Origin of the sequence: Rhodococcus sp. NPDC019647, from assembly GCF_044389235.1 — a bacterium.
GTDB classification, from domain to species: Bacteria; Actinomycetota; Actinomycetes; order Mycobacteriales; family Mycobacteriaceae; genus Rhodococcus_F; species Rhodococcus_F oxybenzonivorans.
The window spans coordinates 223,754-337,662 of record NZ_JBIRXS010000002.1 but is presented as its reverse complement, the minus strand read 5'-3'; the positions used below and the strand labels follow the sequence as shown (position 1 = coordinate 337,662).

Genomic DNA, 113,909 nt, shown 5'->3' with positions numbered 1-113,909 from the left:
ATGGATCGCGTGTTCCAGAAATCTAGGAGAGCGTCCGCGATCCGCAGACCTGTTGCGGGGTCCGCGGACGCGCAGAACTGCATCGCTTCTCGCAGATTGGACTTCTCTCGTTCGAGTCGATTGATCCATTCGAGTTGGCGAGGACTAATCCAGTCATCCGCAGCATCAATCACCAACTGCTGATACCAATTCCGGTGACGCATCCTCAGATCCTCGTAGTGTCCGCTCGCTTGGGCCTTCTCCCGGCCATAACTGCGAAGCGTCTCGAGTAGTCGGAATCGCACCACATCGGCCGATCCTTCCCGGATCAGGATCGATTTGTCGAGCAACGAGGTCACGACATCGAGCAGGCTGGGCGAGGTGAGGTCGTACCCGCAGATGGCCTCTGCGGCATCCAGTTCGAAGCTGCCGGCGAACACGGAGAGTCGAGCCCATCCAACCTTCTCGAGAGGAGTGCACAGGTCGTAACTCCAGTCGACGCAGAGCCGCAAAGTCTGTTGTCGCGTCGACGCACTCCTGGCACCGCCGGTCAGAAGAGCGTAACGATCGGAAAGCCGCTGGAGAATCTGCTCGGCTGACATCATCCGCAACCTCGCCGCCGCCAACTCGATGGGCAGGGGCAAGCCGTCGAGTCGTCGACAGATTCCAGCCACCGCCGCCTGATTCTCCTCGGTAAGTGTGAACCCCGGAACGGCGGTGCCCGCTCGCTCGACGAACAATGTCACCGCCTCGGAGTTCGACAAGCCTTCCTGGGAAGTGGACCGATCGGTATCCGGGACGGTGAGCGGAGGCACCCGTAGCACTGATTCCCCGCCGACAGCAAGAGCCTCGCGACTCGTAGCGAGGATTTGCAGCTTGGGACAGGTGCGCAGGAGAGTCTCCGCCATCTTTGCAACCGCGTCCACGACCTGCTCACAGTTGTCCAACACCATCAGCAACTGTTTCGAACCCAGAAAGTCCACAAGCACGTCTTGTACCCGCCGCGCCGACTGATCCCGCAAGCCCAGCGACCCCGACACCACATCGATCAGCAGTGATCCGTCACGCAATTCGCCGAATTCGACCAGCCACACCCCATCGGGGAATTCACGCCGTGCCTGCGCTGCCGCTCGAAGGGCCAGGCGGGTCTTCCCCGCGCCCCCGATCCCGGTGAGAGTGACCAATCGCGACTGTGACAACAAGGTTTTCGTCTCTACGAGTTCGCGCCGGCGGCCGACGAAACTGGTCAACTCGGCAGGAAGATTTCCCAAGCGGTCACCCTCACGTTTCATTGCGGAAGGTCGTGCACTGCGCGAGCTCACATACAGTCCCGGCCGCTCTCCGGTTCCCGGTTGTAACGCCATGTCGTCGACCTGGAATCCATGACGGGACTGGGCCTCCTGCAGCTGTTCGCCGAGCCCCGCGGCGGACGGGCGATGTGACACCGCCGACATAGCTTGTTCGATCGCAGCGCTGACATCGCCGGGGAGTCCCTGCTCCCGCAAGTTCGGGATGGGTTCGCTCCTGAGCCGGATGAACTGGGCAACCACCTGCTCACCACGGCGTCTCTCGACGGCAGCGTGGCCGGTGGCGGCGCAGAACAATGTAGCGCCGAGGCTATAGATGTCCGCCGCGGGGCTCGGAGACCGGCCGGCGAGTACCTCGGGAGCGGTGAACGCAGGGGAACCGGTGACGACCCCGGTAGCAGTTTCGAAACCCCCGGTGATGTGCGCGATGCCGAAGTCGGTCAAAGCCGGCTCACCGTAGTCGGTGAGGAGGATATTCGTGGGTTTGACGTCGCGGTGCACGATGCCGATTCGATGCGCAGTCTCCAGCGAGGCCGCCACCTTCACTCCGAGTCTCAGAACCTGCTCCAACGAGAGTGCTCCCTGCCTGCGGATCATCGCGTCCAGGGAGTCCTGCGCGTAATAGGGCATGACAAGGTAGGGGCGACCGCTGCTGGTCGTACCGACCCCCAGCACGTTGACAATGTTGGGGTGCCCCGTCAGCCGTCCCATTGCACGCTGTTCGCGGAGAAAACGTTCCCGGTTCTCGTCGTCCAGGTCGGCGGTGAGGACCTTGACAGCCACTGACCGATCCAACGTGGGCTGTCGACAGCGATAGACCACGCCGAAACCACCGCGACCGATCTCGACGGCGTCCTCGAACCCCGCCGCCTCCAGCTCCGCCGTGAGTGAAGAAGTCACGGCGCGCTGAGTTGCCAGCGGGTCCAGGTCAGCCATGGCGTCCCCTCCGGACGGAGCCTGAAATCGTCGGTAGAGCCGCTTCCAATACTGCCACTTCCCGCGGCTGGACCAGGAAATCGATACATCGACCTTGTTGGTAACGCAGATGTTCTTCCTCGAAATCGAAAATTACTATGGAGTTCTTGTGTGAAGAGTATTACATTCTCATCATGGTGAAACGACGTTCTACCGTATGCACTGCTTATGAGGGTGTGGATCCGAATCTCGGCGAGGTTCTGATGCCTGCGGAGGGCCCTCGACGATGGGATCTGTCATGACCATCGCTGTCCCGGACACTCTGGAAGAGGCGCTGTCTCCGCAATGGCTGACGGCGGCACTCGAACCCCGGTACGCGGGAATCGAGGTGCGGGAGGTGATCCTGGGCCCAGTCGTGGACCGCGTGTCCACCAATGCGCGCTTCACGATCGTGTGTGAGCGGGACACGCCGGATGGTCTGTCGTCCAGCCTGTGCGTCAAAGGATATTTCAACGAACAGGGGCGCGAAGCGCGGGCCGTGGGGGAACGCGAGGCGTGCTTCTACCGCGATCTCGCTGCCGGCAGTGGCGTGCGGACGCTTCGGGGGGTCTACGCGGACTTCGACCCCGCCACCCATCACGGCGTGGTGATCACCGAGGACGTCGTCGCCGAGGGTGGTGTCTTTCTCGATGCGGACAGTCATTTCACGCCGGACCAGGCTGCGGAAAGTCTCAGCCAGTTCGCCAGGCTCCACGCCACAACCTGGGGCAGGGCGCAATGGGCAGAAACCACCTGGCTGAAACCTAAATTGGACGGTGCGCTCCGGGCCTGGGGAGCCGACACGATCACGGCGCGAATCGACGAGAATCTGAACGGGCCCAACGGTCTACGCGTCCCCGCCGAAGTTCGCGACGCTCGCCGGCTCACCGAGGCATACAGCGCGCTGGTCGGCACCCTGCAATCCGAGCACGCGTCCTCGGATTGGTGTGTCATTCACGGTGACGCTCACGTCGGAAACCTCTTCCTGGATCCGGTGGGCGCCCCGAGTCTCGTCGACTGGCAGCTCGTGCAACGCGGCATGTGGTATCTCGACGTGGGCACGCATATCGCCACCGCGCTCACCGTCGACGATCGTCGACGAAGCGAGAAGGACCTCCTCTGGCACTATCTCGACTGCCTGGCGTCGCACGGTGTCGCGCTACCGTCGCGGGACGCGGCGTGGCGGGCGCTGAGCCGGGGCATTGTGCGCGGCTTCTTTCTCTGGGGTATCACCGCCAAGGTTGCACCACATTTGATCGAAATCTTGTTGCACCGCCTCGGGACCGCGGTCGCCGACCACGACGCCCTGTAGCTCAATGATGTTCGATGCCGTGTGACTGCGCGAGTATCGATCGAATCGGAATGGAGCGCGCTATGCCCCACGCAAATCCCGCCGATCTCCCCAACGGCGGGGGCGGCCGTTGGCCGGCCGCCTCGAGCCACTTCCGCTCGGTGCAGTGGGGGGACCTCGAGGTGGGCTACACCACCACGGCCGGACCGCGTGATTGCACCGAAATGTACCGTGCCGGTGGACTTCCGGGGGGAGTCTGCATGTGCCCCCACTATGGTTACGTCCTCGCCGGGGCGATCACTGCCTGCTACCCGAATACCGATTGGGAGGATGAGGTCGTCACCGTCGGCGAGGTCTACTTCTTCCCGGCGGGCCACATTCTCAAATACTCGGAACCGACCACGCACCTCGAATTCAACCCGGCGTACGCGCTCCAGCAGTTAATGGATGCGATACAGCGCCTCGCCGATTCGGCGGACGCTCCGCGGACGGCGAGTTATCCGTCGGAGTGATGTCGGCCTCCGTCACTCTCAAATCTGGAAGGTGTTGTGAGACCCTTGACTACAAGTATCCACGTTCGAACACTGCGGACGGTGCCGGACGCACTGCGTCGTCACTACGAGGAGAAGGGCTGGTGGACACAGGAATCGCTCGGCGCAATTCTGGGTAAGGGATTGCGCGAGCATCCCGACCTGGAGTTCCGAGTCCACTCGGTGACCCATCCTTACTCCGGGGCGTTTTCCGATGTCGAGTTGGTAGCCCGAAGACTGGCGGGAGGGTTGCGCGCACGCGGAGTCGGTCCGGGTGATGTCATCGCGTTCCAGTTGCCCAATTGGATGGAAGCTGCGGCGACCTTCTGGGCCTCGTCCATTCTCGGCGCCGTCGTCGTGCCGATCGTGCATTTCTACGGTCCCAAGGAACTGTCGTTCATCCTGGCCGGCGCGCAACCGCGGGTGTTCATCACGGCCGAACGCTTCGGCCGGATGACTTATGATCCCGTCATCAGTGAGCACGTCGAGATCGTCGGCGTCGTCGGTGTCGATTTCGACGAACTCCTAGCCCCGGAACCGATGACCGGTCTGCTCGACGTGGACCCGCGGAATCCGGCCGTGATTGCCTACACCTCGGGGACCACTCGCGAGCCGAAGGGTGTCATCCACACGCACCAGACACTCGGGTTCGAAACGAGGCAGCTGCTCGCCAATTACGAGTCGGATCGTGGCCGGCAACTCACCGCACTCCCGGTCGGGCACTTCATCGGAATGCTGGGTGCGTTCCTCGTACCACTCCTCGAAGGCACTCCCGTGGACATGTGCGACGAGTGGAATCCCGGTCGGGTACTCGCGCTGATCGAGTCGCACGGAGTGGTGATCGGTGGTGGGCCGCCGTACTTCGTGACCAGTCTCCTCGATCATCCCGACTTCACGGACAATCACCTACGGCATCTCGGGTACATCGGGCTCGGCGGGTCCGCGGTTCCGTCCGCGGTCACCCGGCGGCTGTCCGATCTGGGCATCATCGTGACACGTTCGTACGGGAGTACGGAGCATCCCTCCATCACCGGCTCCCGAAACGACGCTGCAGAAGACAAGCGGCTCCTCACCGACGGATGCCCGCGGCTCGGGGTCGAGATCCGGCTGAGTGGCGACGGTGAGATTCTCAGCCGCGGCCCCGATCTCTGCCTCGGGTACACCGATGGCGCGTTGACGGCCGATGCCTTCGACGACGACGGCTGGTACCGCACCGGCGACGTCGGAGTCATCGACGAAGAGGGGTACCTCACGATCACGGATCGTAAGTCCGACATCATCATTCGCGGAGGCGAGAACATCGGTGCCGCCGAGGTAGAGGATGTCCTGCTGGAGATGCCCATGATCGCGGAGGCAGTCGTCGTCGCCGCGCCGGATGCACGGTTCGGCGAGCATGCCGCTGCCGTGGTCCGACTCAGGCCAGGACGGGACCTGCCCACCCTGGACCAGGTATGGAAGCACTTCGAGGCGGCAGGCACTGCCAGGCAGAAGTGGCCCGCGGAACTGCACATCGTCGAGGACTATCCCCGTACCGCATCGGGGAAGGTGCAGAAGCATCAGGTCCGCGCATGGCTCACGTCGACGGCTGTGGGTGCGAGTACGACGTCAACACATGAAGGGAGCGCCCCCGATGGTCGATGACGGATCACACCAGGCACGGGCCTTCGACGGAGTACGCGTGATCGAACTGGCCCAATGGGTGTTCGTGCCCGTGGCCGGCGCGCTTCTGGCGGAATGGGGAGCGGACGTCATTCGGGTGGAGCCGTTGGACGGAGACCCCTACCGTGCGCTGACGACTCAAGGTATCGGAGCAGGTGCGGCCGGCCCGAATCTCTCGGTGACGCTGGCGAATCGGGGAAAGCGATCGGTCGCGGTGGACGTGCGTCACCCCGACGGGGCCCGCATCCTGCACGAATTGCTCGACACGGCGGACGTGTTCCTGACCAGCCTGCGACCCGGGGCCCTCGCGCGGCTCGGGCTCGACGCCGACACGCTGCGGGAGCGGTATCCCACGTTGATCTACGCACGCGGTCACGGCTTCGGTATGCGTGGACCGGACGCCGAGAAGCCGGGCTACGACAGCTCGGCCTTCTGGGCGCGTGGGGGAGTCGGTCACACCCTGACGCCGAGCGAGCGGAACTACCCCATCAGCCAGCGCGGTGCGATGGGCGACCGAAACGCGGCCATGGCCCTGGCCTTCGGTGTCGCCACCGCACTGCTCGAACGACACAAGACGGGTGTCGGCACCGTGGTGGACGTCTCACTCCTCGCCACCGCGATGTGGATGCTGTCCTCGGACGTTCTGGCTGCTCTCAACGGCGGAGAAGTGACGCAGGTGAGTGATCGAGGTCCACAGGTCAATCCGCTGACCGGGTCGTATCGGACGAAGGACCACCGCCACGTTCAGCTCATGTTTCTTCAGGGTGACCGCTACTGGCCGGATTTCGCCCGGCTTGTCGGCCGGGAAGACCTGATCGATGATCCGCGTTTCGCGGACATGGCGGCTCGGCGCGCCAACAGCGCCGACTGCGTCGCGGTCCTCGACGAGGTATTCGCCGAACGCACGCTCGAGGAGTGGAAGGCCATCCTCGCCGACCTCGACGCGCCGTGGGCTCCCGTCCAATCCGTCCACGACCTCATCGACGATCCCCAAGTACGCGCGAACGGTTATGTGGGCGAGGTTCTGCTCGGTGACGGCAACACCTACAGACTGCCCACGGTGCCCGTTCAGCTCGGCCAGCGCCCACCGGAGCTGCTTCCCGCCCCTGAGCACGGCGAACACACCGAGATGATGATGCTCGAACTCGGCTACGACTGGGAGCAGATCACCGGACTTGGAGAAGCGGGCGTCATCCCGTGAACGCTCGACGACCGGTGCCGGTGCCGGACGCAGCGTCCGAGGCCTACTGGGCTGCAGCGGCCGAGCACGTGCTCGTTCTGGCGCGGTGTCGCCGTTGCGGCAGCTTCGCGCTTCCTCCGGACAGTGTGTGCCCGCACTGCGGTTCCACGAACCCGGAATTCGAGTTCGTCCCGGTGAGTGGGCGGGGTACCGTGCGGTCCTGGACGACAGCCCGGCAATCCTTCCTTCCAGGCTTCGACGACATGCTGCCGTTCGTCCTGGTCGACGTCGAACTCGTCGAACAGGCCGAGCTCCGGATGATCGGCCGGCTGCTCGACGACGTCGAACTCGATCTTCGGATCGGGTCACCCGTCGTCGCTTCGTTCGAGGACGTGGCACCCGGTGTCTCGATTCCGGCGTTCGGGCTCGCCCCATGAGCGGCGGGTTCGCCGCGCGCAACAAGGTTGCCCTCGTCGGATACGCGCACAGCGATATTCGGCGCCGCAGTCCTCGAACGCTCGGTGCGCTGGCGCTCGATACGGCACGCGCCGCGATCGACGACGCAGGGCTTCACGTCGGTCAGATCGACGGTTACGTCAGTTCCAGCCTCTTGCCGAGCTCGAGTGGGCGAGCCACGGAGGACGGTGTCGATGTCGTGTCGTCCGCCTGGCTCGCACAACGTTTGGGTGGCAACCCGCGGTACGTGGCAGGTTTCGATGGTATCGGCCAGCTCACCGGGTCGGTGGCGATGGCGGTCAATGCTGTGGCCGCCGGAGCAGCCGACTACGTCCTCCTCCACCGTGCGTTGCACAATCCGTCGGGTAGCTACCACACCAACCCGATGCAGGAAGTGCGCGGACTTCAACAATGGACGGCGCCGCAGGGATTCTTCGGGCCGCTGGCCATGATCGCCCTGCCGTACAACGAGTACCTGCAACGGTACGGCGCGCATCCGGAATCGATGGCCGCCGTGGTGGCCGAGGCCCGCAAGAACGGCGCCCGCATCCCGTGGTCACACTGGCACGGCAAGCCACTCGATTGCAGCGAGTATCTGGCGGCGCCCAAGCTTTTCGACCCGGTCTGCCGCTACGACTGCGACCTTCCCGTCGACGGCGTCGGGGCGTTCGTCCTCACCACTGCGGAACGGGCGCGGGATCTACCGCATGCCCCCGTCTACGTTTCCGGTTACGCAAGCAGCGCACCATCCCGTAGGCGACTCCCGCTGCACTGGCCCTTGGACGACATCCTCGACGGCGGAAAGGACCTGGTGCGCCGGCTACGAGCGAGCTCCGGAATCGACATGAGCGAGGTCGACCTCCCTCAGGTATACGACGGCTTCTCGCCGTTCGTATGGTTTTGGCTCGAGGCGCTCGGATTGTGCGCGCCGGGCGATGCGCACCGGTTCGTGGTGGACGGCGGGATCGACAGCGACCGCCCCGGGGCGATCCCGGCGCTGTCCGGGGGCGGTGCGCTGGGCAACGGTCGAATGCACGGGATCCCACAGATGCTCGAATGCTATCTCCAGCTGGCGGGTCGGGCCGGCGAACGACAACGGGAAAATGTCGTCACCGCGCTGGCGTGCCACTCGTCTCCGCACTACGGCGGCGCAGTCATGTACTCAGCTACCCAATTTTGAGAACAGTACTATTCCTTACGCGAGAACTATGTTCTACTTTTACCAGGGATATAGGAGTAAATGTGAGCATCCTTTCTGAACGCCGCACCTACGTGGCGGGGAGCTGGGTCACCGGCGACGATGTGATTGCCGTCGAGAATCCGGCCGACGAGACCCACGTGGCGGAGGTGACCGGCACACCGATCCGCGAAATAGAGCGTGCCATTGTGGCAGCGCGTCGCAGCTTCGACGACGGAGACTGGGCAGACCGAACACCGCGCGCACGCGCGGGAGCGCTCCACGCCTTCGTGGACCACCTCGAGTCGAACCGGAATACGCTCGTCGACACTGTGGTCGCCGAAGCAGGCCAGCCGACCCGTTTCGCGGAGGAAACACAATGCCGCGCCGGGGTGGCGATCGCACGTCACACCATCGACCTCTACCTCGCGATGACACACGAGGAGTCCAACCCGGTCCCGGTCGACGACCTCGTCCGCGGCCGCGTTGCGCTGAGCATCAGGCGGCACGAACCGGTCGGCGTGGTCACTGCGATCACCCCGTACAACGCCGCCGTGATCATGGGTCTGCAGAAGCTGATTCCTGCACTGATGGCCGGTAATTCGGTGATCTTGCGTCCCAGCCCGCTGACGCCGATCTCGTCGCTGATCTTCGGTTCGGCTGCCGACGCGGCGGGTTTGCCTGCCGGCGTGCTGAGTGTCGTCGCCGAGTCGGGTACCGCCGGTGCACAGCTGCTGACCACTCACCCGGCGATCGATATGGTGTCCTTCACCGGTTCGACAGCGGCCGGCCGCAAGATCATCGAGCAGGCCGCACCGACGGTGAAGCGGCTTTCGCTCGAGTTGGGCGGTAAGTCGGCTCAAATCTACCTCCCTGACGCCGTCCATCGCGTGGGAATGGGCGCGCTCGCCGTGGTCGCGCGTACCGCCGGACAGGCCTGTGTCGCCGCTACCAGAATGCTGGTGCCGCAGGAGAAGAAGGACGAAGTCCTCGAAGCAGTGTCCACCGCATACGACTCGATCAAGGTGGGTTTGCCGACCGATCCATCCGCCATGATGGGGCCGGTCATCAGCGCGGCACAACGAGACAAGTGCGAACGGTTCGTACGACTGGCCGAGGAAGAGGGCGCAAAGGTCCGGTTCGGTGGTCGCCGTGCCGCGGGCTTCGATCGCGGGTATTACTTCGAGCCCACTGTGCTGGACCTTCCTGACAACACCAATTCCGCTGCGCAAGAGGAGATTTTCGGACCCGTCATCGGCGTGATCGGTTACCGCGACATCGACGAGGCGGTCAAGATAGCGAACGACAGCGACTATGGGCTGTCCGGGCAGGTTTACGGCGGCGACACCGCGGCGGCGGTAGCCGTCGCCCGACGGCTCCGTACGGGTGCAGTGAACGTGAACACCACCGTCTTCAGTGCGTACACACCGAGCGGTGGATACAAACAGAGTGGTCTCGGACGCGAGCGGGGTCCGGACGGAATCAGAGAGTTCCAGGAAGTCAAACACATGTCGATTGGAGAACTGAAATGACGAAGACAACGAATACGGCATCGGACTACAACCTTGATTGGCTCGTCTCCGTGGACGACCACATTCTAGAACCCCCCAACCTCTGGGTTGACCGGGTGCCGAGCAAGGATCGGGATCGTGCTCCCCACATGATCAAGGACGACAGCGGGATGGACGTCTGGGTCTACGACGGCAAGCGGATGCCGAGTAGCGGCCTCAGCGCCGTGGCGGGCAAGTCCAAGGAGGAATTCAGCCCCGAGCCGCTCAACTATGACGAGATGCGACCGGGTTGCTACGACCCCCTGGCCCGAGTCGAGGACATGAATCGAGCCGGAATCCTCGCATCCCTGTCATTTCCGACGGTCACCCGGTTCTGCGGGCAGCTCTTCATGGAGGCGAGCGACCGGGAGTTCGGCTTCTCCTGCCTCCAGGCCTACAACGACTGGCACCTCGAAGAATGGGCGGGCGCCGCGCCGGGCCGATTCATCCCGTTGATCCTCATTCCTATGTGGGATCCGGCGCTCGCCGCCAAGGAGATGGAGCGTTGCGCCGCGAAGGGCGCCACCGCGTTCTGTTTCTCCGAGAACCCGGAACCGCTCGGACTGCCCACCATTCACGACAAGGATCGCTTCTGGGATCCGGTGATGGCCGCCGCCAATGACCTCGAGATGGTCGTCTCCATGCACGTCGGCTCCTCGTCCACCGTTCCCCGGATCTCCGCCGATGCACCGTTCATGGCCAATCTGGCCTGGGGGGCCACGCGAACCTCGGGCGCGATGCTGACCTGGCTGTTCAGCAGCATGTTCCAACGCTATCCCAACCTGAAGATCGCATTGTCGGAAGGCGAGATCGGCTGGATGCCCTATTTCCTCGAGCGTGCCGAGCAAGTGCTCGACAAGCAGCGCTACTGGGTGCAGCGGGGCGCCAAGTTCTCCGGGCATGCGGGTTCCGACCTCGACCTCGATGCACTCGACGTCCGCGAGGTGTTCCGCAAGCACATCTTCGGGTGCTTCATCGACGATGTGCACGGGATCGCGAGCCTGGGCGAGATCGGCGAGGACAACATCATGTGCGAAACCGACTATCCCCATTCGGATTCGACGTGGCCGAATTGCATATCTGTGGTGAAGAGCAGGATCGGGCACCTTGCCCCTGAACTGCAGTACAAGATCTTGCGAGGAAACGCGGAGCGGCTGTACCGCTTCACCCCCGCCGAAGTTCCAGTGACCGCCAATGCGTGACCTCGTGTACCAGTCCGCCAGCAGCCCCACCGACGGGAGTGTGTGATGACCGAACTGCTCGAGGGCAAGACTGCCATCGTGACAGGTGCCGGATCTGGTGTGGGGCGTGCGACTGCCGCGCGCTTCGCCCGCGAGGGCAGCCGCGTGGTCTGCGCCGACATCGATCTACACCATGCGAAGGAGACAGTGCGCATCATCGAGTCCGACGGCGGCGTCGCCGTCGCCGTCGGGAGCGATGTCTCCCGTGAGGACGAGGTCGTGGGAATGGTCGATGCGGCTGTCGAGCAGTTCGGCCGACTCGACATCGTGGTCAACAACGTCGGCATTCCGACGCCCCGTCTGGGTGCGCTGCTCGAAGACCACACCCTCGACGACTTCAATCGGCTTGTCGCGGTCAACCTCGGTGGTGTGTTTCTCGGCTGCAAGCATGCAGTGCTGCAGTTCAAGAAGCAGGGTGGCGGAGGAACCATCGTCAATACCGGCTCGGTCGCCGGCCTCGTCGCCTGGGGTGGTTCGGTGTACGGGGCGACCAAGGGCGGTGTGCTGCAACTGACTCGAGCCCTGGCCGTCGAGGGCGCTCCGCACCAGATCCGCGTCAACGCGGTGTGCCCGGCCGCGATGCCGCTGACAGGTTTCATGTCGGCAGGGGGGATGGACGCGTCGCTCGATGCCCGTCCCGACGTCACTGACCGGATGGCCGCGCAGCATCCGCTCGGGCGTTTCATCACCGCCGAGGACTGCGCGGAAGCGATTCTGTTTCTGGCTTCCGACCACGCCCGCAACGTCACCGGGGTGTCGCTGCCGATCGACGGGGGGTATGTGGCGCGATGACCACCGAATCGCTCGATCGTGTTCGTATGCGTGAGTTGTTCGACCTACGCGGGTCCTACAACGAGCTCACAGGCGGCCACTACGACGGTGACCCGTACCCCACGTGGCATCGGCTCCGTGAGGAAGGTCCGGTTCATCCGGGGACCGTCCACGAGCTCACCGGCCGGCCGGAGACTTTGTACTTCCAGGGTCTTCCGTTCCCGGACCGGCCGCATTTCTCGGCGTTCAGCTACGACGCCTGTATGGAGGCGTTTCGCGATCCGGCTGTGTTCGCCTCCTCACCGGAAGCGGTGGACGCGGATCCGGAGGCGGGTTCGCTGGGGCATCAGAGCATGTTGTCGATGGGGGGTGTTCAGCACCGACGCTACCGCGGACTGGTCCAGCCCTCGTTCCTGCCTTCGAACGCCGAGTGGTGGATGAGGAATTGGATCGAGGAGACGGTCCACCTGCTCGTCGACGGATTCGCTGCTGACGGGCACGCGGAATTGAATGTCGATTTCTGTGCGGCCATTCCGGTGTTGACCATCACGGGTAGTTTCGGCATCCCGATGGAGCAAGCACTCGACATTCGAGCCGCTTTGACGCGAGATCACCAGAAGATCATCGACATCCTCACGCCGGTCGTCGCGGAGCGTCGTGTCGAGCCGAGGGACGACCTGATCAGCATCCTGGTCCAGGCGGAACTCACCGACGAGGCGGGTGTTGCGCAGCGTCTGTCAGACGAGGAGATCTACACTTTCTCGCTACTGCTCTTGGCGGCGGGCTCCGGCACCACCTGGAAGCAGATGGGGACGACGATCACCGCGCTTCTGCAACGCCCGGACGTGTTGAACGCGGTACGCGAGGATCGAAAACTGCTGCGGCCGGCTATCGAAGAGACGTTGCGATGGATGCCGACCGATCCGATGTTCTCCCGATGGGTCACCGAGGACATCGAGTTTTACGGTCAGCGCATCCCGAAGGGCGCCGTCATGCATCTCTGTGTGGCTGCGGCAAATCGTGATCCCGCGCGGTGGGACAGCCCCGACGAATTCGACATCATGCGTCCCCTGAAATCCACGTTGGCGTTCGGGCAGGGCTCGCACATTTGTCTGGGCATGCATGTGGCCCGCGGTGAGATGACCGCCGGGATCAACGCGCTGCTCGACCGGCTGCCCGGCCTCAGGCTCGACCCGGACGCCGAGCCACCCAGCTTCGTCGGGATGTACGAACGCGGAGCCACCGCCATACCCGTGCTGTTCGATGTGAAATGAGTTAGGGATGTCCGAGACGAATTACACAGCACCCGACCTCTCCCTGAGGGGCGACGACCACATCCGGGTGTATCGGGAAACCGGGGGAGAAGTGGGCTATCTCTGGAACGGCGTACCGACGCTCTTGCTCACCGTGACAGGACGACGCTCCGGCCGCTCGCACTCGTCGGCGCTGATCTTCGCCCGCGACGGCGACGACTACCTCGTGGTGGCGTCCAAGGGAGGGGCACCCGCCCACCCTCAGTGGTACCGGAATCTGCTTGCCAATCCAGAGGCAGAGGTGCAGGTCAAAGCCGAGAAGCTCGCGGTACGTGGGAATACCGCCGGGCCGGAGGAGAGGACGCGACTGTGGAAGATCTTGACTGAGCTCTGGCCCAACTACGACGTCTACCAATCGCGGACGGAGAGGCAGATTCCAGTCGTCGTGCTCTCACCGACATGACACCAACTAGACTCGAGCACCATGTCTTGGGCTGAGGAACGAGCCGCGGAACGGTCACCGGCGGTACGGCGCTCCCGCAACCGCATCGCGGATCAGGTGCGTTCGATTCTCGATGCGGCACAACGGCTCATCGAGATCAAGGGCGATGCGTTCACAACCCAGGAGCTCACCAAGGAAGCCGGCCTCGCGCTGCAGACTTTCTACCGATACTTCGCGAGCAAGGACGAGTTGTTGCTCGCCGTGCTGGGCGACGCGATGGAGACCGCCTGCCTGCGGTGGACAGCGGCAGCTTCCGACCTCGATGATCCGCTGCAGCGGCTTCATTTCTACATCACATCCATTCTGGGCGGGCTGGGGCAGGAGCCTCGCCGCGACGCACTCGCCCAGTTCATCGTCACCACCCACTGGCGACTGCACCGCGTCTTTCCGGAAGAACTCGCCAAAGCCGAGCAGCCGTTCGTCGACCTCTTGCACACGGAGATCAGGGCGGCCGTCGACCGAGGACAGTTGAAAACCGCCAACACAGCGGGGGACGCGTGGTTCGTCTCCGAGCTGGTGCGGTCGGTCTACCACTATTGGGCTTACGCACCCGGTGACGCCGAGGATGTTCAAGACCGACTGTGGGAGTTCGTTCTCAGGGCGCTCGGCGGAGTAGCAAATCCGTAGCCCGTTGCAAGAACGAATGTTTCGACACTTTTGCTGACATATTCGCTCTTGTCCTCAATATGCGATTCTGCATATGGTGTAGATCACAGCAGGTAGGCATCAGCGGAACCTGTTCGCTCCCAAAACCTTTTATCAACTCGGGCTCGTAGTGTTCGGGCATCGGCTACGACGCTGAGCGGGAGCACTATCCGCCACCATTCACATCCACGGAGAGGTCCACATGATCCGCCGTACACGTACCCCAAAGCTCCTAGCCGCGGCCCTTGCCACGGCAGCGATGGTACTGCTCACCGCCTGTGGAAGCGGAGGTGTCACCACGAGCGGCGGCGCACCCGACAATGAGGGTGATCCGGTCGCCGGTGGAACTGCGCGCATCCTGCAGCTCGCCGAGCCCCGCTCTCTCGATCCGGCAAGCCTGTCGAACACGTGGGCGCACATGGCATCGCTCGGCAACGCCTTGTACGGGACCTTGATGACCAATGACATCAAAACCTTCCACACCGAGTTCAAGATGGCCTCCGACTTCTCGACGTCGGACGGAGGCGCGACATTCGATCTGACGCTGCGGCCGGGGCTGACCTTCACCGATGGCACACCCCTGGATGCGGCGGCGGTCAAATTCAATTGGGACAGGCTGAAGGACCCGCAGCTGGGGTCGACCTCGATCCGTCAGGCGGTGCAGGTGGCGAACTCGGAGGTGGTCGACCCGGCCACGCTGAAAGTCACCTTGACTGCACCGAATCCGCAGTTTGCGGAGTCGCTGGTGGCCGGGGCGATGAACTGGATCGCCTCGCCGACCGCACTGCAGCGAGGGTCGGACTCGTTCAACGAGAAGCCTGCGGGTGCGGGCCCGTTCACGTTGGTCAGCTGGACTCGGCAAGGTGCGATCGAGCTCGAGAAGAACCCCGACTACTGGGACGCGCCGAAGCCGTACCTGGACCGGATCACGATCACTACCGTCCACGATGCGAACCAGCGCCTGAACGCAGTGGCCACCGGCGGTGCCGACCTGGCGTCAGAATCGACCATGGCAAGTATCGCGAAGGCGGATGCCCAAGGTCTGCACTACGAGATCGTCCCCACCGGTGGCGGGCAGATCATCGCCATGAACCATCGCCGGGCACCGTTCGACGATGTGCGGGCACGTCGTGCTGTTCAGTTGGCGTTGGATACCGGCAGTCTGAACACCACCGTCTATAACGGCGAAGGGGAGGTTCCCCAGACCTTGTTCACCGAGGATTCACCTTTCCACGCCGACGTACAGCTCCAGGAATCGGACCCGGAGGAAGCTCAGAGACTGTTCAACGAACTGGCGGCAGAGGGCAGGCCGGTCTCGTTCACTTTCATGGCCTATCCCACGAGTGAATCGAAGATGCTGGCCGAGGCAGTTCAGGCGCAGTTGAGCGGATACGAGAACGTCGACGTGCAGGTCGACGTGCGTGACATCTCGCGTGCGACAGCAGCGGCGGCGAGTCGGGACTTCGACATGACGATCTCCTCCTCGATCATCCAGGATCCCGACTTTCCACTGTGGACAGCTTTCCACTCCAAGTCACCCGGCAACTGGGTTGGAATAAATGATCCGGAGCTCGATGCAGCGCTCGACAAAGGGCGGGTCTCCGAGTCAGAAGCCGAGCGTATCGAGGCGTACGACACCGCGCAGAAACGCATCAAAGAGGTGATCCCCGGGGTGTGGTACATCCGGGCGGTCCCAGCGGTCGTCTACGGCAACAAGTTACGGGGAGTTGAGATGTACACGCTGGGTTCACCACTGCCCGAGGAGCTCTGGGTGAGCTGAGGGCCGCAGGGGCCGGCTGCCCCCGCCAGCTGCGAATATGTTATTCTCGCTTTACAAGAATGCCAATATCGAAATGGAGAACAGCGCATGGTCGACCTCGAGCTGGAACAGGAGTTGGCGGTCATCACCATCGATCGACCACATGCTCGCAACGCCATCGCGCCGGAGACCATGGATCAGTTGGAGAAGGCGCTCGATGCGGCGGCCGGGGCCAAGGCGCTGGTGATCAGGGGCGCCGGTGACCGGGCCTTCGTGTCGGGCGGAGATCTCAAAGAGCTGAGCAAACTCAGAACCGAGGAGCAGGCGGCAGACATGGCGCGCCGGATGCGGACGGTCTGCGACCAGATCGCGAACTTCCCGGCGCCGGTCGTCGCCGCGCTGAACGGCCACGCTCTCGGCGGTGGGGCAGAGGTGGCCGTGGCCGCCGACATCCGGGTAGCTGCCGACGACATCAAGATTGGCTTCAACCAAGTCGCACTGGCGATCATGCCTGCATGGGGTGGCGCCGAGCGACTCGCCGCGCTCGTCGGCCCGGGCAAGGCCCTGATGCTGGCCGGCTCGGGTGCCGTACTCGACGCAGCAGAAGCCGAACGTCTCGGATTGGTGGACCTGGTCCTGCCCAGGACGTCCTTCGAGGATGGTTGGCGATCGCTGGCCCTGTCGCTGGCCAACAGCTCGGCTGGTGAGATCAAGCGTGTCATGGCGGGCGCCTCCGCAGCCGAGGCGGTCACGGCGTTCGCGCGGCTCTGGGTTGCCGACGAACATTGGCAGGCTGCAGACCGAGTGATGAGCCGTAGCAGGTGAACCCATGACATTCGTGATCACGCAACCTTGCTGCAGCGACGCGAGCTGCATTCCGGTGTGTCCCGTCGACTGCATCCGCCCTCGTCCGGGAGATCCGCAATACAGCACTACCGAAATGCTGTACATCGACCCGGACACCTGTATCGACTGCGGTGAATGCGTCAGCGCGTGCCCGGTGGGTGCGATCTTCTCCGAGTTCGACCTCGCCGCCACGATGACCCGGTACACCGACGTCAATCGGGGCTACTTCGAAAGGCACCCACTCGATACGGACACCGCCCCCTTGTCGGGCAGAAAGAAGCGTCCGTCGAAAGAGGTTGGCACACCGCGCGTTGCGATCGTCGGCACCGGGCCTTCGGCGTGCTACACGGCTGAAGCGCTGCTGCGGCGCGGCGAGGTCGAGATCGATATGTTCGACCGGCTGCCCACGCCATGGGGTCTGGTACGCGGGGGCGTCGCACCCGATCATCCCAAAACCAAAGGCGTTGCGGACATGTTCGCGTCGGAATTCAGGTCCGACTCTCTGCAGTTCTTTCTCAATGTCGACGTGGGCGAGCATGTTTCCCTCGCCGATCTGCGCGAGCACTATCACGCCGTGGTGTATGCGGTCGGTGCATCCGGAGACCGGCGTCTCGGGATACCCGGGGAGGATCTGCCCGGCAGCCACTCTGCGACGGAGTTCGTAGCGTGGTACAACGGTCACCCCGATTATGCCGACCGGACATTCGATCTATCGGGGGAGCGGGCGGTAATCGTCGGTAATGGCAACGTCGCCCTCGACGTCGCGCGCATTCTCACCCTCGATCCGGGCGAGCTGGCCAAGACCGATATCGCCGATCACGCTCTGCAAGCATTGCGTAGCAGTAACATTCGAGAGGTCGTCATACTCGGGCGCCGTGGGCCCATGCAAGCGGCGTACTCGATGCCGGAGTTTTTGGCTCTGGGTTACCTGCCCGGGGTCGATGTCGTCATCGACGACGCCGAGTTGGCGCTCGACCCGGTCAGCCAGGCGATATATGACGATCCGGATATCGAGCCATCGCGCAAACTCGCACTGGACCTCGCTCGCGAATACGCACACAGCACCCGCACGACCGGTAACAAACGCATCGTTTTCCGGTACCTTGTGTCCCCGCGTCAAATTCGCGGCGGCGACCGTGTGAAATCGGTCGAACTTGTCCACAACATTCTCGACGGCGACCTCAACGCGGTGGGCACGGAGTCCACCACGAGTGTGGACACGTCCCTTGTTCTGAGGTCGGTCGGCTACCGCGGCGAGCCTGTCGCCGACGTGCCGTTCGACGAGCAGCGCGGTGTCATTCCCCACGACCGTGGCCGCGTGACCGGAACGGTCGGTGTCTACACCGCCGGGTGGATCAAACGTGGACCGCGGGGCATCATCGGCACCAATCGGGGAGATGCCGAGGAGACCGTCGCGATGCTGCTCGAAGACTTCGAGGCCGGCATCCTTCCCGCGCCGAAAGCGGATCGCGCCGCGTTGGCAGAGTTGGTGACGCGGCGACGGCCACAGATGATCGACAAGGGGCGTTGGCGGGAGATCGACGCCGCGGAGAAGGCCGCAGGAAGACTTGCAGGCCGGCCCCGCGTCAAACTTCCCGTCATCGACGTCGCTCTGGCGGACGACTGACGGGTGGCAACGCGCAAGCGAGCAAAAATCTATGCTCGCGGTCGCAGATTCATTTCATTCATCTGTTAACATCGTGGGGTTCCTTGAGAAGAAGGGAGCCACTTGTGGTGTTGGATGTCATGCCCCGGTCGCGTCGCGGGGTGTATGGAATAGCGGTCACATCGGAGTTGACCGGAATCGGGCCGCAAACACTGCGGTTGTACGAACGGCGTGGATTGCTGACGCCCGCGCGGACCAGCGGCGGAACCCGTCGTTACAGCGAGGAAGATCTGGTTCGCCTCGGACGCATCGCCGAGCTCATCGAAGCCGGCATCAACCTGCCGGGCATACAGCGGATTCTCGACCTCGAAGCGGAGAACGCTGATCTTCTGGGTCGTCTGCACTCGGCCGAACATGGTTGCGACCGCCTGAAGGTCGAACGTGAAGAGGCAACCGCCTGAAACGGCGGTACGCGATCGATCGAACCGACAACCAGTAATCGTCACTGGACGGTTCTGCGGGCGCGTTCTTCCGAGCGTCCAGCGGCCTTTTCGTTATGCGTGACACTGCAGATCACAAAAACATCTCGAATGCTGAGATGTATGGGGTTGGCTATTTTGCCTGGTCATCAGTGTTTTCGGAGTCGACTCCAGCCGGGCGTCGCGCTGGGTTTGCGTCGCGGGGTTGAACTTCTGTCATTAACCGATACGATAAAATCTATACCCGCCGGAGCAGATAAATTACTGAGCGACACTGCGTCGGCGGCGCAACAGCGACACGCTGGCCGTGCAGAAGGCCGCGGCCGGCGTCGCACCGGAAACGCCAGTTCCGGTGTGTCAGCCCGAAGACCTCTGGCCCAGACTCGACGCAAGACGGGACCTGAACCATGACTCTCGCCGCACATGACGTTTTCCGCCCTCATACTCCCCGGCACGCAAAGACTGCCCACGGAACGCCCGACCGGCGCTTCTCCGTGGGAACCGCGTTGACCGCAGGCCTCATTGCAGCCGTACCCGCGGCGACTGTGACTGGTTCGGTGGTACTTGCCGCCGCTACTGCCACCTCTGTACTGATTGGAGTGATTCTGGCCGCATTTCTCATCTCGAGCGTGATCTGACCGATATTCGTCCGCCACATCAGCTATCGAAGGAGAAATATATGACCAGCACCACCACCGCAACGCTGATCACTCAGTTGCGTGCCGTTCTCGACCTCACCAACACCGAAATCCAGGTAGCAGAGACCCGCATCGCCCAGGCGCGCACCGAGGCTGTTCGCCGCGAACTCACGGAGAACGCCGCAAACGGACGTCAGCGCGCTGAGGCCATCGAACGGGCAATCCGCGACCTCGGCGGTGTGCCCGAGGTTATCGGGCCCTTCCTCGGTCGGCTGGCTGCCGTGCTCAAGGCGATGGCCGAGCAGGCGCAGCCGTTCGACGAGGCACTCCTGGGCGACCTGGCCCTCGAACATCAACTCCTCGACCGCGCGCGTTACATCAAGGCGCTCGCCACCGTCGCGAAGGAGCCGGCAGTCGTCGGTCTCGCGGACCGACTGATCACAGCGCATTCCGCAACCGTGGACTGGCTTTCGACCGTTCTGGCCGAGGATGCGCTCGGCGGCCCGGCAGCGCTGCGGCGCACGCCGTTCCAGGCCGCTGCCGGAAGCACGATTCGGCTGCTCAACGTCCCGGTCACCTGGTCGGCGCGCGGAATCGATCGAGCATTGGACACGGCCCGCACCACACCGCCCCTGCTCAGTGCGTTGCTCAGCCGCGGCGCTCACGCCGGCGATGTCGCAGTCAAGACGTTGTCCGCCTCGCGTGATGCCGCCCTCGAAACTGCGGAGAGTGTGACCCGCCGGGAAGGCGCGAGCGGTGTCGCCGACGCCATCCATTCGGCTCGCGCCGCGGGTGGTGTCGTGGATCCGGGTGAGCTTCCGATCGACGACTACGACGACCTGAACGTGTCGCAGGCCGTCGCTGAGATCAGGGAACTCACCGATCCCGCCGATGTGCGCACGGTCGTCGCCTACGAGGAAGCGCACAAGAATCGGCACGGCATCGTCTCCGCCGCCCAAACCCATCTCGCGTCCATCGCGCAGGAAGTCGCCGGCATTCGCTGACGATTCTCAGAAGAATTCCGCCGGTCCCCACAGGGGGCCGGCGGAATTGTCGGTGAGGTCAGCAGGTGCCGGTTTTGGCAGCGTCGTAGGCCTTGACCATCTGATCCTTACGTTCTTGCGGGGCGTCTTTCCATTCCGGGGTGAGGGCCGACTGGTCGAAGAGGTCGCTCAGAGCCTTCGTGCGGTCGAACGGTTCGCCGCTCTGCTGCGCTCGGGCTTCGGCGCTGTTGGCGTACTGGAGCAGGCCGGCGCACAGGTCGGCGACGGCGGGAAGGTCGGCGGCCGCCGCCTCCGCCGCTTCGGTGGTTGCGCTCACCTCGGTGTCGGTGTCGGTCGATTCGGAACTGCACGCCCCCAGGAACAGGACGGCAGGGATCAGCAGCGCAACGATGGTTCGGGTCATGCGAAATACTTACCAGAGCCGCCGGCGACGCCGTATCGGCCGGTTCCCCTCGATTGGGGAACGGGCGCGGGTCTGCCGCGGAAGACCTCGTGCTCAGCTGATCTTGCGCCGGTAGATGGCGGTCGCGAAGGCGTAGGCGACAACGAGGATGCCGACCAGCCACCCGAGAGCGATCCAGATGTCAGTGCCGACGGGTTGCTGGGCGAACAGGGCTCGGATGGTGTTCACGACGTAAGTCACGGGCTGGTTCTCGGCGAACCATGCGACCGGTCCGGGCATCGAGTCGGTAGGCACGAACGCCGAGCTGATGAACGGCAGGAAGATCAGCGGGTAGCTGAACGCGCTCGCGCCGTCGATCGTCTTCGCCGACAACCCGGCAATCACGGCGATCCAGGTCAATGCGAGGGTGAACAGGACCAGGATGCCCACGACCGCGAGCCAGGCTGCCACGGATGCTCCGGTGCGGAATCCCATGATCAGCGCGACGCCGGTGACGATCGTGACCGAGACCAGGTTCGCGGCCAAGGACGTGAGCACATGCGCCCACAGCACACTCGAGCGCGCGATCGGCATGGATTGGAAGCGCTCGAATATGCCGCCCTGCATGTCGAGGAACAGCCGGTACGCGGTGTACGCGACGCCGGACGCGATCGTGATGAGCAAGATGCCGGGGAGCATGTAGGTGCCGTACGACTGGTCGGATCCGGTGTTGATCGCGCCGCCGAATACGTAGGTGAACAGCAGCATCAGCGCGATCGGGGTGACCGCGGTAGTGACGATCGTGTCGGGGCTGCGGAGGATGTGCTGCAGCGAGCGGCCGGTGAGGACGCCGGTGTCGCCGAGGACATGGGTGGTCATCGGGCTTCCTTTCCTGCCGGGACGGTGGTGTCACCGACGAGGGCGAGGAAGACGTCCTCGAGGGAGGGCTGCTTCTCGATGTACTCGACCTCGGCGGGCGGAAGGAGCTGCTTGAGCTCGGTGAGGGTGCCGTTCTGAATGATGATGCCCTGGTGCAGAATTGCGATGCGGTCGGCGAGCTGCTCGGCCTCGTCGAGGAGCTGGGTGGTCAGCAGCACGGTCGTGCCGGTCCTGGCGAGTTCCTTGACCGTCTGCCACACCTCGATCCGGGCCTGCGGGTCCAGCCCGGTGGTGGGTTCGTCGAGGAAGACGATCGGCGGGTTCCCGATCAGGCTCATTGCGATGTCGAGCCGGCGTCGCATGCCACCCGAGTACGTCGTCGCCTTGCGGTTCCCCGCTTCGGTGAGCGAGAAGCGGGCGAGCATGTCGTCGACGATCGCACCCGGATTTTTCAGGTGGCGCAGCTTGGCGACCAGCACGAGGTTCTCCCGGCCGGTGAGCACTTCATCGATCGCGGCGAATTGGCCTGTCAGGCTGATCGACTCGCGTACGTCGCCCGGTTTCGCCGCGACGTCGAAGCCGTGGATCGTGGCGGTGCCCGCGTCGGCCTTCAACAGCGTTGACAGGATTCGCACCAGCGTGGTCTTGCCTGCACCGTTCGAGCCGAGCAGCGCGAAGATGCTCCCCGCCGTCACATCGAAGTCGACTCCCCGCAGCACCTGCAAATCCTTGAACGATTTCACGATGCCCCGCACTCGGATCGCGGGTTCGAGCGCCTGATGGGTGGTCATGGCCGGTTCTCCGTTTCCGGCGCGTTCACGCCCTCGTCGGCGGCCTTGTCGAGGGCGTCCGTCAAACGCTTGCGCTCCTTGTTGATCCATTGGCCGTCCGAGTAGTTCTGGATGAATGTGTCTGCGAACTCGACTGGCTCATCCCCGACGATGTCGCGGATCGGGGTGCCGTCGGCGGCGGCGCGCTCGATCAGGTCGGCGAGGTCCTCGAGCATCTGCATGAGCACGTCGCCCTTGACGATCGATCCGGCGTACATGAAGTAGCGTTCGATCCCGTCGATCCCGGTTCGGTAGCTCGTGGGGAGCTGTTCCTTGCGGGCCTTGTACCGGCGCCAGCGCTTCTTGTCCTCGAATGAACCCGTGATCTGTTCGATCCATCGTGCGGCCATGATTACTCTCCTTCGCTTCGTGGGTGTTCGATGTGCTGGTGGAGCTGGTCGATCCGCTCCGCGAGGAAGGTCCACGTCTTCCAGAATTCTTGGAGGTACCCGCCACCGTGTGGGTTGAGCGAGTACACCTTGCGCGGCGGACCCTTCTCGGACGGGACCTTCTCCACGTCGACGAGACCTCGCTGCTCGATCCTGACCAGCAGGGCGTAGATGGTGCCCTCGGCGATCTCGGAGAAACCCTGCTCGCGAAGCCGCGCGGTGATCTCGTAGCCGTACGCCGGCCGCGCGGCCAGGATCGCCAGGACGATGCCCTCGAGTGTGCCCTTGAGCATCTCGGTCATCTGCTTGCCCATCGGACCCTCCTTCCGACTACTCAGTGTCAATGACTACCGCTAGATAGTAACGCTGAATACCGTTCGCGCAAGAGGGTTGATGCAACGAATCCGGAAGGAGGTGTGGCGCGTTGAGGCTCCGGCGGCTGCGGGCGTTGACGTTCGACGCGCAAGAGCAGCCCCGCCGTCAGCTACCTGTCGGATGGCAGGGCGAGATGTTTTTGCGAACGCGTCAGGCAGGACCCAGCGTGTAATCGATGCCCGGTCGATCACCCTTGCCCTTGAGCCAGCGTCCAGGAAGGCGGCCGGCGAGTTCCCCCAGGGGGCCGACGGCTGCGCTCAAAACCGCGACCGTGTCCTGCAGCAGATCGATGCTCGCGCTCATCCGCTCGAGATTCGGCGCCAGTGCGGTCAAGGTCTCCGACAGTGCGACGATCTGGTCGAGCGGTCCGCCCTCGGCGATCAGCCGTTCGAAGGCGCCACCCTCGGACAGCAGCGTGTCGAGGATCCCGTTCTCGGCCAGCGCGCGGTCCACGATGCCGCCCTGTGCGGTGAGTCGCTCGACGGCGCCGTCCGCGGCGGTGAGTCGTTCGAGGGGGCCTTGCTCGGCGGTGAGACGGTCGAGCAGTCCATCCTTGGCGAGTAGGCGCTCGAGCGTGCCGTCCTCGGCGAGAACGCGGTCGAGTGGGCCGTCTTTCGCGAGCACCCGGTCGAGCGGTCCGCCGGATTCGAGGAGTCGTTCGAGGGTGCCGCCTTCGGAGGTCAGCCGGTCGACCGGGCCGCCCGGAGCAAGCAGTCGATCGAGGGGTCCTCCGGGCTGGAGTGCTTGACCGAGTGGCCTGTCGTTCGCCGCCAGTGAGGACAGCTGACTGATCATCTGCAGCGGGCTGCCGGAAGCGCCCATGCCGGTGACCACTCCGGTGCCTGCTACCGCTGTGCGCACCGTTGCCAAGGTGGCCTCGGCGATTCCGAGTCCGACATCGGCCGCCGCAAGTCCGGCGCGCACCGGGAGGGCCAGCAACGAGACCACGTTCATACGGTTACTGTAACCCGCGACACACAAGCATTTCGCGGCTCGGGCGATCAGTGCAGGACTTTGAGTCCGACGACGCACGCCACGATGGCAGCGACCAGCAGAATCTTGACGAGCGATGTGTTTTCGGCGCCGGTCACCATCGCGAAGCCGACGGTAAGGGAAGCGCCGATTCCCACCCAGACTGCGTATGCCGTCCCGGTCGGCAGAGTACGCATCGCGAAGGCCAGTCCCGCCATGCTGAGGACCAGTGCAATGACGAATACGACACTGGGACTGATTTTGCTGAACCCCTCGGACCGACCGAGGGCGGTGGCCCAGACGGCCTCCAGCACGCCCGACAGCACCAGCACGATCCACGCCATGACAACTCTCCCGAGCACCGTCTTGTCGCTGGCCGGGTACGGTGCGCTCGTCCGGGTGTCGTATCGACGACCTTCACGGTACCGAAAGCCTGTGCCGTGGTCTGAACGCAGTGGTCGGCGCGTGCAGGGAAACGCCGGATAAGTCTCCCTCGTCTTGGCGGAGATTTCCTTTTGTGACACGGCGGGGAAACGCATTGTTATCGGTTCGGGTTCACGCTGGCGAATGCGCCGAATAACTCAGCGGATCGCGGCCTGTTTGTTTATTGTCGAGCACAATGCGTGAATTCCGTGCGCACTCCACCGACGATGACGAGGCATATCATGATGCTCGGACTGCTTGCCGCAATCAACAGCGCGTTCACACTCGGGGTTGCCAACACTATCGGGACGTTCGGGGGAGTGGTTCTCAACCTGAACGTGGTCAGCTGAGAAACCGGTCGACGTCGACTGCTGTCGGACCGACAGCAGGACACCTACTTTCACCACATCTGCGATCGACGGCCCCGCCGCGTCTCCTGCGGCGGGGTCGCCGTGTACCCGGGGCGCCCCAGCCCGCGGGAGACACAACTTTCCCATCCTTGCTCATTGCTCTCGAATCTCGGCTCTTTTCGCCGAAAAAGTCTCGTTGAAAAAATTTTGGAAAAATCCAATGCGAGTGTTGCCACAGATTTGGACGGTTCACCTATTGTTCTCGACAACGTGCAAGCAACGCGCGTAATCGGCTCGACACGGAAGTCCGCCCTGGCACAGGGGGAGATGATGGAGAACATGATGCTCGGATTACTCGGCGCACTCAACAGCGGTGTCACGCTCGGTCTGGCCAACACGATTCTGACGTTCGGTGGCGTAGTCCTCAACCTCAACATCGTCGTCAACTGACCAAGGGCTTCGTCGTCTGCTGACGGCGGGGCCGCACCGCCCGCCCGCTCGGTTCCCTGGGACGCTCACAGGAAGTTCCCAGGGAACCGACAGCGATGATCCAGCGTTCCGCGTGATGATGGGTTCCGTGAATGCGAAACCCGTCGAAGCCCGAGTTCTCGTCGTCGACGACGAACCGAACATCCTCGAACTGCTGTCGGTCAGCCTGCGCTTTCAGGGTTTCGAGGTGGCGACCGCGTCGAGCGGCACGGCGGGTCTCGATACGGCGCGCACCTTCCGGCCCGACGCCGTAATCCTCGACGTCATGATGCCGGGGATGGACGGATTCGGGATGCTCCAGCGGCTACGCGCCGATGGTGTGCACGCGCCGGTTCTCTTCCTTACGGCGAAGGACGCGGTCGAAGACAAGATCAGCGGCCTCACACTCGGCGCCGACGACTACGTCACCAAGCCGTTCAGTCTCGAAGAAGTGGTGACACGGCTGCGAGTGATACTCCGTCGATCCGGCAAGGTGTCGGTCGAGGAGCAATCGGCGCGCATCACGTTCGCCGACATCGAACTCGACGACGACACACGTGAGGTATGGAAAGCGGGCGAGCTGGTATCGCTGTCGCCCACCGAGTTCACCCTGCTGCGGTACTTCATGGTGAACGCAGGCACGGTTCTCAGCAAGCCGCGCATCCTCGACCACGTGTGGAATTACGACTTCGGCGGTGAGGTCGGGGTGGTGGAGTCGTACGTCTCCTACCTGCGTCGCAAGGTGGACACCGGGGAGACGCCGCTGATTCATACCCTTCGGGGCGTCGGGTACGTGATGCGCGAACCGCGGCGATGACCGCCCCACCCGCACTAGAGAATTCTGTCGCGCCGGCCGGTCACGCGGGTCGGCGGTGGGTGCGGGCGATGCCGTTGCGGGTCACCTTGGTGGGTGCGGTGCTGCTGCTCGCGGCACTCGGTCTGCTGGCGTCAGGAGTCGCGGTGACGTCGGCGCTCGAAAATTCCTTGACGAGCCGGATCGATCACCAACTCCGCGAGGCAGCGCAAGGGTGGGCCAAGCCGCGGGAATCACGCCCCCTCCCGCCCCCGGACGAGCCGAACCCGGGACGACCGCCCAGCCCGTTCTATGTGCGCACCGCGTCCCCCGACGGAACGGTGCTCTTCCAGATCAACGACGAGGCCAGCGCGCCCGCAATTCCCGCCGATCCCCCTTCGGGTCCCATGACGGTCGGCTCCACCGACGGATCCGATGTCCGCTGGCGTGTGCTCACCACCACCACGGCGAGCGGCACCCAGACGACGGTGGCGGTGACACTCACCGAGAACGACGACACGGTGAACCAATTGGTGGTCCTGCAACTCGGCATCGGCGCGGTGGTGCTCATTGCGTTGGGTGTCGTCGCGTACTTCGTCGTCCGCCGCAGCTTGCGTCCGCTCGGCGAAGTCGAGGAGACCGCCGCCGCGATCGCCGCCGGTGACCTCCATCGGCGTGTCCCCGCGCGCGACGACCGCACCGAGATCGGACGGTTGTCGGTAGCCCTGAATGGGATGCTCGCCCAGATTCAGCATGCCTTCGCCGCAACCGAGGCGTCCGAGGAGTCGGCACGCCGCTCGGAGGAGAAGATGCGGCAATTCGTCGCCGACGCCAGCCACGAATTGCGTACCCCGCTGACCACGATTCGCGGTTTCGCCGAACTGTATCGGCAGGGCGCGATGACCGACACCGAGAGGTTGATGAGCCGTATCGAGGGAGAGGCCTCCCGGATGGGTCTACTCGTGGAGGACCTGCTCATGCTCGCAAGGCTCGACGCCCAGCGGCCCCTCGAGAATCGGCCGGTCGACCTGCTGTCCGTGGCGTCCGACGCCGTGCACGCTGCCCGCGCGGTGGCACCCGAACGCTCCTTCGCCCTCGAAGTGGGTTCCGGACCGGGAACCCCTGAAATCCTCGGTGACGAGGCGCGGCTGCGGCAGGTACTCGGCAACCTCCTTTCCAACGCCGCCACGCACACTCCCGCGACCGCGGACGTGACGGTTCGACTGCAGACCACGGAGAACCGGGTCGTGCTGGAGGTAGCCGACACCGGCCCGGGTCTCAGCGAAGAGGATGCTGCGCGGGTATTCGAACGGTTCTACCGAGCCGACGCGTCCCGCACCCGAGAGAGTGGGGGAAGCGGACTCGGCCTGTCGATCGTGGCGGCACTCGTGGCCGCGCACCAGGGCACCGTGACGGTCGACAGCCGGCCGGGCGAGGGCGCCACCTTCCGGGTGGAACTGCCCCGGGCGCTCTAGATCACATGTCTCATTCGGGAACGTTGTTCGCGTATCCGAGATCGCGGAGGGCGCCGCGGAGCTTCGTCATAGCGTCGTCCTGCGACTCCTGAGACGGATCCGGGTTTGCATTGCTGATGTTGAAATCACCGAGGTCGTACGCCGGGAAGACGTGCACATGCAGGTGTGGGACCTCGAGTCCGGCGATCAACAGGCCGGCGCGGGGGGCGTCGAACGCCGGGCGCACGGCCTGCCCGACGATGCGGGCCACATCCATCACCTTGGTCCACAGCTCACCGTCGACCTCCTGCCAGTGGTCCACCTCTTTCCTGGGCACGATGAGGGTGTGGCCCTGCGTGATGGGTGCGATGGTGAGGAACGCGACGACATCCTCGTCCTCCCACACGAACCTTCCGGGCAGATCTCCGTTGATGATGGCGCTGAATACAGATCCCATGGCCGCCATTATGCGACTTCGCCACCCGTGAGTACTTATTAACCATCCCCGGTGAAGAAGTACTCACAGGGGGAACACGATCTCCGGCGTCCGGCAGATGAGCAATCTCCGCACGAGGCCCGAATCGTCGAGTTGTGCCGACGTGTTGAACGAGGCCTCGAAGTCGCCGTTCCGGGTGGTTCGTCCCAGAGCCAGCTCGAGTTCGCCCACACGAGCACCGGCGAGGATCTCGTGCACCAGCACGCTCTTCTCGCGTTGTTGCAGATACCCGACCAGGCCGGCGCGATCACCGACGAACTCGGCGGCATTGCCGCCCCCAGTGGAGAACTGAACCGACATCCGGAAATCGGGGGTGATCATGTCCAGGACGCGGTCGGGATCGTCCGAATCCATGATTGCGAACCACGCGGCGAGCACGGGAGTCGGCGAAGTCGTCTCGTTCAGGTCAGTCGTGTTTCTCATGGGTCAACTCCTTTGCGAGAAGGCTGAACTCCGTATCGAACGACACCTCGTACGCATCGATGGCGCCGTCGCTGTCGAGGTGCATCGCTGCCAGGAAGTAGCCGGTTGTCTTCACACCGTTCTCGACGACGGAACCGTAAGCGAATTGGACGTCTCCGGCGTTGCTCGTGCGGAGCAGCACATGCTGTCGATCGACCGGAGGGCGTCCCCGCAGGTAGTCGAGCATGTCGGCCCGGCTGTAGCCGCGGCGTACGGTACCGGGCAGGACTATGGCGAACTCGATCGATGGGTCGAGCAGCGCCACCGCGTCGTCGATTCGGCCGCTGTCGAGGGTCGCATAGTACTGCTCGATCACGAGTGCATCGGTCATGAAATGAACTTAGTTCAGGCATCGGCGGTTTGTCGAGCGTCCTTGCCGCGACACCATCGACCAAACTAAACTGAACTCACGTCAATCTGAGGAGACTTTCATGCCGACCCACCACTTCCATCCATGGCCCGAGGCTGAACCCCCGGCGATGACGCCCGTCGCCGAGCACGACGACATCCGGGCCGTAGTTCGACAACTGCTGGACCGGCATTCGACGCTCGAAAACGGCCGTCTCGCCGCTGAGTCCGACGCCGGATATTCTCCCGAGTTGTGGTCTCTCCTCGTCAAGGAGATGAACGTCGCCGCCCTGACGGTGCCGGAGGATCGTGGCGGTGTGGGGTATAGCGTCGTCGAGCTCGGGATCGTCCTCGAGGAATGCGGGCGCGCGCTGGTCTCCGAGCCTGTCCTTCCGTCCGCGACACTGGGAGTGCATGCACTGCTCACTGCCGACAGGAGTCCGCAGGTCGACGAACTGCTGGGCCGAGTCATCCAAGGCGAACTCGTTGCAACCGTGACCGCTCTGGGTGAGCACACCGATTTCGCCGATGTCACGCGAGTCAACGGCGGGTGGTCGGTGTCGGGCCGTGCAACGAATGTTGTGCAGGGCGGTGCGGCCGACGTCGTCGTGCTACTCGGGCATGGCGAAGACGGACCTGGCCTCTACGCCGTCGATCTGCGGACCACGTCGGTGCGACGAATGGAACTTCCGGTGATCGACCCCAGCCGGCGGCAAGCCAATCTGCTGTTCGATGCGGCGGACGCGGTACGTCTCGTCGGACCCGGCGACGCACGGCGCAAGGTCGAAGAATTGCGGAGTCTCGGGGTGATCGGGCTGGCCTGTGAACATGTGGGAATGATCGACCGATTACTCGACACTACAAGGGAATACACCATGCAGCGCCGTCAATTCGGACGAGCGATCGGATCGTTCCAGGCCGTCAAGCATCGACTCGCGAACATTTTGGTCGAGCTCGAGAAGGCCCGATCGGCGGCACGGTATGCAGCGGCGGTGTTCGCGGAAGACCCCGGCGCCGCACCGCTTCCGGCCGCTGTCGCCGGTGCGGTCTGCACCGAGGCCGTGATTGCCACTGCTCTCGAGGCCGTGCAATTGCATGGGGGAGTGGGCTTCACCTGGGAACATGCGGCGCATTCCTACGTTCGCCGCGCGCTCGGAGACGAACCGCTTCTCGGTGATGCGCGGGCCCACCGCAGTCGTATCGCCGATCTCGTCGGGGTCTGACTCGACCCACCCGGACCGGCCGAGAAGAAACCACTTGCTCCGCCCCTATTGACGGACCAACTCCTACCCAGTACAACTGAAGTGAATCCAGTTCAGTTTCATTCTCCGAAAGGACACCGACATGGTGGACACCGACCACATCGTGCTCGAGAAGGACGGCGACGTCGCCCGCGTGTGGCTCAACCGCCCGCACAAGAAGAACGCGGTCACCGTCGAGCTGCTGCATCGCCTCGACGAGATCATCGTGGAGGTAGACAACGACCCCGACCTCAAGGTGCTGGTCCTGCGTGGACGTGACGGCACCTTCTGCTCGGGATTCGACCTCGACGAGCTGCGCGAGAAGTACGTCGGCTCCACCACCGCGATGGACGTCGCGGTGCTGTCGGCCCGGGTGTGCGACCGCCTGTACTCGATGAACACCCCGTCCGTCGCGGTCCTCGAAGGCTTCGTCACCGCAGGCGGTTTCGAGCTGATGATCTCCTGTGACTTCGCGATCGCCGCCGAGGACGCCCGAATCGGCGACTTCCACATCCGCCGTGCGCTGTTTGGTGGGGCGGGCCCGATCTACCGGCTGCCGCGGATGATCGGCGTTCGCAAGACGAAGGAGCTCATGCTCACCGGCAAGCTCCTCACCGGTAAGGAGGCCGAGGACTTCGACCTGATCAACGCCTCGGCGCCGGCCGAGGATCTGGACAAGCTTCTCGCCGAGTTCATCGCCCCGATCGTCGACAAGAGCCCGTTCATGATGAAGCTCACCAAGATGTGCATCGACCGCGGTCTCGACGCGGACATCCAGTCGCTCATGGTGATGGAGCACCTCGCCGTCGGCAACGCGCTGCAGTCGGAGGACGCACGGGAAGGCGTGAACGCTTTCCTCGAAAAGCGTGAGCCGAAGTGGGTCGGTCGCTGATCGAGCCCGACAACGAATTCCGAGGGAGAGGATGAGGATGGGCGAGACACACACCGCACCGGCGCTCGAAGCAAGCCGCTGCTCCCACTGCTCGACTGTCGCGTTCCCGGTCACCGGTGTGTGCTCGAGATGCGCCGGGACGGCAATGTCACCGTTCACCGTGAGTGCACGCGGAACGGTCTGGGCGTACACGGTTCAGCGTTTCGCCCCGAAATCTCCGCCGTATGTCCCGCCGCCGGAAGGGTTCTCGCCGTACGCGGTCGGATACGTCGAACTCCCCGACGGAATCAGGATTGAAGCCGTGCTCGACTGCCACGACTTCGACGAGTTGGACGACGGGGCACCGGTGACCTTGGTCGCCACGGTGCCGGTGCCCCGGTTCGCCACCGACGCCTATCTGAAGGAGACCCGCTGATGTCCACTGTGTCGATCATCGGGGCCGGACTCTCGAAATTCGGGCGTCAGCCGGACAAGACCGGGCGCGGCCTTGCCCTGGACGCGATCGCGTCCGCCCTGTCCGACGCCGGTATCGCGTGGACCGATATTCAGGTGGCATTCGGTGGCAGCGATGGTTCCGGGCTCGCCGACACCCTGGTGGCCGAGCTGGGGCTCACCGGAATCCCCTTCATCAACGTGAAGAACGGATGCGCGACCGGTGGTAGCGCCCTGGTGTCGGCGGTCAACGCGATCCGCGCGGGCGCCGCCGACATCGCACTTGCGGTCGGCTTCGACAAACACCCGCGCGGCGCCTTCGACCCGGCGCCGGAGGACTGGGGCCTGCCCGCCGGCTACGGCGAGGCAGGTCTCATGGTCACCACCCAGTTCTTCGGCATCAAGATCGCGCGGTACATGCGCGAGCACGGGATCAGCGCACCCACTCTGGCCGCCGTGGCGGAGAAGGCATATCGCAACGGCTCGCTGAACCCGAATGCCTGGCGGCGTGAACCCCTTTCCGCCGAGGCGATCGCCGCCGCCGACATGGTCAACGACCCCCTGACGCGGTACATGTTCTGCTCACCCGGCGAAGGCGGGGCGGCCGTGGTGGTGGCGAGTGAGGCTGCCGTCCGGCGCCTCGGCGGAAGGCCCGTACAACTGCGGGGCATTGCGGCAGGCACCCGCCGGTTCGGCTCCTTCGAGGTGTTCGGTCCGGCGATACAGGGCGAGGGAACCCCGCCGAGCGTGAGCACGTCCACCGCCACCACCGCGTTCGAGCAGGCCGGACTCGGCCCGTCCGACGTGGATGTGGCGCAACTCCAGGACACGGAAAGCGGCGCCGAGATCATGCACATGGCCGAATGCGGGTTCTGCGATCACGGCGAACAGGAAAAGCTGATCGCCGCGGGCGAGACGGAGATCGGCGGGCGGATCCCTATCAACACCGACGGTGGCTGCATCGCCAACGGGGAACCGATCGGCGCATCCGGCCTCCGGCAGATACACGAGATCGTCACGCAACTGCGCGGAGAGGCCGGTGCCCGGCAGGTCCCGGGAGGGCCGCGCATCGGATTCACCCATGTCTACGGTGCGCCCGGGATCAGCGCCTGTACCGTCCTGTCAGTCTGAGGAAGAGCCATGAACCAAGCAACGATGCCCGATGTGGACCAGTTCGTGGACGACGCACGAGCGTGGCTGCGGACGGTCGCCGAGCCGCGTACCCAGATCAAATGGGGAGTGGGTTCCGACTCGGTCGCCGTCTTCGAGAATTGGACCGAGGAGCAGGAGCGCGACGAGACCGACCATATCCGCGCCTACGAACAGACGAAATTCGACGCCGGGTGGGGTTCGATGAACTGGCCGGTCGAGTACGGCGGACGGGCGCTGCCGATGTCCTATGTGCTTGCATTCCGGCGGGAAGAGAACGCGTTCGACGTGCCGCGACGAACCGAAATGTTCTCGGTGACACAGCAACTGGTCGCTCCTGCCATTGCCCAGTGGGGAACGCCCGGACAGTGCGAGCGGTACGTGCGGGCGATGTTGCGTACCGATATCATTGCCTGTCAGCTGTTTTCCGAAACCGAAGCGGGATCCGACCTGGCAGCGGTCCGGACGAGGGCAGTCGAACGGGATGGCCGGTGGACGATCACCGGACACAAGGTCTGGACGTCGGGCGCCCGGGTCGCCGACGTCGGGGTCGCGGTATGCCGCACCGACCCCGACGCACCCAAACATGCGGGCCTCACCGTCTTCTTGGTCCCGATGGATGCTCCCGGTGTCACCGTCCGGCCGATCCGCCAGATGACCGGGGGCAGCTCCTTCAACGAGGTCTACCTCGACGGCGTCGAACTGTCCGACGACTACCGGCTGGGGCCGGTGGGACAGGGCTGGCCGGTCGCCTTGACCGTGCTGGCAGCCGAGCGTCTCGACGCCGGGAATCTCGGCCTTGCCAACGCGGATCAGGCTGTGGAACTCGCCCGTAACCTGGGTCGTGAACTGTCCGAGATCGAACGTGACACAGTCGCGGATCTGGTGACGCGCAGCTACGTCCAGCGGGTGACCGGAATGCGGGTAGCCGCCGCCGTGGTCGCGGACAAGGATCCCGGCCCGGAGGCCTCGGTGGGGAAGTTGCTCGCCACCGACACCATGGCGCGAACTTCGGAAGTGGTCCGGCTGTTGCTGGGCCGCGACCTGATCGCAGACTCGGGCGAGTGGGGCACGTTTGCGTGGACCGAGCACGTGCTCGGCGCGCCCGGATACCGCATCGCCGGCGGCACCGACGAGATCCAGCGCAACATCCTCGCCGAGCGCGTGCTCGGCCTGCCGAGGGAGCCCCGCCCATGAGTGCGACAATCACCCTCGACGACCGTGTGGCGCAACGGTTGCGCGAGCAGACCCCGGGCCTGGACGTAGGCCCACTCGAGCCGCTACTCGGAGGGCACTCCGGGCTGACCTACAAAGTCCGGACCGGTGACGGCGACCTCGTGGTCAAGGCCGTTCCCGAAGGCCAACGTCCCATCGGTCGACACGACATGGTGCGCCAGGCGAGAATCATGCAAACACTCGGGGCCACAGAGGTTCCCGTGCCCCGCATCGTCGCCGTCGACGAGACCGGACCGGCGTGGTTCGCGATGGAGTACGTTGCCGGGGAATCCCTCGAACCTGTACTCGATACGCCGGCGGTCGAACCGGCCGTTGCGGCCGCGCGGATGCGCCGCGCCGCGCAGGTACTGCCGCTGCTGCACGCGGTGCCCATCGACACGATCCCGGCAGCCGGAGATCCGTTGTCACCCGGCGCGGAGTTGGCGCGGTGGCAACGCACCCTGGACGCTGTTCCGCCCGAACTCGTCAGTGGGGGCGACGAGTTGCTCCGTCTGCTCGCCGACGATCTCCCTGAGGCGCTCGCACCGACGCTGGTGCACGGCGACTACCGGCTGGGCAACATCATCGCGCGTGACACGGAGCCGGCGGCGTTGATCGACTGGGAGATCTGGAGCCTGGGTGATCCACGGGTCGAATTGGGCTGGTTCCTCGTCTTCGCCGACGGGGCGAACTTTCCCGGTGTGGGGCGCGCCGTGCCCGATCTGCCGTCCGAGGATGAACTGATCGACCTCTACACCAGGGACGACCCGGCACTGCCGGACATGAACTGGTTCAACGCACTCGGCCGTCTGAAAATGGCGGCGATCATGGGCCACAACCTGCGCCGGCACCGCGAGGGCCGCCACCACGACCCCGACCAGGAACGGCTGCCCGACACCATCTCACAGCTCATTCGCAGTGGCACTGCGCTACTCGCCTGATCAGAAAAGGACGACACGTGGACTTCGGATACTCCGCACGCACCGAGCGACTGCTCGAGCAGCTGCGGATTTTCATGGAAGAGCACGTCTATCCGGCCGAGGCCGTGTACGACGAGCAGATCAGGTCGAACGACAATCCCCACGAGCAGCCGAAGGTCATGCTGGACCTACAGGAGAAGGCCCGCGAGCTCGGGTTGTGGAATCTCTTCATGACGCACGGTGAGTGGGGTGCCGGGCTCACCAACCTCGAATACGCGCCCCTTGCCGAAATGGTCGGCCGGTCGGTGATCGGCAACGAAGCCATCAACTGCTCGGCGCCCGACACCGGCAACATGGAAATCCTCGCCATGTACGGCACCCCGCAGCAGCAGGCGCGCTGGCTCCAGCCGCTCCTCGACTGCACGATCAGGTCGGCATTCGCGATGACGGAGCCGGACGTGGCGAGTTCGGATGCCACGAACATCACCTCGACCATCCGCCGCGAGGGCGACGAGTACGTCCTGAACGGCCGGAAGTGGTACACCTCGGGCATTCTCGACCCCGACTGCAAGCTTGTCATCTTCATGGGCAAGTCCGAGTCCGAGGCTCCGACGTACCGGCAGCAGAGCATGATTCTGGTGCCCGCGGATGCCCCCGGCATCGAGGTGCTCCGTGATCTGCCCATGTTCGGCTACCACGACCGGCTCGGCCACGGTGAGGTTCAGTTCACCGACGTACGGGTGCCCGCCGACCACATGCTCGGCGCCGAAGGCGACGGGTTCGCGATTGCGCAGGGGCGGCTGGGGCCGGGACGGATGCACTACGCGATGCGGGCGATCGGCATGGCGGAACGGGCCCTCGAGCTGATGTGTCGACGAGTGCTGCAGCGCACCGCATTCGGCGCACCGCTCGCCGACCGCGGTGTGGTGCGCGAGTGGATTGCCCGTAGCCGGATGGAGATCGATCAGATTCGACTGCTGGTCCTGAAGTCGTCGTGGCTGATGGACACCCGCGGCAACGCCGCTGCCCGTTCGGAAGTCGCGGCGATCAAGGTTGCCGCCATGGAGATTGCCCATCGGGTGGTCGACCGCGCCGTGCAGGCGCACGGCGCCGCAGGGGTGAGTGACGACACCGTCCTGGCCCGGCTGTATGCAATCACGAGGGCACTGCAGATCGCCGACGGCCCGAACGAAGTCCATCTGCGCACGATCGCGCGCCTCGAACTGAAGAAGTACGCATGAACACGACCGCAGAGTTGAAGGGGAAGGTCGCGCTCGTCACGGGTGCCACCCGGGGGCTCGGATACGCCATCGCCACGGGGTTGGCCGCCGCGGGCGCCACCGTGATCGTGTCGAGCCGCAAGGAGGAGGCGTGCATCTCCGCGGCCCGCGCGATCGCGAGGGAAACCGGTGGAATCGCCGAACCGCTCGCGCTGCACGTCGGAAAGTGGGATGCGATCGAACTTGCTGTCGATCACATTCTCGACCAGTTCGGAAGCCTCGACGTCGTCGTGAACAACGCCGGTATCGCGCCTCTGTCGCCGAACCTCGAGTCGGTCTCCGAGTCGCTCTTCGACAAGACGATCGAGGTCAACCTGAAGGGCCCGTTCCGGCTGATGGCGGTGGCCGGTGCCAGGATGAGTGCGGCCGGGGGCGGTTCGATCATCAATATCTCGAGTATCGGAGCGCTGCGGCCCAGCCCGCCGGAGGCGATGTATGCGGCGTCGAAGAACGGCCTCAACGCGCTGACGATGGCCTTCGCCCAGGAATACGCGCCCCAGGTGCGAGTGAACTGCATCATGCCGGGCGGATTCGCGACCGACATGGCGGCCGAATGGGACGACGAGTTCATCGGGAAGATCGTCGATCGGCTTCCGGCGGGACGGCTGGGACGTCCGGATGAAATCGCCGGCCTCGTCGTGCATCTGGCCGGTGACCGTGCCGGATACACCACGGGCGCGATCATCCCGGTCGACGGCGGGCGCACCGCCGTCTACTGACGCGGGTGCACGAACACGAGTAGGAGCCAACACATGCAGGTACCCGAGCTGTTCGAGCTGAGCGGTCGCGTCGCCGTCGTCACGGGTGCGTCGTCCGGATTGGGAATGGGATTCGCGCGGACACTGGCGTCGGCAGGCGCGACGGTCTTTGCCGCAGCCCGCCGAGTCGATCGGCTCGCCGCGCTGGCGGAGGAGGTCGACACCGTGGTCCCGGTCGAATGCGACATCACCGTCGACGCCGACCGGCGCCGGCTCGTCGACCGCGCCCGCGAACGAACCGGCCACGTCGACGTCCTCGTCAACAACGCCGGAAAGCCCGGACCGCCCAACGCGGAGGACGAAACCGCCGACGGGTTCTCGTCGATTCTCGATGTCAATCTCGCAGCGGGATTCCATCTCGCCACCTATGCCACGTCGGGGGTTCCGGACGACGCGGGGATCTCGATCATCAATATCTCCTCGGTCATCGGGTTGGTGTCCACAGCACCCATCGGCGGCGCGAGCTACGCAGCCTCGAAGGCGGGCATCCTCGGTCTGACCCGCGAGCTCGCGGGTCAGTGGGGCAGGCGGGGCGTCCGTGTCAACGCCGTCGTGCCCGGATGGTTCGATACCGAGATGACCGACGGATTGTTCAGCAACCAGCGTTCAGCCGACTGGGTGCGTCGCAACACGATGCTCGGCCGCGGTGGCCGCGCGGGCGAAGTGGACGGTGCCGTGCTGTTCCTCGCATCGGACGCGTCTTCGTATGTCACCGGACAGACCCTCGTCGTCGACGGCGGTTGGGCAGCCAGGTAGGTGAGGAAGGTGACCATCGAGACGATGAAAGCCGTGCGCTTGACCGGGTGGGGTGAACCCGCGCAGGTCCTGCCCGTCCGGGTCCCCGAACCCCAGGGAGCCGAACTGCTGCTCGAAGTCCGGGCGGCCGGGCTCTGCCGATCCGACCTGCACGTCATGGACGCACCCGCCGGTGTCTTCGACTACCCGCTGCCGCTCACACTCGGGCACGAGGTGGCCGGAACCGTTGTCGGTGTGGGCCCCGCCGCCGACAGTTCGTGGGTCGGCGAGTCCGTAGTGGTCCATGGCGTGTGGTCCTGCGGCGACTGCCGCAACTGCAGACGAGGCAGAGAGAACTACTGTCACGAACTGCGTCGGCGGGCCGACGGCCGGCTTCCCGCGATCGGCAACGGTCTCGGCTACGACGGCGGCCTGGCCGAGGCCATGATCGTTCCCACGGAACGGTTCGTGGTACGCGCCGGGGGGCTTGCTCCGGAGAGTGCCGCCCCGCTCGCCGATGCCGCCCTGACGGCCTACCACGCGATACGTACGAACAGTGATCTCGTCGACGGCAACTCCGTAGCCGTCGTGGTCGGCGTCGGGGGACTGGGCCACCTCGCCGTCCAAATTCTCCGCGCTCTCGGCGGCGGCACCGTGTTCGCCGTCGATCCGCGACCGGAATCCCGCGCGTTTGCGATGCGGTTGGGAGCCGACGCGGCATTCGCCGACACCGCTCGGATTCCGCAGTCGACCGGCGCCGACGTCGTCTTCGACTTCGTGGGCTCGGAGGCCACCACGAAGGCGGCAGTGCAGTTGCTCGGACCCGGTGCCCGCCTGGTGGTCGTGGGCAGCGGGGGAGGCCGGCTCACAGTCGGCAAGGATCTCGGACTACCCAACGGCTGGCAGGTCAGCGCCCCGTTCTGGGGAACGCGCGCGGACCTCGAGGCGGTAGTCGATCTTGCGCATCGAGGGCTGCTGAGCGTCGAGTCGACCGCATACCGCTTGGACGACGCCCTCGACACATACGACCGGCTGCGCCGCGGGGCGATCCGCGGGCGCGCCGTCCTCGTGCCGTGACCACCGACAATGTGTGTCAACACCGAAACAATTGTGATTCAGTAACCAAGAGGAGGCTGCGTGATGTGGGAGCTGGCGCGTGAATTCGTTGCTCGTGCAGAGAGTGCGCCGGACGAGGTCGCGGTCGTCGATGCGTCGGGTGGGTGGACTCGTGCCGGCATCGTTGCGGCGGCGACCGAGCTCGCCGCACTGTTGGACGCCGGCCCCGGGGGATCGCCCACCGTGCTCGTGCAGGCGGACAACAGCTGGCGGACCCTGACCGCGGCACTTGCGGTCGGGATGCGGGGCGGTGTCGTCGCCGTGTTCAGCAGGCATGCCGGCCCGTCGGAGTTCGCCGTGGCCCTGCACGACATCGCACCCGATGTGGTGATCGCCGACAAGGAGTCCCTTGCGCACTGGGGTGTACCGGACGACCGCTTCGGTGACGAGGCGAGCGCGCTGGGCGGCTGGTCGGTGCGCTGGTCGCGATCGCCGGTCAGCGATGTCGAGCGATGGAACGGCGGGATCGCGATTGCGATGACGTCCGGGTCGACCGGACATCCCAAATGCGTGGTGCAGTCGGAATCAGCGATCCGCTACGCAGGCCGGTGCACCATCGACGCGGTCGGCCTCGAACCCGGGGATCCGGTTGCCGCGTTCGTCCCGCTCTCGTCGGTGGCCGCATTCTGCTTCGGTCTCTACCTCCCCGCGATGCTCGGCGCGCCGATGGTCTGTATGGACGGCTGGAAACCTGCTGCCGCGCTTACGGTCATCCGGGAACACCAGGTTGCGTGGACGATGCTTGTCCCCACCATGGCGCTCCAGCTGGCCGTCGCGCCGGACGCTACGGGTGCGCTTACCTCGCTGAAAGCGATGACCGTCGGCGGCGGGCCGATGGACGCCGGTGCACTCGGTCGCGCCGAGCGAACTCTAGGCACGACGTTCCTGCGGGTGTTCGGTATGTCCGAGTGCCTCGGGCATACCACCCCGCTGCCCTCGGACGAGCCGGCCGTGCGCCTGGGGCGGGACGGTCGTCCCTTCCCCGGCACCGTCGTCCGAGCGGTGGACAATTCTGGCGTTCCCCTTCCGGCCGGGCGGGTGGGCGATGCACAGGTCAAGGGTCCCTCCCTGTTCGTCGGCTATGCGCGGGCAGGTGTTCCGGCACCGCCCGAACTCACCGCGGACGGATTCTTGCTCACCGGCGACCTCGTCGAAGTCGCCGAGGACGGAAGCATCCGGGTGATGGGACGGCAGAAGCAGATCATCATCCGTGGCGGCCGCAACATCGACATCAACGAGGTCGAGGCAGCCGTCGCGCGCATTCCGACCGTGTCGCAGGTGTGCGTGGTGCCGGTCCCGGACGAGCTGCTCGGTGAACGCGCCGCCGCCCTGGTGGTGAGCATGGGTGCCCCGATCACCCTCGCCGAGGTGACCGCGCACCTCGACGCCATCGGGTTTCCGAAGTTCAAGTGGCCGGAGTTCGTCTTCGCGATCGACGATTTGCCGCAGAACAGGGTGGGGAAACTGTCTCGGCCGGATGCGGTGGACCTTGCCACACGTCTGCTCGCCGGTACCGTGAGCCCCTGAATCCGGCCCGACTTGACCTCAGTTCAGGTAGTCTTACCGGTACCGACCGACAACAGATGGATGGGGATCCCGTGTCCGTAGAAGCCATGACGCTCCGCGATGGTCCGCGTTCCAAGCGCGGGCTCATCCTCACGGCCGCGATCGAACGCTTCGGCGCAGTGGGCTTCGAGCACACCAAGTGGGCGTCGATCGCCGACGAGGTCGGTATCGGCCAGACGGCGCTCTACCACTATTTCGAGTCCAAGGGTCACTGCCTGCTGACCATCATGCGTCTCGAACTGGCGGAGTCCCTCGAGCGATTCGCTGCTGCGATCGAGGGCATCGACGATCCGGTGGAGGCGTTGGGGGCCGCCGTCACGAGTGCCCTGGAAGCGACCCCCCGGGATGCCCTGCAGCGACGCATCCTGCACAGCCACATGGATCTCCTCGCCACCCCCCGTCAATCCGAGAAGGAAGAAGCGGAGCGCCAGACTTCCCGTGCACTGGTGAACTCGATCGAAGAAGAGTGGTCTTTCCTCATCGCGAAAGGGATGGGTGCCGGGGTCTTCGCCGACGCGGATCCACGTTTGATGGCCCGACTGGTCCTCGGGCTCGTCGTCAGCGTCTGGCGTTGGTATCGGCCCGACGGCGACATGAGTCTCGACCAGCTCAACCGACAAGTTCGCGACGCCACTCTGCGCATCGTCCGCGCATAACGCACGCATGAGCGGAGGGGCTTTCGCATACCGACCGCAAGTGAACTTAATTCAGGTCAGTTATGGAGTGATGATGTACAACTTGATCGTCTTGGCCGCCCGTCCGCACGACTGGAGTCATGAACAGTTCATTCAGTGGTGGCGCGGCGAACACGCCGATGTGACCTACCCGCTCCCGGGCCTGCGGCGCTGGCAGCACACCGAAGTGCTCGACGCGATGGACGACAGGTCGCGGGAATGGGACGGCGTCTCGATTCTGAGTTTCGACTCCCGTGAGGACCTCGATGCCGCGCTCGCCAGCCCGCAATGGCAAGCCGCCGTAGACAACGTCGGTCAGATGCGTGGCAAGCGCATCCTCGTCATGGGCGAGGAGAAGACGATGGTCGAAATGGGCAGCGGCACATCGTGAGGGCTCCCTGGATGGAGCCGGGCTGTTACGAGGTGGCGCCCGGTGTGCATCGAGTGCCCCTTCAGATGCCTGACGACGGTCTCGGTGCGGTGAACGTCTACGCCCTCGAGACCCCGGACGGCCTGGCGCTCGTCGACGGCGGATGGCGCGTCGACAACACCTTCGAGGAGATGGAGCACGCACTGCGCCGGATCGGCCGCACCACCGCGCAGATTCACGACATCTACGTCACCCACGTGCACCGCGATCACTACACATTCGCCGTCGAACTCCGCCGCCGCCACGGCTCACGCGTCCACCTCGGTGCTGCCGAGGCGGACGGACTGGCGGCCGTCAGTGCTCTCGGCAGCAACGTTCCGACGGATTCGCTGCACGAGCTCCGCCGCGCCGGAGCCCCCGTCCTGGCAGACACTGTCGAGATTCTGACCGCGGCGGAACCGTTCTACCTGTCGGACTGGGAAGAGCCCGACCATTGGCTCGACGCGGGTCCGCTTCGGATCGGGCAGCACGCGATCGACGTAGTACACACTCCGGGTCACACCAAGGGACACATCGTCTTTCACGATACCCAGCGCGGCCTGCTTTTCAGCGGAGACCACGTCCTACCCTCGATCACTCCGTCGATCGGATTCGAACTCGGCGAGTGGGACCTGCCCCTGGGGCGCTACCTCGACTCGCTGTCCCGAATGCTCGACCGCCCCGATGCGCAACTCCTGCCGGCGCACGGAGATCCGACACCGAGCGTGCATGTCCGAGTCGAAGAGCTACTCGCACATCATGACCGACGATTCATGGCTATGCAGAACGCGCTGGTGTCGCTGGGGCCTGCGACCGCGACGGCCGTCGCAGACGCGGTCATGTGGACCCGACGCGAGAAGCCGTTCTCCACGCTCGACCCGTTCAATAAAATGATCGCCACCTGTGAGACCCTCGCCCACCTCGATACCCTGGTCGATCGCGGCCGGCTCGCAGTTCGAAGACGAGACGACAGCGACGTCTTCTCCGTCGCCTGAGTGCGGAAGGATCCCATGCAGAGTCATGAGCTGAAACTGGCGCGCCATCCCCAGGGGAAGGTCCGCCCGTCGGACTTCCACCTCGACCTGGTGACGGTTCCCGAAGAACTGATGCCCGGCGACATTCTCGTGCGTAACTCGTGGTCGTCGATAGACCCGTCTGTCAGGATGCGTCTCGGCTCCACGGGCCCCGCGGGCTACCTCCCACCGTTCCGCATCGGGGAGACGCTGACCGGGTTGGCTGTCGGTGAGGTACTCGAGTCCCGTGACCCGGGCTTCGAGAAGGGCGACACGGTTCTGCACATCAAAGGTTTTCGCGAGTTCGCGGTGGTCCGGCAGGGCAGCGAAACCTTGGCCGGGGCCGGTGGCGTGACACGCCTCGACACGAGTGTGCACCCGCCGCAGTCCTATCTCGGAGCGCTGGGCAGTTCCGGGCTCACGGCGTACGTGGGATTGCAGTGCATCGGTGGACTCACGAGCGGAGACGTCGTATGGATCTCGTCGGCCGCGGGTGCGGTCGGCAGTCTCGCCGCGCAGATTGCGAAGCTCCGAGGTCACCACGTGGTCGGCAGCACTGGTTCCGGCGAGAAGGTCAGGTTCCTACTGGACGAACTGAAACTCGATGCCGCATTCGACTACCACAGCCCGGACCTGGCCGGAGCGCTCGCGAGCGCGGCACCCGACGGCATCGACCTATATTTCGACAACGTGGGTGGAACGCATCTCGAGGCCGCCCTGCATCACCTCCGGCCAGGCGGCCGGGTGGCCATGGCGGGCGCCGTCGCCTCCTATGACGCGGACACTGCGGCACCGAGTCCGGGCAATCTCTTTCAGATCGTTGCGAAAAACCTGACGGTGCAGGGTTTCCGGGCCGGAGCGTACGACCATCTGCTCGGCGACATGCGGGCCGAGGTCGGGAGCTACCTCCGCGACGGTCGCCTCGTTGTCGAGGAGACGGTGTTCGAAGGCCTCGGGTCGGCGCCGGACGCCATCGTCGCGATGCTGCAGGGCCGCACCGTCGGAAAGACGCTGTGCCGCCTACGCTGATGCTCCAGCGGCTACACAGAAGAACATGGCCCACGCATCACGCGGGGGCCATGTTCTTCTGCTTCGCTCAGGCCGCCGTCCACCCGCCGTCTGCGTAGATCTCCGAGCCGGTGACGAACGTGGAGTCATCGCCGGCCAGGAAGGCAACTGCGGCCGCGATTTCTTCACCGCGGCCGAGTCGACCCATCGGGGTGCCGGCCAGCATCTGGCGGTGACGCTCGCTGCCCTCCCAACGCTCGAGCAATGGGGCCGTACCGATGAACCCCGGGTGCAGCGAATTGACCCGTACTCCCGCTTTCGCCCAATGCAGGGCGGCGTTCTTGGTCATCGTGCGGACGGCGCCCTTGGCGGCTGCGTAGGCGACGCTGTTACCCACACCGCCCACGGTGCCGAGTATCGAGCACATGTTCACGATCGAACCGCCGCCGCTCCGCTCGATCAGCGGGCCGGCATGTTTCATGCCCAGCCACGTGCCGGTCTGGCCGATCCCGATCACCCGATCCCAGTGGGACCGCGTTTCGTCCTGCGCGGTGGCAACGCTGCCGATGGCCGCATTGTTGACCAGGGCGTGTAATGCGCCGAACGTCTCCTCGGTCGCCGCGATGACGGCCTCCCACTGTTCCTCGGAGGAGACGTCCAAGGCGTGCGCGGCATGACGTTCGGGCTGGGCGAGAGTGTCGAGTAAGTCCGTGCAGACCGGTTTCTCGAGATCGGTGGCCACGACGTGGGCGCCTTCCTCGGCGAGCCTGCGGACGATCTCCGCGCCGATACCACCGGTCGCTCCCGTCACCAGGACGACCTTGTTGCGAAGCCGGTCAGGGCCGACGCTCATCGTGACTCCTTGTCACTTGTTCGAATCCGGAGGAATACGGTCGCCATCAGAGGTTGCTCAGAACGTTTCGTCCGCCGACGAGCATCGCGATCACGACACCGATGCTGGTCACGGCCGTCATGAGCAGGGCCATTGCGGCCACCAGCGGGTAGGACCCGTTCTCCCACAGGTCGAACAGAAGCGTACCCATCACCTGTGTCGTGGCGGCGCGGACGAGCAGAGAGGCGGCGAACTCGTGGGTCAGCAGGATGAACATCAACGCGACGGAGCTGAGCACGGCCGGCCTCATCAGCGGCAGAATCACCCGGACGTTCGTGACTAACGGGCTCGCACCGCTTGTCGCCGACGCCTCGGCGTAGGTCTCTCCGAGCGACAGCATGGCCGTCATCTGCATTCGGGTGGCGAAGGGCACCATCAGTACGACGTAGACGAGGATGATGACCGCTTTGGTCCCGTAGAGGATCAGCGGAGGCTGGGTGTAGGTGAGCAGGAATCCGACGCCGAAGATCACCGCGGGAATACCCAGGGGGAGAGCGGTGATGACGTCACCGATGGTTCCCAGCACCCTGTGTTTGCGGCCACGCACGAGCAGCGTGGCGGTAAGGTAGCCGATCGGCACGCAGATGGCGACCGCCACCACGGAGGTGAGGAGACTCGTGTACACGGAGTCGACGATGCTGGCCGTCTGGAACAGTGCCCGGAAGTTGTCGAGTGTGAACAGATTCCAGGACAGTGTCTCCGACCAATAGGGCGACACCGCCACGATGACGAGTCCGATCAGCGGGACGACGAGTGCGAGCATCGCATAGACCGAAATGCACACGGCGGCCCAGGCCGAGCGGCCGGTGTCGGGAGCGAACGCTTTTCCGCCGTGAGTGACGAAGCGTGACTGATTGCCGAGGAGCATCTTCTGCGCCAGCACGACGACGACACCGAAGATGACGAGCGGCGAGCCAGCCGCGGCTGCGGCGGCGAAGTCCGCCGGCGACTCCGACACCCGCCGATACATCTCGGTGGTGAGCACCTTCACACCAGTGTTCTGTCCCAGTAGGAGAGGACCGGTGAACTGGCCGAGACCGAGCAGCAGCGCAATTCCGCCGCCATAGACCAGCGAGGGGCGCAGTAGCGGGAGAACTACCCGGAAGAACACCCCGAGCGTCGACGATCCGCTGATCTGGGCCGCCTCGAGGTGCTCGGAACTGATGTTCTGCATTCCCGCGCTGACGAAAAGGTAGACGAAGGAAGTGAGTCCGAAACCCGTGAGAATGATGATCCACGGTGTGCTGTAAATGTCGACGGGCCCAGAGTTCACGTGGTTCCACCAGGGAAGCTTGCGCAGTAGTGCGTTCAGGTACCCGGGCCCGGGGGAGAGGAGAAATGCCCACCCGACCACGTTGGCTACCGCGGGCATCACGATGGGCAGGATGGGAACGATTCTGAGAAAGCTCAGCCGGCGTGGCAGCCTGCTCGCCGCGAACGCGAGTACCGTTCCCAAAACCATTGCGATGGCGAGTGACGAGACCGCGAGGGCGATGGTCGTCCTGATGGTCTGGCCGATGTCGTACCGGCCGTACTGCGCTTGAAACCCGCGAGCGCCGTCCTCGAACGCCAGCGACTGCAATCGGAAGAGCGGCAGAACGACGAGATACGCCAGAACCGCCAGCAGGGCGGCGTACCCGAGCCGGCTACGCCACACCGTACCCAGAACGATCGGACGTGCCCCGGCGCGCACAGCAACCGTAGCCATCACGCCTCCGATCCGGCGACGGCCTGGGCGAGCACGGGAATGTTGGGGTCCACGTGCCTGTCCGGGTGCGGAAACACACGTAGCTTGGTGGGGGAGAAGCTGACTGCCAGGGGCGACCCCGGGGTGGCGCCGCGCAACCAGGCCCCGTGCCGTACGGCATCTGCGCGAAGGTACAACCGTTCACCTCCGGCGTTCACCATCACGTCGAAATAACGACCCCCGTACTCCGAGGTGACGAGCTCGCCGGTAAGGCCGACATCATCCGGGCGGACTTCGTCGAGTGAGCGGTGCAGCGTCAGGTCTTCGGGCCGAAGTCTTCCGAGAGCCGCATCGCCGCTGATGTATTCGCCCGAGATGCCGGCGGTGTCGAGTTCGATAGCCGTCCCGGCCCGCGTTGTCCACCCCTCGTGCCGCCGGAAGAGTTCGAGTCGGTTCGCCATCCCGATGAACGCGGCGACATAGTCGGAGGACGGGGTCTCGTACACCCGCTCCGGGGTGTCGTACTGTTCGATCTTGCCGGCCTTCATGATGGCGAGTCGGTCACCGAGTGCAAACGCCTCGGCCTGATCATGAGTGACGAAAACGGCTGTGAAGCCCAGACGTTGGTGGAGCTGGTGAATCTGAGACCGGACTTGGTCGCGCAGGCGTGCATCGAGATTGCTCAGCGGTTCGTCGAACAGCACCAGGTCGGGTTGGGCGACCAAGCCGCGGGCCACCGCCACTCGCTGTTGCTGTCCTCCGCTGAGTTGGGACGGGTACCGGTCGAGCAGGGCTCCGCAATCCACCATGCCCGCTGCGGTCTCGACCTGTCCGGCGGCGATAGCGCTCTTCATCCGCCGAACCTTCAACGGGTACCGGATATTCTCTCGCACCGTCATGTTGGGCCACAGCGCGTAGGACTGGAAGACCATGCCGATATTGCGTTTGTACGCTGGAACGTTGATCCGGGTCGACGCATCGAAGACGGTGTGGTCCTTGAAGGTGATCGACCCGTCCTCGGGTGTTTCGAGGCCGGCGATGCAGCGGAGCGTGGTCGTCTTTCCGCAACCGCTCGGTCCGAGGAGGACGAGAAACTCACCGTCCTCGATGTCGAGGTCTAGTTGATCGACGATGGTGTTCGACCCGAAGGTCTTGGTCAGGTTGGAAACCCTGAATTGCGATGTCACCTTGGCACCTGCTTGGTTGCGAGTGGTTTGTCGGAAATGGCGTCAGTTCGACGGCCTGCTTCCGAACTTGGTCCGGAAGTAAAGTGAATTCAATTCAATTGACGATAGCGCTGGTGTGACCCCGGTGCAAGACGCTGTGGGCAACTGGGCCTCACGGCGACGAACGCTTCGGGGTCCTTGCGCCCGCGGAGGTTCCGCCATCGATCATGAGATCGGAGCCGGTGATGTAACTACTGTCCTCGCACGCGAGGAATAGAATGGCCTTCGCCACCTCCAGTGGCAGTCCCCGTCGTTGCAACGGAATGGATTTCACGTAGGCCTCCATGTCATCGTCGGCGAAGTCGGAGCCGGCGGTGATTGCCGTGTCGATGCTGCCCGGGCAGACCGCGTTGACCCGGATATTCGATTCCGCGAACTCCAGCGCCGCAACGCGGGTCAGGGCGCGAACACCGAACTTCGATGCACCGTACGCACCGAGCTCGGCAGTCGCGAGAACACCACGCAGCGAAGAGAGGTTGACGACGGAGCCCCCGGTGGTCATCGCCGCGCCTGCGGCTTGCAGGCCGAGGAAGGTGCCCACGAGATTGAGGTCGATCATGCGCCGCAGGTCGGCGAGCGAAGTCTCCATGATGGAGGCTTTGGAAGCGGCGCCTGCGGAATTGACGAGGATCCGCATCGGATGCCCGCGATCTGCCATCTCGGTGGTCACGCGCTTCCACTGAGACTCCTCGGTGACGTCCAGGTGCCGGTAGTGCGCCCGCGCACCGAGTTTCGCCGCAACGCCGTTGCCGAGGTCGTCGTCGACATCGCACAGGTAGACCGTTGCCCCGTGGGCGTGGAAGAGTTTGGCGGTTGCGGCGCCTATCCCTCGTGCAGCACCGGTGACGAGAGCGCAGGTGTCGCGCAGTCGCGCGTCGTAGGTAGTCACTGGATGAATCGCTGTTCCCAGTCGGATTGGTATTCGGTGAGTGATTCGGGCGTCAGATCGGAAGGATTGGGCAGAGTGATGTCCTGGGCTCGTGCGACGCTGCCTTCGATGTTGGGGAGGGCGCTCGCGTAACCGAGTGACAATGCCTTCTGGCCGGCCGGAGTGACCATGAAATTCGCCAGCACCTGAGCCGCATTCGGGTGCGGTGCCGCGGAAAGAGCGTGCGTGAACCAAGGCGTTCCCCACGGGGGTGAGGGCAGGGCCCAGTCTACCGGTGCGCCCGATTCCTTCTCGCGCACCAAAGGTTGCACGACCGGGGTTGCGACAATCTCGCCGGAGGTCAGGGCCTGAGCAACCCCCAATGCACTCGGGTAGATCCGCGGTTCCAGCTCCGCAAGCTTCTGAAGGTAATTGGCACCGAAGTTCTTCTCGAAGAAGCGGTAGAAATCGACGTAGGAGGCGATCCCCGATGGGTTGACGATACCTATCTTGCCCTTCAACGCCGGGTCGAGGAGGTCTGCCGGCTTCCGGAGCCCGCCCGGAAGCGCCGTCGTGTTCCATCCGAGTGCGAAGACCGCCGCACTCGTCAGGAAGAACTTGTCCGAAATGATGCTCGACTGTGGTTCGTAGTCCGGCGCATCGAATGCCGGGCCGATGAGGTCGGTCGAGTAGGTGCCCGACGCGGCAGCTGTTTCGATCCACGCGGCGTCGGTCATCATGTGCACATCGGCGGTGCCGCGCTTCGTCTGATTCTCGACCTCGACCTTCGGGTTGATGTCGGCGTCGGTTCCCCGGACATACTCGAGGGAGATCTCGGGATACTCCTGCTCGAAGGCCACTTCGAGGGCTTCGAGGTTGGCGGGGAGTTGGCTCGAGTACAGCAGCACACTGCCTTCGCCTTTGGCTGCGGCAACGACGTCGTCCCAACTGCCGGACACTGGTCTATTGACACCGGAACCACCGGATCCGCAAGCGGCGGAGGCGAAAGCGGCGACCACCGCGACGGCCATCAGCTTTATCGGCACACTTCTCATGGCATGAAGGTCCTTCCGGAAGCGGTTCGCGGAACGCGAACCTGCGTGAGCACTGTGGTGGCGTCCGCTGCTGCGCGGTGGACGAGAACTAACGGCATAGTGCCCCTCGCTGAATTGAACTGATATCAGTTTGAATCTAGGGAAGTCGGCGTGTGATGTCAATCACCTGCTAAGGTGAAGTGAATCCAGTTCGCTTAGGAGGTTGGCGTGACGACGACACTACGTGCGGCGCAGCCGCTGCAACTCGGCTCGCTCCGGTTGAAGAACCGGCTGGTCGGCACGGCGCACGCATCCGGAGCAGTCGCCGGCGGTATCCCGTCACCCGGAGACGCAGACTACTGGCGCCGCCGTGCGGCCGGCGGGGCCGGAATGCTCATCGTCGGCGGCACCGTGGTGGCACCCGGCTCGACCAATCGCAACGGCAACATCACCGAGGCCTGGCGTCCCGAAGTCGTCGCCGGACTCGAGGCGCGGGCGCGGGCGATTACCGACGAGGGAGCCATAGCGGCCTGCCAGCTCGTGCACCTCGGGCGCGAAACGCTCGGCGCCGAAGTGTGGAGCCATCCCGTCGCACCCACCGACGTCCGCTCGCCTCGCGAACCGACGCGACCACGCGCCCTCTCTCGCGCCGACGTCGACGGGATCGTCGACGCCTTTCGGGTATCCGCTGTTCACGCGTGGTCCGTCGGATTTCAGGTCGTCGAACTGCACGCAGCGCACGGATATCTGCTGGCGCAATTCCTTTCACCGAACACCAACTTCGGCCCAGACGCCGAAACGGTTGCTCGGCGTGTCCACATCCTCGACCGCATCGCGTCCGCTATTCGTGACGCCTGCCCGGGTGTCGTCCTGGGTGTTCGCGTGTCTGCCGAAGGCGAAGACGAGGCCGGCCTGAGCGTGGATGGGCTCTGCGAGGTGCTGCCGTATCTCTCCGAGTTCGACTACGTCAACGCCACGGTCGGCGTTCGCACCACCTACGTCCGCGACATGGCTGTCGCCGACCCACCGCTACTCGGTGAGGTCGGACGGTTGCGGGCCGCCACCCGGCCGCCGCTGCTGGTGTCGCAGTCCTTTCGCACCGGTGTATCCATCGAAGCAGCGCTGCAGTCCGGAGCCGACCTCGTCGGTGTCGCACGACCGCTGATAGCGGACCCTGATTTCCCCAGAAAGATACTGACCGGCCAGGAAGCGTCGATCCGACCCTGTGTGTCGTGCAACGAGGACTGCAGGGCATTCGACCCTGTCCTTCTCTGCTCGGTCAATCCTGACCTTGCACCACCGGGCGAGTCCGCACGTCCCGCGCATCCGTTGACGCTGGGTCCTACGCGTCGATCGAGTATCCGGCGACGAATCGCCGTCGTCGGTGCCGGCCCCGCCGGGCTCGAGTGTGCGATGCGGCTCGCATCCGACCACGACGTCACACTCTTCGAACAGCGAGAGCGGATAGGTGGCCAGCTTGCGATAGCCGCGGACGCGCCGAACCGCAGCGGTTGGCGTCGCCTCCTCGACTACTACTCGGTCGCCATGCCGCGGGTGTCGATCCGCCTGGGCCACGCGGTATGCGCCACGGAGTTGGAGGATTTCGACGAGGTAGTCGTCGCCGTCGGTGCCGTGGAGACCTTTCCTGCGGAAGCGGTAGGGGCGCAGTCCCTGCTCTCCTCGCAGGCGCTGATCGGGGGAGGAGAGCTGCTGCGCGGCGCCTGCCACGTCGTGGTGGTCGACGACGGATTCGGGCTGTGGCCTGCGGCAAGTTCGGTCGAAGCGGCGCTCGCCGCGGGCGCCGACCGCGTGACGGTCCTGACGCCTGCCCCGGCATTCGCCTCCGGTCTTCCTCCGGAGAGTCGCGTCCAGTATCTGCGTCGGCTTTCGGGCAAACCGGTCGACGTGCAGGTGCTGTCCTCGCTGGTAGGCGTCTCCGACAGCACGGTCGAGTTCGAGAACACCCTGTCGGGGGAGAAGGCGCGTCTCGACGTCGACCGGGTAGTCGTTGCCGGTGAGCGGCGCTCGCTCGACTGGTCGCTCCTCGCGCCGGAAGGCGCACGTGTCCATGTCATCGGCGACGCACTCGTTCCGCGCAAAGTCGCCCACGCCGTCGCGGAGGGTAGTGCCGTCGCCCGTGAGTACTTCTTAACCGCCCGCTGTTAAGAAGTACTCACAGGGGGTGTACCCGGCCACCCTCACCGGTGGCATTCCGGGGCCCGTACGCTGACACCGTGCGCGTACTCGTTATCGGCTCCGGAGCCCGTGAACATGCCCTCCTCCTCGCCCTCGCTCGTGATCCGGGTGTCACTGCCCTGATGTGCGCTCCCGGGAACGCCGGGATCGCCAAGATCGCCGAGCAGCATTCTGTCGACATCGCCTCCGGGGAGGCAGTCGCCGATCTCGCGAAGAAGGTAGAAGCCGACCTGGTCGTGGTGGGCCCCGAGGTCCCGCTGGTGCTGGGTGTTGCGGACGCCGTCCGCGCTGCGGGAATCGCCTGCTTCGGCCCGTCGGCCGACGCCGCGCGCATCGAGGGGTCCAAAGCGTTCGCCAAGGACGTGATGGCCGCCGCCGGTGTGAAGACCGCGCACAGTGAGATCGTCGATTCTCCCGCCAAGCTGGACGAAGCACTCGACCGCTTCGGACCCAACTGGGTGGTCAAGGACGACGGCCTCGCGGCAGGCAAGGGCGTCGTGGTCACCACCGACCGGGACGCTGCCCGCGATCACGCCGCCGAATTGCTCGAAAACGGGCACCCGGTCCTCCTCGAATCGTTCCTCGACGGCCCCGAGGTGTCGCTGTTCTGCGTCGTCGACGGCGACACCGTGGTGCCGCTCCTCCCTGCCCAGGACCACAAGCGCGTCGGCGACGGTGACACCGGACCCAACACCGGCGGCATGGGCGCGTACACCCCGCTGCCGTGGCTGCCCGAGCAGATGGTCACGCAGATCGTCGACGACGTCGTCAAGCCGGTCGCGGCGGAGCTCGTCGCCCGGGGCAGCTCTTTCAGCGGCCTGCTGTACGCCGGTCTGGCGATCGGCAAAGATGGCCCCGCCGTGGTCGAGTTCAACTGCCGCTTCGGCGACCCCGAGACCCAGGCGGTACTCGCCCTGCTGAAGAGTCCGCTGGGTGAGCTGCTGAACGCGGCGGCCACCGGCACGCTCGATCAGGTTCCGCCGCTCGAATGGCAGGACGGTTCGGCGGTCACCGTGGTGGTAGCGGCCGAGCACTATCCGGCGACGCCCCGCACGGGTGACGTGATCAGCGGCGCCGACGGGGAGGGCGTTCTCCATGCCGGCACGAAGCTCGTCGACGGACAGGTTGTGTCGGCGGGCGGGCGTGTACTCAGCGTTGTCGGGGTCGGCGCGAACCTCAGCGAAGCACGCGAGGACGCCTACGCCAAGATCGCCGCAATCAAGCTGCCAGGCAGCCACTTCCGCAAAGACATCGGGCTGGCCGCAGTCGAGGGGCGTATCGCCATCCCGTAGGCCTGTTCCTGTTTTAGTACTGAAAGGCGTGCACCCCTGAGCATTCAGGGGTGCACGCCTTTTCCGGGCCTGTTGGTTATCGCGCCGTCCACCCGCCGTCGATGGTGTACGAGGCGCCGGTGACCATGCCGGCGTCCGCTGAGGCCAGCCATCCGACGAGGGAGGCGACCTCGGCCGGTTCCACCAGCCGTTTGATCGCGCTCTCGGTCAGCAGCACCTTCTCGACCACGTCGGCCTCACTGACGCCGTGCAGCTGTGCCTGATCGGCGATCTGCTTCTGCACCAACGGCGTCGACACGTAACCGGGGTTGACGCAGTTGCTGGTCACGCCGTGCGGGCCACCCTCGAGGGCGGTCACCTTGGACATGCCCTCGAGCGCGTGTTTGGCCGTCACGTACGCCACCTTGAATGCCGAAGCCCGAAGTCCGTGCACGGAGGACACATTCACTATCCGCCCGAATCCCTGCGCGTACATGTGGGGCAGGGCGGCACGGATGAGCAGGAACGGTGCCTCCACCATCAGTGTTTGGATCCGGCGGAAGTCCTCCACGCGGAATTCCTCGATCGGGCTGACGGTCTGGATACCGGCGTTGTTGACGAGGATGTCCGCCTCCAGGCGCAGATCGGCGAGCTGATCCGTGTCGAGAAGGTCCACGTGCCAAGCTCTTCCGTCGATCTCCTCGGCGAGCGTCTTGGCCGCGACATCGTCGAGGTCTGCGACGGTGACCTGTGCTCCACGCGCGGCCAGGTGTCGCGCGCACGCCGCACCGATTCCGCTCGCGCCACCGGTGACGAGGGCCGTGCGGCCGGAGAGGTCGCGGGCGGTCATGCCGGCGCTCCGGCCTTCTCCGCGGCCAGGGTACGGGCGTCGGCCGCGTCGATCGATTCGAGGGAGATGCCCTTGGTCTCCTTGGCGACGACGACGGCGACGACGGTGACGAGCGAGGCGATCGCGAGGTAGATCGCGATGGGGACCGAGGAGTGGTACCTGTTCAACAGGCTCGCCGCGATGATGGGGGCCAGGGAGCCGGCCACGATCGACGTCACCTGGTAGCCGAGCGAGACGCCCGAGTAGCGCATCCGGGTGGGGAACATCTCCGCCATGATCGCGGGCTGGCCCGCGTACATGAAGGCGTGGAACACCAGGCCGATGACGATAGCGCCGAGAATGACGGCGTTGTGGCCGCTGTTCATCATCGGGAAGGCGAAGAAACCCCAGGTTCCCGCGGTCAGGGCACCGATCATGTAAACAGGGCGGCGGCCGATGCTGTCGGACAACCGTCCCACCAGCGGGATCACCGCGAAGTGCACCGCATGCGCGATCAGCATCCACCACAGGATCTGCGCGGTGTCGGTGTGGACCACCACCTTGAGGTAGGTGATCGAAAAGGTGACGACGAGGTAGTACATGACGTTCTCGCCGAAGCGCAGTCCCATCGCGGTGAACACGCCGCGCGGGTAACGCTTGACCACCTCGAAGACGTTGAACGACGTCTCCTTGATCTTCTCGGCATCCTTCTGGGCCTGGAGGAAGATCGGCGCATCGGTCACCTTGGTGCGAATGTAGTAGCCGACCAGGACGATCACGGCGGAGAGCCAGAAGGCCACCCGCCAGCCCCAGCTCAGGAAGGCTGCGTCCGGGAGGGTCGTCGTCAGGATGAGCAGTACGACGGTGGCCACCAAGTTGCCGGCCGGAACGCCGGCCTGCGGCCAGGAAGCCCAGAACCCGCGCGACCGGCTGGGGCTGTGCTCGGCGACGAGGAGCACCGCGCCGCCCCATTCGCCACCGACCGCGAAGCCCTGGATGAAGCGAAGCGTGACGAGTAACGCCGGCGCCCAGTAACCGATTTGAGCGAAGGTGGGCAGGCAGCCCATGAGGAAGGTGGCGGTGCCCACGAGGACGAGGCTGAACTGCAGCAGCTGCTTGCGGCCGAACTTGTCACCGAAGTGGCCGAAGACGATGCCGCCGAGCGGACGGGCGACGAAGCCGACCGCGTAGGTGACGAAGGCCGCGATGATGGCGTCGAGTTCGTTGTCTCCGGCCGCGAAGAAGACCTTGCTGAAGACCAGGGTCGCCGCCGTGCCGTAGAGGAAGAACTCGTACCACTCGACCACGGTGCCGGCCATCGACGCGCCGACCACCTTCTTCAGCCCCGACGGCGGGGTCGCTTCCGTGCGTAGTGTCTCGTCGACGCTCATCTGCCGCTCCTTGCTGTCCTGTGACTGGGGACACATCGGGTGTTGTCTGCCGAGTATTGATGCATATTTGTGCGCACACAATGGCGCATGATGCAACCCCCGTGTGCAAATATGCAGACATGACTTCCGAAACGTCCATGCCCAGCGCAGATGACCTGCTCGTGCTGTTGGCGGTGGGACGCACCGGCCGCTTCAACACCGCGGCCGACGACCTCGGTGTAAATCACACCACCATCTCCCGGCGCATCACCAACCTCGAGAAGACACTCGGTGGTCGTGTCCTCGTGAAGGCCGCCGGCGGATGGGAACTCACCGAACTGGGACAGCAGGCCCTGACCGCGGCCGAGCGGGTGGAAGCCGCTGTGCACGGCCTCGTCGCCGAGCCAGGCGGCGGTGACGGCCTCAAGGGCGTGGTGCGGGTGTCGGCTACGGACGGGTTCAGTGCGTACATCGCAGCACCCGCGGGCGCGTTGATTCGCCGCCGGCACCCCGAGGTGTCCGTGGAGATTGTCGCGGTCACACGCCGGGCCTCACAGCACCGTTCGGGTCTCGACATCGAGGTGGTCGTGGGCAAACCGCAGGTGCACCGCGCCGAGGCCGTCTGGCTGGCCGATTACACCCTCGGTCTGTATGCGTCGCGGTCGTATCTCGAGCGGAAGGGCACTCCGCGGACCGTCGTCGAACTTGCCGACCATTCCCTGGTGTACTTCATCGACTCGATGCTGCAGGTCGACGAACTGGACCTGGCGCGCCGGCTCACCGTGTCGATGCGGGAGTCGGTGACCTCGACCAACGTGTTCGTCCATGTGGAGGCCACCCGCGCCGCCGCGGGGATCGGGCTGTTGCCGTGCTTCATGGCCGACCGGCACGACGACCTCGTTCGCGTGCTGCCCGGACAGGTGGAGGCGACACTCGCGTACTGGCTCGTCGCGCGTCCCGAATCGCTCCGCAGGCCCGAGGTGGCTGCAGTCGTGGCTGCCGTCCGCGAGACGGTCGAGTCCCAACGGGATGCGTTGGCCGGGCGTTGACGGTGTCACGCTAGCGTCGAGGGGTGCGCTCCGAATCTCAGCGATCCGACATTCAGACCTTCCACGTGATGGACGTGTGGAAGGCCGCCGCCGAGCGCGAACGGACCCACGGGGACGTGCTGACTCTCGCAGCGGGGCAGCCTTCGACCCCGGCGCCTAAGCCCGTGCTGAGCGCCACCCGGCAGGTCCTCGACGGACACCTGCTCGGTTACACCGAGACGTTCGGAATCCTGGGACTCCGCGACGCGATCGCCGAGTACCACTCCACCAAGTCCGGTATCGACGTCGACGCCGAGGACGTGGTGGTGACCACGGGTTCCTCCGGAGCGTTCACGTTGCTGTTCCTCGCCGCTTTCGATGCGGGCGACACCGTGGTCGTCGCTCGCCCGGGTTACCCGGCGTACCGCAATACCCTCGCCGCCCTCGGTTGCCAGGTCTTCGAACTCGATTGCGGTGCCGACACCCGATTCCAGCCGACGGTCGCGATGCTCGAGGCGCTCCCCGAAGCCCCGGCCGGTCTGATCGTCGCGAGTCCCGCCAACCCCACCGGAACCGTGATCGATCCCGAAGAATTGGCGGGTCTCGCTCGGTGGTGCGACGACCACGGCACCCTCCTGATATCCGACGAGATCTACCACGGCATCGGATACGGCGGGCAGACGATGACGAGCGCCTGGGAGACGTCGCGGGAATCCGTCGTCGTCGGGTCGGTGTCCAAGTACTTCTCGATGACGGGCTGGCGGCTGGGGTGGATGCTGGTACCCGCCGGGTTGAGGGGTGCCCTGCAGCGCCTGGCGTCGAACATGACGGTGTGCCCACCCGCGATTTCGCAGTACGCGGCGATCGCGGCGTTCACGCCGGAGTCGCGGGCCGAACTCGATTCGCACGTCCAGCGTTACGCCGTGAACCGCGAACTGCTTCTCACCGGACTACCGGAACTGGGTATCACCGAGCTGGCGCCCGCGGACGGTGCGTTCTACGTGTACGCCGACATCGGTCATCTCCTCGGCGGGGCCCATGGTGACACGTCGACGCAGTGGTGCTCGCGACTGCTGCAGGACACGGGTCTGGCACTGGCACCCGGCATCGACTTCGACACCGTCCACGGGAACAGGACCATTCGGCTCTCGTTCGCCGGGTCCACCGCGGAAGTGCGGGAAGCGCTGATCCGGCTGCGGCGCTGGCTCTAGCGATCGACCGAAGTCGGCCTACACTATGACCAGGATTACAGTGTTGCGGCGCACGCGGGCAAAAGGCGAAACCATGAGCGAAATCAGCAACCCAGACCCTTCCACTCCTGGTGGACTCCGCATAGGAACCCTGGAGCGGGAGCAGGCCGCAACGGCACTCGCCGCCCACTTTGCGGCCGGCCGCCTCGACACCGACGAGTTCGACACCCGGGTCCGTCAGGCGTATCTCGCCAAGACCGCAGCCGACCTCGCACCTCTGTTCGCGGATCTTCCGGGCGAACAGCGCTTCGGGACCGAAGTCGAATACGAGCCGGAGCCGAGCCGCCGGGATCCGGGACGCGAGGCCGCGGCCCTGCGCACGCTGCTGTTCGTGATCGCGGTGCTCGCCGCGGTCCTGTGGGTCCTCGTTGTCCGCGTGCCGCCCCTCGTCTTCCTTCCCATCATCTGGCTCGTCCTCGCACGGCATCACCTCGGTCGCCGTTCTTGCCGAGCCTGGTGACTTCGCCCGGCGCAAACTTCGCGGTCTGTAGTCCAATCCGCTCTGGTGCGGCACCCCCGGCTGGCAGGATGAATTGGTGTCGACAGCGGCAACTCCCAAGGGCGAACGGCGCCGACAGGCGCTTGTCGACGCTGCCGCCGACCTGCTTCTGGAGGGCGGCTTCGAAGCGGTGCGGCACCGGTCGGTGGCTGCGCGCGCGAACCTTCCGCTGGCATCGACCACCTACTATTTCGCGTCGCTCGAAGAGCTGATCGCGAAGGCCGTCGAGTGCAACGGTGAACGCGACCTCACCGTCATGCGGGCGCGGGTAGACGACGTCACCCACCGTCGTCGCGGTCGCGAGTCCACCGTCGACCTTCTCGTGGAACTACTCGTCGGGCCGGTACTGATCAGCGACGACAGTCGCGAACGCTTGATCTGCCGGTACGAGCGGCTCACCGCGTGCGCGCGTCGACCCGAACTACGCGAGGTGCAGCTGCGGTTGCGAGCACAACTCGACGACATCCTCACCGAGGCCCTGCGCCGTTCCGACCGCGACGTGCGGCAAGGACAACTGCGACGCCTGGTCGCCACCGTGGACGGCGCCGTGGTGACTGCCCTCGGCGAGCACGACCCCGACCTTCGTGGGCTCGCCCGGGCCATGCTGCTCGACGTCGTCGACCTCGTCGCGCCGGCGCTGGACCGGCCGGACCACGTTCACCTCTAGCGCCGCCGTAAACTGAAGTCTCGTGACCCGCATCCCGAACGTCCTCGCCAACCGTTACGCCAGCCCCGAACTCGTCGAGTTGTGGTCGCCCGAGCACAAGATCGTGCTCGAACGCCAGCTGTGGCTCGCGGTGCTGCGTGCCCAGGCGGAACTCGGCATCGACGTGCCGGCCGAGGCGCTCGCCGACTACGAGCGGGTCATCGATCAGGTCGACCTCGACTCCATCGCCGCCCGCGAACGGGTCACCCGGCACGACGTGAAGGCCCGCATCGAGGAATTCAACGCACTCGCCGGTCACGAGCAGGTACACAAGGGTCTCACCAGCCGCGACCTCACCGAGAACGTCGAACAGCTGCAGATCCTGCGGTCGCTCGAGCACGTGTACGCACACGGTGTCGCGGTGGCCGCACGGCTGTCCGAGCGTGCCGCCGAGTACAGCGGCCTCGTCATGGCCGGTCGTTCGCACAACGTGGCGGCGCAGGCCACCACCCTCGGCAAGCGCTTCGCCTCCGCCGCCGACGAACTGCTCGTCGCCCTCACCCGGCTGCGGGAACTGATCGACCGTTACCCGCTGCGCGGCATCAAGGGTCCGATGGGAACCGCGCAGGACATGCTCGACCTCCTCGCCGGCGACGCCGCCAAACTCGACACCCTCGAGCGGAAAATGGCGCAGCACCTCGGTTTCGCTCACGTCTTCACCAGTGTCGGGCAGGTCTACCCGCGCTCGCTCGACCACGATGTGCTGTCCACGCTGGTCCAGGTCGCCGCCGGGCCGTCCTCCTTCGCCCACACGATCCGCCTGATGGCCGGGCACGAACTGGTCACCGAGGGCTTCCAGCCCGGCCAGGTCGGGTCCTCCGCGATGCCGCACAAGATGAACACCCGCTCCTGCGAACGTGTCAACGGACTGCAGGTCGTCCTCCGCGGCTACGCGTCGATGGCCGCAGAACTCGCAGGCGCCCAATGGAACGAAGGCGACGTGTTCTGCTCCGTGGTGCGCCGGGTTGCCCTGCCGGACGCATTCTTCGCCATCGACGGACTGATCGAAACGTTCCTCACCGTGCTCGCCGAATTCGGCGCCTACCCGGCCGTCATCGAGAAGGAACTCACCCGGTACCTGCCGTTCCTCGCCACCACCAAGGTCCTCATGGCACTCGTGCGGGCCGGTGTCGGCCGCGAAACCGCGCATGAGGTCATCAAGGAACACGCCGTCGCCGTCGCACTGGCCATGCGCGAGCAGGGCAAGGAACCCGACCTCCTCGACCGGCTCGCCGCCGACGACCGGCTGCCCCTCGACCGGGCAGCCCTCGACGAGGCGCTCGCCGACAAGAAGGCGTTCATCGGCGCGGCCGAAGCTCAGGTGGCCGCAGTGGTGACCGAGGTACAGAAGCTCGTCGACGCCAACCCCGAGGCGGCTGCCTACCAGCCGTCCCCGATCCTGTAGGCGGCTTCGCCGCCCGTGCGCCTTTCTGGTAGCGGGAACTACCAAAAAGGCGCACAAGCACCGGAGGTGCCTACCCCATGAACTGCACTTTCTGCGAAATTGTCGCCGGTCGCGCCGAAGCCAGCGTCGTGTACGACAACGACGAGGTGATGGCGTTCATGGACATCCGGCCGTGGACCCCCGGACACCTGCTGGTGGTTCCCAAGCGGCACGCCACCGGACTGTCCGACCTCGACCCCGCCGATGGTGCCGCAGTGTTCACCGCGGGACAGCGGATCGCGACCACGTTGCGGCACGGGTCGTTACGCGCCCATGGAGTCAACCTCTTCCTGGCCGACGGAATCGCCGCCGGTCAGGAGGTGTTCCATGTTCACCTCCACGTCGTTCCCCGCACGAATGGTGACGGTTTCGGGCTGCGCGGAATGCCGACGTCGCCGAGCCGGATGGCGCTGGAGCAGACTGCCGGCGTCATCCGATCGTCGCTTACCTGACCTGCGCCGAGTCGAACCGGACTTCGCCGGTGGCCCCGTTCGGGTCGAAGCGGCGTTCGGTGATGTCGTAGGTGCCGTCCGAGCGGACACGGAGGACGGTCGACGCCCGGGTGCCGTACTCGCCGTAGTGAATGAACCGCGACGACAGTGCCCGTTCGAGGTCCGGCCCGACCCCGGTGTCGGGCAGCGACTCCCACGGTGCCGGCTCACTGTGGGCGAGGACGGCGAAATACGCCTCGAGGTCGGTGTCCGGCTTACCGTCGTCGGCGGCGAGGGCGGCGCCGAACGCGCGTGTGCCCTCGGTGACCTTCGGCCATGGAGTGTCGAGTTCGGCGTTGGACAACCCGTGGATGCCGGGTTCCACACGGTGCCGCCTGCCGTGTGGCCGGTTGGTAGACCACCACAGTTCCTCCCGGTCGGCGACGAGCAGGTTGAAGCTGCCATACGCACTGCCGTTTGCGGCGACGCTGTCGGCATGGAAGGCTGCCGAGTCCTCGGAGACGAGGAAATCGACGGGCAGCCGCCCGCGGGACAACGCACCGGCCGCAGGGGACCCATCGCGGACGTTGGTCACGGCCGCGAACCGTAATCCGTCACTGATTCCCATCCAGGTGCCGCCCGCGAGGAGGTCCCGGCCGGCGACGAAACCCTCGTCCCAGCGGTGCAGCGGCTCGGTGGGGCGGGCGTAGAACTCGTCGCGGTTGGCTGTCACGACCAAGGGAAGGTCGGGGTGGGAATGCCATGCGAACAGGACCAGACACATGCTTTCGACAGTAGTGCGCGCTGGACCCCGAGGTAGTTCCAGCACGTTTTGACAGCACCTGTCATCGCGAAGCGAGGCATACGACAGCGGCGACCTATGGTGTCGCGAGCGTCTTCTCGAGGGCTCGGCGCAGTTCGGACTTGCTGATCTTGCCCACAGCTGTGACCGGGAAGTGTTCGACGAACATCACCTTGTCGGGGACCTTGTACTCGGCGAGGCCGCGGCCACGCACGAACTTCTTGAGTTCTCCTTGCGTCGGTTGTTCGCCGAGGACGACGACGAAGGCGCAGGTGCGTTCGCCGAGGTAGGGATCGGGCATCGACACCACTGCGACGTCGGCGACGCGGGGATGTGCCAGGAGATGGTTTTCGACCTCCTCTGCGGCTACTTTCTCGCCACCGCGGTTGATTTGATCCTTGGCCCGGCCCTCGACGACGAGGTAGCCGTCGTCGGTGAGGCGAACGATGTCACCGGTGCGGTAGAAACCGTCCTCGGTGAACGCCGTCGAATTGTGTTCGGGTGCTCGGTAATAACCGCGAATGGTGTACGGGCCGCGGGTGAGCAGGTGACCGGAGGCGCCGGCGGGAACGGGTACGTCGTGGTCGTCGACGACGAGCACCTCGTCGTCGGGGCTGATCGGCCTGCCCTGCGTGGAGACGAGGATGCTCTCCGAGTCGTCGAGTCTCGTGTAGTTGACGAGGCCCTCCGCCATACCGAACACCTGCTGCACTGTGCATCCCAGTTCGGGCCGCACCCGCTTGGCCGCCTCGGCGCTGAACTTTGCGCCGCCGACCTGTATCACTTCGAGACTCGACAGGTCGCGTTCGGTGCGGGCGGCGGCGGCCAACCATGCCAGTGCCAGCGGTGGGACGAGCGACGCCATGGTGATGCCTTCACGCTCGATGAGGGCGAAGGCCGTGTCGGGACTGGGATCCGGTGCCAGCACTACGCGACCGCCTGCGTGCAGGACCCCGAGGATGCCGGGCGAGCTCATCGGAAAGTTGTGTGCAGCAGGCAGAACCACGAGCATGCGGGTGTGCTCGTCGACGCCACAGATGCGAGCCGATTCACGCACCGAGTACAGGTAGTCGGCGTGCGTGCGAGGGATCAGTTTCGACACCCCGGTGGTGCCACCCGACAGTTGCAGGAAGGCCACCGACTCCGCGTCGACCGGCGACTCGACGGTGATCGGCGCCGAACCCCGCAGATCGTCGAGCGCAACGAATTCCTGCGCGTCTCCGGCGACGATCACCGTCGGCGGCTGTTCCGAAGACGACACCACCTGGCGGGCCAGTGCGCGGTAATCGAAACCGGCGTGCCGGTCGGTGACGATGTATGCGGCCGCGTCGGTGAAACTGCAGAAGTAGGAGACCTCGTGCTCGCGGTGCGCGGGCAAGGCGAACACGGGCAACGCGCCGAGGCGAAAGAGCGCGAAGACCACTTCCACGTACTCGACGATGTTCGGCAACTGCACGACGACCCGATCACCGGGGTGGATGCCCGACGCGAGAAGTCCGGCCGCCAATCGACCGGCGCGTTCGGTGAGTTGGCGGTAGGTGAGGCTCGTGTCGCCTCCGGTGGCGTCCGGCCCCACCACCGCAACGGCATCCTCGAACTCCGCTGCGCGTGCGCCGAGAAACTGCTGGAACGTCTCGTCCGTCCAGTAACCCGCCTGCCGATACCGTTCGGCGAAGGCGGCGGGATATCCGGTGGTGTCGGCGAGGGGAGCGCGCAGGCTCGTGGTCATCGAAAGTCCTTTCGCAACTGGCTGTTCGGGCTCACGCACGGAGGGTGGCGCCGCCGTCGACGTACAGGGCCTGCATGGTGATGTGCCGCGCGCGATCGGAGAGCAGGAATTCGACGGAATCGGCGACGTCGGCGGCGTCCGCGATCCGGCCCAGGGGGATGCCGACCTTGAACGATGCGAGATCGCCGTCGATCGCGGTGCGGGCTCCCTCGTCGTCGGCGGGGTCGGACCACAGCGACCGCTGCATGGCGGTGTCGGTCGAACCCGGTGCCACGACGTTGGCGCGGATTCCGTACTCGGCCAATTCGAGTCCAAGGACCCGGACGATCATCGCGACTGCGGCCTTGGATGCGCCGTACGCGCCCATTCCTGTGCGCGGCACGCCGGCAGCATTGGAGCCCACCACGACAATCGAACCCTGTCTGCGCTGGCGCATTTCGATTCCGACGGCCCTCAACACGTTGACCAGTCCGGTGACGTTGACGTCGAAGACGCGTTGCCAGCTCGCGGGATCGGCGTCGAGTATCGAACCGGTTTCGAGTATTCCGGCCACGTGCGCGAGTGCGGTGACGGGGCCGTGCCGGTCCTCGATGCGTCGTACGGATTCTGTGACGGCGTCGGAGTCGCGGATGTCGACGACCTCGGTGTCGAGCGGCGACCGGTCCAGTAGGGCGCCTGTGCTGCGCAACCCGTCACCGTCGCGGTCGAGCAGCACCAGGCGATGACCTCGCCGGGACAGAGTGACGGCGGTGGCCTGTCCGATACCGTGGGCCGCGCCGACGACGAGGGTGATTCCGTCGCTCACAGCTCCACTCCCAAACCGGCCAGGATCGTCCCCAACTTCGTTGTCGTCTCGGCGAGTTCGTCGTGAGGGTCGGATGCGGCGACGATGCCACCGCCCGCGTGCGCGACGATCGTGGTGCCCCGGGCGTCGATCTCGGCGCACCGGATTCCGACCATCCATTCGCCGTCCCCGTCGGAGTCTGTCCAGCCCACCGCACCGGCGTAGAAGCCGCGGTCGCCTTCGAGTTCGGCGATCAGCCGGCGTGCGGCGTCAGTGGGAGTGCCACAGACGGCGGGTGTCGGGTGCACCGCTACGGCGAGGTCGAGGGCTGTGACCGAGCGGTCTCGCAACCGACCCGAAACGGGTGTGCCCAGGTGCCAGAGGTGAGGGGTGCGGGTGAGGGACGGACTGTCGGGGATCACGAGTTCGGTGCACAGCGGTGCGAGGCTCGCCCGGAGCGCGTCGACGACCAGCGCGTGTTCACGCAGATTCTTCTCGGACGCGGCGAGACCTTCACCTGTCCGACGATCCGACTCGGGGTCGCTGCGGCGCGGTGCAGAACCGGCCAGGGGGTGGCAGCTCACCGCGTCTCCTCGGCGCCGGATCAGCACCTCGGGACTCGAACCGACGAGGTGCTTTCCCGACCAGGCGCTTCCAGCCGCGCCCAGAGCGACGCTGAAACCGTTGCCGCCCTGGTCGTGTGCGACCAGTCGGGCGAGCAATGCATGGGGGTGCAGACGTTCATCCGCGTGCAGTGTAAGTGACCGGGCGAGGACCACCTTCTCCAGAGTGTTGTCTGCCGAACGCAATTCGCGTAGCGCGACTTCCACCCGAGCGACGTGCTCGGCCTCCGTGGGAATCGGTGATCCGATCCGGATGCGCGGGATTCCGCGGTACTCGCCGTTCCAGCTCCCGGGTTCGTGGTTCAGCGACTGCGGAGTGACGAGTGCGGCGGGGTGTTCGGGGTCGAAGGGGAGCGCGCCGACTATCGCGGTGGCACGCCCGTCGCGCAGCGCCTCAGCCGCCGCGGGGGTGGAGTCGTACTGCGCGCGGGTTCCCACGGCAACGACCGTGCCGTGGGGGCGGGAAAGGATGAACGGTGTGCTCGACGGTGAATCCGTTCCGATGGCGGCGGATTCGGCGACTGCCGTCGATTCCATGTGTGATCCCCTCTCGATAACCGGCAAACTCACGTCAGACTATATGGTTAGCCTAACCTTTGGTTCGGTGCCGATTTCGATGCTGGTCAACGTCACCCACACGCGGCGGGGAGGGCAGGCTTCTGCAACGACGGGCCCGACGCGACCGTCATTGGCCGGCCGGCGGCGCGGCACTCGGCGTAGGTGCAGCGGCGGACTTCTTCGGCATCGCCACGGCGGCGAGCACGAGAATCACGGCGGCGCCGAGGGCGGCTACGAAGACCAGGTGCAGGGCGTCGGCGAGATCGGCGCGGGCGGGGTCCTCGGTGCCGCCGAGGCGGGCGTTGACGAGGGCTCCGAAGAGGGCGACCCCGACGGCGCTGCCGATCGACCGGGCGAACATGTTGGTGGACGTGACGACACCGCGCTCCGACCAGTCGACGCTGGCCTGCGCGGCGATGAGGGTGGGGCTGGCGACGAGGCCCATCCCGCCGCCGATGACGAAGCAGCAGAGCGCCACCTGCCACACCGCCGACTCGATGGACAGGATGGTCGTGAGGGCGGTGCCCGCGACGACCAGCAGACTGCCCGCCGTCGCTGTGACCCGGAATCCGAAGCGCAGGTACACCCACCCGGACAGCGACGCGGCGATCGGCCAGCCGATGGTCAGCGTGGCCAGTGCGAACCCGGCCACCAACGCGCCCGTCCCGAGCACACCCTGGGCAAAGGTGGGCACATACGTGGTGAGGCCGAGGACGATGGCGCCGACCAGAAGCGAGACGACGCTACTCGCGGCGAGGACTCGTCGCGTCAACACCCACAGCGGGAGGATGGGTTCCGCGGCTCGCCGTTCCACCAGGACGAAGACGAACAGAAACACGCCGCCGGCGGCGAAGATTCCCAGACTGACCGGCGAACTCCACGCCCATGCCTGGCCGCCTTCGAGGAGGCCCAGTATGAGGAGCGTTGCGCCCACGGCGAGCAGTCCGGCCCCCGGGTAGTCGATCGACCGGCGGATCCGCGCCCGCTTCTCGTCGAAGTTGCGGATCAGCATCACCGCGGCCAGGAGGCAGAGCGGAATGTTCACGAAGAAGATCCAGCGCCACGACAGATACTCGGAGAACACGCCGCCCAGCGTCGGTCCGACCACCGCCGACATTCCCCACACGCTCGCGAGGTAGCCCTGCGCTTTCGCACGTTCGGCGAGCGTGTAGATGTCGCCGGCGATGGTCATACTCATGGGCTGGACCGCGCCTGCCCCGAGGCCCTGCACGGCGCGGAAGGCGATGAGTGCCGGCATGCTCCAGGCGAGCCCGCAGAGGACCGACCCGAGCGCGAAGAGGCCGATCCCCAGAAGCATGACCGGTTTCCGGCCGAAGATGTCGGCGAGTTTGCCGTAGATCGGCACGGACACGGCCTGGGTGAGTAGATAGATGGAGAACAGCCAGGGGAACTGGGTGAATCCGCCGAGATCGCCGACGATGGTGAATACCGCGGTGGAGATGATGGTGGCGTCGAGGGCGACCAGGGATGTCGTGAGCATCAGCGCCACGAGTACCGGACCGCGCTCCGACCGGAACCCCACATCGACGGGCGCTGTGTCGGTTGTCATTGCTCACCTGATTCGTACCTGGGATCACACCATGTCGTAACCCACGGTAACGACATGGCTCAGGAGAGTATTCCGAGCGGTCGGCTCAGAGTCCTGACCTCACGGTAGAGAGCAACGATCGGCCCCGGAACGCGGTGAGCGCCGCAAGGTCAGCGCCCGGTCTGTCCGGCAGGACCGATAGGCTGGCTCACCGTGCGCCCCTCACTCGATTCCTACGCCCATCTGGCCGGTGGCAAGGTCCGCGACCTCTACACGATCGACGACGAGCACCTGCTGTTGGTCGCGAGCGATCGGATCTCCGCCTACGACCACGTTCTCGGCACCACGATTCCGGACAAGGGCCGGGTACTCACCGCGATGAGTGTCTTCTTCTTCGGCGTGCTCGGGGGCAGCAACCATCTGGCAGGTGAGCCCGACGACAGTCGCATCCCCGAGGAGGTCCTCGGCCGCGCACTCGTGGTGCGCAAGCTCGAGATGGTTCCGATCGAATGTGTCGCCCGCGGTTACCTCACCGGTTCCGGCCTGATTGACTACAAGGAGACCGGTTCGGTGTGCGGGGTGGCCCTGCCCGAAGGATTGGTGGAGGCCAGCCGGCTCCCTGATCCGATCTTCACCCCGGCCAGCAAGGCGGAACTGGGGGAGCACGACGAGAACATCACTTTCGACGTCGTGGTCGACAAGGTCGGTCAAGATCTGGCGATCAAGCTGCGGGACGACACCCTGGACATCTACGGCAGAGCAGCCAACTTCGCCGCCGACCGTGGGATCATTCTCGCCGACACCAAGCTCGAGTTCGGCCTCGACAAGAAGGGCAACCTCGTGCTCGCCGACGAGGTCCTCACACCCGACTCGTCCCGCTACTGGCCCGCCGACGGGTACGAGGCCGGGAAGGTGCAGCCGAGCTTCGACAAGCAGTTCGTCCGTAACTGGCTCACCAGCCCCGAGTCGGGCTGGGACCGCGCGTCCGACACACCACCGCCGCCGCTTCCGGCGGAGATCGTGGCGGCGACGCGGCAGCGCTACATCGACGCGTACGAGCGCATTTCGGGATTGTCGTTCGCGGAGTGGGTGGGCTGAGCGATGACCACCGAGAACAAGATTCTGACCCCGCCCGTTGCCAAGAAGGTTCCCACCGAGCGGGTCCATCACGGACACACCTTCGTCGACGAGTACGAATGGTTGCGCGACAAGGAAGACGCGGAGGTGATCGCCTACCTCGAAGCCGAGAATGCGTACACCGAGCAGGAGACTGCCCACCTGGCTCCCTTGCGCGACCAGATCTTCTCGGAGATCAAATCCCGGACACAGGAAACCGACATGTCGGTGCCCACCCGGATGGGGGAGTACTGGTACTACGCCCGGACCATCGAGGGTAAGCAGTACGGCGTGCAGTGCCGGACACCGATCACGGGTCCCGACGACTGGACTCCGCCGGAGCTCACCCCGGGGGTCGAACTCCCCGGCGAACAGATCCTGCTCGACGGTAACGCGGAGGCCGAGGGTCACGACTTCTTCTCCGTCGGAGCCTTCTCCCTCAGTCACGACGGCACGCTGCTCGCGTACTCGGTGGACGTGGTCGGCGACGAGCGCTACACGCTCCGGTTCAAGAACCTCGTCACCGGCGAATTGCTGGCCGACGAGATCACCGGCACCGCACCGGGAGTTACCTGGGCGATCGACCACCGGCACGTCTTCTACCTCACGGTCGACGAGTCCTGGCGCCCCGACACCGTGTGGCGTCACCGGCTCGGCACCGCCCGCGAGGAGGACGTCGCGGTCTTCCGGGAGCCCGACGAGCGGTTCTGGGTTTCCGTCGGATCCACCCGCAGTGAGAAGTACCTGATGATCTGGGTGGGTTCCAAGATCACCAGCGAAGCCCGGGTCCTGGAATCGGCGAACCCCGAAGGGGAGTTCCGGGTAATTCTTCCGCGGCGCGAGGGCGTCGAATACGGCGTCGAACATGCAGTGGTTGCGGGCGAAGATCGTTTCCTGATCATGCACAACGACGTCGTCGACGGTGAGAAGGCCGAGAATTTCGTGCTTGCCGAGGCGCCGGTGTCGGATCCGACGTCCTTGACCACGCTGATCGCGCATCGGTCGGATGTACGACTCGAGGAGGTCGACGCCTTCGCCGACCATCTGGTGCTCAGCTACCGGCGGGAAGCGTTGACCCGCTTGGCGATCTGGCCGCTCGGCCCGGAGGGGTACGGCGAGTTCACGGAGATCGCCTTCGACGAGGAACTGTTCAGCGTGGGCCTCGGCGCCAATCCGGAATGGCAGCAGCCGACTCTGCGGATGGCGTTCACCTCGTTCATCACGCCTGGGCAAGTGTACGACTACGTGTTGTCGACGGGCGAACTGGCGCTACGGAAGTCGCAACCCGTGCTCGGGGACTTCGATGCGCGCAACTATGTGCAGCAACGTGATTGGGCCATCGCCGCCGACGGTACCCGGATTCCGCTGTCGATCGTGAGGCGTGCCGACGGTGCCCCGGACGAACCGGCGCCGACACTCCTGTACGGCTACGGCTCGTACGAGGCCAGCATGGATCCCGCGTTCTCCGTCGCACGGCTCTCGCTCCTCGATCGGGGAGTCGTGTTCGTTGTCGCACACGTGCGTGGCGGCGGTGAGATGGGCCGGCATTGGTACGAGAACGGCAAGACACTGACGAAGAAGAACACCTTCACCGATTTCGTCGACTGTGCACGTCACCTCGTGGACACCGGCCGCACCACTCCGAACCAACTCGTCGCGGACGGCGGCAGTGCCGGCGGTCTCCTGATGGGCGCAGTGGCCAACCTGGCTCCGGAACTCTTCGCGGGCATCCTCGCCAACGTTCCCTTCGTGGACCCGCTCACCTCCATCCTCGATCCGTCGCTTCCGCTGACGGTGATCGAGTGGGACGAGTGGGGTAATCCGCTCGAGAACCCCGAGGTGTACGAGTACATGCGTTCGTACAGCCCGTACGAGAACGTGGAGGCCAAGGATTATCCGGCCATCCTCGCGATCACCAGCATCAACGACACCAGGGTCCTCTACGTCGAGCCGGCGAAGTGGGTGGCCAAGCTTCGATCCACCAAGACGGGCGACTCGCCGCTGCTTCTCAAGACCGAGATGAGCGCGGGCCACGGAGGCGTGAGCGGGCGCTACGAGAAGTGGAAGGAAGTGGCGTTCGAGTTCGCCTGGGTGCTCCACATCGTCGGGAGGGCCTGACACCAGGTCCGCCCGACATGAGCGTCCTCGTTCCGGAACCATGGGCGAACTCGGGCCTGCCATTCGAGCGACAGGTTTAAGCTGATCGTCATCCTGGTTCCGACGCGACGAGGAGATGGCGCTCGTGACAGAGATGGGAATCGACACGGCGCGAGCGGTCGAGCATTTCGCGGCGATGCTCCGTGTCCCCACGGTGTCCACCCGGGGCGACGCGAATACGGACTGGACGTTCTTCGCGCGTTTCCGGAGTCTTGTCGACGAGTTGTACCCGCTGGTGCGGGAGAATCTCGACAAGGAGATCATTGCCTCGCATTCGCTCGTGTACCACTGGGATGTCGGGGTGCCCGACAAGCCGATCGTGCTGATGGCGCACCAGGACGTCGTGCCCGCGCACGACGAGGGATGGACTCATCCACCGTTCGGCGGGGTCGTGGCGGACGACGCCGTCTGGGGGCGCGGTGCCATCGACGACAAGGGCGTGCTGGTCAGCATTCTCGAGGCAGTCGAAGGGCTGCTGCGCAGTGGTGTCGTCCCGGCCCGTGATGTCTATCTGGTTTTCGGCCACAACGAGGAGGTCGGAGGAGACGGCATTCCGCAGGTGGTGCACACGTTCCGGGAGCGGGGGATCGTGCCGGGTGTGGTCATCGACGAGGGCGGTGGAGTTGCCGGCGACGCGTTCCCCGGAGTCGACGCGACGCTCGCGGTCCTCGGAACTGCCGAGAAAGGGATCCTCGACCTGCAGTTGACGGCGAAGGACCCTGGTGGTCACGCGTCGATGCCGGGGAGGAAGACCGCTACCGCCCGGCTTGCCCGCGCCATCACCCGCGTCGACCACCACAAGTTCCCGGCCCGGCTCACCGAACCCACCGTCGACCTGCTCACCAACGTAGGCGTCCATGCGAAAGGTCCGCTGGGCACGATGCTCTCCCGGACCGACACATTCGGACCACTGTTGGCGAGGGTGCTGCCGCGCGCCGGTGCCCTGATGAACGCCATGTGCCGCACCACGGCAGTCGCTACCGTCCTGGAAGGCAGTGCCGCCAACAACGTGATGGCGGAGACGGCGCGTGCAGTGCTCGATATCCGCATACTGCCGGGCGACACCGTGAACGGCACCGTGGAACGGATACGGAAGACGATCTGCGACAACGACATACAACTCGACGTCCTTGGCGCCACCGAACCGTCACCGGTGTCGAGGACGGACGACGAGGTGTTCGCCCGACTCCGGCAGGTGGTAGCCGATACCTTTCCCGGGTCGATCGTGTCACCGTTTCTCCTGGTCGGCGCCACCGACGCCCGACACATGGCCCAGATCAGTGAGTACGTCTATCGCTTCTATCCCTTCGAGCTCGACGCCCGGAGCCGGGCGCTCATTCATTCCACGGACGAACGCCTGTCGATTGCCGGGTTACGGAACGGGATCGAGTTCTTCAGCCGGCTGATCCGCGACTGGCGTTAACGTTCCGGTGCGTCGGCTCGCCGGCCGGTCGAGGTCGCGTGGGCGAGCACGTCCTCGGCCATCGCCACGAGTTCGGCGGCAACCCGGTCGAGCGCCTGCGTACTGCGTTGCGCTCTCGACAGCACGAGTGCACCTTCGATCGCGGAGATCGACATGGTGGCGACAGATTGGGCACGGGACATCCGTACGCCGTGCTGCCAGAGTGAGGCGGCGATGGTGGCCTCCCAAGAACTGAAGGCTTCACCCGCCGCATCCTTGGCAGTGGGGCATTCGCCGCCCGACAATGCGCCGGCGGCGACCGGGCACCCGGACGAGAAGTCCGTCTCCACGAGTTCCCGGCGGAACAGATCGATGATCAGGACGAGTGTCTCGACGGGGCCCTTGTTCGACAGGCTCTCGCTGATGAGCGACCCCATCAGGCCACCGGCCCGATGCGTGGCCTCCTCGGCCAGCTGACTCTTACCACCGGGAAAGTGGTGGTAGATCGACCCGCGGGGCGCGTCTGCGTGCGCGACGACGTCGGCCAGCGACGTCGCGTCGACGCCCCGCTCGCGGAAGAGGGTGACGGCACTCAGCAGCATCCGGTCCCGTGCAGTCGTTCGCCTACTCATTATGTCGACCAGCATAGCTCGTTGACCTGCTGTCCGAAGGCGTTCTCGAACTCCCTGCCGGACTTCGTGCGGAAACACGGAAACTTCCCATTGACTGTAACTAGGCGTAACGCATACTCTCGCCGCAGGAGATATGCAGCCCCGCATAACAGCGACGAGGAGTCGATTCCAGTGCCACACACCACGGCGGTTCATCCAGCCGCGCCTCGAACTACCGACAGCGGCATGAGTCGTCGAGCGCGCTACCTCGCGCTCCTCGTAATCTGCCTGGCCGAACTGCTCGTCGTTCTCGACAACACCATCGTCAACGTCGCGCTGCCCTCACTCGGCGTCGAGTTGCATACCGACATCAGCGGCCTGCAGTGGGTGGTGGACGCCTACACCCTGACCTTCGCGGGCTTGCTGCTCGCGTTCGGCCACCTCGGCGATCGGTACGGGCGGCGGCGGTTGATGATGATCGGGCTGGCCGGTGTCGCCGTCATGTCCGTGGGCGGCGCCCTCGCGACCGATCTGGGGCAGGTGATCGCCGCCCGGGCTGCCATGGGTGTGTTCGCCGCTGCGGTGTTCCCGGCGACGCTCGCGCTGATCATCAACATCTTCACCGATGTGAAGGAACGGGCGGTTGCCATCGCCGCCTGGACGGCAATGGCGGGAATCGCGATCGCGATCGGCCCGACCGCGGGTGGCTGGCTCCTTGAGCACTTCTCCTGGCATTCGGTGTTCTGGATCAATGTGCCGGTGGCAGTGGTCGTGCTGGTTCTCGCTCGGCTCCTGATTCCCGAGTCGAAGACCACCCACGTCGGCAGGCTCGATCTGTTCGGCATCGCCTTCTCGCTGCTCAGCGTGACCACGTTGGTGTGGACCATCATCGAAGCGCCGCACCAAGGATGGGTTTCGGCGATCAGCCTGTCCGGCTACGCGATGTCGGTCGTGTTCTTCGCGGCTTTCGTGTGGTGGGAGTTGCGCACCGACTCTCCGGTCCTCAACATGCAGCTCTTCCGCATCCGGCGTTTCTCGTTGCCGGCGCTGGCGATCGCGGTTGCCTACTTCAGCATGTTCGGATTCCTCTTCATGATCACCCAGTACTTCCAGGGCGTGATGGAACTGACGCCGCTGCAGTTCGGGATCCACTCGTTGCCCTTCGCCGCGGCGATCGCCGTCGGCGCGCCGCTGGCTACGCTGATCGCGCAACGGATCGGCACCACCGCAGTCATCGTGTTCGGTCTCGTCGTCATGAGTGTCGGAATGTTCATCGCCGGGCAGGTGAAGGTCGAAACCCCCTACCTGGGTGCGGTGGTCGTCTCGATGGTGTTGATGGGGCTGGGCCTGGCCATCGTGCAGGGGCCGGCCACCGAATCGATCATGTCCTCGGTGCCGCTCGAGGAGGCCGGAGCCGGTTCCGCTGTCAACGACACCACCCGTGAGGCGGGCGGCACCCTCGGTGTCGCAGTACTGGGGTCGATCGTCGCTTCGGTGTATACCACCAAGGTCGGACCGCGCATCGATGCCATCCCCGACTTCCTGATGACGCCCTACGAGAAGAGCTTTGCGCGAGAAACGGTGATCAGTGTGCTCGAAATCGTGAAGCGACCGACCGTTCCCGCGTTCGCGCAGCAGAAGGCCGATCTCGTCTACGCCATGAAGGCGGCGTCGCTGGAGGGCTTCCAACTGGCCTCCTACGTCACCGTGTCGGTCTCGCTGCTCGTCGCTGTCGCGGTGGCCGTCTTCCTGCCGTGGAAGCCGGCCGCCGAATCCGTCCTGCTGGCCTGGAAAGAACCGTCCGCGAAGTAGTCGGCCTCGAACAGAAGGAACCTCGTATGAACAACGACTCCACCGGAAAGAACATGAGCGCCGACCTGATCGACCCACTGGAGCTTCCCTGTGGTCAGCACTTGCCCAACCGGCTGATGAAGGCGGCACTCAGTGAGGGACTCGCGAACAAGGACCACGGTCCCGACCCGCGCCTCGAACGCCTGTACACCCGCTGGGGCAGTGGCGGCTACGGACTGGTCGTCACCGGAAACGTCATGGTCGATCGCAGCCACCTGGGCGAACCGGGCAATGTGGTCCTCGACGACGACCGAGACCTCGACGGGCTCCAACGATGGGCCAAGGCAACCCAGGACGGCGGCGCACCCATCTGGATGCAGCTGAATCATCCCGGACGACAGGCAAATCCACTCGTCACTCGCACTCGCCCCGTCGCTCCCTCGGCGGTGGCGTCGAACATCCCGGGAATGACCACACCACGCGCACTGACCGAATCGGAGATCGAGAACATCATCGATCGTTTCGCCGCGGCCGCGGGCATAGCGGAGACGGCGGGATTCAACGGTGTCGAGATACACGGTGCGCATGGATACCTGGTCTCGCAGTTCCTCTCACCGCTCTCCAATCAGCGCACCGACCGCTGGGGCGGCGACTCCGAACGAAGAATGCGGTTCGTTCTCGAAATAGTCCGCCGGATCCGCTCCGTCGTGGCACCGAGCTTCGCTGTCGGCATCAAACTGAACTCGGCAGATTTCCAGCGCGGCGGATTCACCGAAGCGGAGTCACGCTCGGTGGTCGAGCAACTGTCCGTGGAGAGCATCGACCTGATCGAAATCAGCGGCGGCAGCTACGAATCCCCGGCTATGATGGGCCGAAACGCGAGCGTATCCACCAGTACGAGGCAGCGGGAGGCGTATTTCCTCGATTACGCCGCGTCGGTGCGCGAGGCGGCGGGTGACGTACCGCTTGCGGTCACCGGCGGATTCCGGTCGCGCTCCGCGATGGCCCGGGCCGTCGATTCCGGAGTGTGCGACGTGATCGGTCTCGGCCGTCCGACGGTGACCACCCCCGACGCGGGATCTGCGCTTCTCGTGGCGGGCGGTGACCGAGTCGACGCGATCCCGGTCTCTTTCGGTCTGCGCGGCGGACTGTCCCGGATCGCGAACCTCCGGGCACTGGACGGCGCCCTGGATCTGCAATGGCACACCGACCAGCTGGAGCGGCTGGGCGCCGGCATGGACCCCGACCTCGATCGGCCGTGGTGGAAGACCGCGGCGTCGATGATCAACCGGAACGGCGTCGGCGCTCTCCGCAGCAAGCGGGGTGGCTGACGGAGGATTCCCGATACGGGTTTCCTCAGCGCAACGCGTACCGAATCTGCGGTCGTCCCGCCCGGCCGTACTCCGTGTGCCGCGCGAGGACGCCGTCGTCGGCCAGTCGTTCGAGGTACCGCCACGCGGTCACCCGGGACACACCGATCGCGGCGGCCACCTCGGCGGCAGTCAGGGGTCCTGCTGCGTCCCGGATGCACGCGGAGACGTGGTCGAGGGTCTGCGGAGCCACACCTTTCGGCGCACTCGCGCGTTCATCCGAGGTGCGCAGGGCAGACATTGCCCGGTCGATGTCCTGCTGGCTCAACGCGTTACTGCCGGCCGGAAGCGCGTCCCGGAACTCGCGGTACCGTTCGAGCTTGTCGCGGAACGCGGCGAAGGTGAACGGCTTCAGCAGATACAACGCGATCCCGCGGGCCACCGCGGTGCGCACCAACTCGAGGTCGCGGGCCGAGGTGACAGCGATGACGTCGGGGCTGGGCCGGATCCCGCTCAGCGCGGCCGCAACATCGAGACCACTCGAATCCGGCAAACCGAAGTCCAGCAGGACGAGGTCGATCGGATCCTCGGTGCTGCCGGCTTCCGCCACGGCGCGCATCGCACTGCTGCCGTCATGGACGACGGTATGCACGGAGAACCCGGGCACCCGCTCGACATACGCACGATGAGCCTCGGCGATCAGCGGCTCGTCCTCGACGATCATCACTCGAATCACGAAGCCGCTCCGGCGATCGGTATCTCGGCGACGATCATCGAGCCCAGTGACGGTTCCGTGCGGATCGTTCCTCCGTGGCGTGTCACGACCTGCACGACGAGGGCGAGTCCCAGCCCGCGCTGGCCGGATTTCGTGGAATAGCCACGGGTGACGGCCTTGTCGAACTCCTCCGCGGGAATGCCCGGACCACTATCCGCGACACGCACGACCATCGACGAATCCTCCTCGCATACAGTGACTTCCACCCAGGGTCCGTCGGTCGTCTGCTCCGCAGATCCGCGCGCGGCGTCGATGGCATTGTCCACGAGGTTACCCACCAGGGTGACCAGTTCCCGCGCAGTGAGCGGCGTGACGGGACCCAATGCGGTGTCCTCGGTGACGATCAAGTCGACGCCCCGTTCCGCCGCAACACCCACCTTGCCGAGCAACAGCGCTGCCAGTGCCGGTTCGTGTACCGCCGTCATCAGCCGGTCGATCAGCTCCTGGGACAGACGCAGATCATCCGTGGCGAACGCGATCGCGTCGTCGTAGCGACCAAGTTCCACCATCGTGATGATGGTGTGTAGCCGGTTGGCCGACTCGTGGGCCTGTGAACGCAAGGACTCGGCGAACCCGCGCACCGAGTCGAGTTCACCCATCACGCTTTGCATTTCGGTGCGGTCGCGCAAGGTCAGTACCGTGCCGATGCGCTGTCCCTCCCATTCGACGGGTTCGCGGCTGACGAGGAGAACGCGGTCGGTTGTCAGATGTATCTCGTCGCGCGGCTCGCCGGTGTCCGACGGGGCGGGGGCGGTGGCCGTACGCAGCGATGGTGGCAGGGCGGAAACGGGCACCGGGCCGTCGGGTAGGTCGAGTAGTCGGCGGGCCTCGTCGTTCACCACCTCGGCGGTCGCGTCGTCGCCGTCGGTTCGACCGAGAACCACCAGGCCCTCGCCGATCGAATGCAGAACGGCAGCGTGGTGCTCGTACATGCGGCGCAGCTCGTCCGGCGCCATTCCGAGTGTCTGCCGTCGTAGACGCCTGCTGAGCAGGAACGAGCCGGCCGCGGACACGCCCAGCCCGATAGCGGCGACGGCGAAGATGGTGGGCAGGCTCTTCGCCACCTGGCCGCCGATCTTCTCGCGGGTGACACCCACCGAGACGAGACCGACGATGCGGCCGCCGTCGTAGATGGGGGCCACCGCCCGGATGGACGGACCGAGCGAACCGGCGTAGGTCTCGGTGAACGTTTCCCCGGCGAGGGCACGCTCGATGTTTCCGGAGAACGTGCCACCGATGAGCTCCGGGCTGGTGTGCGTGAAGCGCGTGCGGTTCGGGGCCATCACCACGATGAAGTCGGTTCCGGTGGCCGTGCGGATCCGTTCGGTCTGCGGTTGGAGAATCGCGCTGGGGTCGGGAGTGCGCAGGGCTGCGACGGTGCCGTCGGACAGGGCCAGAGCCGTGGCCACCGCCGTCACCGCACGCCGGGTGCTGTCGTCGCTGTCGCGTCGCTGATCGAGGACGGCAAGCAGAGTTCCCGCAGCAATCACCAGCGTCAAGACCACCAATTGCAGGAGGAAGAGCTGACGCGCCACGCTCATGGGCCGTCTCGGCAGTCGTCGTCGCACCGCAGCTCTCCTGAACGTAATGAACACAAACTTCTCCAACCGAGCGATCGCTTACAAGATTCTCTACAAGACGTGATCGCGGTCACTACCCGGCTTATCGATCAGCTTGCCATTCGAACTGGAGGACCACCCCATGAGTACTGCGACAGGGAAAACGAAGAAGCGCGACCGTACCCACTGGTTGTACATGGGGGTCATCGTCGCCGTGGTCGCGGGCGTACTCGTCGGATGGCTCGCGCCGGGGGCAGGCAAATCGCTCGGTGTCCTGGGCACGATGTTCGTCGACCTGATCAAGATGATGATCAGCCCGGTGATCTTCTGCACCATCGTGCTGGGAATCGGGTCGGTGAAAGCAGCGGCCAAGGTCGGGAAGGTCGGCGGGCTCGCTCTCACCTACTTCATCGGCATGTCGACCGTCGCCCTCGGCATCGGCCTCGTGGTGGGCAACCTCCTCGACCCGGGCAGCGGCCTGAACGTCAGCCCCGACACCGCCGGAACCGGTGCCCAGCTGGCCGAGAAGGCGCACGGCGCAGGCGGCACCGTCGAGTTCATCGGGTCGATCATTCCCACGTCGCTGCTGTCCGCGCTCACCGAGGGCAACGTCCTGCAGACCCTGTTCGTGGCCCTGCTCGTCGGCTTCGGTCTGCAGGCGCTGGGTAAGCAGGGTGAGCCGATCCTGCGCGGAGTCGGTTACGTGCAGAAGCTCGTGTTCAAGATCCTGTCGATGATCCTGTGGCTGGCCCCGATCGGTGCTTTCGGCGCCATCGCCAACGTCGTCGGACAGACCGGACTCGGCGCAGTCGTTCAGCTCGCGACCCTGATGCTGGGCTTCTACCTGACCTGCCTGATCTTCGTCTTCGGTGTTCTCGGATCGATCCTGCGCGTCGTCGCCGGAGTGTCCATCTTCAAGCTCGTCCGCTACCTGGCCCGCGAGTACCTGCTGATCTTCGCCACGTCCTCGTCCGAGTCGGCCCTGCCCCGCCTCATCGCGAAGATGGAGCACATCGGCGTCGAGCGCACCACCGTCGGCGTCGTGGTCCCGACCGGATACTCGTTCAACCTCGACGGCACCGCGATCTACCTGACCATGGCATCGATCTTCATCGCCGACGCGATGGGCCAGCCGCTGTCGCTTCCCGAGCAGCTGTCGCTACTGCTGTTCATGATCATTGCGTCCAAGGGCGCCGCCGGGGTGAGCGGTGCAGGTCTCGCTACCCTCGCCGGTGGGCTGCAGAGCCACCGCCCCGAACTGCTCGACGGCGTCGGACTGATCGTCGGCATCGACCGGTTCATGTCCGAGGCGCGCGCCGTCACCAACTTCTCCGGCAATGCCGTCGCGACGCTGCTCGTCGGTTCGTGGACGGACACCGTCGACAACGACCGCGTCCGCAAGGTCCTCGACGGGAAGCTGCCCTTCGACGAGGAGACCATGGTCGACGACGGTCACGGTGAAGTCGTCGAGCAGGAGAAGGCAACCCCTGCCCGCGAAGACGACTCCCGCGTGCTGCTCACCCACTGACACCACGAACGAACACGGAAGCGCTGTGCGCCCGGGCGGATCTCCGCTTGGGCGCACAGCGCTTGTTGTCGCTACGTTGGGTGTCATGACGACTCCTGTGCAGAACATTGCCATCAACACCCTGGGCGGCGTGCCCACCTCGCTCGGCGAATACGACGGGCGCGCAGTTCTCGTGGTGAACGTGGCCTCCAAGTGTGGGCTCACCCCCCAGTACAAGACCCTCGAAAAGCTGGCGACCGATTACGCCGACCGCGGTCTCACCGTCATCGGGATTCCGTGTAACCAGTTCATGGGACAGGAGCCCGGGACTGCCGAGGAGATCGAGACGTTCTGCTCCACCACCTACGGCGTCACCTTCCCCCTGCTCGAGAAGATCGAGGTGAACGGCGACAATCGTCATCCGCTGTACGAGGAGCTGACCGAGGCTGCCGACGCCGACGGGGAGGCGGGGGACGTGCAATGGAACTTCGAGAAGTTCCTCGTCGCACCCGACGGCACCGTCGTGAACCGGTTCCGTCCGCGCACCGAACCCGACGCCCCCGAGGTCGTCGCCGCGATCGAGGCTGTCCTGCCGAAGTAGGCCCTTCGGGCTCGTGCGCCTTTCTGGTGGCCCAGGCGACCAGAAAGGCGCACGACCTTTGCCTGGCGTTCACCTTGGGCTGTCACCCTGGAAGCCATGACCGGACAGTTGCTCGTGTCGGTGTCAGGGCTTCGACAGGAAACGCGCGACTTCGCCGCCGCGTTCGCCGAGGAGATGGACGCGCGGGGTGTGCCGCTGTCGCTGCTGGTCGCTCCGCGCCTGAAAGACAAATACCGCCTGGTCAACGACCCTGCGACGCAGGACTGGCTGCGTCTGCGCCGTTCCCGGGGCGACGCCGTTGTCCTGCACGGCTACGACCAAGCCGCAACCAAACGTCGTCGCGCAGAGTTCGCGGCACTCCCCGAACACGAAGCCCGACTGCGGTTGATCGCCGCCGACCGCGTGATGGAGCAGACCGGCCTGCGCACCCGGGTGTTCGCACCGCCGCGCTGGCTGGCGTCGCAGGGTGCCGTCGCGGCCCTGCCTTCCGCGGGGTTCCGCCTCCTCGCGAACATGACCGCTATCCACGACCTCGAACGGGGGTCGTCCGTACGGTCGCGCGTGCTGGGCATCGGCGAGGGGTTCCGGGCGGAACCGTGGTGGTGTCGGGCGCTCGTCCACGGCTCGGGGCGCGCGGCGAAGCGCGGGGGAGTGGTCCGCCTCGCGGTCACAGCCAAACAGTTGGGTACCCCCGGCCCGCGGCAGGCGATGCTCGACGCCGTCGACCTGGCCCTTCAGTACGGCGCGGAGCCGACGGTCTACCGGTGGCAGCCGCGACATCCCCGGGTGGGCGCCGCCTGACCCGTGAGTACTTCTTAACAGTGGGCGGTTGAGAAGTACTCACAGGGGCGTCAGGCCACCTCGACGCTCGACTCGCTGGGAAGGGTGCGGAATTCGGTTCCTGCCGGTGCCATGTCGGTGTAACGACCGTAGAAGATGCCGGTGGCCTGGTCGGCGATGATCGCCTGATGAATGGGTACGGCGACCCGCGGCGCAACGGCGCGTAGGTAGTCGATCGCCTCGGATATCTTCAACCACGGCGCCGCGGCGGGCAGAGCCAGCACGTCCACCTTCTGTTCCGGGACGAACAGCGAGTCGCCCGGATGCAGGAGCTGTGCCGGATCGCCGGAGTCGCCGAGCAGGTAAGCGGTGTTGTCGATCATCGGGATGTCGGGGTGGATCACGGCGTGCGTACCGCCGGTGCCGGTGACATGGACGTCGCCGATGTCGAACTCGTCGCCGGCATGCACCCCCGTCCATCTACCGCCGAGCTGCGCCGCCGTCTGCGGATCCGAGTACAGCGCTGCGTCGGGGTTCGCCTCGACGAGAGCCGGCAATCGCTGCTGGTCGACATGGTCGGGGTGCTGATGCGTGACCAGGATCGCGTCGAGCCCGGTGAGGCCCTCGAATCCGTGCGAGAAGTTGCCCGGATCGAACAGGATCGTGGAACCGTTCAACTCGACGAGGACGCAGCTGTGGCCGAAGTGAGTCAGTCGCATGGATTCGAGTATGCGCGCCCTCCGTCCGATGCGGGCTGCACACCGGTGGCCCGGTAAACTCCCTAGTGCCCGGTGTTCCACTCTGGGCTCGCGCACTACTAACGAGGAGCAGCACGTGGCCCGTGTCGTCGTCGAAGTCATGCCCAAGGCCGAGATTCTCGACCCCCAGGGGCAGGCCATTGCCGGGGCCCTGCCGCGGCTCGGGTTCGCTGGAATCTCGGATGTCCGCCAGGGGAAGCGTTTCGAGCTCGAGGTCGACGGCAGCGTCGACGACGCGCAGCTCGAGAAGATCGCCGAGGCCCTGCTGGCCAACACGGTGATCGAGGACTGGACCGTGAGGCGCGTCGAAGCATGAGTGCACGCGTCGGAGTCATCACTTTCCCCGGCACCCTCGACGACGTCGACGCCGTCCGTGCGGTGAAACTCGCCGGCGGCGAGGCCGTGAACCTCTGGCACGGAGACGCCGACCTCAAGGGCGTCGACGCGGTCATCGTCCCGGGTGGCTTCTCGTACGGTGACTATTTGCGAGCAGGCGCGATCGCGCGCTTCGCCCCCGTCATGGGCAAGGTCGTTCAGGCAGCTCAGGGGGGCATGCCCGTCCTCGGTATCTGCAACGGTTTCCAGGTGCTGTGCGAGGCCGGTCTGCTGCCGGGCGCACTCACCCGCAACGAGGGCCTGCATTTCATCTGCCGTGACGAGTGGCTCAGGGTGGAATCCACATCGACGGCGTGGACGTCGCGTTACGAGTCGGGTGCCGAGATTCTCATTCCGCTGAAGTCGGGTGAGGGCCGTTACCAGGCTCCCAAGAAAGTACTGGACGAGCTCGAGGGTGAAGGCCGGGTCGTCTTCCGGTTCGCGGGCGACAACCCCAACGGGTCTCAGGGCGCAATCGCCGGCATCTCCTCAGCCAACGGACGTGTCGTCGGCCTGATGCCACACCCGGAGCACGCCACCGAAGCTCTCACCGGTCCCAGCGACGATGGGCTCGGCATGTTCTATTCCGTCCTCGACAGCGTCATTTCCGCCTGACCTGGACGTTTCGCCCTACGCCGATGCCTTGTCGCTCTCGATGAGCGACTCGGCGTCGGCTTCGGCTTCGGTGTGCAGGACCGTTAACGGCGTCAGTGCACCGATCTCATCGATGATGCGTTCGGGAGCGTCGTGCACGCTGATGCACGGAATGCCTTCTCTGCGGACTCGCTGCAACATGGTGGCCTCGGAAGGAAGACAGAGGCCATCGAGAACGTCTTCGGTGGCGACCGCACACACCACCGGCCCGCCGGCGAATGTCCTGGTGGTTTCCAGCCCGTGGCCGGTCGCCCACACCCGCATCGCGGCCCAATGAATCACCTCGATGAACTGGGTGGGGTTGCCGATGAACAACAACCGCCGCACAGGATGCTTCACTCTCGACGTCACACGCCCCTCCGTTGTCAGTTGCGGCCCTCTGTCAGTTGCGGTTCTCGGGCGCTTCGTCGTGCGCGAACATCGCTTCTATACGCGATTTGATCTCTTCGGTACTCATCGACGACCTGCGTTTCTCCGGGGTCGCCGTTGCGGGCGCGGTGTGCGTCTTCGGTCCGGTCATTGTTGGTATCGGCTCTCTCAACTTGCGTGTCGGTTGGCGAGCATGGGTGCCCAGGTCTCGTCCAGGGCGGCCGTCTCGGCCCCGTGGAGTCGACTGGCCTCTGCTACTGCGCGAGAATCCTTTGCCGCCAGATCGATGAGACGTTCCGCGGCGCGGCGAACATCGACGTGGTGCCTGCGCGCCACATCCATCAGTTCGTCGAACGCTGCGTCGCCGCTGTATCCGCGGCACTCGATCAGGATGTGCTCCGCCGTGGCCAGTACGTCACGTTCGGTGCGCTGCTGTCGTAGGGGCTGTGATCGTAGATCGACTACGTTGTGGGACATCGGTTCTCTCTTCAAGATTGGTTGCAATCGAGCGCCGATCGAGGAATTGCCTCGACTCGATGCCGAATCATCGTGTGATAGCAGTATTCCCACTGAATGTCCGGTCGAATCCGGACGGAGACAAGTGCATCGAGCAGCGAATAGCGGTGTGAGGATCCGACCGGACATTCCGGCCGATTCGCTGCAGGCGTCGTCGAGGTTGTGAGGGCAACATCGTCCACCGCGACACCCATAGTGTGGTCCTACCTTGCCTCGGGAAGGAAGGCGCGAAAATCGCTGAAACCGAGTGGGGTTGAGTCTTGAAATTCCCGCGCGGCGACGAATCCCGGCGTCGGCTGCGTGCTCAACCTTCGCTCAGGATAGCGTGCCGCGCATGTTTCGGCAATGAAAACTGCCGAGTAACGAGTGGAAATGTGTTGTCACTCAGCAACCGGCATGCCGGTTGCTGCCGACTACTTCGCGGCTCGAAACACGACGATCTGCTCGCGGGACTGCCCGGGCTCTATGAGACCGCGCTCCTCGAGCATCTTCCGCCGTCCCTCGAGAACCGGCCCGAAGGGAATTTCTGCCGTGGCTGCTAACTCGACCCTCAAATTCTGCTCTTCGAGCATCGTCTGGGTCTTCTCGATCCCACTGAGCGCGGACTGGGCGAGGAGGAGTACCCCACCGGGAGCCAGCACGTCCGGTGATTGAGCGCAGATCCTGTCGAGCAGGGCGCGACCGTTCTTGCCCGCGTCCCACGCCCGGGCAACACCTCGCGCGGGAAGGGCGTCGTCGTGTGCGGGAACGTACGGCGGGTTGGACACGATGAGATCGAATCGCTCGGACCGAATCGACTCGGTGAGGTCACCGCGGAGAACGCGAATCGGGAGTCGCCTCGTCAGCGCGTTGAGCCGGATACTGAGCACTGCCCGGAGCGACACGTCCACCGCGGTGACCGATCCGGCACCGGCCTCAGCTGCCCGGACGCTCAGGGCGCCGGTGCCTGCACAGAGGTCGAGAACGCGTGAGGAAGGCCCTAGCTCCTCGGCTGCGATCACGTCAGCCAGCATCTCCGTATCGTCCTGTGGGCGATAGACTCCAGGAAGACGTAGCAGCATCTGGGCTCCTTGGTCGGTGAGAGTGCGAGGCGAGTCCGAACTCTGTCACCGGGCACTCTCGGCAATGTCGAGTCGAACGGCAGTGTCGATTGGGGTCCAATTACCCGGGACGCGCCCGGATCAATCAGTTCCGTGTCCACGGCGCGCGCACGCACCGTCGACCTGGCACGATCGACAAGGTGAGCTACAGCCAGCAGTTGCGGAATCTAGCGGCCCGGCACGGCGTGGCGACGTCGTACGAGGGATGGGACGAGCAACGTCACGAGGTCGGGGACGAGACACTGCGCACCGTCCTCGCGGCGATGGATGTCCCGGCCGACACCGACGTCGAGGTCGAGGATGCGCTCGCAGAGTGCGAACTGGCTCCTTGGCGACGGGCACTGCCACCGGTCGTCGTCGGAGTGCAGGGCACCGAGGCACGCTTCGTCGTCCACGTGCCGCACGGTGACCCCGTCACCGTCACGATCGTCACCGAATTCGGCGACGAGGTCGCGGCGCGGCAGCTCGACGTGTGGGTCGATCCGCGAGAGGTCGATGGCGCCCTGATCGGCCGCGCGACTTTCGCCGTCCCCGCCGACCTACCCTCGGGGTGGCACGAGATCCGCGCGTCGACGTGGAGAAACGGGACGGAGCCGTCCGACGCTACGCCCGAGTCGTGCACGCTCGTCGTCACGCCGGCCCGGTTGTCGACATCGAATTCTCTCAGCGACCGGCAACGGTGGGGAGTCCTTGCCCAGCTGTACTCCGTGCGTTCCCGTCGTTCGTGGGGTCTCGGCGACTTCGGGGACCTGGGGGACTTGGCCACGATCTTCGGTTCCGTGCACGGCGCCGACTACGTTCTGGTGAATCCGCTGCATGCGGCGCAACCGAAACCCCCGGTCGAGGCGTCTCCCTATCTGCCGACCACGCGCAGGTTCGTCAATCCGCTGTACATCCGCGTTGAGAACATCCGGGAGGCCGCGTACCTGCCCCGTCCGCACTACGCCCGTATGCGTGAGGCGGCGGCCCGTTTCGAGCGGGCCAACGGCAAGGCCGATCGGATCGACAGGGACAGGTCCTACCGCGCCAAACTCCGGACACTCGAGCGGGTCTTCCGAGTCGAGCGCAGCGCGAGTCGTCAGCAGGCGTTCGACGAATTCCGCCGCACCGAAGGGGACGGGCTCCGCGACTTCGCGACCTGGTGCGCCCTCGCCGAGAAATTGTCTCCGCGGGACCCGCGATGGCAGACGAAGGCTGCCTCGCCCGACACCGAATGGGTGCGAGCGCAACGCGACAAGCTCTCCGATCGCATCGAATTCCATTCTTGGTTGCAGTGGATATGCGACGAACAACTCGCCGAGGCTCAGCACGCTGCCCGCGCGGCAGGCATGGACATCGGTGTCGTGCACGACCTGGCGGTCGGTGTCCAGCATGGCGGAGCGGACGCCTGGTCGCTCGGTTCCGCTCTCGCGGAGGGTATTACGGTCGGCGCTCCACCTGACGACTTCAACCAGCAGGGCCAGTCCTGGGATCAGCCGCCATGGCGGCCCGATCGGCTCGCCGAATTGGGCTATGCCCCCTATCGCGACATGCTGCGCACCGTGCTCAAGCACGCAGGTGGACTGCGCGTCGACCATATCCTCGGCCTGTTCCGACTGTGGTGGATACCGAACGGTGCGGCGTCACCGGCGGAAGGGACCTACGTCACCTACGACCACGAAGCCCTCATCGGGATTCTGGTTCTCGAGGCGGAACGCGCGGGGGCCGTCGTCATCGGCGAAGACCTGGGTGTCTTCGAGCCGATGGTGCAGGAGTATCTCGCCGAACGCGGCGTGTTGGGGACGTCGATTCTGTGGTTCGAGCGCGACGACGACGGCCCCATTCCGCCCGAGAAATACCGTTCCCTGTGTCTGACTTCCGTGACGACGCACGATCTTCCACCGACCGCCGGGTATCTCGCGGGCGAGCACATCGAATTGCGTTCGCGGTTGGGCCTTCTCGAACGGGACCTCGAATCCGAGAAAGAACACGACTTGAGTCAGCGCGAGTCCGTTCTGCAGATGGCCCGGGACCGCGGGCTGTCGGAGGACGGCGCGTCGATCGAGGACACCGTGAAGGCGTTGTACGCGTTGATCGGCCGGAGTCCCTCCATGTTGCTGGGAGTTGCACTCGTCGACCTCGTCGGCGAGCACCGCATCCAGAATCAACCGGGCACGGGCGATGCCCAGTACCCGAACTGGAAGATTCCTCTGGCCGACGCCTCAGGTAAGGCGGTTCCTCTCGAGGACCTGGCGCGGGCCGACTACAGCTACGTCGAATGCGAGGCGGTCACAGCGCAAGGGCACTCCTGACTTTGGCCTGCGTCAACATGTGCATTCCTTGACGGGGGCGGCGGTGATGCCTGAACGGGGGCCGCCTCGGCGGCTGTCGGGATGGTGAGAGCGACGGTCTGTGGTGACGCGTGTCCGGTGTGGACCGGTCATGAGTGCCCCCCGGGGTTGGGTACGCATCCATGGGCGCAAAACTCGTGAAAAATCGGCGACCCTGCGATTGCGGCGGTGATTCGATTACCGGTGCCGGGGTACTCGGATTCTGTCACCGGTCGGTCAGGAAGTGCGCCGACGCCGAATGAGAGGCGTTGGGTGCGAGTGCCGCCCCACGCCTCACCGCGGAGGAAGGGGTGCGGCCGTGCTGATAGACGTCCCGCGGCTCGTCGTGGGGGTGCGACGATGAGCTTGCGACCACTCGACAGCGCACGATCGGATGTACCCGGTTCCAGCCGCGGTCCGTCGGTCGGAGTGGAGGAAGAGTTCTTCCTCGTCGACGCGTCGACGAACCGAATGCTCGAGTGCAATCGGGAGGTCGTCGACAGTGCCCGAAGCCTGGGCGGCACGCTCGATCTGGAGCTGAAGAAGAGCCAGGTGGAGACCAACACCCCGGTGTGCCGCGGAATGCGCCAGTTGTACGAGCAGATCGCGGGGGCTCGCTCGGTTGCGGCGGCGGCAGCGACCCAGCACGGGGCGGCCCTGTTGTCCACGGGGGTGCCGCCGGTGTGCGGCGAGTTCTCGACGGTCACCGATGTACCCCGTTACCAGCGGATGGCGGAGCGGTACGGGTCTCTCGTGTCCGAGCACGAGGTGTGTGGTTGCCACGTGCACGTGGCGATCAGTGACCGCGAGACCGCGGTGCAGGTATGCAATTATCTGCGGCTCTGGCTGCCGACTCTCCTCGCGCTGACCGCGAACTCTCCGATCCATCGAGGCCGCGACACCGGGTTCGCGAGCTGGCGGGCGGTGCTCGGAGGCCGGTGGGCGTGCTCGTGGGCACCCCCGTACTTCACATCGGCCGATCATTACGACTCGGTGGTCGGCGTGATGATCGAATCCGGCGGGATTCTCGACGAGGCGATGGTGTACTGGGACGTCCGCCCCTCCGCGCACCTTCCCACCGTCGAGGTCCGGGTCAGTGACGTGCCCGGCACCGTCGACGAAACGGTGGCCGTGGCCACGCTGATTCGTGCCCTGGTCGCAGCAGCGGAGCGTTCGGTACATGCCGGACGGCTAGCGCTTCCGGTGGCGCCCGAGGTGCTGCGGGCCGCATATCTGCGTGCCGCGCGCGAAGGCGTCAGCGGGCAGTTGCTCGACGTCACCTCTTCGCGGTTGATCACACCTGCGCGCCAGCTGACCTCGCTGATCCGTCACGTGCAGACGGAACTCGACGAGTTCGGTGAGCGCAGCAGGGTGGAGAAGATGGTGAAGAAGATCCTGGCTCAGGGCAACGGCGCTACGCGGCAGCGGGAGGCGTTCTCCCGGCGACAGGACGCGGCGGACGTGGTGTCGGTTGCGGCTCGCCACACGCTCGCGGGTTCGTGGCCCGCTGCGATCCGCGAGCGCGACACCGTTCATTGAAGGCCGACACCGCACGATGACATCGGGGAAGGAAATCGACGTGGCCGAACGTAAAGCTTCCGTCTTCGAGGTGGAGCACGAAATCGATGCCGACACGATCCGGAAGGCGCAGCGGGCGGTCGCGTCGCGTTCGCGCGATGCTCACGATTGCAAGGATCTGTTGTCGATCCTCGGGATCCTGCACATCACACCGGCTCCCGAGTGACACCGCGGCCCGCGCAGGAGCCGAAAACGTGTCGGTGAGCGGGGATAGGGTGCGCCCATGGCACTCGAACTCGGCATGATCACCTTCGACAGCACAGATCCCGGACCGCTGGCCACCTGGTGGGCGGAGCAGACTGCGGGCACGGTCGAGCAGGAGAACGACGGATGGTTCTATGTCGTCGCGCTTCCGAACTCGCCGTACAAGCTCGCCTTCCAAAAGGTGGACGACCCCACGCCGGGGAAGAACCGCATTCACCTCGACCTGACGTCCGAGAATCTCGACGGCGAGGTGGGCAGACTGACCGTCGGGGGCGCGACGGAGGTGGCGCAACGCGAGATGGACGGATTCCGCTGGGTCACCCTCGCCGATCCCGACGGCAATCAGTTCTGCGTCTCGGGTCCACACAGCTAGCACCGCGTCCTGCATGATTGGCTCCATGCATTCCACTACGTGGGCCGACGCCCAGGGCCTGTGCACCTTCGTCGATGCGTCACCGTCGCCGTTCCATGTGTGCGCGACGGTGTCGATGTTGCTGTTCGGCAACGGATTTACCGAGCTGCACGAGACGGACTCGTGGCCCGGCGAACCTGGCCGCTACTTCCTGGTTCGCGGCGGATCACTCATCGCCTGGAGCACCGAGCGGGTCGGGCGGACGGCGCCGTTCCGCATCGTCGGCGGGCACACCGACAGCCCGAACCTGCGCGTCAAGCAGCATCCCGATCTGTGGTCGGCCGGGTGGCAGATGGTGGGTCTCGAGCCGTACGGGGGTGCGTGGCTCAATTCGTGGCTCGACCGCGACCTGGGTATCTCGGGACGCCTGAGCGTGCGGGTCGGCAACGTGGTGGAACAGAAACTCGTTCGCATCGACCAACCGATCCTGCGGGTCCCGCAGCTCGCAATTCACCTGTCGGAGGATCGCAAGGGAGTGCACCTCGACCCGCAACGACACCTCAACGCGGTCTGGGGTGTCGGTTCGGGACGTCGATCCTTCATCGACTTCGTCGCGGACCGGGCCGAGGTGCCCGCGGATTCGGTGCTCGGCTGGGAACTGATGACCCACGACCTCGCGCCCAGTGCGGTGGTCGGGACGGAGGAGGATCTCGTCAGCGCGCCGCGGCTCGACAACCAGGGCACCTGCTACGCCGGAACCCAGGCACTGCTCGCCGCCGCCGAGTACCCGGCAGGTGATCACGTGCCCGTGCTCGCGCTCTTCGATCACGAGGAGGTCGGGAGTATGTCGGATCGCGGGGCGTTCTCGGACCTGCTCAACACCGTTCTCGAGCGCATCGTGCTCGGCCGGGGTGGCGGGCGCGAAGAATTCCTGCAGGCCATGGCCGGCTCGGTGTGTGCGTCGGGCGACATGGCGCACGCCACGCACCCCAACTATCCGGACCGCCACGAACCCGCACACCAGATCGCCGTCAACGCCGGGCCGGTACTCAAGGTCAATCAGAATCTGCGCTACGCCACCGACGCGGCGGGCGCAGGAGCGTTCGCGCTGGCGTGCGATCAGGCCGGCGTGCCGTTGCAGAGGTATGTGCACCGCGCCGACCTGCCGTGCGGGTCGACCATCGGCCCGATCACCGCCTCACGAACCGGTCTGAGCACCGTCGACGTCGGTGCCGCTCAGCTGGGCATGCACTCGTCCCGGGAACTGATGGGTGCCCGCGACGTGCGGGCATACTCCGACGCCCTTGCGGCGTTCCTCACACCGACAACCTGATGCCGGGCAGGCCGGTGAGCGCCAGGTCGATGGCGGAAGAAGGTGCCGGATAGACTGACGTACGGCTCGTCGCCACCCGGCTCACCGGCCGGCCCTGACTCCGGCGTGCCGCTCTTGACTCCCGTAGGGAAGGGACCACACCTCCAGTGTCAGCACACCCGGTCGATACCGTCACCGCCGCCGCCGCGAACCCCGAAGTCGCGCAGCCTTACAAGGAGCTCGGCCTCAAGGACGACGAGTACGCCCGTATCAAGGAGATTCTGGGCCGGCGCCCCACCGAGGCCGAGCTGGCGATGTACTCGGTGATGTGGAGTGAGCACTGCTCGTACAAGTCTTCCAAGGTGCACCTGAAGTACTTCGGTGAGACCACCACCGACGAGATGCGCTCCTCGATGCTCGCCGGTATCGGGGAGAACGCCGGAGTGGTCGACATCGGTGACGGCTGGGCCGTCACGTTCAAGGTCGAAAGCCACAACCATCCGTCCTACGTCGAGCCCTACCAGGGTGCGGCCACCGGTGTCGGCGGCATCGTCCGCGACATCATGGCCATGGGCGCGCGTCCCATCGCCGTCATGGACCAGCTGCGTTTCGGTGCGGCGGATGCCCCCGACACCCGACGCGTGGTCGACGGTGTGGTGCGCGGTGTGGGTGGCTACGGCAACTCGCTCGGGCTGCCCAATGTGGGCGGCGAAACCGTGTTCGACGAGTCGTACGCCGGAAACCCTCTGGTCAACGCGCTGTGCGCTGGTGCCATGCGCGTCGAGGATCTGCATCTCGCCTTCGCCTCGGGCGCCGGTAACAAGATCATTCTGTTCGGTGCCCGGACCGGACTCGACGGCATCGGCGGCGTGTCCGTGCTTGCGTCGGAGACGTTCGACGGCGACGAATCGGGTACCGGCCGGAAGAAGCTCCCGGCTGTGCAGGTGGGCGATCCGTTCACCGAGAAGGTGCTCATCGAGTGCTGTCTCGAGCTGTATGCCGCCAAGCTCGTGGTCGGTATCCAGGACCTCGGCGGTGCCGGACTGTCCTGCGCCACGTCCGAGTTGGCCGCGGCCGGCGACGGCGGCATGCACATCGACCTCGAACAGGTCCCGATGCGCGCGACGGGCATGACGGCGGCGGAGGTGCTGTCCAGCGAGTCGCAGGAACGTATGTGTGCCGTCGTGACGCCCGAGAACGTGGATGCGTTCATGGCCGTGTGCAAGAAGTGGGACGTTCTCGCCACGGTGATCGGTGAGGTCACCGACGGTGACCGTCTCACCATTTCCTGGCACGGCGAAACCGTCGTCGACGTGCCGCCGCGCACCGTCGCCCACGAGGGCCCTGTGTACGAGCGTCCCGTGCAGCGGCCCGCGAGCCAGGATGCGCTGGTCGCGAACACCACGGCGGCGCTGAAGCGGCCCGAGTCCGCCGAGGAGCTGAAGGCGACGCTGCTGAAGATGATCGCGTCGCCGGCGCTGTGCAGCCGGAAGTGGATCACCGAGCAGTACGACCGTTACGTCCGCGGCAACACGGTACTGGCCGAAAATGCCGATTCGGGTGTCATCCGCATCGACGAGGAGACGGGCCGCGGTATCGCCCTGGCCACCGACGCGTCCGGCCGCTACACCGCACTCGACCCGTACACCGGAGCGCAGCTGGCACTCGCCGAGGCGTTCCGCAACGTTGCCGTCACCGGAGCCACCCCGAAGGCCGTCAGCAACTGCCTCAATTTCGGATCCCCGGAAGACCCGGGCGTGATGTGGCAGTTCCAGCAGGCCGTGCGCGGTCTGGCCGATGGTTGCGCCAAGCTGGGCATTCCCGTCACCGGTGGCAACGTGAGCTTCTACAACCAGACCGGTTCCACGCCGATCCTGCCCACCCCGGTGGTCGCAGTGCTCGGCGTCATCGACGACGTGCACCGGCGCATCCCCACGGGCCTCGGTCTCGAACCGGGTGAAACGCTGATTCTGCTCGGCGAGACGCGTGACGAATTCGACGGTTCGATCTGGTCGCAGGTCGAGCACGGACATCTCGGCGGCGTCCCCCCGCAGGTCGATCTCGAACGCGAGCAGCTTCTCGCCGACATCCTCCTGGCGTCTTCGCGTGACGGCCTGGTGTCTGCCGCACACGACCTGTCGGAGGGTGGCCTCGCGCAGGCTGTCGTCGAGGCCGCGCTCGTCGGTGAAACCGGTTGCCGCATCCTGCTTCCCGACGACGCCGATCCGTTCGTCACCTTGTTCTCCGAGTCGTCGGGTCGTGTGCTCGTCGCCGTCCCGCGTACGGAAGAAACTCGCTTTACCGGAATGTGCACGGCACGTAACCTCCCGTGGGTGCGCATCGGTGTGGTGGACGAAGGCTCCGACTCCGTGGAGATCCAGGGACAGTTCTCGATCACCCTTGCCGAACTGCGCGCGACGTCAGAAGCGACCCTGCCGGCGTTGTTCGGGTGATGCGTGGTCGAATCGGGGGCGCTGGACAGGATTGACACCGAGCCGCGGGAACGCCCGCGGCTCGGTGGATCGATCCGTCTCCGCGACTCCCGGCTCGAAAGATTGTGGCGTCTCCTGCGTCTCGACGTCACCGGCATCGCCTGTGCGACGCTGTTCTTCTGCTGGTCGCTCACGCCGTCGTTGCTGCCTCGTGACTGGTTGTTCCAGGGTCTGATCGGGGGGATCAACGCCGCGATCGGCTATGCGTTCGGTACGGCGCTGGGTTGGGCCGTGCGCCGTTACTTTTTGCGACGCAAGGCGTGGTGGCCGCTGCCGGAATCACGGTCCACCACGATCACGGTATTCGTCACGGTCACCTCCGTGGTGGTGAGCCTGGTGATGCTCGGGTACTCGGCGGCGTGGCAGCGGGAGATCGCCGGCCTCATGGGCGCCGAGGGCACCACGACCACGGGATACATCCGCACCGGTGGGCTCAGCTTGCTGGTCGGTGGGGCCATCGTCTCGGGGTGGCGGCTGCTGCGCGAGTTGGTGCGATGGATAGCGGGCCGTCTGATCCGGCGCTGGCACCTCGCCATTCCCACCGCAACGACAGCGGGTATCCTCATCGTCACGGTGTTGTTTCTCCTCCTCGTCGACGGGGTTCTGGTACGCGGCATCTATGCCGTCGCCAATCTAGGGTTCAGCCTGCAGAATTCGTCCACCCGGGACGGTGTCGTCCAGCCGGTCGACCCCGAAAAGTCGGGCAGCCCGGCGTCGTTCGCGCCGTGGGACACCCTCGGGTACGAGGGCCGCAACTTCGTCTCCCGGGGGCTGGACGCAGCCGGTCTCACTTCAGCGAACGGCACACCGGCCGTAAACCCGATCCGTGTCTATGCCGGCCTCGAGACGGCCGAGGACGCGGAGGCCCGCATGGACATCGTCATCGACGAACTCGAGCGGACCGGGGCATTCCAGCGCGAGGTGCTCGTGGTCATCCCGACCACGGGAACGGGATGGGTGAATCCCACTGCAGCGCAGGCTATCGAGCTCGTCCACAACGGAAACACCGCGTTGGTGGCCAGTCAGTATTCCTTTCTGCCGAGTTGGGTGTCCTTCCTCGCCGACCGAGACAAGGCCGCCGAGGCGGGACGGCAACTCATCGGCCGGGTGCACGAACGTTGGCTCCAGGAGCCCGAGGCAACCCGTCCCAAATTGCTGGTCTACGGCGAGAGTCTCGGGACCCAGGCGGGGGAGGGTGCCTTCGACACGCTGACCGACATCCGGCAGACCGTCGACGGTGTGCTCTGGGTCGGCCCGCCCAATGCAAACCGCTTGTGGGGGCAGTTGATCGAGCGTCGTGACCCCGGCACCTCTGAGGTGGATCCGGAGTACTCCGCGGGTCTGGTGGTGCGATTCGCCGACGACGCCGCTGACATGGTCGACAACACCGGGGAGTGGCTTTCTCCCCGGATCCTGTACGTGCAACACGCATCCGATCCGGTGGTGTGGTGGTCGCCGGACCTCGCGTTCACCAGACCGGACTGGTTGAAGGAACCGCCGGGCGACGACCGCTCACCGTCGATGAAATGGTTTCCCTTCGTGACGTTCTGGCAGGTGTCGGCCGATCTCACCAACGCGGCCGGCGTTCCGGACGGGCACGGCCACAATTACGGGACGCTGGTGCTCGACGGGTGGGTCACCGTTGCTCAGCCCGAGGGGTGGACACCGCTCGACACCATGCGGGTCCGGACGGCCCTCGACATGCTTGCCGGCAGCGAGGGTCCCGAGAAGTGAGCAGATCGTCGTCCGTGTTGGTGGCAGTGGCGGTCGTGGTGTGGAACAACGGGATACTTCCGCGGTGCGGGTGGGGGCCGTACGGGCGCGCGGTCGCCGGCGCCGCAACGGCGCTGACAGCGGTGGGAGTGGTGCGCGCCGCCGGGTACAGCCGGAACGAACTAGGGCTGTCCCCAGCCACAGTGCCTGCGGGACTGAGATCCGGCGCGGCGGCCGCGCTGATCCCGGTGGTCGCAGGTGCCACGGCCGTAGTGGCGCAGCCGTGGCGAAGTGGGGTACGGCGCGCAGCGCATTCCGCGGACTTCTACGGCTGGGTCGGGTTTCGGATCCCCGTGGGCACGGTGGTCGCCGAGGAACTGCTGTTCCGCAGCGTCCTGAGCGCCGTCCTGCAACGGGAGTGGTCACCGCGGACCGCGCGTGCGTTGCATGCGGTGACGTTCGGACTCTGGCACCTTCGGGCAGCCCGACTCGCGCACGACAGTGTCCTCGGCACGGTGATCGTCACCGCCGCATCGGGAGTGTTGTTCGAAGAGCTGAGGCGCCGGAGCGGCAGCGTCGTAGCGCCCGCACTGCTGCACCTTTCGGTCAACGTCGCCGGCGCGGTGGCCGCCCGGGCCGCGGAACCCGGACCAGTAGATTGAAGGCATGCCGCGTCGAGCCGTGAACCCAGCCGAGATGAGGGCGGCCGTCCTGGAAATCGGCCCGTGGTTACGCGGGGACACCGTCGAGAAGCCGTCCCGAACCGTCCTCGCTGCGGCGGTCCGGCTCAGCGCCCGAACTCTCGAGCAGGTGGCCCCCGGATCGAGCGTCGAGGTGAGGGTTCCCCCGTTCGTGGCGGTGCAGTGCATCGAGGGCCCGCGCCACACGAGGGGCACACCACCCAACGTGGTGGAAACCGACCCGCGGACCTGGTTGCTCCTCGTGACGGGCCTGATCGACTTCGATGAGGCGACTCAGGGCGGCGGGGTCACCGTGTCCGGGGCCCGCGCCGGCGAGATCGCCCACTGGTTGCCGCTGCTGCGGGCGTAGTCAGCCCAGCCACAACGAACGGGTGCGCGGCAGCCCACTCGACCCGTCGTCGGACGGACGAACGGCGAGCACCTGTGGCCGACGCGCCCACGTGTTCCGACATACCAATGCCGGAGATGCGGCCTCGGAGCCGTCCCAGCATCGGACGCGCACGGGAAGTGGTAATCCGATGACGCCCTCGAAGGCGTCGAGGAGGCGTGTGGCCGCGGTCGGAGCCGTTGTGCGGAGAGTCAACCGAAGACCCCCACTCTGTCGATCCGAGCTTTCGATCGGTATCGAAACCAACCGATGTGGGCCCGTCCATCCCGGATCTGCACACACGCATGGGGCACCGTGGCCGAGCCGACCGCCGACGGCACGTAGACTGTGGGTGCCCCTCACACGCCCATCCCCAGGGAGCACCCCGGTGACCAGAGCCGATCTGTCGGTCAACAGTCCTAATCTCCTCTCTTCGAACCCGTCCGACGAGGACGAGAACGAACCCCGCGAAGAATGCGGCGTCTTCGGCGTCTGGGCGCCGGGAGAGGATGTGGCGAAACTCACGTACTACGGGCTTTATGCTCTGCAGCACCGTGGACAGGAAGCGGCAGGCATTGCCGTCGCGGACGGCTCCCAGGTGCTGGTGTTCAAAGACCTCGGTCTGGTCAGTCAGGTGTTCGACGAGCAGACGCTGGCCGCCATGCCCGGGCACGTCGCCGTAGGGCACTGCCGGTACTCGACCACGGGATCGACCACGTGGGAGAACGCCCAGCCGATCTTCCGGACCACCGCCGCGGGCAGCGGTATCGCTCTCGGACACAACGGCAACCTGGTGAACACGGCGGAGTTGGCCGGACGGGCGCGGGAAGCCGGGCTGGTCAACGACAAGCGCCCGGGCGGCGCCACCTCCGATTCGGATGTCGTCGGCGCCCTCCTCGCGCATGCCGCCACGGACAGCACCATCGAGCAGGCGGCCATGAAGTTGCTGCCGACGCTCCGCGGCGCGTTCTGTCTCACCTTCATGGACGAGCACACTCTCTATGCGGCGCGAGACCCGCACGGCATCCGCCCACTCTGTCTCGGCCGCCTGGACCGCGGCTGGGTGGTCGCCAGCGAGACCGCCGCCCTCGACATCGTCGGTGCATCCTTCGTCCGCGACATCGAGCCCGGTGAACTCCTCGCCATCGACGCCGACGGAGTCCGCTCCTCCCGTTTCGCGAACCCCGAGCCCAAGGGCTGTGTGTTCGAGTACGTGTACCTGGCGCGCCCGGACAGCGTCATCGCCGGTCGTTCGGTGCACTCCACCCGCGTCGAGATCGGCCGTCGACTCGCCACCGAGCATCCGGCCGACGGCGACCTCGTCATTCCGGTTCCGGAGTCGGGCACCCCCGCCGCGGTCGGGTACGCGCAGGGGTCGGGAATTCCGTACGGCCAGGGGTTGATGAAGAACGCCTACGTTGGCCGTACCTTCATCCAGCCGTCCCAGACCATTCGTCAGCTCGGTATCCGGCTCAAGCTCAACCCGCTCAAGGAAGTCATCCGAGGTAAACGTCTCGTCGTGGTGGACGACTCCATCGTCCGCGGCAACACGCAGCGCGCACTCATCCGGATGCTGCGGGAGGCGGGTGCTCTCGAAATCCACGTCCGGATCGCCTCACCGCCGGTCAAATGGCCCTGCTTCTACGGCATCGACTTCGCCTCGCCTGCCGAGCTGATCGCCAACGGCGCCGGTGGTGGAGCCGAGCCCGGAAGCTTCGACGAGATGCTCGAAGGCGTCCGCCGATCCATCGGCGCCGACACCCTCGGCTACATCTCCACCGACGGGATGATCGCGGCCACCGAGCAGCCCGCCACGCGGCTGTGCACGGCGTGCTTCACCGGCACCTATCCCATCGCACTTCCGACGGAATCGTCGATCGGCAAGAACGTCCTCGAGGGAATGCTCGAGAGCGCGGCCGGCGGTCCCGCCACCCGGGACAACGACAACGCGCACGCGCTCAGCCGACCCTAGGCCAGTACATCGGGTCGGCCGTCGAATGTGCTCCGGTACCGTAAGGGCGCAATCACAGCACTCGATTGCCCGACCGACACCACATTGACGAGCAACAGAAGGCTGGAGTAACAACCACATGACCGAGGATCCGACAAGTCGCCCTGGAGCGTCCTACGCCGCCGCGGGAGTCGACATCGCCGCAGGCGATCGGGCGGTGGAACTCTTCGCGCCCCTGGCCAAGAAGGCCAGCCGTCCCGAGGTTCTCGGTGGTCTGGGTGGATTCGCGGGTCTGTTCGCGCTCAAGGGTGATTACAAGGAGCCGCTGCTCGCGGCCTCCACGGACGGTGTCGGCACCAAGCTCGCCGTCGCCCAGGCGCTCGACAAGCACGACACGGTCGGACTCGACCTGGTCGCGATGGTCGTCGACGATCTCGTGGTGTGCGGCGCCGAGCCGCTGTTCCTCCAGGACTACATCGCTGTCGGACGGGTCGTCCCCGAGCGGGTCGCCGAGCTGGTCAGCGGCATCGCCGAGGGTTGCATCCAGGCCGGCTGCGCGCTGCTGGGCGGTGAGACGGCAGAGCACCCCGGCGTGATGGCCGACGGCGACTACGACCTGTCGGCGACCGGCATCGGCGTGGTCGAGGCCGACCAGCTTCTCGGTCCGGACCGGGTCCGGCCCGGCGACGTCGTGATCGCCATGGGCTCCTCCGGGCTGCATTCCAATGGTTACTCGCTGGCCCGCAAGGTGCTGCTCGAGATCGACCACATGAGCTTGACGGCACACGTCGACGAGTTCGGACGCACGCTGGGCGAAGAAATGCTCGAGCCCACCAAGATCTACGCGAAGGACTGCCTGGCCCTCGCCGCCGAGACTGATGTGCGCACGTTCTGCCACGTCACCGGCGGGGGACTGGCCAACAACCTGGCCCGGGTCATGCCCAAGGGGCTCGTCGCCGAACTCGACCGCGGAACCTGGAGCCCCGCTCCCATCTTCGCGATGATCGCGCAGCGCGGTCGCGTCGAGCGCAGTGAGATGGAGCAGACGTTCAACATGGGTGTCGGCATGGTCGCCATCGTGGCTCCCGAGGACGTCGATCGTGCGCTGGCCGTCCTGACGGCACGGCACATCGACTGCTGGACGTTGGGCAGCATCAAGAAGTCGCACGACGCCTCGGAGCTGCGGGCGCAGCTCGCCGGGGACCACCCGCGATTCTGAGGATCTGACAAAGCCGGACGGGGCGAGCTAGCGGCCCTGTCCGGCTGAAGATGTGGAAATGAGGGGGAGCCGGACTCGGCTCCCCCTCATTTCGTTGTCGCTACTATCAGCGCCGCCAGTCGTCATCGTCCTCCAAGGAGTACCCCTCCCTGTCGGCACGCTGGTCAGCAAAGACCTCGTCCCGATGCGAGTTGGACGACCCACCTGAGAGCTCTCGTTGCAGGCTGTCAAAATCCGTGGTCGGTACGCTGTACTTCAACTCGCGTGCAACCTTGGTCTGCTTTGCCTTAGCCCGGCCGCGGCCCATGGCTGACCCCCTCGCGCTTTCGCGGGGCGGCCTGGGGAATTTGGCGGCCCCGTTTGAGTGTGTAAGTTCCTGCCCACACTCTAGCGTGGAAAAGTCGCTCGCGCTTCCATCCACCGCCTGTCGTGGTGTCTGTTGTGTCTCACCCAGTGCGCGAGCAGCCAGAATGCCGAAATTATTCGGCTCAGAACGCTCCGGGAATCGCCCGGACCGTTCCCACCCGGACGCCGCCACCGAGCACGGGCTGCGAGGCGAGGGCGGCGAGGTCCTCCGTCCACTCCGCGCCCATCCGGTGCAGCAGGGCTGACGCCAGCGGCAGGCGGGCCCGTTCGTGGCCGTCCTCGATCTTGAGCGCGAACGCCGAACCGTCCGGCAGTGCTCCGGCGTAGACGCCTTCGGCGCCGGCCTTCGACACCAGGCCGGGCACCACCGGCATCAGCCGGGCGTCGTCCTTTCCGGTGCCCGAGATCAGATAGGGGTGCTCCCGAATGGCGTCGGCGACGGCGCGCTCCGGTGAATCGGGCTCGGCCGTGACGAGCCGCGCGAAGGCCCGCGCCAGATGCGTCAACGACAGCGGGACGATCGGGAGGCCGCAACCGTCGATACCCAACTCCGCGTCGACCTCACCGCTGATCGACCCGAGGGTCTCGACGACCGCGAGTTGCAACGGGTGCGTCGGCTCGAGGTAGCTGTCCAGCGGCCAGTCGTTGGCCAGACAGGTGGCGAGCATCGCGGCATGCTTGCCCGAGCAGTTCATGTAGACCGGCCGGGGGAGTTCGCCGGCCGCCAGCAGTTCGGCGCGGGCGAGTTCGTTGGACGGGAGGTCCGCGGGACAGCGGAGCTGATCCTCGTCGAGTCCGTGGCGGAGAAGTAGTTCCTCGACCAGCTCGACGTGGTCCGATTCCCCTTCGTGCGAGGCGGTCGCGATCGCGAGTTCCTCCGCACTCGTCGGCGCGAAGCCGTTCCTGAGGAGCGTCACCGCTTGCCAGGGTTTGTTGGACGAGCGCGGGTAGATCGGCGTGTGCACCTCACCGACCGCGACGGCAATATCGCCGTCCGGACCCAGGATCACCGCGGATCCTCGATGGACGCACTCGCGGAACCCTGATCGAACCACCTCGACGAGTTCGATGCTCACGTCGTCACCTTGTCCTCCGGCTCGGCCATGCCCGCTCGCTCGACGACGCGCCGGGCCATTTGGGCGGCGGCCGGCGAGAGATCCTCCTGCTGCGCGAGCAGAGCGGCGCAGCGCTCGGCGTCGCGGCCGGTGAAGAGATCACGCACGGTGACACCGTGCGCGGGTATGTGGTGGCGGTGCACGGTGTCGCCGGCACTGATCGACCCTTCCGTCACCACCCGCAGGTAGGCCCCCGTGTCCCCGCGCCGAGTGAAGCGCTTGACCCAGTGCTCCTCGCCTGCCCACAGCGCAAAGGTGCGGCAGGGCGTCCGGGGGCTGTCGACTTCCAGCTCGGTGGTGCCGATCCGCCAACGTTCCCCGATCACCGCGTCGCTCGTCGGGACGTCGCGTACCCGCAGATTCTCGCCGAACCAGCCCGGTGGTAACTCGCGGCCGAGCTCCGCCTCCCACCGCCGCGCCTCGTCTTCCTGATACGCGTACACGGCTTTGAACGGGCCGCCGTGGTATTTGGTGTCGCAGACGTAGTCGCCTGCCAGCCCGGTGGCCGTCACCCGTATCGGACCGTCCACGGGACGCTTGTCGATAGCCGTGCGCTCCACGCGTCGGACACCACTGTCCCGGTCGGTGTGCAGGACGCAGACGGCCAGCACCTCGCCGGCCGCCCCGGCGCCTGCGCTCACCGTCCGCGCAGCCGCTCGACGGCGGCCCGGCCGGCCTGCACGGTCTCCTCGGTGGGAACGGAGTCGGGATCGATGGAGGCGGCGCACGGTCCCGTGACCAACTCGGTGTCGACGGGAATGGAGCGTTTGATCAGGGCGAGGGCGATGGGACCGAACTCGTGGTGGTCGATCACCGTGCCCACACGGCCCACTGTGCGGCCGCCTGCGGTGACAGGGTCACCGGTTTCGGGGCGACCTTCGGCGCTCCCGTCGAGGTGCAGCAGCACGAGGTGCCGGGGCGGCTTGCCGAGATTGTGAACACGGGCCACCGTCTCCTGCCCGCGGTAGCAGCCCTTCTCCAGGTGGACGGCCCCGTGCTCGGCAGGACCGCCGATCCACCGGACCTCGTGCGGGATGGTGCGTTCGTCGGTGTCGAGTCCGAGTCGGGGCCGCAGGGCCGCGACCCGGAGCGCCTCGAAGGCCCACGTTCCGGCTGGTGCGGCTCCCGCCGCGGTGAGCCGGGCCCACCAGTCGGTCAGCTGCTCGCGCGGCACCAGCAGGTCGAACGAGGAGTCGGTAGGCCATGGCATGCGGCGAACGAATCCGCCGCCCGCCAGTGCGACGGCGGCGTACGGCTCGGTGGGTGCGGCGGCTCCGGCTCCCTCGAGTGCGGCGGGAGCGTCCGGTCCGATCACGGAGAGGACCGCCAGCTCGTTCCCGTCGCGGGGTTCGGCCTTGGCCCAGAACACCATCTTGGTGAGGAACGACAGGAGGTCGGGTCCGCGATCGGTCTCGGTGTCGATCCAGGTGACGCCGGCGAGGTCGGTCTGCACGAAGTGGTGTTCGACGCGGCCGTTGACGTCGAGGCTGAGGTTCTCCGCGCCCTCACCGTCGGCGAGGGCGGCGATGTGCTGGCTGGAGATGGTGTGTAGCCAGGTCAGTCGTTCGGCACCCGCGACAGCGAGGACGAAACGGTGGGACCGATCGGTGACCACGACGGAACGCTCGGCGCTGCGCTGTTCCCCGAGGGGGTCGCCGTGGTGCCATGCGACCCCGGCGTCCGGCGAGTCGTCGGGCGCGCGGACAGCGCCCGGGGCCGTGAGAAGTGGACTGGGTGAAACGGGCAGTTTGTCGACCACGAACCCAGTCTAGGGACCACGGAGGGGGTGGGGCGGCAGGCAGGGTGGATAGGCTGGCTCCATGTCTGATGCAGTGCTGGTGACGCTGGACCACGAGGTACGCGATGCGAACGCCCCGCTCCTGTACGCGGACGATCTGGCGGTGGTGCGCGGCGACGGTGTCTTCGAGACGCTGCTCGTGCGCGGCGGCCGGGCGCTCAAGGTGGAACCGCATCTGTCCCGGCTCGTGACGTCCGCCCGGGCGCTCGCCCTGCCGATGCTGGATCTCGACGAGTGGCGCCTCGCCATCGAACTTGCCGTGGAACAGTGGGGCTCAGAACGCGAGGGTGCGATGCGTCTGGTGCTCAGCCGGGGGAGGGAATCCGGGGGTGACCCGACGGCGTTCGTCTCGATCGGTGCGGTGTCCGATCGCATTCTCGACGCTCGTCGCGACGGCGTGTCGGTTCTCACACTGGCACGTGGGTACTCCGTGGACCTGTCGGCGAGTGCGCCGTGGCAGCTGCTCGGGGCCAAGACCTTGTCTTATGCGACCAACATGGCGGCTCTGCGCTACGCGGCGACGTTGGGCGCCGACGATGTGATCTTCGTCAGTAGTGAAGGCAATGTGTTGGAAGGGCCACGTTCCACCGTCGTCATCGCCCGGGAGAAAACGCTCCTCACGCCGCCGCCGGAGCACGGCATCCTGCCGGGGACCACGCAGCAGGCGTTGTACGACGTGGCGTCCAAGAAAGGCTTCCGCTGTGAGTATGCCGCGCTGCGTCCCGCGGATCTCATTACTGCAGAAGGTGTTTGGCTGATCTCCAGCGTCACCATGGCAGCGCGGGTGCGCAAGATCGACGGACTGGTGCTTCCGGAGCCCCCTCTCGCTGACGAGATCGTGAAGCTGGTGGACCTTGCGGTCGAGACCGCGGGCTCGGAGTCTGCCGAGGCTTGACAGGCCTACTACATTCGGTAGTAGCTAGGTCCCGTCGGGGAAGTCGTGCGAGACAAGAGTCTCGCGAAAAAAAGACAGCCTCGACAGGATCACGCGCACAGGGATCGAGCGGATGCCCACGCCTCGACCCCGAAGCCTGTCCTAGGGCCCAGTTTCGGAGTAGCCATGGATACCCTGGATGTCTCCCGGTGGCAGTTCGGCATCACCACCGTTTATCACTTCATTCTCGTCCCGCTGACGATCGGGCTCGCGCCTCTGATCGCTGCAATGCAGACGATGTGGGTGGTCACCGGTAAGGCCCACTGGTATCGGCTCACCAAATTCTTCGGCAAGCTCTTTCTGATCAACTTCGCACTCGGGGTCGCGACCGGCATTGTGCAGGAATTCCAGTTCGGCATGAACTGGAGCGAGTACTCGCGCTTCGTGGGAGACGTGTTCGGCGCCCCGCTGGCGCTCGAGGGGCTCGTCGCATTCTTCCTCGAGTCGACCTTCCTCGGGCTGTGGATCTTCGGCTGGGGCCGGCTGCCGAAGCTCGTCCACCTAGCGACGATCTGGCTGGTCGCGGTCGGGGTGAATGCTTCCGCGTATTTCATCATCGCGGCCAACTCGTTCATGCAGCATCCGGTTGGCGCCACCTACAACCCCGACACCGGCCGCGCCGAACTCACCAGCATCTGGGCGCTGCTCACCAACAACACGGCGATGGCAGCCTTCCCGCATGCGGTGGCAGGGGCGTTCCTGACCGCCGGAACGTTCGTCGCAGGTATCTCCGGATGGTGGATGGTGCGCAACATGCGACGGGCGCGAACGGCCACAGCACCCGAGGCGGCGAAGCTCGAAGGTGACGCACGGACCATGTTCCGTCCGGCCGCGCGCCTGTCGCTTCTCGTGGTGATTGCCGCCGGTGTCGGACTCGTCTACACCGGCGACGTGCAGGGCAAGCTGATGTTCGAGCAGCAGCCCATGAAGATGGCGTCGGCAGAATCGTTGTGTCACAACGCGACCGACCCCGACTTCTCCATTCTCACGGTCGGCACCCACAACAACTGCGACGGTGTGACGCACGTGCTCGAGGTGCCCTTCGTCCTGTCGTATCTCGCCGAGGGTGAGTTCACCGGGGTGACGTTGCAGGGCGTCGAGGATTTGCAGGCCCAGTACGAGGAGCAGTTCGGTCCGGGCAACTATCGCCCCAACCTGTTCGTCACCTACTGGTCGTTCCGCGCGATGATCGGTCTGGCCGCCGGGTCCGCTCTGCTTGCCGTGGCCGGGTTGTGGCTCACCCGCGGCAACCGTGTCCCCGACCAGAAGTGGTTCTCGTGGCTCAGCATCGCCGCGATTCCGACACCCTTCCTCGCCAACAGTGCCGGCTGGATCTTCACCGAGATGGGCCGCCAACCCTGGGTGGTCGCGCCCAATCCCACCGGGGTGGACATGATCCGGCTGACGGTCGACCAAGGCGTGTCGCATCACTCGGTGTGGACGGTGTGGTTCTCGCTGATCACCTTCACGCTCCTGTACGGCGCACTGGGTGTGGTGTGGTTCATGCTGATTCGTCGCTACGCCGTCGAGGGGCCACTCGAGCACGATGCCCATCCGCCGGGTGACGACGACGAGGAACCCGAAGAACCGGGCACGCCGAAGCAACTCTCGTTCGCCTACTAGGAGAGACGGTCATGGGACTGGTAGAAGTGTGGTTCATCCTGATCGCGGTGCTCTTCACCGGCTACTTCGTGCTGGAGGGGTTCGACTTCGGTGTCGGGATGCTGATGCCGGTGCTCGGCAGGCGCAAGGATGCCGACGGCGACACTCGCCGGCGAGTCGTCCTCAACACCATCGGTCCTGTGTGGGACGGCAACGAGGTGTGGCTCATCACGGCGGGCGGTGCCTTGTTCGCAGCGTTCCCCGAGTGGTACGCCACGTTGTTCTCCGGTTTCTACCTGCCGCTCCTGCTCATTCTGGTGGCCCTCATCGTGCGGATCTGTGCCATCGAGTACCGCGGCAAGATCGACGACGACACCTGGCGCCGCCGTTGCGACTGGGGCATCGTCTTCGGGTCGTGGGTCCCCGCGGTGCTGTGGGGTGTGGCCTTCGCGAACATCGTGCGGGGAGTGGACATCAATGCCGAGAAGGTGGTCACCTCCAGTCTTCTCGATCTGCTCAATCCCTACGCGCTGCTCGGTGGTCTGACCACGGCGCTCCTGTTCGCATTGCACGGTGCCGTCTTCCTGGCGCTGAAAACCGCCGACGAGGTCAGGGTCGACGCCGTCGAACTCGCAGCGAAGCTGGCACTGCCCACAGTTCCGGTGGCCGGGGCGTTCGTCTTGTGGACACAGTTGGCGCACGGCAAGGGGTGGACCTGGATCCTGGTGGCCGCGGCAGCCGCTGCTCTCGCCGGGGTGGTCGCCCTCACCCGGGCCGGACGTGAGGGCTGGGCATTCGCACTGACGTCGATCGCCATCATCGCGAGCGTGGTGCTGCTGTTCGGTTCGCTGTTCCCCGACGTCATGCCGTCCACCCTCGACGCTGCGTACAGCCTGACTGTCGACAACGCGTCCTCGAGTCCGTACACGCTGACAGTGATGACCTGGGCGGCTGCCTTCCTCACTCCCGTGGTCCTCCTCTACCAGGGCTGGACGTACTGGGTGTTCCGGCAACGTATTTCGACCAAGCAGATCCCGCCGTCGATCGGTCTCCCACTCGGGCGCAGATGAGCGTCGAGACAGGAAGCGAACTTCGTCTTCCCGGTGAGCGTCCCACCGGGAAGGCCGGTTCACGGCCGCCGATCGACCCCCGGCTGTGGCGCTACTCCGCCGCGGCTCGCGGCTATCTCGTCCTGACCGTCGGCCTGTCCGTCGTCAACGTCGCGATGGTCGTCATCTCGGCCCTGGCCCTCGGGCGGATACTCGCGGGAATCATCGTCGACGACGTCACCGACGTTCGCCGATGGACCACCGAACTGTCGGTTCTCCTGTTGGCGATGGGAGTTCGGGTCCTCGGCACCTGGCTGCAATCGAGGTTCGCCCATCGCGCGGCCAGTCGGGTGGTGGCCGAACTGAAGGGTGAAGTACTCGGAGTCGCCGCCCGGATTCGGCCCCGCGACCTCGACGTGCGTCGGGACGAGATCGCAACGGTACTGACGCGCGGGATCGACGGTCTGCTGCCCTATCTCACGGGGTATCTCCCCGCTTTGGTTCTGGCCGCCACGCTCACCCCGGCGACCCTGGCGGTCATCGCCTTTCAGGATCTGACGTCCGCGGCGATCATCTTCGTCACCTTGCCGTTGATCCCGATCTTCATGATCCTCATCGGGCTGCTGACCCGAGGCAAGGCTGCGAAGACGCTGACCGCGATGACGACACTGTCGTCGCAGCTGCTCGACCTACTCGCCGGTCTGCCGACGCTCCGCGCGCTGGGGCGTGAGCACGGACCCGCCGCACGTGTGCGCGAACTCGGTGACGCACATCGCCGCACCGCGATGTCCGCCCTGCGGGTGGCGTTCCTCTCGTCCATGGTGCTCGAACTGCTTGCGACACTGTGCGTCGCGTTGGTCGCCGTCAGTATCGGTCTGCGTCTGGTATACGGCGAGATGAGCCTGGAGGCAGGAATTGTGGCGCTCATCCTCGCGCCCGAGGTGTATCTCCCACTGAGGATGGTCGGAACACGCTTTCATGCCGCGGAAGACGGAATGGCTGCCGCAGAAAGGGCATTCGCGGTGATCGATACCGATCTGCCCGGCGACGGCGGCGGCATCGGCCGTATCGACGCACGAGGAGCGAGCATCGAGTTAGACGGCGTCAGTGTGCAGTCGCGCCGCGGGATGGCGCCACATGCCCTGTCGGGAGTGCTCGAGCCCGCTCGCGTCACCGCGCTGACCGGACCGAACGGCTCCGGCAAGTCGACGGCCGTGCAGCTACTTCTGGCCCTCACGGACCCGGATGCAGGTGAGGTGCGGGTGGCCGGAACGCCTGTCCGGCAACTCGACCGGACCGCGTGGTGGGCGCAGGTGGCCTGGTTGCCGCAGCGTCCCGTCCTGGTACCCGGCACCCTCGAGGAGAACCTTCGGCTGATCGGCGACGTGGTGGATATCGAGGCTGCCTGCGCGGCAACCGGTTTCGATGCGGTTCTTGCCGAGCTTCCGGACGGGTGGGCCACCCGTGTCGGGGCAGGCGGAACCGGCTTGTCGCTGGGCCAGCGACAGCGGCTCGCGCTGACCCGTGTGCTCGCCACCCGCCGTCCCATCCTGATCCTCGACGAACCGACAGCGCATCTCGACGACAGGTCGGAAGACACCGTGCTCCACTCGCTGCGCAGACTCGCGGCGGCGGGAAAGACCGTCGTCGTCATCGCGCACCGGGCCAGTGTGCTCGCCGCCGCCGATTCCGTGATCGAGGTGCGCGCCGATGTCGAATGACCCGCTCCTGCGAGCTCTCCCGCTCCTCGAACTCGAGCCGAAAAGAGTGCTGCGGGCCGTCGCCGCCGGCGTGGCCACCCTGGGAAGCGCGTTGGCACTCGCCGCGCTCTCGGCGTGGCTGATCACCAGAGCCTGGCAGATGCCGCCCGTCCTCGATCTGAGTGTCGCCGTGGTGGCGGTCCGTGCCCTGGGAATCTCCCGCGGCGTGTTCCGTTACCTCGAGCGGCTGGCCACCCACGACACCGCCCTGAGGGGAACGACGTCCGCCCGGAGTCGGCTGTACCAGCGGCTGGCCGCCGGCAATCCCGCAGCTGCGGCAGGATTGCGCCGCGGCGACCTCCTCACTCGCACCGGGGCCGACGTGGACACTCTCGGCGATGTCGTCGTGCGTGCGCTGGTGCCGATCGCAGTCGCGGTCGTCCTCTCGGTGGCCGCCGTGGGCATCCTCGCTGTCATCTCGCCCGTCGCGGCGCTGATCCTGGCGGTCTCGCTCGCCGTGTCCGGGATCGCGGCGCCGGTGCTGTCCGCCCGCGCCGCGCTGATGTCCGAAAAGGACAGCGCAGCAGCGCGGGCACGCTTCAGTGAAGAGGCCGTCACGGCGCTCGATCACGCCGCTGAACTGACAGTGGCCGGTCGACTCGACCGCACCGTCGACGGTGCGATCGCTGCCGAGCGGGCCGCCGTCGCAGCGACCGACCGGGCCGCTGTGCCCGGCGCCTTCGCCGACGCCGCGACCCCGCTCGCGGTCGGGGCCAGCGTGATCGGGGCACTGCTGATCGGCATGAACCTGTACTCGTCGGGGACCATGAGCCCGATGGCCCTCGGCATCCTCGTCCTCGTGCCGCTGTCGGCGTTCGAGGCGACCAGCGCTCTTCCCGCGGCCGCTGTCGCGCTGACCCGGGCCAGGATCGCGTCACGTCGGATCCTCGCGCTGTTCGATGCCGCCACTCCGGACCCACATCCCGGGAATCGGGAACTGGACGGCCCCGTGCACCTGCGCACGACCGGTCTACGATGCGGATGGCCCGGCGGCAGGACAACAGCGCCGATCGACCTGGACCTCCCGCCTAGCGCCCGGGTCGCGATCGTGGGCGGCAGCGGCTCCGGTAAGACCACGGCGCTGATGACACTGGCCGGACTGCTTCCTCCGGTGTCGGGGGCAATCGACGTCAACGGTGCCGCGCCGGCCGACATCCGGCCCGACTCCCTGCGGCGTCGGATCGGATTCTTCGCCGAGGACGCGCACCTCTTCGACACATCCGTCCTCGAGAATCTGCGCGTCGCACGCGGCGATCTCCAGGAGGATGAGGCGCTCGACGTCCTGGAATCCGTGGGGCTCGGTGACTGGGTTTCGCAGTTGCCGCAGGGCCTGGCCACCACGCTCGCCGGCGGCGCCCGGGCGGTGTCGGGCGGGCAGCGTCGCAGGCTGCTGCTCGCCCGCGCACTCCTCTCACCCGCCGACGTGCTGTTGCTCGACGAACCCACCGAACATCTCGACGCGGACAGCGGAGCGCAGCTGCTGCGGGATCTCCTCGCGCGGGACGCAAAGCTGGTGTCGGGGGAGCGCACCGTCGTCGTGATCACTCATCAGCTGCCGGAGGATACCAGCGCTGACGTGGTGATTCACGTCGAGAATGCCGAGAGCGAAAATACGTTGCCGACGCTGTGAGGGCGGCGTACTTTCTTGAGTACACGAGGAAGGAGGTGGTCTGAAGTTGAATGACAAACGGACACGTGAGGTGGCTGCCAGCTAGCCGCTACCGCTGACGGAATTCACTGACCGCGCGAGCGGCGAGCGAATCCCAGGCAGCTACCCGGCCCCCGAGCCCCCGGTCTGGTCCAGATCGGGACCGGTGCACCCGCACCGGAAGGCTCGGGGGCCGTTCTGCGCTCCGCGCCTGTGAGTACTTATTAACAATGGATTGTTAATAAGTACTCACAGGCGGTTATCCACAACCTCACATCCATCCACAGGCCAATTGCGATCGTCGGCTTTCGCCCGTGGGTCTGTCGGTGACGCTGCGCACCGTTCGGACCATGACGACCGCGACATCCGACTGCACACCCGAATTTCAGCGCGTTCTCGACTACCAGCACGGGATCATCACAGCCAAGCAATTGCACGACTTGGGTCTTTCGACCCGCCAGATCCAGCATCGCGTCGAGTCGGGGCAGTGGCCGGCCGTGCTCCACGGCGTGTACGCGGTGACCAACGGACCACTCGACCGCTCCATGACTCTGTGGGCGGCCCTGCTGTTCGGTGGTCCGAGGGCTGTCCTCAGCCATCGCACGGCGGCCGAGGAGTGGGCGCTCGAATCCGTCGACGCCTCTGCGCCCGTCCATGTGACCGTGCCCTACGGACTGTCGGCGGAGTCGCAGGCGCCCACGTATCGGCAGGCCGGTAGCCGGTCCGAACGGCTCGTCCCGAGAGAGGGCGATCTACTCCATCCCGGTGTCGTCGTGCATCGCTCCCGAGCACACACCCACATCACCGTGCCGACAGTGCCACCGCGGACGTCGCGAGCGGACACCATCCTCGACCTCGCCGTTTCCGAACCATCTGCAGCAACTGGTGCCCGGGTAATGGTGGCAGCAGCGACGACTGGCGGTGTTCCGGTGCACGATCTGCTCCGACGGATCGAGGAGCGGCCACCGCGCAGATATCGTCGGGCTTTGACCGCAGCACTCGTGTCGGTGTCGGATGGCGGTGTTCAATCGCTCCTCGAGCACCGCTACGCCGCAGACGTGGAGAAGGCGCACGGGCTACCGGCAGCGCGTCGACAGTCACCCATTCTCGTCGACGACCGCACCCTGTACGAAGACGTGGACTACTCGGACACCGGTACTCCGCTGATCGTGAGACTCGATGGATTGCGGTACCACTCGTCACGCGTGGTTGCTTTGCGCGACCGGCGCCGCGGCAACGCAGCGGAAATCGCAGGAAAACCGACGCTGGTGTACGGCTGGGAAGAAGTGACTCGGCGCCCGTGCGTCGTCGCCGCGGAGGTTCGAACGGTGCTCGGACGCGGTGGCTGGAGTGCCCCCAACCCGTGCCCGCACTGTGCGCACTTATCAACCGCGGAGTGTTAACAAGTACTCACGGGTGGGGTCAGCCGATATAGCGGGTAAGGCGCGCCGAAAGGCGGGGAAGAAGTTCTCCGTCGGCGATGATGCGTTCCTCGACGTACGCCAGGTCGCCGCCTTCGACGATGCCGTACAGACGCTTGGCGCCGCCGACGAGGGCACCGGAAGTGCTGCGGATGACGACATCGGTGGCGAGTTCCCACGACGACTGCGTGAGGGCGCGACCGTAGAACAATTCGACGATGCCGGAGCTGTGGGTGAGAAGCAGCTCGACGACTTCTTCGTTGGTGCTGCCGGGTATGCCGTCGCCGCTGATGCGCCAGAAACCGGATTCGCGGAGATCGGGACGGACGTATTCACCTTCGCTGTCGAGCACCCAGGACTGGGACTCCCAGCTCAGGTAGTTGCCGCCGTTGTGAGAGACGATGATCTGCTGCCCGAATCGGTAGTCACCGGTTTCGGGGTCGTGGCCTTCGCCTTCACCGCGCCACACACCCACGAGGGGCAGTACTGCGAGGAGTTCGTTGTTGAGGTCCGGCCCGAGCCGCAGGTTCGCGGTGTCCTCGGGCAGCGGAAGGTCCGGAAGCAGGGGAATGTTGCGTGACGCCGTCGACTTGGAGCGCTCGATGGCGGCCGCGACTGCTGCGTCTCCACTTCCGCGACGAACGGTCGCGGAATCGCCGGCCTGCTCGTCGGAAGCTGGCCGGTCGGGAGACGGATCTGCGCCTGCGTCCGGGGAAGAACTCACGACTCGTCGGTGACCAGGCGGTAGATCGTGTACAGCGAGAACCACGTGATCAACACGGCGGCAAGGACAAGAAGTACCTCGAAGAAGATAACCACGCTGCCATCTTAAACCGACGCATTCGAACGGTCGAAACGGGAGCGGCGTTCGCGGACGGCTAGTACCGTTCTCGCGTCGCCGGCCTTCGGGGCCGGGATTCTCCTTTCTCTATCCGGCCAGGTCGTTCCGCGATATTCATGGAGGTTTCATGCTGCGCCCATGCCCTGATCTACTGATGAAAGGTGTGATCATCGCCACAGCAACTCTTCTCGCGTCGGCGATGCCGGTGGTCGCGGTGGCGGCGCCGGTTACCGGAAGTGTCGGCTCGGGGAGTGCCGACACGGACCGGGTGGATCCGAACAACTACGCCACCGAGTGTCCGGACGTCCTGATCGTTGCCGTGTCGGGCGCCACCGATTCGACGGAGGACCGCAACCCGCTCACGGACGAGGAGCGACAGCTCTGGTCGAATTGGGTGGGCAACGTGACGGTTCCGACGGGGGCGCGCAACGCCGACGCGCCGGGAAAGGTGGGATGGATGTACGTCCCCTATCCCTCCACCTACGGTGTCGGGCTCCTCGAACCCGTTCCCACGTACCAGGATTCGATGGCGGCGGGTGTTGCCTCGACCAATCGGATCCTCGACGAGAACAAGAAGAAGTGTGGTGACGCCACCGAGTACGTTCTGGTCGGGTACAGCGTCGGCGCCGAGGTGGTGGAAAGGGTGGCCCGCGAACTCGGTCACCGCGACTCCACCGCGCTGGTGACCGCGGACGACATCGCCGGCGTGGCCTTGATCGGCGACCCGTACCGGCCCGCGGGAACTCCGTCGCTCGGTGATACCGGCCCGGCGGGTGGGGGATTCATGGCGTCCGAGCCCGCCGACTACGGCGCGCTGGACGGCAAGATCACCTACGCCTGCAGGCCGTACGACATCGCGTGCGACGCGCCTCAGGACATCGCGGTTCTCGAGCTCGCGTTGGGAGTGCTCGGTCAGATGCACTTCACGGTGCTGAACCCGGGCCAGACGTTCTCCGACTTCGCGACCGCGGTGTCGGGCATGGCTGCGCGCTCCATCGTGCACATCATCACCCATGAGGACTGGTTCGCTTCGGGGGAATCATTTCTCGATGTGCTACGGAAGGTGGCCGACCTCAGCTATGACCCCGACGGGCCCGACCGCGACATTCAGCTGACCGACGAGCAGGTTGTCGAGGCGCTGAACTGGGCGACGGGGCCCGGCGCAGACGTGGTGCAGGCCAAGCTGGCCGACGAGGGCGCCGGATTCCTCGAGGACAACAAGGACATCGTCGACCTGGTGGTCAAGCCGTACATATTCCTGGCGTTCATCCAGCACTTGCTCTACTGGAACAACAATCCGAACGACCCCTGGTACTGGGAGAGCGAGAAACTGGTCGATTGGATCACCGACCTGGCCCACGCCGAAAAAGGCAGCGATACAGCGGCGCAGCCGGACGCTGCAACCCCGGGCAGCTAGACCCTCGCAGCCGAGAAAGGCCCCGCTCCGTATACGGAGCGGGGCCTTCGTGGTGCGGTGAAACTATTCGCCGACGGTGACGTCGACGTTGTGAACGCCTGCGCCGCTCGGGCTCACCGTGGCGGTGCCGTTGCCGGAGCTGGACAGTGCACGCACGGTCCAGTCGCCGGGAGCGGCGAAGAAGCGGAAGTCGCCGGTGCCCGAGGCAACGACCTCGGCGGTGAACTCGCCGCTGCCGTCGAGGAGGCGCACGAACGCTCCACCGATCGGCTGTCCGTCAGTGGCGAGGACACGGCCGGTGATGACCGTTTCCTTCTCCACGTCCACGCCTGCGGGCAGGGTCTGGGTCTGTACGGGTGCTCCACACATGATCAGTGAACCTCCAACTCGATCGGGGCGCCGACGAGTGAGCCGTATTCGACCCAGCTGCCGTCGTAGTTCTTGACATCGGACTTGCCGAGGATTTCCTTGAGCACGAACCAGGTGTGGCTGGAGCGCTCACCGATGCGGCAGTACGCGATGGTGGGCTTGGACTCGTCGTAGCCCTTCTCCGAGTACAGCTTCTCGAGGTCGTCGTCCGACTTGAAGGTGCCGTCCTCGTTGGCGGTGGTGCTCCACGGGATGTTCAGGGCGCCGGGGACGTGTCCACGCTGCTGCGCCTGCTCCTGCGGGAGGTGCGCCGGGGCGAGGATCTTGCCGGAGAACTCGTCGGGGGAACGGACGTCGATCAGGTTCTTGTTGCCGATCGAGTCGATGACCTCGTCACGGAACGCGCGGATCGACAGGTCGGGGGCCTCGGCCTTGTACTGGGTGGCCGGGCGGGTGACGGTCTCCTTGGACAGGGGGCGTCCGTCGAGTTCCCACTTCTTGCGTCCGCCGTCGATCAGCTTGACGTCCTGGTGGCCGTACAGCTTGAAGTACCAGTACGCGTAGGCGGCGAACCAGTTGTTGTTGCCGCCGTACAGGACGACGGTGTCGTCGTTGGCGACGCCCTTGGCGGACAGGAGGTCGGAGAACTGCTGCTGGTTCAGGAAGTCACGACGGACGCCGTCCTGCAGGTCCTTCCGCCAGTCGAGGCGGATGGCACCCTCGATGTGGCCGCCGTCGTATGCGCTGGTGTCCTCATCCACCTCGACGAAAACGGTCTTGGGGGCATTGAGGTTCTGCTCAGCCCAGTCGGCGGAGACTAGGACATCGGAGCGAGCCATGGTGTTCCTTTCGATGTGTACTTACTCGGTTCGGGTGGATGGTGCAGTGGTGTGTGGCGGTCAGGCGCTGGCGCGCACTCGTGCGACCAGCGGATAGATCTGGCAGCCCAGACAGAAGCCGAACGCCGCGTTGAGGAACGCGGCGAACAGGGCGAAACCGGTGGCCACGCCGCCGACGATGCCGGAACCGGCCAGGAAGCCGATGGTTCCGACTGCTGCGAAGACGAAACCGACGAGCTGGGCGAATCGAAGCGGTGCGACGGGTTCCTTCTCGGTCACCGGGGCGAGCCGGGGAGCAACGAGTGCGCCGAAGATGCGGCCGTAAGGGCTGCGGCGCGGCCCGGTGGCGGCACCGACTGCGAAGACGACGGCCTGCAGGGCGAGCAGGACGCCCGCGGCGAGCAGCGAGAACGCAGAGAGAACGAACACGGCGACCAGGACGGCGGTGGTGACCCAGGCGGCGAACCGGGGGCCACGAACGTCGACCTGCTCGACTTCGAGGGTTGTGGACATGAGAAGTGCTCCTGCGGTGAGTGCTG

General features: G+C 65.7%; 111 protein-coding genes and 1 riboswitch (1 of these 112 cut by a window edge). Of the genes, 72 read left to right on the top strand and 39 right to left on the bottom strand.

All coding sequences use genetic code 11. The annotated features are described in order from the left end of the window. Positions 1–2,222, bottom strand: partial view of a protein kinase gene (locus tag ACH49N_RS06240; protein WP_358271119.1) — the 5' portion only. 1,048 nt of this gene lie to the left of the window's left edge; only the first 2,222 of its 3,270 coding nucleotides appear in the window; its start codon is at positions 2,220–2,222; its stop codon lies off the left edge, out of view. 277 nt (positions 2,223–2,499) lie between these two features. On the opposite strand from ACH49N_RS06240, the gene ACH49N_RS06235 reads away from it, so the two are divergent. The 17 genes from ACH49N_RS06235 (at position 2,500) to ACH49N_RS06155 (ending at position 20,827) form a co-directional block, all read left to right on the top strand. After that, positions 2,500–3,552 carry a phosphotransferase gene (locus ACH49N_RS06235; RefSeq protein WP_358271117.1) on the top strand — a complete coding sequence of 351 codons (1,053 nt, stop codon included), beginning with the start codon at positions 2,500–2,502 and terminating at the stop codon, positions 3,550–3,552. 62 nt (positions 3,553–3,614) lie between these two features. Further along, positions 3,615–4,043 carry a hypothetical protein gene (locus tag ACH49N_RS06230; protein WP_358271115.1) on the top strand — a complete coding sequence of 143 codons (429 nt, stop codon included), beginning with the start codon at positions 3,615–3,617 and terminating at the stop codon, positions 4,041–4,043. A 72-nt stretch (positions 4,044–4,115) separates the two neighbouring features. After that, positions 4,116–5,702 (top strand): AMP-binding protein, encoded by a 1,587-nt coding sequence (locus ACH49N_RS06225; protein ID WP_358271422.1) that lies wholly within the window; start codon positions 4,116–4,118, stop codon positions 5,700–5,702. Further along, a complete protein-coding gene (locus tag ACH49N_RS06220) occupies positions 5,692–6,921 on the top strand; it encodes a CoA transferase (RefSeq protein ID WP_358271113.1) in 1,230 nt (409 codons plus the stop codon). Before ACH49N_RS06225 ends, ACH49N_RS06220 begins: the two co-directional genes overlap by 11 nt. Further along, positions 6,918–7,337: an OB-fold domain-containing protein gene (locus tag ACH49N_RS06215; protein WP_358271111.1), complete on the top strand. Its 420-nt coding sequence runs from the start codon at positions 6,918–6,920 to the stop codon at positions 7,335–7,337. The genes ACH49N_RS06220 and ACH49N_RS06215 overlap by 4 nt, the downstream gene beginning before the upstream one ends. After that, entirely contained in the window at positions 7,334–8,536 is a 1,203-nt protein-coding gene (locus ACH49N_RS06210; protein WP_358271109.1) for a thiolase family protein, read from the top strand. Before ACH49N_RS06215 ends, ACH49N_RS06210 begins: the two co-directional genes overlap by 4 nt. A 62-nt stretch (positions 8,537–8,598) precedes the next feature. After that, on the top strand, positions 8,599–10,065 hold the full coding sequence (locus tag ACH49N_RS06205) for an aldehyde dehydrogenase family protein (RefSeq protein WP_358271107.1): 1,467 nt from the start codon (positions 8,599–8,601) through the stop codon (positions 10,063–10,065). Further along, positions 10,062–11,285, top strand: coding sequence for an amidohydrolase family protein (locus tag ACH49N_RS06200; RefSeq protein ID WP_358271105.1), 1,224 nt, complete (start codon positions 10,062–10,064; stop codon positions 11,283–11,285). Before ACH49N_RS06205 ends, ACH49N_RS06200 begins: the two co-directional genes overlap by 4 nt. A gap of 45 nt (positions 11,286–11,330) precedes the next feature. Then, positions 11,331–12,116, top strand: a complete 786-nt coding sequence (locus ACH49N_RS06195; RefSeq protein ID WP_358271104.1) for an SDR family oxidoreductase — start codon at positions 11,331–11,333, stop codon at positions 12,114–12,116. Further along, a complete protein-coding gene (locus tag ACH49N_RS06190) occupies positions 12,113–13,369 on the top strand; it encodes a cytochrome P450 (RefSeq protein ID WP_358271102.1) in 1,257 nt (418 codons plus the stop codon). The genes ACH49N_RS06195 and ACH49N_RS06190 overlap by 4 nt, the downstream gene beginning before the upstream one ends. A 7-nt stretch (positions 13,370–13,376) precedes the next feature. Next, the gene (locus tag ACH49N_RS06185; protein WP_358271101.1) at positions 13,377–13,811 is read left to right on the top strand and encodes a nitroreductase family deazaflavin-dependent oxidoreductase; all 435 of its coding nucleotides are present in this window, start codon (positions 13,377–13,379) and stop codon (positions 13,809–13,811) included. Between the two features lie 21 nt (positions 13,812–13,832). Further along, positions 13,833–14,477, top strand: coding sequence for a TetR/AcrR family transcriptional regulator (locus ACH49N_RS06180; RefSeq protein WP_358271099.1), 645 nt, complete (start codon positions 13,833–13,835; stop codon positions 14,475–14,477). Positions 14,478–14,697: 220 nt separating this feature from the next. Next, complete coding sequence (locus tag ACH49N_RS06175) at positions 14,698–16,275, top strand: ABC transporter substrate-binding protein (protein ID WP_358271098.1); 1,578 nt, start codon at positions 14,698–14,700, stop codon at positions 16,273–16,275. Between the two features lie 87 nt (positions 16,276–16,362). Beyond that, complete coding sequence (locus ACH49N_RS06170; protein WP_358271096.1) at positions 16,363–17,079, top strand: enoyl-CoA hydratase/isomerase family protein; 717 nt, start codon at positions 16,363–16,365, stop codon at positions 17,077–17,079. A gap of 4 nt (positions 17,080–17,083) precedes the next feature. Beyond that, positions 17,084–18,727: an FAD-dependent oxidoreductase gene (locus tag ACH49N_RS06165; RefSeq protein WP_358271094.1), complete on the top strand. Its 1,644-nt coding sequence runs from the start codon at positions 17,084–17,086 to the stop codon at positions 18,725–18,727. A 119-nt stretch (positions 18,728–18,846) separates the two neighbouring features. Beyond that, complete coding sequence (locus ACH49N_RS06160) at positions 18,847–19,167, top strand: MerR family transcriptional regulator (RefSeq protein ID WP_358271092.1); 321 nt, start codon at positions 18,847–18,849, stop codon at positions 19,165–19,167. Positions 19,168–19,864: 697 nt separating this feature from the next. Further along, positions 19,865–20,827, top strand: a complete 963-nt coding sequence (locus ACH49N_RS06155; RefSeq protein WP_159919507.1) for a ferritin-like domain-containing protein — start codon at positions 19,865–19,867, stop codon at positions 20,825–20,827. A 58-nt stretch (positions 20,828–20,885) separates the two neighbouring features. Here ACH49N_RS06155 and ACH49N_RS06150 read toward each other — a convergent pair whose 3' ends face one another. From ACH49N_RS06150 to ACH49N_RS06120, 7 genes are all read right to left on the bottom strand, one after another. After that, positions 20,886–21,230, bottom strand: coding sequence for a hypothetical protein (locus ACH49N_RS06150; RefSeq protein WP_159919509.1), 345 nt, complete (start codon positions 21,228–21,230; stop codon positions 20,886–20,888). A 93-nt stretch (positions 21,231–21,323) separates the two neighbouring features. Next, positions 21,324–22,088, bottom strand: coding sequence for an ABC transporter permease (locus tag ACH49N_RS06145; RefSeq protein ID WP_358271091.1), 765 nt, complete (start codon positions 22,086–22,088; stop codon positions 21,324–21,326). Next, positions 22,085–22,879, bottom strand: a complete 795-nt coding sequence (locus ACH49N_RS06140; RefSeq protein WP_358271089.1) for an ATP-binding cassette domain-containing protein — start codon at positions 22,877–22,879, stop codon at positions 22,085–22,087. Before ACH49N_RS06140 ends, ACH49N_RS06145 begins: the two co-directional genes overlap by 4 nt. Next, the gene (locus tag ACH49N_RS06135; protein WP_358271087.1) at positions 22,876–23,268 is read right to left on the bottom strand and encodes a DUF1048 domain-containing protein; all 393 of its coding nucleotides are present in this window, start codon (positions 23,266–23,268) and stop codon (positions 22,876–22,878) included. Before ACH49N_RS06135 ends, ACH49N_RS06140 begins: the two co-directional genes overlap by 4 nt. Before the next feature lie 2 nt (positions 23,269–23,270). Continuing rightward, the gene (locus ACH49N_RS06130; protein WP_109327107.1) at positions 23,271–23,621 is read right to left on the bottom strand and encodes a PadR family transcriptional regulator; all 351 of its coding nucleotides are present in this window, start codon (positions 23,619–23,621) and stop codon (positions 23,271–23,273) included. 211 nt (positions 23,622–23,832) lie between these two features. Continuing rightward, on the bottom strand, positions 23,833–24,636 hold the full coding sequence (locus ACH49N_RS06125; protein WP_358271085.1) for an ABC transporter: 804 nt from the start codon (positions 24,634–24,636) through the stop codon (positions 23,833–23,835). A 47-nt stretch (positions 24,637–24,683) separates the two neighbouring features. Continuing rightward, positions 24,684–24,998 carry a multidrug efflux SMR transporter gene (locus ACH49N_RS06120; RefSeq protein WP_159926901.1) on the bottom strand — a complete coding sequence of 105 codons (315 nt, stop codon included), beginning with the start codon at positions 24,996–24,998 and terminating at the stop codon, positions 24,684–24,686. 11 nt (positions 24,999–25,009) lie between these two features. Continuing rightward, positions 25,010–25,074: riboswitch (guanidine-III (ykkC-III) riboswitch) on the bottom strand. A gap of 230 nt (positions 25,075–25,304) precedes the next feature. Here ACH49N_RS06120 and ACH49N_RS06115 point away from each other — a divergent pair. The 4 genes from ACH49N_RS06115 (at position 25,305) to ACH49N_RS06100 (ending at position 28,163) form a co-directional block, all read left to right on the top strand. After that, positions 25,305–25,427 carry a hypothetical protein gene (locus tag ACH49N_RS06115; RefSeq protein ID WP_358271444.1) on the top strand — a complete coding sequence of 41 codons (123 nt, stop codon included), beginning with the start codon at positions 25,305–25,307 and terminating at the stop codon, positions 25,425–25,427. Between the two features lie 270 nt (positions 25,428–25,697). Further along, positions 25,698–25,877: a hypothetical protein gene (locus tag ACH49N_RS06110; RefSeq protein ID WP_159919517.1), complete on the top strand. Its 180-nt coding sequence runs from the start codon at positions 25,698–25,700 to the stop codon at positions 25,875–25,877. 118 nt (positions 25,878–25,995) lie between these two features. Beyond that, the gene (locus tag ACH49N_RS06105; protein ID WP_358271421.1) at positions 25,996–26,712 is read left to right on the top strand and encodes a response regulator transcription factor; all 717 of its coding nucleotides are present in this window, start codon (positions 25,996–25,998) and stop codon (positions 26,710–26,712) included. A 68-nt stretch (positions 26,713–26,780) separates the two neighbouring features. Continuing rightward, positions 26,781–28,163, top strand: coding sequence for a HAMP domain-containing sensor histidine kinase (locus ACH49N_RS06100; protein ID WP_358271083.1), 1,383 nt, complete (start codon positions 26,781–26,783; stop codon positions 28,161–28,163). 10 nt (positions 28,164–28,173) lie between these two features. Here the strand turns inward: ACH49N_RS06100 and ACH49N_RS06095 are convergent, their stop codons facing one another. The 3 genes from ACH49N_RS06095 to ACH49N_RS06085 all read right to left on the bottom strand — a co-directional run bounded on the left by ACH49N_RS06095 (position 28,174) and on the right by ACH49N_RS06085 (position 29,431). Further along, positions 28,174–28,599 carry an HIT family protein gene (locus tag ACH49N_RS06095; RefSeq protein ID WP_358271081.1) on the bottom strand — a complete coding sequence of 142 codons (426 nt, stop codon included), beginning with the start codon at positions 28,597–28,599 and terminating at the stop codon, positions 28,174–28,176. Positions 28,600–28,662: 63 nt separating this feature from the next. Continuing rightward, positions 28,663–29,061, bottom strand: coding sequence for a hypothetical protein (locus ACH49N_RS06090; protein WP_358271079.1), 399 nt, complete (start codon positions 29,059–29,061; stop codon positions 28,663–28,665). Beyond that, positions 29,045–29,431 (bottom strand): hypothetical protein, encoded by a 387-nt coding sequence (locus tag ACH49N_RS06085; protein WP_159919527.1) that lies wholly within the window; start codon positions 29,429–29,431, stop codon positions 29,045–29,047. The genes ACH49N_RS06090 and ACH49N_RS06085 overlap by 17 nt, the downstream gene beginning before the upstream one ends. Positions 29,432–29,531: 100 nt before the next feature. On the opposite strand from ACH49N_RS06085, the gene ACH49N_RS06080 reads away from it, so the two are divergent. The 15 genes from ACH49N_RS06080 (at position 29,532) to ACH49N_RS06010 (ending at position 43,877) form a co-directional block, all read left to right on the top strand. Continuing rightward, complete coding sequence (locus ACH49N_RS06080) at positions 29,532–30,671, top strand: acyl-CoA dehydrogenase family protein (protein ID WP_358271077.1); 1,140 nt, start codon at positions 29,532–29,534, stop codon at positions 30,669–30,671. Between the two features lie 121 nt (positions 30,672–30,792). Next, a complete protein-coding gene (locus tag ACH49N_RS06075; RefSeq protein WP_159919531.1) occupies positions 30,793–31,581 on the top strand; it encodes an enoyl-CoA hydratase/isomerase family protein in 789 nt (262 codons plus the stop codon). A 37-nt stretch (positions 31,582–31,618) separates the two neighbouring features. Further along, complete coding sequence (locus ACH49N_RS06070; RefSeq protein WP_159919533.1) at positions 31,619–31,996, top strand: Zn-ribbon domain-containing OB-fold protein; 378 nt, start codon at positions 31,619–31,621, stop codon at positions 31,994–31,996. Next, a complete protein-coding gene (locus ACH49N_RS06065) occupies positions 31,996–33,144 on the top strand; it encodes a thiolase family protein (protein ID WP_358271074.1) in 1,149 nt (382 codons plus the stop codon). Before ACH49N_RS06070 ends, ACH49N_RS06065 begins: the two co-directional genes overlap by 1 nt. Before the next feature lie 9 nt (positions 33,145–33,153). Further along, complete coding sequence (locus ACH49N_RS06060) at positions 33,154–34,359, top strand: acyl-CoA dehydrogenase family protein (RefSeq protein WP_358271072.1); 1,206 nt, start codon at positions 33,154–33,156, stop codon at positions 34,357–34,359. Then, positions 34,356–35,318, top strand: coding sequence for a phosphotransferase family protein (locus ACH49N_RS06055; RefSeq protein WP_358271070.1), 963 nt, complete (start codon positions 34,356–34,358; stop codon positions 35,316–35,318). Before ACH49N_RS06060 ends, ACH49N_RS06055 begins: the two co-directional genes overlap by 4 nt. Before the next feature lie 17 nt (positions 35,319–35,335). Beyond that, positions 35,336–36,538, top strand: a complete 1,203-nt coding sequence (locus ACH49N_RS06050) for an acyl-CoA dehydrogenase family protein (RefSeq protein ID WP_358271068.1) — start codon at positions 35,336–35,338, stop codon at positions 36,536–36,538. Beyond that, positions 36,535–37,296, top strand: a complete 762-nt coding sequence (locus tag ACH49N_RS06045; RefSeq protein ID WP_159919541.1) for an SDR family NAD(P)-dependent oxidoreductase — start codon at positions 36,535–36,537, stop codon at positions 37,294–37,296. The genes ACH49N_RS06050 and ACH49N_RS06045 overlap by 4 nt, the downstream gene beginning before the upstream one ends. Before the next feature lie 33 nt (positions 37,297–37,329). Then, positions 37,330–38,091 (top strand): SDR family NAD(P)-dependent oxidoreductase, encoded by a 762-nt coding sequence (locus ACH49N_RS06040; protein WP_159919543.1) that lies wholly within the window; start codon positions 37,330–37,332, stop codon positions 38,089–38,091. 24 nt (positions 38,092–38,115) lie between these two features. Continuing rightward, the gene (locus ACH49N_RS06035; RefSeq protein ID WP_358271419.1) at positions 38,116–39,147 is read left to right on the top strand and encodes an NAD(P)-dependent alcohol dehydrogenase; all 1,032 of its coding nucleotides are present in this window, start codon (positions 38,116–38,118) and stop codon (positions 39,145–39,147) included. A 63-nt stretch (positions 39,148–39,210) separates the two neighbouring features. Further along, a complete protein-coding gene (locus ACH49N_RS06030) occupies positions 39,211–40,713 on the top strand; it encodes a class I adenylate-forming enzyme family protein (protein WP_358271417.1) in 1,503 nt (500 codons plus the stop codon). A gap of 86 nt (positions 40,714–40,799) precedes the next feature. Continuing rightward, complete coding sequence (locus ACH49N_RS06025) at positions 40,800–41,408, top strand: TetR/AcrR family transcriptional regulator (protein WP_358271415.1); 609 nt, start codon at positions 40,800–40,802, stop codon at positions 41,406–41,408. A gap of 73 nt (positions 41,409–41,481) precedes the next feature. Continuing rightward, positions 41,482–41,817 carry an EthD family reductase gene (locus ACH49N_RS06020; protein ID WP_201453593.1) on the top strand — a complete coding sequence of 112 codons (336 nt, stop codon included), beginning with the start codon at positions 41,482–41,484 and terminating at the stop codon, positions 41,815–41,817. An 11-nt stretch (positions 41,818–41,828) separates the two neighbouring features. Continuing rightward, a complete protein-coding gene (locus ACH49N_RS06015) occupies positions 41,829–42,830 on the top strand; it encodes an MBL fold metallo-hydrolase (RefSeq protein ID WP_358271413.1) in 1,002 nt (333 codons plus the stop codon). Between the two features lie 15 nt (positions 42,831–42,845). Next, positions 42,846–43,877, top strand: coding sequence for an NADP-dependent oxidoreductase (locus ACH49N_RS06010; protein ID WP_159919545.1), 1,032 nt, complete (start codon positions 42,846–42,848; stop codon positions 43,875–43,877). Between the two features lie 67 nt (positions 43,878–43,944). On the opposite strand, the gene ACH49N_RS06005 is transcribed toward ACH49N_RS06010, so the two are convergent. The 5 genes from ACH49N_RS06005 to ACH49N_RS05985 all read right to left on the bottom strand — a co-directional run bounded on the left by ACH49N_RS06005 (position 43,945) and on the right by ACH49N_RS05985 (position 49,584). After that, entirely contained in the window at positions 43,945–44,709 is a 765-nt protein-coding gene (locus tag ACH49N_RS06005) for an SDR family oxidoreductase (protein ID WP_358271065.1), read from the bottom strand. Positions 44,710–44,755: 46 nt separating this feature from the next. Continuing rightward, positions 44,756–46,456 carry an iron ABC transporter permease gene (locus ACH49N_RS06000; protein ID WP_358271063.1) on the bottom strand — a complete coding sequence of 567 codons (1,701 nt, stop codon included), beginning with the start codon at positions 46,454–46,456 and terminating at the stop codon, positions 44,756–44,758. Next, on the bottom strand, positions 46,456–47,622 hold the full coding sequence (locus ACH49N_RS05995) for an ABC transporter ATP-binding protein (RefSeq protein WP_358271061.1): 1,167 nt from the start codon (positions 47,620–47,622) through the stop codon (positions 46,456–46,458). Before ACH49N_RS05995 ends, ACH49N_RS06000 begins: the two co-directional genes overlap by 1 nt. Positions 47,623–47,773: 151 nt before the next feature. After that, positions 47,774–48,550: an SDR family NAD(P)-dependent oxidoreductase gene (locus ACH49N_RS05990; RefSeq protein ID WP_159919553.1), complete on the bottom strand. Its 777-nt coding sequence runs from the start codon at positions 48,548–48,550 to the stop codon at positions 47,774–47,776. Then, positions 48,547–49,584, bottom strand: a complete 1,038-nt coding sequence (locus ACH49N_RS05985) for an extracellular solute-binding protein (RefSeq protein ID WP_358271059.1) — start codon at positions 49,582–49,584, stop codon at positions 48,547–48,549. The genes ACH49N_RS05990 and ACH49N_RS05985 overlap by 4 nt, the downstream gene beginning before the upstream one ends. 207 nt (positions 49,585–49,791) lie before the next feature. On the opposite strand from ACH49N_RS05985, the gene ACH49N_RS05980 reads away from it, so the two are divergent. Both ACH49N_RS05980 and purD read left to right on the top strand, forming a co-directional pair. Beyond that, on the top strand, positions 49,792–51,729 hold the full coding sequence (locus ACH49N_RS05980) for an FAD-dependent oxidoreductase (RefSeq protein WP_358271057.1): 1,938 nt from the start codon (positions 49,792–49,794) through the stop codon (positions 51,727–51,729). Positions 51,730–51,797: 68 nt separating this feature from the next. Further along, positions 51,798–53,051: a phosphoribosylamine--glycine ligase gene (gene purD, locus ACH49N_RS05975; protein WP_109327118.1), complete on the top strand. Its 1,254-nt coding sequence runs from the start codon at positions 51,798–51,800 to the stop codon at positions 53,049–53,051. Positions 53,052–53,127: 76 nt separating this feature from the next. On the opposite strand, the gene ACH49N_RS05970 is transcribed toward purD, so the two are convergent. Together ACH49N_RS05970 and ACH49N_RS05965 are read right to left on the bottom strand one after the other, a co-directional pair. Beyond that, entirely contained in the window at positions 53,128–53,880 is a 753-nt protein-coding gene (locus ACH49N_RS05970; protein WP_358271056.1) for a 3-hydroxybutyrate dehydrogenase, read from the bottom strand. Continuing rightward, a complete protein-coding gene (locus ACH49N_RS05965; protein ID WP_358271054.1) occupies positions 53,877–55,250 on the bottom strand; it encodes an MFS transporter in 1,374 nt (457 codons plus the stop codon). The genes ACH49N_RS05970 and ACH49N_RS05965 overlap by 4 nt, the downstream gene beginning before the upstream one ends. Positions 55,251–55,369: 119 nt before the next feature. Between ACH49N_RS05965 and ACH49N_RS05960 the strand changes: the two genes are divergently transcribed. The 6 genes from ACH49N_RS05960 (at position 55,370) to ACH49N_RS05935 (ending at position 60,608) form a co-directional block, all read left to right on the top strand. Beyond that, complete coding sequence (locus ACH49N_RS05960) at positions 55,370–56,278, top strand: LysR family transcriptional regulator (RefSeq protein WP_358271053.1); 909 nt, start codon at positions 55,370–55,372, stop codon at positions 56,276–56,278. Positions 56,279–56,301: 23 nt separating this feature from the next. Then, positions 56,302–57,468: a pyridoxal phosphate-dependent aminotransferase gene (locus tag ACH49N_RS05955; protein ID WP_358271052.1), complete on the top strand. Its 1,167-nt coding sequence runs from the start codon at positions 56,302–56,304 to the stop codon at positions 57,466–57,468. A gap of 73 nt (positions 57,469–57,541) precedes the next feature. After that, the gene (locus tag ACH49N_RS05950) at positions 57,542–57,967 is read left to right on the top strand and encodes a DUF1707 domain-containing protein (protein WP_358271050.1); all 426 of its coding nucleotides are present in this window, start codon (positions 57,542–57,544) and stop codon (positions 57,965–57,967) included. A 76-nt stretch (positions 57,968–58,043) separates the two neighbouring features. Continuing rightward, positions 58,044–58,673, top strand: coding sequence for a TetR/AcrR family transcriptional regulator (locus ACH49N_RS05945; RefSeq protein WP_159919573.1), 630 nt, complete (start codon positions 58,044–58,046; stop codon positions 58,671–58,673). Between the two features lie 22 nt (positions 58,674–58,695). After that, a complete protein-coding gene (gene purB / locus ACH49N_RS05940) occupies positions 58,696–60,117 on the top strand; it encodes an adenylosuccinate lyase (RefSeq protein ID WP_358271049.1) in 1,422 nt (473 codons plus the stop codon). Positions 60,118–60,194: 77 nt separating this feature from the next. Then, positions 60,195–60,608, top strand: coding sequence for an HIT family protein (locus ACH49N_RS05935; protein WP_109327128.1), 414 nt, complete (start codon positions 60,195–60,197; stop codon positions 60,606–60,608). On the opposite strand, the gene ACH49N_RS05930 is transcribed toward ACH49N_RS05935, so the two are convergent. From ACH49N_RS05930 to ACH49N_RS05910, 5 genes are all read right to left on the bottom strand, one after another. Further along, the gene (locus ACH49N_RS05930; RefSeq protein WP_358271048.1) at positions 60,601–61,371 is read right to left on the bottom strand and encodes an NRDE family protein; all 771 of its coding nucleotides are present in this window, start codon (positions 61,369–61,371) and stop codon (positions 60,601–60,603) included. The two genes, ACH49N_RS05935 and ACH49N_RS05930, sit on opposite strands and share 8 nt — an antisense overlap. Positions 61,372–61,465: 94 nt before the next feature. Beyond that, positions 61,466–63,118 (bottom strand): (2,3-dihydroxybenzoyl)adenylate synthase, encoded by a 1,653-nt coding sequence (locus tag ACH49N_RS05925; protein WP_358271046.1) that lies wholly within the window; start codon positions 63,116–63,118, stop codon positions 61,466–61,468. Positions 63,119–63,149: 31 nt separating this feature from the next. Continuing rightward, positions 63,150–63,923, bottom strand: a complete 774-nt coding sequence (locus tag ACH49N_RS05920; protein WP_358271044.1) for an SDR family oxidoreductase — start codon at positions 63,921–63,923, stop codon at positions 63,150–63,152. Next, complete coding sequence (locus tag ACH49N_RS05915; RefSeq protein WP_358271042.1) at positions 63,920–65,062, bottom strand: isochorismate synthase; 1,143 nt, start codon at positions 65,060–65,062, stop codon at positions 63,920–63,922. Before ACH49N_RS05915 ends, ACH49N_RS05920 begins: the two co-directional genes overlap by 4 nt. A gap of 148 nt (positions 65,063–65,210) precedes the next feature. Next, positions 65,211–66,653 carry an MDR family MFS transporter gene (locus tag ACH49N_RS05910; RefSeq protein ID WP_358271040.1) on the bottom strand — a complete coding sequence of 481 codons (1,443 nt, stop codon included), beginning with the start codon at positions 66,651–66,653 and terminating at the stop codon, positions 65,211–65,213. Positions 66,654–66,845: 192 nt separating this feature from the next. Between ACH49N_RS05910 and ACH49N_RS05905 the strand changes: the two genes are divergently transcribed. The 3 genes from ACH49N_RS05905 to ACH49N_RS05895 all read left to right on the top strand — a co-directional run bounded on the left by ACH49N_RS05905 (position 66,846) and on the right by ACH49N_RS05895 (position 71,328). Then, positions 66,846–67,730, top strand: coding sequence for a phosphoribosylaminoimidazolesuccinocarboxamide synthase (locus ACH49N_RS05905; protein ID WP_358271038.1), 885 nt, complete (start codon positions 66,846–66,848; stop codon positions 67,728–67,730). Between the two features lie 3 nt (positions 67,731–67,733). Next, positions 67,734–69,866, top strand: coding sequence for a S9 family peptidase (locus tag ACH49N_RS05900; protein ID WP_358271037.1), 2,133 nt, complete (start codon positions 67,734–67,736; stop codon positions 69,864–69,866). A gap of 133 nt (positions 69,867–69,999) precedes the next feature. Next, positions 70,000–71,328, top strand: a complete 1,329-nt coding sequence (locus ACH49N_RS05895) for a M20/M25/M40 family metallo-hydrolase (protein ID WP_358271412.1) — start codon at positions 70,000–70,002, stop codon at positions 71,326–71,328. On the opposite strand, the gene ACH49N_RS05890 is transcribed toward ACH49N_RS05895, so the two are convergent. After that, the gene (locus ACH49N_RS05890) at positions 71,325–71,939 is read right to left on the bottom strand and encodes a TetR/AcrR family transcriptional regulator (protein ID WP_236603387.1); all 615 of its coding nucleotides are present in this window, start codon (positions 71,937–71,939) and stop codon (positions 71,325–71,327) included. The two genes, ACH49N_RS05895 and ACH49N_RS05890, sit on opposite strands and share 4 nt — an antisense overlap. A 225-nt stretch (positions 71,940–72,164) precedes the next feature. Here ACH49N_RS05890 and ACH49N_RS05885 point away from each other — a divergent pair, with 225 nt between their 5' ends. Both ACH49N_RS05885 and ACH49N_RS05880 read left to right on the top strand, forming a co-directional pair. Beyond that, a complete protein-coding gene (locus ACH49N_RS05885; RefSeq protein ID WP_358271034.1) occupies positions 72,165–73,730 on the top strand; it encodes an MFS transporter in 1,566 nt (521 codons plus the stop codon). A gap of 26 nt (positions 73,731–73,756) precedes the next feature. Next, a complete protein-coding gene (locus ACH49N_RS05880; RefSeq protein ID WP_358271032.1) occupies positions 73,757–75,040 on the top strand; it encodes an NADH:flavin oxidoreductase/NADH oxidase family protein in 1,284 nt (427 codons plus the stop codon). A 25-nt stretch (positions 75,041–75,065) separates the two neighbouring features. Here the strand turns inward: ACH49N_RS05880 and ACH49N_RS05875 are convergent, their stop codons facing one another. Both ACH49N_RS05875 and ACH49N_RS05870 read right to left on the bottom strand, forming a co-directional pair. After that, positions 75,066–75,755 carry a response regulator gene (locus tag ACH49N_RS05875; RefSeq protein ID WP_159919595.1) on the bottom strand — a complete coding sequence of 230 codons (690 nt, stop codon included), beginning with the start codon at positions 75,753–75,755 and terminating at the stop codon, positions 75,066–75,068. Beyond that, positions 75,752–77,335, bottom strand: a complete 1,584-nt coding sequence (locus ACH49N_RS05870; RefSeq protein ID WP_358271031.1) for a sensor histidine kinase — start codon at positions 77,333–77,335, stop codon at positions 75,752–75,754. Before ACH49N_RS05870 ends, ACH49N_RS05875 begins: the two co-directional genes overlap by 4 nt. Before the next feature lie 160 nt (positions 77,336–77,495). On the opposite strand from ACH49N_RS05870, the gene ACH49N_RS05865 reads away from it, so the two are divergent. The 3 genes from ACH49N_RS05865 (at position 77,496) to ACH49N_RS05855 (ending at position 80,262) form a co-directional block, all read left to right on the top strand. Beyond that, entirely contained in the window at positions 77,496–78,881 is a 1,386-nt protein-coding gene (locus ACH49N_RS05865) for a cation:dicarboxylate symporter family transporter (protein ID WP_159919599.1), read from the top strand. Between the two features lie 85 nt (positions 78,882–78,966). After that, positions 78,967–79,461, top strand: coding sequence for a glutathione peroxidase (locus ACH49N_RS05860; protein ID WP_358271029.1), 495 nt, complete (start codon positions 78,967–78,969; stop codon positions 79,459–79,461). Positions 79,462–79,557: 96 nt separating this feature from the next. Further along, positions 79,558–80,262 (top strand): DUF2334 domain-containing protein, encoded by a 705-nt coding sequence (locus ACH49N_RS05855; protein WP_159919603.1) that lies wholly within the window; start codon positions 79,558–79,560, stop codon positions 80,260–80,262. Between the two features lie 50 nt (positions 80,263–80,312). Here the strand turns inward: ACH49N_RS05855 and ACH49N_RS05850 are convergent, their stop codons facing one another. Then, positions 80,313–80,960 (bottom strand): MBL fold metallo-hydrolase, encoded by a 648-nt coding sequence (locus ACH49N_RS05850; protein WP_250770722.1) that lies wholly within the window; start codon positions 80,958–80,960, stop codon positions 80,313–80,315. 115 nt (positions 80,961–81,075) lie between these two features. Between ACH49N_RS05850 and purS the strand changes: the two genes are divergently transcribed. Together purS and purQ are read left to right on the top strand one after the other, a co-directional pair. After that, the gene (gene purS, locus ACH49N_RS05845) at positions 81,076–81,315 is read left to right on the top strand and encodes a phosphoribosylformylglycinamidine synthase subunit PurS (RefSeq protein ID WP_109327158.1); all 240 of its coding nucleotides are present in this window, start codon (positions 81,076–81,078) and stop codon (positions 81,313–81,315) included. Further along, positions 81,312–81,989 carry a phosphoribosylformylglycinamidine synthase subunit PurQ gene (purQ, locus tag ACH49N_RS05840; protein WP_159919607.1) on the top strand — a complete coding sequence of 226 codons (678 nt, stop codon included), beginning with the start codon at positions 81,312–81,314 and terminating at the stop codon, positions 81,987–81,989. Before purS ends, purQ begins: the two co-directional genes overlap by 4 nt. 15 nt (positions 81,990–82,004) lie before the next feature. Here the strand turns inward: purQ and ACH49N_RS05835 are convergent, their stop codons facing one another. The 4 genes from ACH49N_RS05835 to ACH49N_RS05820 all read right to left on the bottom strand — a co-directional run bounded on the left by ACH49N_RS05835 (position 82,005) and on the right by ACH49N_RS05820 (position 83,974). Then, positions 82,005–82,379 (bottom strand): hypothetical protein, encoded by a 375-nt coding sequence (locus ACH49N_RS05835; RefSeq protein ID WP_358271027.1) that lies wholly within the window; start codon positions 82,377–82,379, stop codon positions 82,005–82,007. A gap of 31 nt (positions 82,380–82,410) precedes the next feature. Further along, entirely contained in the window at positions 82,411–82,548 is a 138-nt protein-coding gene (locus tag ACH49N_RS05830; RefSeq protein ID WP_358271025.1) for a hypothetical protein, read from the bottom strand. Between the two features lie 17 nt (positions 82,549–82,565). Further along, on the bottom strand, positions 82,566–82,874 hold the full coding sequence (locus tag ACH49N_RS05825) for an ANTAR domain-containing protein (protein ID WP_159919611.1): 309 nt from the start codon (positions 82,872–82,874) through the stop codon (positions 82,566–82,568). A gap of 452 nt (positions 82,875–83,326) precedes the next feature. Further along, positions 83,327–83,974 (bottom strand): HemK2/MTQ2 family protein methyltransferase, encoded by a 648-nt coding sequence (locus ACH49N_RS05820; protein WP_159919613.1) that lies wholly within the window; start codon positions 83,972–83,974, stop codon positions 83,327–83,329. A 179-nt stretch (positions 83,975–84,153) separates the two neighbouring features. Here ACH49N_RS05820 and malQ point away from each other — a divergent pair, with 179 nt between their 5' ends. From malQ to purM, 11 genes are all read left to right on the top strand, one after another. Next, the gene (gene malQ / locus ACH49N_RS05815) at positions 84,154–86,304 is read left to right on the top strand and encodes a 4-alpha-glucanotransferase (RefSeq protein ID WP_358271023.1); all 2,151 of its coding nucleotides are present in this window, start codon (positions 84,154–84,156) and stop codon (positions 86,302–86,304) included. A 378-nt stretch (positions 86,305–86,682) separates the two neighbouring features. Further along, positions 86,683–87,861: a glutamate--cysteine ligase gene (locus ACH49N_RS05810; RefSeq protein WP_358271021.1), complete on the top strand. Its 1,179-nt coding sequence runs from the start codon at positions 86,683–86,685 to the stop codon at positions 87,859–87,861. A 40-nt stretch (positions 87,862–87,901) separates the two neighbouring features. Continuing rightward, positions 87,902–88,066, top strand: coding sequence for a hypothetical protein (locus tag ACH49N_RS05805; RefSeq protein WP_201453512.1), 165 nt, complete (start codon positions 87,902–87,904; stop codon positions 88,064–88,066). 57 nt (positions 88,067–88,123) lie between these two features. Next, positions 88,124–88,477, top strand: a complete 354-nt coding sequence (locus ACH49N_RS05800) for a VOC family protein (protein ID WP_250770704.1) — start codon at positions 88,124–88,126, stop codon at positions 88,475–88,477. A 25-nt stretch (positions 88,478–88,502) separates the two neighbouring features. Continuing rightward, positions 88,503–89,789: a M18 family aminopeptidase gene (locus ACH49N_RS05795; protein WP_358271020.1), complete on the top strand. Its 1,287-nt coding sequence runs from the start codon at positions 88,503–88,505 to the stop codon at positions 89,787–89,789. 146 nt (positions 89,790–89,935) lie between these two features. Beyond that, on the top strand, positions 89,936–92,221 hold the full coding sequence (gene purL, locus ACH49N_RS05790; protein WP_358271019.1) for a phosphoribosylformylglycinamidine synthase subunit PurL: 2,286 nt from the start codon (positions 89,936–89,938) through the stop codon (positions 92,219–92,221). A gap of 3 nt (positions 92,222–92,224) precedes the next feature. Further along, positions 92,225–93,994 carry an alpha/beta hydrolase gene (locus ACH49N_RS05785; protein ID WP_358271018.1) on the top strand — a complete coding sequence of 590 codons (1,770 nt, stop codon included), beginning with the start codon at positions 92,225–92,227 and terminating at the stop codon, positions 93,992–93,994. Then, the gene (locus tag ACH49N_RS05780; protein WP_358271017.1) at positions 93,991–94,635 is read left to right on the top strand and encodes a CPBP family intramembrane glutamic endopeptidase; all 645 of its coding nucleotides are present in this window, start codon (positions 93,991–93,993) and stop codon (positions 94,633–94,635) included. The genes ACH49N_RS05785 and ACH49N_RS05780 overlap by 4 nt, the downstream gene beginning before the upstream one ends. A gap of 4 nt (positions 94,636–94,639) precedes the next feature. Next, a complete protein-coding gene (locus ACH49N_RS05775) occupies positions 94,640–95,023 on the top strand; it encodes a sterol carrier family protein (protein WP_358271016.1) in 384 nt (127 codons plus the stop codon). A gap of 406 nt (positions 95,024–95,429) precedes the next feature. After that, positions 95,430–97,013: an amidophosphoribosyltransferase gene (purF, locus tag ACH49N_RS05770; protein ID WP_358271014.1), complete on the top strand. Its 1,584-nt coding sequence runs from the start codon at positions 95,430–95,432 to the stop codon at positions 97,011–97,013. Between the two features lie 118 nt (positions 97,014–97,131). Further along, a complete protein-coding gene (gene purM / locus ACH49N_RS05765; protein WP_159919629.1) occupies positions 97,132–98,211 on the top strand; it encodes a phosphoribosylformylglycinamidine cyclo-ligase in 1,080 nt (359 codons plus the stop codon). A gap of 106 nt (positions 98,212–98,317) precedes the next feature. On the opposite strand, the gene ACH49N_RS05760 is transcribed toward purM, so the two are convergent. The 4 genes from ACH49N_RS05760 to ACH49N_RS05745 form a co-directional block, all read right to left on the bottom strand. Beyond that, the gene (locus ACH49N_RS05760) at positions 98,318–98,518 is read right to left on the bottom strand and encodes a DUF3073 domain-containing protein (protein WP_109327228.1); all 201 of its coding nucleotides are present in this window, start codon (positions 98,516–98,518) and stop codon (positions 98,318–98,320) included. A gap of 181 nt (positions 98,519–98,699) precedes the next feature. Beyond that, a complete protein-coding gene (locus tag ACH49N_RS05755; protein ID WP_358271012.1) occupies positions 98,700–99,653 on the bottom strand; it encodes an asparaginase in 954 nt (317 codons plus the stop codon). Then, positions 99,650–100,333, bottom strand: coding sequence for an MOSC domain-containing protein (locus tag ACH49N_RS05750; protein ID WP_358271011.1), 684 nt, complete (start codon positions 100,331–100,333; stop codon positions 99,650–99,652). Before ACH49N_RS05750 ends, ACH49N_RS05755 begins: the two co-directional genes overlap by 4 nt. Next, positions 100,330–101,451 (bottom strand): folate-binding protein YgfZ, encoded by a 1,122-nt coding sequence (locus tag ACH49N_RS05745; protein ID WP_358271009.1) that lies wholly within the window; start codon positions 101,449–101,451, stop codon positions 100,330–100,332. The genes ACH49N_RS05750 and ACH49N_RS05745 overlap by 4 nt, the downstream gene beginning before the upstream one ends. Positions 101,452–101,512: 61 nt before the next feature. Between ACH49N_RS05745 and ACH49N_RS05740 the strand changes: the two genes are divergently transcribed. The 6 genes from ACH49N_RS05740 to ACH49N_RS05715 all read left to right on the top strand — a co-directional run bounded on the left by ACH49N_RS05740 (position 101,513) and on the right by ACH49N_RS05715 (position 109,886). Beyond that, positions 101,513–102,385, top strand: a complete 873-nt coding sequence (locus ACH49N_RS05740) for an aminodeoxychorismate lyase (protein WP_358271007.1) — start codon at positions 101,513–101,515, stop codon at positions 102,383–102,385. 165 nt (positions 102,386–102,550) lie between these two features. Continuing rightward, complete coding sequence (locus ACH49N_RS05735; protein ID WP_358271005.1) at positions 102,551–104,047, top strand: cytochrome ubiquinol oxidase subunit I; 1,497 nt, start codon at positions 102,551–102,553, stop codon at positions 104,045–104,047. An 11-nt stretch (positions 104,048–104,058) separates the two neighbouring features. After that, a complete protein-coding gene (cydB, locus tag ACH49N_RS05730) occupies positions 104,059–105,096 on the top strand; it encodes a cytochrome d ubiquinol oxidase subunit II (RefSeq protein ID WP_358271003.1) in 1,038 nt (345 codons plus the stop codon). Continuing rightward, positions 105,093–106,796: a thiol reductant ABC exporter subunit CydD gene (gene cydD, locus ACH49N_RS05725; protein ID WP_358271001.1), complete on the top strand. Its 1,704-nt coding sequence runs from the start codon at positions 105,093–105,095 to the stop codon at positions 106,794–106,796. The genes cydB and cydD overlap by 4 nt, the downstream gene beginning before the upstream one ends. Then, positions 106,786–108,465, top strand: a complete 1,680-nt coding sequence (gene cydC, locus ACH49N_RS05720; RefSeq protein ID WP_358270999.1) for a thiol reductant ABC exporter subunit CydC — start codon at positions 106,786–106,788, stop codon at positions 108,463–108,465. The genes cydD and cydC overlap by 11 nt, the downstream gene beginning before the upstream one ends. 368 nt (positions 108,466–108,833) lie before the next feature. Further along, entirely contained in the window at positions 108,834–109,886 is a 1,053-nt protein-coding gene (locus tag ACH49N_RS05715; RefSeq protein ID WP_358270998.1) for a type IV toxin-antitoxin system AbiEi family antitoxin domain-containing protein, read from the top strand. Between the two features lie 19 nt (positions 109,887–109,905). Here ACH49N_RS05715 and ACH49N_RS05710 read toward each other — a convergent pair whose 3' ends face one another. Further along, on the bottom strand, positions 109,906–110,508 hold the full coding sequence (locus ACH49N_RS05710; RefSeq protein ID WP_374433773.1) for an FABP family protein: 603 nt from the start codon (positions 110,506–110,508) through the stop codon (positions 109,906–109,908). Positions 110,509–110,872: 364 nt separating this feature from the next. Between ACH49N_RS05710 and ACH49N_RS05705 the strand changes: the two genes are divergently transcribed. Then, positions 110,873–112,162, top strand: a complete 1,290-nt coding sequence (locus ACH49N_RS05705; protein WP_397504482.1) for a cutinase family protein — start codon at positions 110,873–110,875, stop codon at positions 112,160–112,162. Between the two features lie 63 nt (positions 112,163–112,225). Here ACH49N_RS05705 and ACH49N_RS05700 read toward each other — a convergent pair whose 3' ends face one another. From ACH49N_RS05700 to ACH49N_RS05690, 3 genes are read right to left on the bottom strand one after another with little or no spacing between them, the layout of a single operon-like run. Continuing rightward, complete coding sequence (locus ACH49N_RS05700; RefSeq protein WP_159919651.1) at positions 112,226–112,531, bottom strand: DUF1416 domain-containing protein; 306 nt, start codon at positions 112,529–112,531, stop codon at positions 112,226–112,228. A gap of 2 nt (positions 112,532–112,533) precedes the next feature. Continuing rightward, a complete protein-coding gene (locus ACH49N_RS05695) occupies positions 112,534–113,370 on the bottom strand; it encodes a sulfurtransferase (RefSeq protein WP_109327243.1) in 837 nt (278 codons plus the stop codon). Positions 113,371–113,430: 60 nt separating this feature from the next. Beyond that, positions 113,431–113,883, bottom strand: a complete 453-nt coding sequence (locus ACH49N_RS05690) for a DUF4395 domain-containing protein (RefSeq protein ID WP_250770667.1) — start codon at positions 113,881–113,883, stop codon at positions 113,431–113,433. Between the last annotated feature and the right edge of the window lie 26 nt (positions 113,884–113,909).

Excerpts from the sequence above, each read along its gene's own strand:
- ACH49N_RS06235 (WP_358271117.1), top strand. The coding sequence starts at position 2,500 with ATGACCATCGCTGTCCCGGACACTCTGGAAGAGGCGCTGTCTCCGCAA.
- ACH49N_RS06230 (WP_358271115.1), top strand. The coding sequence starts at position 3,615 with ATGCCCCACGCAAATCCCGCCGATCTCCCCAACGGCGGGGGCGGCCGT.
- ACH49N_RS06220 (WP_358271113.1), top strand. The coding sequence starts at position 5,692 with ATGGTCGATGACGGATCACACCAGGCACGGGCCTTCGACGGAGTACGC.
- ACH49N_RS06210 (WP_358271109.1), top strand. The coding sequence starts at position 7,334 with ATGAGCGGCGGGTTCGCCGCGCGCAACAAGGTTGCCCTCGTCGGATAC.
- ACH49N_RS06200 (WP_358271105.1), top strand. The coding sequence starts at position 10,062 with ATGACGAAGACAACGAATACGGCATCGGACTACAACCTTGATTGGCTC.
- ACH49N_RS06195 (WP_358271104.1), top strand. The coding sequence starts at position 11,331 with ATGACCGAACTGCTCGAGGGCAAGACTGCCATCGTGACAGGTGCCGGA.
- ACH49N_RS06190 (WP_358271102.1), top strand. The coding sequence starts at position 12,113 with ATGACCACCGAATCGCTCGATCGTGTTCGTATGCGTGAGTTGTTCGAC.
- ACH49N_RS06185 (WP_358271101.1), top strand. The coding sequence starts at position 13,377 with ATGTCCGAGACGAATTACACAGCACCCGACCTCTCCCTGAGGGGCGAC.
- ACH49N_RS06180 (WP_358271099.1), top strand. The coding sequence starts at position 13,833 with ATGTCTTGGGCTGAGGAACGAGCCGCGGAACGGTCACCGGCGGTACGG.
- ACH49N_RS06175 (WP_358271098.1), top strand. The coding sequence starts at position 14,698 with ATGATCCGCCGTACACGTACCCCAAAGCTCCTAGCCGCGGCCCTTGCC.
- ACH49N_RS06170 (WP_358271096.1), top strand. The coding sequence starts at position 16,363 with ATGGTCGACCTCGAGCTGGAACAGGAGTTGGCGGTCATCACCATCGAT.
- ACH49N_RS06165 (WP_358271094.1), top strand. The coding sequence starts at position 17,084 with ATGACATTCGTGATCACGCAACCTTGCTGCAGCGACGCGAGCTGCATT.
- ACH49N_RS06160 (WP_358271092.1), top strand. The coding sequence starts at position 18,847 with ATGCCCCGGTCGCGTCGCGGGGTGTATGGAATAGCGGTCACATCGGAG.
- ACH49N_RS06155 (WP_159919507.1), top strand. The coding sequence starts at position 19,865 with ATGACCAGCACCACCACCGCAACGCTGATCACTCAGTTGCGTGCCGTT.
- ACH49N_RS06150 (WP_159919509.1), bottom strand. The coding sequence starts at position 21,230 with ATGACCCGAACCATCGTTGCGCTGCTGATCCCTGCCGTCCTGTTCCTG.
- ACH49N_RS06145 (WP_358271091.1), bottom strand. The coding sequence starts at position 22,088 with ATGACCACCCATGTCCTCGGCGACACCGGCGTCCTCACCGGCCGCTCG.
- ACH49N_RS06140 (WP_358271089.1), bottom strand. The coding sequence starts at position 22,879 with ATGACCACCCATCAGGCGCTCGAACCCGCGATCCGAGTGCGGGGCATC.
- ACH49N_RS06135 (WP_358271087.1), bottom strand. The coding sequence starts at position 23,268 with ATGGCCGCACGATGGATCGAACAGATCACGGGTTCATTCGAGGACAAG.
- ACH49N_RS06130 (WP_109327107.1), bottom strand. The coding sequence starts at position 23,621 with ATGGGCAAGCAGATGACCGAGATGCTCAAGGGCACACTCGAGGGCATC.
- ACH49N_RS06125 (WP_358271085.1), bottom strand. The coding sequence starts at position 24,636 with ATGAACGTGGTCTCGTTGCTGGCCCTCCCGGTGCGCGCCGGACTTGCG.
- ACH49N_RS06120 (WP_159926901.1), bottom strand. The coding sequence starts at position 24,998 with ATGGCGTGGATCGTGCTGGTGCTGTCGGGCGTGCTGGAGGCCGTCTGG.
- ACH49N_RS06115 (WP_358271444.1), top strand. The coding sequence starts at position 25,305 with ATGACGAGGCATATCATGATGCTCGGACTGCTTGCCGCAATCAACAGC.
- ACH49N_RS06105 (WP_358271421.1), top strand. The coding sequence starts at position 25,996 with ATGGGTTCCGTGAATGCGAAACCCGTCGAAGCCCGAGTTCTCGTCGTC.
- ACH49N_RS06100 (WP_358271083.1), top strand. The coding sequence starts at position 26,781 with ATGCCGTTGCGGGTCACCTTGGTGGGTGCGGTGCTGCTGCTCGCGGCA.
- ACH49N_RS06095 (WP_358271081.1), bottom strand. The coding sequence starts at position 28,599 with ATGGGATCTGTATTCAGCGCCATCATCAACGGAGATCTGCCCGGAAGG.
- ACH49N_RS06090 (WP_358271079.1), bottom strand. The coding sequence starts at position 29,061 with ATGAGAAACACGACTGACCTGAACGAGACGACTTCGCCGACTCCCGTG.
- ACH49N_RS06085 (WP_159919527.1), bottom strand. The coding sequence starts at position 29,431 with ATGACCGATGCACTCGTGATCGAGCAGTACTATGCGACCCTCGACAGC.
- ACH49N_RS06080 (WP_358271077.1), top strand. The coding sequence starts at position 29,532 with ATGCCGACCCACCACTTCCATCCATGGCCCGAGGCTGAACCCCCGGCG.
- ACH49N_RS06075 (WP_159919531.1), top strand. The coding sequence starts at position 30,793 with ATGGTGGACACCGACCACATCGTGCTCGAGAAGGACGGCGACGTCGCC.
- ACH49N_RS06070 (WP_159919533.1), top strand. The coding sequence starts at position 31,619 with ATGGGCGAGACACACACCGCACCGGCGCTCGAAGCAAGCCGCTGCTCC.
- ACH49N_RS06065 (WP_358271074.1), top strand. The coding sequence starts at position 31,996 with ATGTCCACTGTGTCGATCATCGGGGCCGGACTCTCGAAATTCGGGCGT.
- ACH49N_RS06060 (WP_358271072.1), top strand. The coding sequence starts at position 33,154 with ATGAACCAAGCAACGATGCCCGATGTGGACCAGTTCGTGGACGACGCA.
- ACH49N_RS06055 (WP_358271070.1), top strand. The coding sequence starts at position 34,356 with ATGAGTGCGACAATCACCCTCGACGACCGTGTGGCGCAACGGTTGCGC.
- ACH49N_RS06045 (WP_159919541.1), top strand. The coding sequence starts at position 36,535 with ATGAACACGACCGCAGAGTTGAAGGGGAAGGTCGCGCTCGTCACGGGT.
- ACH49N_RS06040 (WP_159919543.1), top strand. The coding sequence starts at position 37,330 with ATGCAGGTACCCGAGCTGTTCGAGCTGAGCGGTCGCGTCGCCGTCGTC.
- ACH49N_RS06035 (WP_358271419.1), top strand. The coding sequence starts at position 38,116 with ATGAAAGCCGTGCGCTTGACCGGGTGGGGTGAACCCGCGCAGGTCCTG.
- ACH49N_RS06030 (WP_358271417.1), top strand. The coding sequence starts at position 39,211 with ATGTGGGAGCTGGCGCGTGAATTCGTTGCTCGTGCAGAGAGTGCGCCG.
- ACH49N_RS06025 (WP_358271415.1), top strand. The coding sequence starts at position 40,800 with ATGACGCTCCGCGATGGTCCGCGTTCCAAGCGCGGGCTCATCCTCACG.
- ACH49N_RS06020 (WP_201453593.1), top strand. The coding sequence starts at position 41,482 with ATGTACAACTTGATCGTCTTGGCCGCCCGTCCGCACGACTGGAGTCAT.
- ACH49N_RS06015 (WP_358271413.1), top strand. The coding sequence starts at position 41,829 with ATGGAGCCGGGCTGTTACGAGGTGGCGCCCGGTGTGCATCGAGTGCCC.
- ACH49N_RS06010 (WP_159919545.1), top strand. The coding sequence starts at position 42,846 with ATGCAGAGTCATGAGCTGAAACTGGCGCGCCATCCCCAGGGGAAGGTC.
- ACH49N_RS06005 (WP_358271065.1), bottom strand. The coding sequence starts at position 44,709 with ATGAGCGTCGGCCCTGACCGGCTTCGCAACAAGGTCGTCCTGGTGACG.
- ACH49N_RS06000 (WP_358271063.1), bottom strand. The coding sequence starts at position 46,456 with ATGGCTACGGTTGCTGTGCGCGCCGGGGCACGTCCGATCGTTCTGGGT.
- ACH49N_RS05985 (WP_358271059.1), bottom strand. The coding sequence starts at position 49,584 with ATGAGAAGTGTGCCGATAAAGCTGATGGCCGTCGCGGTGGTCGCCGCT.
- ACH49N_RS05970 (WP_358271056.1), bottom strand. The coding sequence starts at position 53,880 with ATGACCGCCCGCGACCTCTCCGGCCGCACGGCCCTCGTCACCGGTGGC.
- ACH49N_RS05965 (WP_358271054.1), bottom strand. The coding sequence starts at position 55,250 with ATGAGCGTCGACGAGACACTACGCACGGAAGCGACCCCGCCGTCGGGG.
- ACH49N_RS05960 (WP_358271053.1), top strand. The coding sequence starts at position 55,370 with ATGACTTCCGAAACGTCCATGCCCAGCGCAGATGACCTGCTCGTGCTG.
- ACH49N_RS05950 (WP_358271050.1), top strand. The coding sequence starts at position 57,542 with ATGAGCGAAATCAGCAACCCAGACCCTTCCACTCCTGGTGGACTCCGC.
- ACH49N_RS05935 (WP_109327128.1), top strand. The coding sequence starts at position 60,195 with ATGAACTGCACTTTCTGCGAAATTGTCGCCGGTCGCGCCGAAGCCAGC.
- ACH49N_RS05930 (WP_358271048.1), bottom strand. The coding sequence starts at position 61,371 with ATGTGTCTGGTCCTGTTCGCATGGCATTCCCACCCCGACCTTCCCTTG.
- ACH49N_RS05925 (WP_358271046.1), bottom strand. The coding sequence starts at position 63,118 with ATGACCACGAGCCTGCGCGCTCCCCTCGCCGACACCACCGGATATCCC.
- ACH49N_RS05915 (WP_358271042.1), bottom strand. The coding sequence starts at position 65,062 with ATGGAATCGACGGCAGTCGCCGAATCCGCCGCCATCGGAACGGATTCA.
- ACH49N_RS05910 (WP_358271040.1), bottom strand. The coding sequence starts at position 66,653 with ATGACAACCGACACAGCGCCCGTCGATGTGGGGTTCCGGTCGGAGCGC.
- ACH49N_RS05900 (WP_358271037.1), top strand. The coding sequence starts at position 67,734 with ATGACCACCGAGAACAAGATTCTGACCCCGCCCGTTGCCAAGAAGGTT.
- ACH49N_RS05895 (WP_358271412.1), top strand. The coding sequence starts at position 70,000 with ATGGGAATCGACACGGCGCGAGCGGTCGAGCATTTCGCGGCGATGCTC.
- ACH49N_RS05890 (WP_236603387.1), bottom strand. The coding sequence starts at position 71,939 with ATGAGTAGGCGAACGACTGCACGGGACCGGATGCTGCTGAGTGCCGTC.
- ACH49N_RS05885 (WP_358271034.1), top strand. The coding sequence starts at position 72,165 with ATGAGTCGTCGAGCGCGCTACCTCGCGCTCCTCGTAATCTGCCTGGCC.
- ACH49N_RS05880 (WP_358271032.1), top strand. The coding sequence starts at position 73,757 with ATGAACAACGACTCCACCGGAAAGAACATGAGCGCCGACCTGATCGAC.
- ACH49N_RS05870 (WP_358271031.1), bottom strand. The coding sequence starts at position 77,335 with ATGAGCGTGGCGCGTCAGCTCTTCCTCCTGCAATTGGTGGTCTTGACG.
- ACH49N_RS05865 (WP_159919599.1), top strand. The coding sequence starts at position 77,496 with ATGAGTACTGCGACAGGGAAAACGAAGAAGCGCGACCGTACCCACTGG.
- ACH49N_RS05860 (WP_358271029.1), top strand. The coding sequence starts at position 78,967 with ATGACGACTCCTGTGCAGAACATTGCCATCAACACCCTGGGCGGCGTG.
- ACH49N_RS05855 (WP_159919603.1), top strand. The coding sequence starts at position 79,558 with ATGACCGGACAGTTGCTCGTGTCGGTGTCAGGGCTTCGACAGGAAACG.
- ACH49N_RS05850 (WP_250770722.1), bottom strand. The coding sequence starts at position 80,960 with ATGCGACTGACTCACTTCGGCCACAGCTGCGTCCTCGTCGAGTTGAAC.
- purQ (WP_159919607.1), top strand. The coding sequence starts at position 81,312 with ATGAGTGCACGCGTCGGAGTCATCACTTTCCCCGGCACCCTCGACGAC.
- ACH49N_RS05830 (WP_358271025.1), bottom strand. The coding sequence starts at position 82,548 with ATGACCGGACCGAAGACGCACACCGCGCCCGCAACGGCGACCCCGGAG.
- ACH49N_RS05825 (WP_159919611.1), bottom strand. The coding sequence starts at position 82,874 with ATGTCCCACAACGTAGTCGATCTACGATCACAGCCCCTACGACAGCAG.
- ACH49N_RS05820 (WP_159919613.1), bottom strand. The coding sequence starts at position 83,974 with ATGCTGCTACGTCTTCCTGGAGTCTATCGCCCACAGGACGATACGGAG.
- ACH49N_RS05810 (WP_358271021.1), top strand. The coding sequence starts at position 86,683 with ATGAGCTTGCGACCACTCGACAGCGCACGATCGGATGTACCCGGTTCC.
- ACH49N_RS05800 (WP_250770704.1), top strand. The coding sequence starts at position 88,124 with ATGGCACTCGAACTCGGCATGATCACCTTCGACAGCACAGATCCCGGA.
- ACH49N_RS05795 (WP_358271020.1), top strand. The coding sequence starts at position 88,503 with ATGCATTCCACTACGTGGGCCGACGCCCAGGGCCTGTGCACCTTCGTC.
- ACH49N_RS05775 (WP_358271016.1), top strand. The coding sequence starts at position 94,640 with ATGCCGCGTCGAGCCGTGAACCCAGCCGAGATGAGGGCGGCCGTCCTG.
- purM (WP_159919629.1), top strand. The coding sequence starts at position 97,132 with ATGACCGAGGATCCGACAAGTCGCCCTGGAGCGTCCTACGCCGCCGCG.
- ACH49N_RS05760 (WP_109327228.1), bottom strand. The coding sequence starts at position 98,518 with ATGGGCCGCGGCCGGGCTAAGGCAAAGCAGACCAAGGTTGCACGCGAG.
- ACH49N_RS05740 (WP_358271007.1), top strand. The coding sequence starts at position 101,513 with ATGTCTGATGCAGTGCTGGTGACGCTGGACCACGAGGTACGCGATGCG.
- ACH49N_RS05735 (WP_358271005.1), top strand. The coding sequence starts at position 102,551 with ATGGATACCCTGGATGTCTCCCGGTGGCAGTTCGGCATCACCACCGTT.
- cydB (WP_358271003.1), top strand. The coding sequence starts at position 104,059 with ATGGGACTGGTAGAAGTGTGGTTCATCCTGATCGCGGTGCTCTTCACC.
- cydD (WP_358271001.1), top strand. The coding sequence starts at position 105,093 with ATGAGCGTCGAGACAGGAAGCGAACTTCGTCTTCCCGGTGAGCGTCCC.
- cydC (WP_358270999.1), top strand. The coding sequence starts at position 106,786 with ATGTCGAATGACCCGCTCCTGCGAGCTCTCCCGCTCCTCGAACTCGAG.
- ACH49N_RS05715 (WP_358270998.1), top strand. The coding sequence starts at position 108,834 with ATGACGACCGCGACATCCGACTGCACACCCGAATTTCAGCGCGTTCTC.
- ACH49N_RS05705 (WP_397504482.1), top strand. The coding sequence starts at position 110,873 with ATGCTGCGCCCATGCCCTGATCTACTGATGAAAGGTGTGATCATCGCC.
- ACH49N_RS05700 (WP_159919651.1), bottom strand. The coding sequence starts at position 112,531 with ATGTGTGGAGCACCCGTACAGACCCAGACCCTGCCCGCAGGCGTGGAC.
- ACH49N_RS05695 (WP_109327243.1), bottom strand. The coding sequence starts at position 113,370 with ATGGCTCGCTCCGATGTCCTAGTCTCCGCCGACTGGGCTGAGCAGAAC.
- ACH49N_RS05690 (WP_250770667.1), bottom strand. The coding sequence starts at position 113,883 with ATGTCCACAACCCTCGAAGTCGAGCAGGTCGACGTTCGTGGCCCCCGG.